Genomic DNA, 115,343 nt, shown 5'->3' with positions numbered 1-115,343 from the left:
GTCAAAGGTATAACTATTGCGATTCAAGTGAAGTCAGGAAAGTCTTTTTGTACCAATAATACATGTAAAATTCCTGCATCAAAGCAACATTTCGAATATTGGAAGTCGCATTCTTTGCCTGTATTAGGGATTGTTTATGACCCTGATGAAAGTAAAGCTTATTGGGTTGATATTAAAAGTTACATCAAAAATAAGCCTGGTATTATAAAAGATGGTCCCTACACGATTAATTTTAAGAAAACAGAATTTGCAGCTTTTACGTTAAATGGTTTTGAAAAAATACTTAAGCCGATACATTTAAATAAACTAATAAAGCTACCTCTTGATCAAGCACTAAGGTTTATGGTATCTAATGACTTTACTGAACACAGTTTAGGATTACATGTATTAGTTAAGCATCATTGCAATAACTTTAATGCTTGGAATGATATTTTTAAGACGTTTAGGGAAAGAGGTATTTTAGAACTAGACCCAGCCATTATTTATTACTTAGCCCATATCCCAGGGCATCCGGATATTTTTTGGACGCAAGATCAGACTTTTACGTCCGAATTAAGATGTGAACTGCGCAGCGTCATCGAAAATTTTTCAGAGCAAGATGTTACAAAAATATTATGTCTTTTTGAAGAAGAAGATTCATTTGAACGCGGATCATTAGGACAGAATGCCGATGCGGTTATTTCTTTAGTAAAGGATAAGGAAGATAAACTATTTTCGATTATTAAAAACAGTCATCTTCCAACATATGCCAGAAATGCAGCCGTTATTTTATATGCATATTATTCTCAAGAGTCAGGGGTTAGTGCATTAAAAAAATTGGCTATCGATTATCCCGATTTAAATATGATAAAAGAAATGGTTGAACAGCTGGAGCATGAAGGGTATTTGTACCTCTACTAAATGGTTGTTCCGAATAGTAGATCACTTTGAGGGAACTCAGTCCGAATTGAGCGATCTAATCAATCGCCAAATCAAAACAAATCACCAACCGGACTGAGTAATGGCGATCATAGCACCCATTCCCGCAGCCACTGAACCAGCCCTTTCAGTACAAATGCCAGCCCGGCGCTGGCGGCTTCGATCATTATAGTATCGCTGTTCAGCGCCAGATCCCCCGTCAAGGCAACGTCAAATGACTGTTCCCGCTCGCAGAACTCCCATTTGTAGTTCATCCCGCTGGGAAAGCACATCGTCCCTATTCCCGGCGCGAGCAAAATCACTCATCTGGCTGATAGCTTTCGTGCCGCAGACATTGAGCTTGGGACAGGGGATGTTGAGTTGCTGGATCGCCTGTTCAGCAACGAGAATATTGCCGGAGAGAGTTATCACGCTGGCTAGTTTGCGCTGGTGGAGCGGAACCGCCAGCAATAGGGGGCTGTTACCTGTGTCAAAAAGAGTCATTTATCTATCACCAGCCGTGAAGTATCTTCCGGTTGAAATAGCCTCTGGTCATGTCTTTCCTTTCAACCCTGCCTGTTCTGACTTCCTCCCGCAAAATTATGTTGCTTTTTTGTAAACGGATTAACATGTCATTGAAATCCTGCTATGCTGCCCCTCGCGGAACCGGGCACCATACCCTACACATGGACAGTCGTCACGATACGGTGAACCTTCAGGGCGCCCGGTAAGCCATAACAATGTGAGCGAGGAGAACGTCGTGCTAGATGAATACCGTAAGCACGTTGCCGAGCGTGCTGCCCAGGGGATCGTTCCAAAACCTTTAGATGCTTCCCAAATGGCCGCGCTGGTTGAACTGCTGAAAAACCCGCCAGCGGGTGAAGAAGAATTCCTGTCCGATCTGTTAATTAATCGAGTCCCGCCGGGCGTTGATGAAGCGGCCTACGTGAAAGCCGGTTTCCTGGCGGCGGTCGCCAAAGGTGAAGCGACTTCTCCTCTGGTTACGCCTGAAAAAGCGGTCCAGTTACTGGGCACCATGCAGGGTGGCTACAACATTCATCCGCTGATTGACGCGCTGGACAATGAGAAGCTGGCACCCGGTGCCGCCAAAGCCCTGTCCCATACGCTGCTGATGTTTGACAGCTTCTACGACGTAGAAGAAAAAGCCAAAGCCGGTAACCCACACGCTATACAAATCATGCACTCCTGGGCCGACGCGGAATGGTATCTCTCCCGTCCGGAGCTGGCTGAGAAAATTACCGTTACCGTCTTCAAAGTCACCGGTGAAACCAACACGGACGATCTCTCTCCCGCGCCGGATGCCTGGTCCCGTCCTGATATTCCTCTGCACGCGTTAGCCATGCTAAAAAATGCCCGTGAAGGCATTGAGCCGGACGAGGCGGGTAACGTTGGCCCCATCAAACAGATTGAAGCGCTACAGGCGAAGGGGTTCCCTCTTGCCTACGTTGGCGACGTCGTAGGAACCGGCTCCTCGCGTAAATCGGCGACCAATTCGGTGCTGTGGTTTATGGGTGATGACCTGCCCTTCGTGCCAAACAAAAAAGGCGGCGGCGTAGTGCTGGGCGGCAAAATCGCCCCTATCTTCTTTAATACCATGGAAGATGCTGGCGCGCTGCCGATCGAAGTCGATGTGGATAACCTGAATACGGGCGATGTGATTGACATCTGGCCTTATAAAGGCGAAGTCAGAGATCACCTTACCGGTGAAGTGCTGGCGACCTTTGCGCTGAAAACCGACGTGCTGCTGGATGAAGTGCGCGCCGGTGGCCGTATTCCGCTGATTATCGGACGCGGCTTGACCACCAGGGCGCGTGAAGCGCTGGGCCTGCCGCACAGCACCGTATTCCGTCAGGCCAGAGACGTGGCGGCCAGTACCCGTGGATTCTCGCTGGCGCAGAAAATGGTAGGTCGCGCCTGCGGCACCGAGGGCGTACGTCCGGGAGCCTATTGTGAACCGAAAATGACCTCAGTCGGTTCGCAGGATACTACCGGGCCAATGACCCGCGATGAGCTGAAAGATCTCGCCTGCCTGGGCTTTTCCGCCGACCTGGTGATGCAGTCCTTCTGCCACACGGCGGCCTATCCAAAACCGGTAGACGTCTCGACTCACCATACGCTGCCTGACTTTATTATGAATCGCGGCGGCGTCTCCCTGCGTCCGGGCGACGGTATTATCCACAGCTGGCTGAACCGTATGCTGCTGCCGGATACCGTTGGCACCGGCGGTGACTCCCATACCCGCTTCCCGATAGGGATCTCTTTCCCTGCGGGTTCAGGCCTGGTCGCGTTTGCTGCCGCCACCGGCGTTATGCCGCTGGATATGCCGGAATCTGTGCTGGTGCGTTTCAAAGGGAAAATGGAGCCGGGGATCACCCTGCGCGATCTGGTGCATGCTATTCCGCTGTATGCCATCAGGCAGGGGCTGCTGACCGTAGAGAAGAAAGGGAAGAAAAACATCTTCTCTGGCCGCATTCTGGAAATCGAAGGTCTGCCGGACCTGAAAGTGGAGCAGGCGTTTGAGCTTTCCGATGCGTCGGCCGAGCGCTCAGCCGCGGGCTGTACCATCAAGCTGGGTAAAGATCCGATCATTGAATATCTGAACTCCAACATTGTCCTGCTGAAGTGGATGATTGCGGAAGGCTATGGCGATCGTCGTACGCTGGAACGCCGTATTCAGGGCATGGAAAAATGGCTGGCGGATCCGCAGCTGCTGGAAGGCGATGCTGACGCAGAGTATGCGGCGGTGATTGAGATCGATCTGGCCGAGATTAAAGAGCCGATCCTGTGCGCGCCTAACGATCCTGATGATGCGCGTCTGCTGTCTGACGTGCAGGGTGAGAAGATCGATGAGGTCTTTATTGGCTCCTGCATGACCAACATCGGTCACTTCCGCGCGGCCGGTAAGCTGCTGGATAGCCACAAGGGCCAGCTGCCAACGCGTCTGTGGGTGGCTCCGCCAACCAAAATGGATGCAGCGCAGCTGACCGAAGAGGGTTACTACAGCGTGTTTGGTAAAAGCGGTGCGCGCATCGAGATCCCCGGCTGTTCACTCTGTATGGGGAACCAGGCGCGGGTTGCAGACGGCGCGACGGTGGTTTCCACTTCTACCCGTAACTTCCCGAACCGTCTTGGCACCGGGGCAAACGTCTATCTGGCCTCTGCTGAGCTGGCTGCGGTTGCTTCCCTGCTGGGCCGACTGCCTGCGCCGGATGAGTATCAGCAGTTTATGAATCAGGTTGATAAGACGGCGGTGGATACCTATCGCTATCTGAACTTTGACCAGCTGAGCCAGTACACGGATAAAGCCGACGGCGTGATCTTCCAGACCGCCGTATAAAGGGGAAGTTACCCAGGCGCTGAAGATGACCACCAAACCGGGGATGAGAAATCATCTCCGGTTTTTTTTTAGAAACTCACGGTTATTCCTGCCGCAATCCCCCAGTCGTCAATACCCTCTTTTTGCAGGTACTTCTGATAGTGCATCTGACAGGAGAGTTCAGTGTTTTCTACCCGCGGGATGCTGGCGTCCGTTTTGAGCTGAAAGCTATTGCCCCTCTGGCCGGATTTAAAGCCGGTGCTCGCGCTGCCATCCTTGAAAATACGCTTATGGAGGGCATATGCACTTAGCGTAAGCGGCGGCTGTTCAGATAGCTGCCAGCTGGAGGGAGTGCTGAAGGGGCGATAAGGCAGGGCTTCTCTCTCTCCGTTGTCACCCATCCCGTCAGAGCGATCGTCCTCAGCGGGTGCAGCCTGTTCATTACTGGAGAGCGGCCATATATGAGTCCCATCGCCCATTAGCGTTTCTGAGGAAATATGATGGCTATTCCAGCCTGGAAAATAACGGCCATTATTTTTAGGAAGTTTATTATTTAAGGTTCTGGTCACTGATGGAGCCTGAGTAATAACGCTATCCGCACATGGATAGTGGCCTGGCGGCATTTCAGAAGAGTGTATATTAAACAGGTTGACCGGGGTTTTTAATTCGATCCGGTTATCCAGACTGACCCGATTGTAATGCTCAGTCTCAGGTGGGACGATGCGTTCAGACGAGATAACCGGCGCACTATCAGCCCTTATCAGAGCAGCAGAGAGGAATAAGAGCAGCGCCAGGGGGCAAAACAGGACGGATTTACGGGTAAGGTTCATTGATCGTCATCCTTGATCATATACCAATGCATCATGCATTTCTTGCGCGAATTTTATCCTAAGGCATTCGTTTTTACAAATGTCGTCTAATCAAGGTCCCTACTTAATTTTTTGTTTTGCGAGCCAGGTTCATAATATGTTTTCACTTCACCTAAAGCGGTGAGGCTTTACAATTTCTTAAGTGCACGCGTAACCTGATGCAGATGAAGAAGACAATATTTTCGCGGCTTCCTGGCTACTCCCTCAATCGCAGTCGGCAATGAATAACGTGGTAAAGTAACCGGATCCTGTCAGAATGAGAGCATGGCTGAAGCATCAACTTCGACAGCTGCATGTATAAGGGTATTACCGTGGAATATGAGTTTTTACGCGACATCACCGGCGGCGTGAAGGTCCGCATGTCAATGGGCCATGAGGCCGTCGGTCACTGGTTTAATGAAGAGGTGGAGGGCAACCTGACGCTGCTGGATGAGGTCGAGGCCGCCGTTCAGGAGGTGAAGGGCAGCGAGCGCCAGTGGCAGCGCATCGGGCATGAGTATACGCTGTGGCTGGATGAAGAAGAGGTGATCATTCGCGCGAATCTGCTCAGCTTTGAGGGGGATGAGATTGAAGAGGGAATGAACTACTACGATGAAGAGAGCCTGTGCTTCTGCGGCGTGGAGGATTTCCTTGCGGTGATTGCCGCCTACCGGGCCTTTTTGCAGGGGCGATAATCGGTCTGCACAGGTAAGATGGGCGTCATCGGCTGGCGGTTTCACGCCGTCGATAGCCCAGCTATATCAGACCCGCCACTGCTGCTGAAACAAAACGGGCGACACAGAGGCCGCCCGTATTTCGTCAACAGCAACAGGTTACTGTGTTTTCAGTCCAACGGACGGAATGTTGCGTCCGTAATAGATCTCACGCATCTCTTTCCACAGCAGATCGGTTATACGCTTGTGCTCCTGCGGACTAAGATCTTCCGGTTTGGTATTAAACAGGTAGTGTTTCAGATCGAACTCTTTCAGCATCATCTTGGTATGAAACATATTTTCCTGATAGACGTTCACATCCATCATGTCGTACATCGATTTCATGCTGTCAGACATAAAATTCTGAATAGAATTGATCTGGTGGTCGATGTAGTGCTTCACGCCATTCACGTCACGAGTGAAACCCCTGACGCGGTAGTCGATGGTGACAATGTCTGATTCAAGCTGGTGAATCAGGTAGTTAAGCGCCTTTAGGGGGGAAATCACTCCGCAGGTCGATACTTCAATATCGGCACGGAAGGTGCAAAGGCCGCCCTGCGGGTGGCTCTCTGGATAGGTATGCACGCAGATATGGCTTTTATCCAGGTGCGCGACCACCGACTCCGGCAGCGGGCCAGGGTGCTCGGAATTATCAATATCTTTAGGATCAACCGGTTCCTCACTCACGAGGATGGTGACGCTGGCGCCCTGTGGCTCATAGTCCTGTCGGGCGATATTCAGCACGTTAGCGCCGATAATCGAACAGGTTTCGCTCAGGATTTCCGTCAGGCGGTTGGCATTATACTGTTCATCAATGTACGCAATGTATCCGTCACGCTCTGCATCTGTATTCGCGTAACAGATATCGTAGATACAAAAACTCAGGCTTTTGGTCAGGTTGTTGAAGCCATGTAGTTTAAGCTTTTGCAATTTCGTTCACCCCCTTAAAATACACCGTCAGTTAGCCAGCGCATTCAACAGATATTGCGGCAGGGCAAAGCTGCCGGTATGGATTGCCGGATTGTAATAGCGGCAATTCAGGTTGGCGGCATCAAAGCGCGCCTGTAGCGTGGCCGTATCAAGCTGGCGCAGCGCTGGATTGTTACTCGCCCAGGCGAAGGTCATAATCCCGCCGTAGTAGGTGGGGATTGCCGCCTGGTAGAAGCTGACGTCGTTAAAGTAGTGGCTCAGCTTACGGTGGCTGTTAATGGCCTCATCCTGCTGTAAAAAGCAGACCCCGTTTTGTGCCACAAAAATGCCATCTTCATTGAGGCAGCGGCGACAGCCTTCGTAAAACTCCGAAGTAAACAGACTCTCTCCGGGACCGATAGGGTCGGTGCAGTCAGAGATGATCACGTCAAATTTATCCTGGCACTGGCTGACAAAATTCACGCCATCATCAATCACCAGCGTAAAGCGCGGATCGTCATAGGCACCCGCGCTATGGTTCGGCAGATACTGTTTGCAGAACGTCACGACGCCGGCGTCGATCTCTACCATGGTGATGTGCTCGACGCTTTTATGCCGGCTGACTTCGCGCAGCATCGCGCCATCGCCACCGCCGATAATTAACACCCGCTTCGCGGCACCCTGTGCCAGCAGCGGGACGTGCGTCATCATTTCATGATAGATGAATTCATCGCGCTCCGTGGTTTGTACCACGCCGTCAAGTGCCATAACGCGACCTAAAGCGGCATTCTCGAAGATAACCAGATCCTGATGTCCGGTTTTTTCACGGTACAGGACTTTGTCGACAGCGAAATACTGTCCAAACCCGGCATGAAGCGTTTCATACCACATTTCTTTTTCGGCCATGGTGGGACTCTCCTTCCTCATAAACAGCCACGAAAAATGGGCGCGATATAATAGCTAACTCTGACCGCGGTTGCACGGTCAAATTATCAACAAAGCATAGATAAGAAAGAGGATTATTTCACCCAGGCGAGCAGGCTAAGAGAATCACGCGCGAGAGATTTGCATTTATCAGCGTTAGGCACCGCAATACCGCTCAGATCGCGATAGCTGTCTTCACCTAAGGCTTTCATATTAAAACTGTCGTAGTTAGCCAAATCCCAGCGATTTTGCTGGGCGAAAAAGGCCAGCGCCCGGCGGATCTGCGTGTCAGGCAGATCCTGATAACCACAGTCATTCTTCAGATAAACAAAAACGGCGGTAAGATCCGCCATGTCTTCCGCTTCCGATTCGCTCAGGGCAAAACTGGTCGACGAGAAGCCGAAGAGGCCCAGTATCAACAGAGCCTTGATGCTTTTCTTCATACATTGTTCTCAGAGGTTGGCAATAGGCTGAACTTAGCACAGTTACGGGGCGGCTACAGACAAATTTGCCAGAGAAACGCGCTGAAAAGGCGATTTAATGACGGTGGATGGCGCAGAGGGACCGGCAAGGCTTGACCTTCCCGCAGGGTAAGGGTTTATGCTGCGTCACTGATACCGACCGCCAGCGTAAGGACAGGGTAATGCAACGTCGTGATTTTATTAAGCTGAGTGCCGCAGCAGGCGCAGCCAGCGCGCTGCCGCTGTGGAGCCGTTCACTGATGGCCGCGATGCCCCGGGCCGAATTGCCCATTCCCAGCCTGTTGACGCCGGACCCGCGCGGTGTCATGAACATCACCGCGCAGCAGGGCAAAACCGTCTGGCAGGGTCAGTCGGTCACCAGCTGGGGCTATAATGGCAGCCTGCTCGGCCCGGCCATTCAGCTTGAGCGCGGCAAGGCCGTCACCCTTAACGTTCACAACGCCCTGCCCGAAGCGACCACGGTTCACTGGCACGGGCTGGCACTGCCCGGCGACGTTGACGGTGGCCCGCAGGCGCTGATTGCGCCGGGTGCCAGCCGCAGCGTCAGCTTCACGCCCGATCAGCCCGCTGCCACCTGCTGGTTCCATCCTCATCAGCACGGCAGGACCGGCTACCAGGTCGCACAGGGGCTGGCCGGACTGGTTCTGATGAATGATGAGGCAAGCGGTAAGCTGCTGTTGCCGAAAATCTGGGGGGTGGATGATATTCCGGTGATCCTCCAGGACAAACGGCTGAGCGCCGATGGCAGCCGGATTGATTATGAACTGGACGTGATGGGCGCGGCGGTTGGCTGGTTCGGGAATACGATGCTGACTAACGGGGCTATTTACCCGCAGCATGCCGTACCGCGCGGCTGGCTGCGCCTGCGCCTGCTGAATGGCTGCAATGCCCGCTCGCTTAATCTGACCGCCAGCGATGACCGCACCCTGTATGTCATTGGCAGCGACGGCGGCTTACTGTCCGAGCCGGTGCCGCTGAAGACACTGTCAATGATGCCGGGCGAGCGCTTTGAAGTGCTGGTTGATACCCACGATGGCAAAGCGTTTGACCTGCAGACGCTGCCGGTGCGGCAGATGGGCATGACGCTGGAACCGTTCAACCAGCCGCTGCCGGTACTGAGCATTATCCCGCTACGGGTTATGGCGAGCGGCACGCTGCCCGACAGGCTGGTTGAGCTACCGGCGCTGCCGGAGCAGGTGGATAAGAGCCGCTGGCTACAGCTGTCGATGGATCCGGAACTTGAGCGTCGCGGGATGCTGGCGCTCATCAAAAAGTATGGTGGTGCGGCAATGGCCGGTATGGGCGGCGATGCACATGACCCCGACGATAACGACGCGGCACCTGAGAAAAGGTGTGCGGATGGCGGCATGGCGGGTATGTCGCATCCGCAGCCTCAGCAGGATGAGTACGATTTTCATAGTGGCAATAAGATCAATGGCGTGGCCTTTGATATGGCTAAACCCGCGTTCGATGTGCCGCGCGGAACGGTAGAAAAGTGGACTGTCTCCGGGGAAGGCGATGAGATGCTTCATCCGTTTCATATTCACGGCACGCAGTTCCGCATCCTCTCCGAAAACGGCAAAGCCCCGGCGGCGCACCGCAGTGGCTGGAAGGATATGGTCAGGGTTGAGGGGTGGCGCAGTGAAGTGCTGGTACGCTTTGATTATGCCGCGACAAAAGAGCAGGCCTATATGGCGCACTGCCATCTGCTGGAGCATGAGGATACGGGGATGATGCTGGGCTTTACCGTCAGCTGAGGCCAGTCTAAGGCGGGCAGGGCCCCGCCTTTAACCCGTCATAGCCGACGGCAATGGGGTGAAAAATCGTTACCTTAGGGCAGCAGGCTGGCTTAAGGTTGAGGTCGCCCCATCGTTATTGGTTGCGGTGGCGGTCACATTGGCAACCTGTAACCTGGCCGGTAAGGTCAGCTGATAGTGGAAGTGGGCCTGGCCATTCGCCCCTATCGCCACCATCTGATAACCCAGAATGTCTTCCGCCTCGTTTTCATCCGCACGACGATTGGAAAAGAACTCTATTCGGTAGAGCGTATTGGCAATGCCCTTAACCTCTCCCTCTACGCTAAGCTGCCCGGCATGAAGCGTCACCCGATCGAGGTGCGGCGCGGTTTGCCCCTCATTTGGGGTCGGTTCGCAGCCCGCCACTCTTCCGTCAATTGCACAGATCTTCTCCATTTTGCTGGTGTCTTCGCTGATACCGCCGCCGCGATTACCAATAAAAGCAGCATGTTCCAGGCCCGGAACGTTAAAGACAATTGCCCCGGCTAAGTGCGGCAGGCAGCTGCCTCCGGCAAAGCAGCGTTTAATATTTCTGCCGTTGTCGATCATGATATTTTCGCTGATGCGGTTACTGGAGATCCCGCTGATACGGTTAATACCGAAGCGGCCATCCTTACCGGCTTCGCCCTGTGGGCGCACTGACACGGCCACGCGGTTACCCGTCATGGTATTGCCATCGACGATATTACCGCTGCCGCTCAGGGTGACGGCGGAGGAGAGATTAACGAAGGTGTTGGCCGCGATATAGTTACGGTTACCCCAGTTAATCTGAACGCCATCTGAGTAATTTTCGAAATGATTACGAATGATCTCATTATCATTGCCCCACAGCATTTCCAGCCCCTGTGAGGGCTCCTTATTATTGACTAAATCTGTGGTGATAAAATTATCTGCAATAAGATTAAAGGAGGCACCCCGGGTGGCTTCCATGGAATCACCATTATTAATAAAGGTGTTGCGCAATATTTTATTCCTCTGCGTTGTTGTGGCAGTGGAGTTTCCTTTACCATCGTCACCGGTTAACATTAATCCCGCGCCGCCATGATTAGCGACAATGCGGTTGTCTTCGATGACATTATCGCTGGAGCGGTTAATTAAAATGCCAATACAAAAGTTTGTAATCTCCAGCCCCTGTAATGTTACGTGGCCGGTATCACGCAGCACTAAACCGGGAAGGCTGGTGGTACGCACGTTGGCGCCATACTGCCCCTCGACCGCACCGGGACAGGCGCGGGGATCGACGGGTTTAATATAGCCGCTGCCGTCAATGGCGATATAATCATTGGTTTTCCGCCAGTCCGTGTTGATAATCTCTACCGGACCCATCAGCGGGGGTAAAGGCTGTTGCAGTTTGATTGCATAAGGTTTCTTTCCCAGCGTATGTAATTCAATACGATAATTTCCCGGATGCTGGTTATTTTTAAGTATTGCCCAGCGCAGCGTCCCCGGACTGGCATCGTCCGCGTAGGAGGTTATCTGTAATACGTTCTGCGGTGGGATGTCGTTCTCCGCGGCGTGAATGGTTGGCTGTATCAGACAGGAAATTAGTACGAGCAACGTTCTCTTAATCATTTTAATGCCACCTTGATTTTTGTATTCTCAAGGCAAGGGGCGTCCCTGGTGCCGCTTGACCTTTTTAGTTAAAATCTTTCTTTTAAACAGGCGTATTGGCAGGTGATTAATTTTATAATTTATAGGTATAAATAATTTTTTTATAATTATGGCGATAAAACATCATGGTTAAACAGGTGGCAGCGGGCGGGTTTAGCTCTAAACGAGCCAGCTGCTTTACTTTTTCAGGCTAACCCTATCAGAATATCATGCTCCACAGCGCCGAGATGGGCATGGCCAGCACCAGGGCGGGCAGCATATTGGCCACCGGAAACACCTTGATACCGCAGATGCGAAAACCCGTCGCAAACATCAGTACGCCACCGACGGCTGAGAAATCCGCCTGCATGGCTGGCGTGGTCATCGGTAGAATAAACACGGCACCGTAAGCCAGCAGCAGCTGGATAATCAGCTGGGGTATCGCCACAATGGCGACCGAAAACCCGAGCGTGGTAGCAAAAATGGCCGCGGTAAAGAGATCGAGGAAAGACTTGGCAATCAGAATGCTAAAGTCGCCGGTCATTCCCTCATGCATGGAACCGAAAATCCCCGTGCCGCTGGCGCAAAACAGGACGATAATCGCCACGTAACTTTGCAGAAATTGCGCCTGTGACTCTTCACTGCCCGGCTCCGTACGCACCACCAGTTCTACCAGTCCGCGCGCCTTTGCACCCAGCTTACCGATTCCTCTCTCAAGATAAACCAGCTCGCCTAACAGGGCCCCAAGGATCACCGACAGCACCATCACCGGCATATGGGACACTTTATTGACCAGCACGATCCCCATACACATTGAGGCCGCGCCAAAAATCAGCGGCATTGAGGTGCGTACTCGTTCAGGCAGTTTACTGCTCAGCAGGGCACCCGCAATACCGCCAATCAGCACGGCGGCACCGTTGATATAAGGTCCAATAATCACGACTTGTCACTCCTTGTTTAAACTTACGGTCTCACCCCAGCGGGGCAGCTCCGCACACTCCACACCGAATAAACCCAGCGCCCGCGCCACGCTGTGGGAAATGATCTCCTCAACGCTTTGTGGCCTGGCGTACAGGGCTGGCACCGGAGGGAAAATAATGCCGCCACAGTCCGTTACCCGTTGCATATTGCGCAAATGACCCGCGTGGAGCGGCGTTTCCCGCACCATCAACACCAGCCGCCTGCGCTCTTTTAGTACCACATCGGCTGCACGGGTCAGTAGATTATCCGTTACGCCGCTGGCGATGGCAGCCAGGGAGTGCATCGAACAGGGTGCAACCAGCATGCCCATGGTCTGAAAAGAGCCGCTGGAAATAGCGGCCCCGACCGCCCGGATGGGATGCACCACATCCGCCAGTGCCATCACATCCTCCTCGCTCAGGTCGGTTTCGTGCTCCCGATTGAGGTGGGCAGACGGCGAGATAACCAGATGACTTTCTATCTCAGCCTGGCGCAGGAAGCGTAGCGCCTGGACACCGTATGAAAAGCCGGAGGCACCGCTGATACCGACTATCAGCCGCTGTTTTTTCAGCAAATTGACTGACCCTGACATACCTTCTCCTGTTTACTTTTTAAAGCCCGGAATAAAGCGGTTAACGTCAACCTCCAGGAACTGGCTGCGGATAAAGTTCTTTTTCAGATGATAAGGCACGGTACAGTCAAAAATGGCTTTACAGGCAATGCCATGGGCGCGGATGGAGGGGCTGAAAGCGGGATCCGAAGAGGGATCGAGCGGATGGCAGCGTACGCCTGGAATTAAGGTGGTGCTGACATCAGCCTGATAGCGCGTCGTCATCGCCCACATCACGTCACTGAGATCGAAGATATCGACATCCTCATCCACCAGCATAATGTGCTTCAGTTCGGAAAAGGCCGAGAACGCCAGCAGCGCGGCCTGTTTCTGCCGTCCTTCATCCACCAGAGAACGTTTTTTGACCTGCAACACCGCCAGATACTTGCCGGTTCCCGGTGACGGGCAGTGCACATTCTGAACGAAGCCGGGCAGGGCGCGTTCAACCATTTGCAGAATACTGGCTTCGGTTGGGATCCCGGCCATATTGGTGTGTTCGTCGCTGGGACCAATGCAGGTCTGCAAAATGGGGTGGCGACGATGGGTAATGGCTTTCACTTTGATCACCGGCACTTCTGCCTGAGCGTCACCGGTGTAGCCGGGGAACTCTGGCATGGCTTTGCCGGTATTGGTGTTCTGATCTTCGCGAACCCGAACGTTAGGCAGTAATTCACCCTCAATCACCACTTCGGCGTTAGCGATACCGCGTGCTTTGACGCTGACGCAGTCCACCAGCTCAACCGCCTGGTTACGCAGGCTACCGGCAATAGACAGCTCATCAAAACCCAACGGCGTGGTCGGTGGCTCAAAGCAGGCACCGATTTCAATGGCGGGATCGACACCAATGCTGATTGAAATAGGCAGGGGTTTGCCCGCAGCTTCGGCTTTCTGACGGAAAACATCCAGATGGCGACCCGGCACGAAGTACATGGAGATCTCATCTTTACTCTGCACGCACAGACGGTGAATGGTCACGTCATGTTCGCCGGTTTCCGGATCGGCCGCATAGCACATGCCCAGGGTAAAGTAGGGACCGGCATCGTCGGGGGTATTGGTCGGGGCGGGCAGCAGCTTAAGAATATCGAAATCGGGATCGGTTGCCAGGTGCACCACTTCCTGACAGGCGGCTTTTTCACGCGGGATAACGACAGGGGCAATTGGCGTATTGACTGAATCCTTCAGCATAAAGGCCAGCTTTTCAGGAGTGGTACCAAACAGGCGCGCCACGCGTTTACGCGATGACAGCAGGCCAATCAGGACGCGCATATCATCATAGCCTTTGATTTTATTGAAAATCATGGCTGGCCCGATTTGAGTAGGACGCTGCACGGTACCGTTGGCCCCAACGTAACGATAAACACCGGATAGCTCGGCAATGGGATCGACGGGTTCATCGGTATAAATCAACTCGTCATCATACTGACTCAGGAGTGCCAGTGCGGAGCGAAGGTCTGTGACCTTTGGCTGGGTATCCTGTTTATTCTTTTCAGACATCTTAATAAACCTCAACGCATTTCATCACCATCACGCCAGCCCGGACTCTACTGACGCAGCCGTCAGCAGCCGCGAGGTCAGTCGCTGATGGCCCTGCCTGCCGCTGCTGTCCTTGCAGTTTCAGGACCCCGGTGATATATGTCCAATAATAAATAACGCCTTTCTGATAAGGAATTTTTATTACTGATGGACAATCGTCAACTGCACTCCTTTGTGGTCCTGGCCGAAGAACTTCATTTCGGTAAGGCGGCGCTCAGGCTGAATATCGCCCAGCCAGCATTAAGCCAGCATATTAAGGCGCTGGAACAGGAGTGGGGGGTGATGCTGTTTTTACGTAACCGGCGCAGCGTGGTATTAACGCATGAGGGGGCGCAGCTGCTGGCGGATGCGCGCCTGGCGGTCAGCCACTATGAAAAGATTCGCGAAACGGCGTTAAGCCTGCGCAAGGGGTTTAAAGGGCGGATTCGGCTGGGCTATGTAGGCTCATCTATTATCGATCCGGTACTGGCAATGTTAATCAGCGGTTACCGAAAAGCCCGTCCCGAGATAGAAATTGCCATTGAAGAACATGATGTTAACCGGCAATTAACCTTACTGTTAAATGATGAGCTGGATATTGCGCTGGTGCGTTCGCCCGTTCCCCGCCAGGCGCAGCTGGATTATCTGGATTTGACCACCCGGCCGCTGATTGCGGTGCTGCCGCACCATCATCCGCAGTTACATAACACGCGTATCAGCCTGAGCGATCTGGCAGAGGAGCCGTTCCTTATCCAGCAGGACCCACCGGGGGTGGGTCTGGGCTGGTCAACGCTTTCAGCCTGCCTGCGCGCGGGTTTTACGCCGCAAAAGGTTCAGTTTACCCGGGATGTTTCCGTCGCCATTGGTCTGGTGGCCATCGGCATGGGCGTCACGCTGGCACCGGAAACCCAGCTTTCGGTGATGGTGCCGGAGGTGGACTACTGCCATCTGGATGACCCGTTAGCCACCACCACGCTGACGTTAAGCTGGCAGAAGCATATGCACAACAGCGCGGTGCGCGATTTTATCGCCTGTGCCCGCGAGCTGCTGTACTGAGCCTGCGTCAGAGCTGTTCCAGCGCCAGGCGCAGATCTTCAATCAAATCGTCCCGGTTCTCTATCCCAATGGACACCCGAATAGTTGACTCACTAATACCGATGCGCGCGCGTACGTCCGCGGGCACGCCGGAGTGCGTGGTGCTGGCCGGGTGACTGGCGAGAGACTCGGTACCGCCCAGGCTTACCGCCAGCTTAAACAGCTCCAGGGTGTTAAGCAGCCTGAAAGCGGCGGGCTGACCTCCCACCACGTCAAACGAGAAGGTTGAGCCCGCGCCACTGCACTGTTTACTGAACGTCTGACCTGCCGGAGAGTCGGGATGCAAAAAGGAGAGATAGTGCAGCTTTTCGATTTTGGGGTGGTTGCGCAGGAACGCCGCCACGGCGGCAGCATTATCGTTCGCCCGCTCCATCCGCAGCGACAGCGTTTCCAGCGAGCGGCCAATCATCCAGCAGGAGTGCGGATCGAGCTGCGTGCCGATGGCACTCCGCAGCGCCTTAATCTGCCTGATAAGCGCTTTACTGCCCATTGCTGCCCCGGCGATGAGATCCGAATGCCCGCCAACATATTTCGTCAGGGAGTAGAGCGAAATATCTGCGCCCTGCTCGATGGGACGCTGGAAAACCGGCCCGAGCAGCGTGTTGTCGCAGGCAATAAGCGGGCGATGCTGCTGCTGTTGCTCAATAGCGTCCGCAACCCGACTAATAAGCGCAATATCCACCAGGCTATTGGTGGGGTTGGCAGGAGATTCAATCAGGATCACCGACACGCGTCCCTGTTGCATGGCCTCGTTTGCCGCCGCCTGAATGGAGGCTTCATTAACGCCGTCAGAGAAACCCACGGTAGCCACGTTGAGCTGACGGAAAGTCTTCGTCAGCAGCGTTTCCGTTCCACCGTACAGCGGTTGGGAATGGAGAATGGCATCGCCGGGTTTAACAAAGGCCAGCAGGGTGGTGGAGATGGCTGACATACCGGAGGAGAAAAGCGCCGCACTGTCGGTTCGCTCATAGAGAGCCAGCCGGTCCTCAACGATTTCGCTATTGGGATGGTTAAAGCGCGAGTAAACCAGCCCATTGGCACCGCCCTCCGGCGGTTCCCTCCGCCCGGAAACGTAGTCAAAAAAGTCCTTCCCCTCCTCAGCGCTGTTAAAGACAAAGGTAGACGTCAGAAAAACCGGAGGCTTAACCGCGCCTTCTGAAAGGGCCGGATCGTAGCCGTAGTTTACCATTTGCGTTTCGGGCTGTAGCTCGCGCGTGCCGATATGCGTCTTTTTAGAATGGGGGGTAGCCATGCAATCTCCTGCCGATGTGGCGTGCTGAAAAGGGATAAATTCAGCGTACGTTATCATGCGCATAATCGCGGCTGTAAATGAATTAACGGTCTATCTATAGAAGCTTTTGCATTATAAAATTTCGTTAACATCGAATTTGGAAGTCTATACGTCTGTCTGCCGCAGCAAGCTCAAAAATGCACATTTCCCTTCCGAACGTGAGCAGGAAATGTCCGTTGAAATTGCCAGCCTGCGTGTTCAGGGGCTGAGGGCGAAAGCCGCCCGGAAGTTCAGCCCGGTCAGCTACCGTGAACATGGTCTGCCAGTGTCGAATAAGCTGTTAGAGCATGAATGAAGCCTTTGCCAAAAGCATTTGACGTGTGCCAACTGTAACCCAGTGATCTAAGATAGGATAATCATTAGCAAGGAGCATGTATGGATACGTTTGAACAACTTAATGGCTAATATTTCAAAGGGATGTGTAACCTGCCTCCGGGTGAGCTTGCTTTCTGGATTCTGGTGGATGAGGCAGAAAAGCAACTGGACGGTTTAGATGTTTTTGCTTTTGCTACAATTGTAGGTAGCTTTAACATAGTTCACGTTCCTGGAAAACCCAAAACAGCGACAAGGGGAACAAGCCTTTTGTCGTTAGGTCTGCGCAGAATGATTTCGTATCGGTTAGATAGTCGCTGGCGTTCCCCTACCTGGAAAACATTAATTAATGGTCGGTGGGCGAGAACTGCGAGTTTAGGCGGTCTCATAGGAAGATGGTTGCCGTGGGTAGGGGTAGCGATCACTTTTTATGATATAACCATGATTTCGCACAGAACCATCTGGCACTATAACCTCATGGTTAAACCTGAGGACAGAATATGACTTCTGTCGATGATGCTGTGCTTAAATTTGTAAGAGATGAATTACGCTGCAAGGCGCTTGATATTGATTCATCGCTCAGTACAGGTAAATATCTGACTGTTCGTGAAGATGTCTATGAGCTGGTCGATAAATATGTTGAGGTTTTTGGTGTTGATTGTAGCTCTATAGACTGGCGTCGTTATTTCCCAATACTTATATTGCCGTTTCTCCCTAATCGTTTAATGCCAGCCCGTTTACGATCGGATCGACATAAACCTCAGCCGTTTACCGTCAGAATGCTTGTTGAGTCCGCAAAAGCGGGGCGCTGGCTTTATGACTGAGCAACCGAATAAAAAATTTTGTAGATTATTTGTACTCATGCTTACCCAGTTATACCCCTGTCTCTGACGGGGGTTTTCTTTATATTTTCATGTATATCCTGAACAGTGGCACTCAGACGTGAGCCGCCGCTGGCCATTAATTCAAGCTATAGCGAGTACCGGGGTGGTGCAGGCAGCTGGGAGAAGTTTACAGACTTGTGGGACAGAGCAGCTTCAGAGTTTAAACGCTTGGATCGTCTATGAACAAGGCGATATCCCTCGTGCGGGGCGAATTTGTTTCGGCCCTTTTAAGTCACAACCTGTCTTCCCTGATATAATCCATCGCTTCAAAAGGTACTCATGCTATGGCTGTTGTACATGACTGTGCGATGTACCGTATATCAGTCGGTGTATCAATACCTTGATTTTAAACAAGCTTTGCATAGCGATTAACTGAATAAAATCAGTGAGATAAGTGATTTATGAAACATACCGTAGAAGTAATGATCTCTGAGGCAGAGATCGCCAAACGTATCGCAGAATTGGGCCAGCAGATCACGGAGCAGTACCGTGACAGCGGCAGCGAAATGGTGCTGGTCGGGCTGCTGCGCGGCTCTTTTATGTTTATGGCCGATCTCTGCCGTAAAATCGACGTGCCTCACGAGGTCGACTTTATGACCGCATCCAGCTACGGCAGCGGTATGTCCACCACCCGGGATGTCAAAATCCTTAAGGACCTGGATGAGGATATTCGCGGCAAGGACGTACTGATTGTTGAAGACATCATCGACTCCGGCAACACGTTGAGCAAAGTTCGCGATATTCTCAGCCTGCGCCAGCCGAAATCACTGGCAATCTGCACCCTGTTGGATAAACCTTCACGTCGTGAAGTCGAGGTACCGGTTGAGTACGTCGGCTTTACTATTGCGGATAAGTTTGTTGTTGGCTACGGCATTGATTACGCCCAGCGTTATCGTCACCTGCCGTACGTTGGCAACGTGGTTATGCTGGAAGAGTAAGGAACATTTGTGCGACGGGCCGGGCAGCCGGACCTGCGCACAAACGACTAAGGCCGGGTTTCCCGGCCTGTTATATGATGCGTCGCCTGCAATCAGTTGGGGCTTTCAAGCTCGTTAAGCAGGTTAGCAATACCGTGGCGATAGCGCTGCTCAAGGGTTTCGCGGCTGGTGGCGGTCACTTCCAGATCGCGCAGATAGCCGTCCTGAATGCCGTAAACCCAGCCGTGGATCGTGACTTTCTGGCCGCGCTTCCAGGCAGACTGCATCACAGTAGAATGCCCCAGATTGTAGACCTGTTCGATCACGTTGATTTCACAGAGTTTATCAAAGCGTTTTTCCGGCGGCAGCTCACCCAGTAACGAACTATGCTTGTACCACAGATCGCGGATATGCAGCAGCCAGTTGTTAATCAGGCCCAGCTCAGGATTTTCCACCGCCGCCTGTACGCCGCCGCAGCCGTAGTGACCGCAAATGATGATGTGCTCCACTTCCAGTACTTCAACGGCGTACTGCACGACAGAGAGGCAGTTTAAGTCCGTGTGAATCACCAGATTAGCAACGTTGCGGTGAACGAAGAGTTCACCCGGTTCCAGGCCGGTGAGGCGCTCGGCCGGGACGCGGCTGTCGGAACAGCCAATCCAGAGAAAGCGGGGCTTCTGGGCCAGTGACAGGCGCTCAAAGAAGCCCGGATCTTCCTCTTTCAGCAGTCGGGACCATTCGCGGTTGTTGCTGATAAGGGTATTAATGTCTTTCATAGTTGTGTCGACCGATACTCGAAATGCGTGGCGTTAATATAGGTCAACACGGCGTGATTTAAAACGTCAAACAAGCAAACCACACAAAACAGGGCACTCTTTAACCTATGACTTATGCACTGGAACTTGAAAAACTGACCAAAACCTATGCGGGTGGCGTTCAGGCCCTCAAGGGAATTGATTTGAACGTGGAAGCGGGCGACTTCTACGCGCTCCTCGGGCCTAACGGGGCGGGGAAATCCACCACCATTGGTATCATCAGCTCGCTGGTGAATAAAACAGCGGGCAAAGTCCGGGTGTTTGGTTACGACCTGCAGCAGGATATGGTCAACGCGAAGCGTCAGCTGGGGCTGGTGCCGCAGGAGTTTAACTTCAACCAGTTTGAAACCGTGATGCAGATTGTGGTCAGCCAGGCGGGCCTGTATGGCGTGGTTAAAGCCGAGGCAATTAAGCGCGCTGAAAAATACTTAAAGCAGCTGGATCTGTGGGACAAGCGTGACGAACGTGCCCGTATGCTTTCCGGAGGAATGAAGCGCCGTCTGATGATCGCTCGTGCGCTGATGCACGAGCCTAAGCTGCTGATTCTGGATGAGCCAACCGCCGGGGTGGATATTGAACTGCGCCGCTCGATGTGGACTTTCCTGCAGGATCTCAATGCCAGAGGCACCACCATTATTCTGACCACCCACTATCTGGAAGAGGCAGAGATGCTGTGCCGCAATATCGGCATTATTCAGAGCGGGGAACTGGTGGAAAACACCACCATGAAAGGGCTGCTCTCCAAGCTGAAATCGGAAACCTTTATTCTCGATCTGGCGGCGAAAAGCCCGCTGCCTCAGTTGGAAGGTTTTCAGTACCGGCTGGTGGATACCTCCACGCTGGAGGTCGAAGTGCTGCGTGAGCAGGGGTTGAATAGCGTGTTCAGTCAGCTCAGCCATCAGGGTGTGCAGGTTTTAAGTATGCGTAACAAGGCTAACCGACTCGAGGAGCTGTTTGTCGACCTGGTTAACGGTCGTACAGGAGATAAAGCATGACACATTTATACTGGGTAGCGCTGAAAAGCATCTGGGGAAAAGAGATTAACCGCTTTGCCCGCATCTGGATCCAGACGCTGGTGCCGCCGGTGATCACCATGACGCTCTACTTTATTATTTTCGGCAATCTGATTGGCTCGCGCATCGGCGATATGCACGGTTTTTCCTATATGCAATTTATCGTGCCGGGTCTGATTATGATGGCGGTGATAACCAATGCCTATGCCAACGTGGCCTCGTCGTTTTTCAGCGCCAAGTTTCAACGCAATATTGAAGAACTGCTGGTCGCGCCGGTGCCCACGCACGTCATTATTGCCGGGTATGTGGGCGGCGGCGTCGCACGAGGGATTTGCGTAGGCATTCTGGTTACCGCTATTTCACTGTTTTTCGTGCCTTTTCACGTTCATTCATGGCTGATGGTCTCGGTGACGCTGGTGCTGACGGCGATTTTGTTTTCCCTTGCCGGTTTGCTCAACGCGGTGTTTGCCCGCACGTTCGATGATATCAGCCTGATCCCTACGTTCGTGCTGACGCCCCTGACTTATCTCGGCGGTGTATTCTACTCGCTGACGCTGCTGCCGCCTTTCTGGCAGATGGTGTCGAAGCTGAATCCCATTGTTTATATGATCAGCGGCTTCCGCTTTGGCTTTTTGGGGATTAACGATGTGCCGCTGTTTTTCACCCTGGCCGTATTAGCGGGTTTTATCGCGGTATTTTATCTGCTGGTTTGGGTGCTTATTGAGCGCGGCAGGGGATTAAGGACGTAGTTTTTGTCCGTTTTGATTGCTGGGGAGGGGTCCGGCGCGGTTAAGACTTGAGGTGTCGCCTGCGGGTGGGGCCGGTGCCTGGTGGTCCTCACGCCGCGCGTTGCACGGTTCCTTCGCTCCGCTCGTTGACCTTTCGGACCGGGCATGACGTGATGTCCCTGTCCCGGCATGCCCCTGGGCTAGCATCCCTGCTGGCCCATCCGGGTCTTCCTCGCTGTGCTCAGCGTATTATTCAGGCCACCTGAACCGGGATAGATTTCGCCAGTCGCTTCATCTGATTATCCCCTTCAAAGTAGGCAACTTTTGGCTGCCATTCGCGCGCCGCCGCATCCGTCATCTGCACATAGGAGCAGATAATCAAAATATCGCCTTCGCAGGCGCAGCGTGCCGCCGCGCCGTTAACCGAGATAATCTTCGAGCCGCGTTCGGCGGCAATTGCGTAGGTGGAGAAACGCTGCCCGTTAGTCACGTTGTAAATATCAATGGCTTCGTACTGAAGAATGCCGGAAGCGTCGAGAAAGTCCTGGTCAATGGCACAGGAGCCTTCGTAATTCAGATCCGCCTGAGTCACCTTCACCCGGTGGAGTTTGCCCTGTAGCATGGTACGGTTCATAGCCTTATTACCCTAGTTACAAAAGTTACCAGAAACACCCGCGCCATTATCCGCCGGGTATTATCACTTACTACTGCGCCAGAATCAGCTGAGCATTATCACCTGCTACTGCATCAGTATCAGCCGGCGTTATTATCCACTACTGCGCCACTATCAGCTGAGCATTATCACCTAATCCTGCGCCAGCTTCGGCTAAGCGAAATCACTCACTATTGCGTCAGATCAACCTGCTGATTATCAATCAGGCGGGCTTTGCCGAGCCAGGCGGCCATCAGAATCACCGCGCGCTGGCTATCGACATTGAGCGGCAGCAGCGTATTCGCATCACAGATGGCCAGGCCATCTGCCCGCAGCCCCTTTTCGGCCAGGGCGGTTTCAGCCTCGACAATAATTTCTTCAAGGTGGCGATCCCCGTTAGCCAGCCGCTGCGCCATGCTGTTCATCACGCTGCTTACCGTCGGTGCCAGCTTGCGTTCATCAGCGGTCAGATAGCCATTACGTGAGCTGAGCGCCAGGCCATCCTTCGCCCGAACGGTAGGCACGCCAACGATCTGAATATCGTAGCCCATATCGGCCACCATTTTGCGGATCAGCGCCAGCTGCTGATAATCCTTTTCGCCAAAGCAGGCGAGGTCGGGCTGGACCAGATTGAACAGCTTGCTGACGATGGTGGAAACGCCGCGAAAATGGCCGGGGCGGCTGGCACCCTCCAGCAGGCCGGAGAGGCCGGGAACCTCGACGAAGGTCTGCTCGCTCAGCCCTTCTGGATAGACCTCGCCAGGCGCCGGAGCAAAAACCAGATCCACCCTGCGGCGGTTCAGTTTTTCGCAATCTTCCTGCAACGTTCGTGGGTAGCGGGCCAGGTCGTCAGGGCGTTCAAACTGCATCGGATTAACAAAAATGGAGACCACCACAATATCGGCCTGCTCGCGCGCTTCGTCAACCAGCGTCATATGGCCGTCATGCAGGTTTCCCATGGTGGGGACCAGCGCAATGCGTTTACCCTCCTGCCGCCAGCGTCGAATCTCCCGACGCAGCATCGGCAGGGTTTCAATAATCAGCACGGATCTTCTCCTGAGTTAGTGGAAACTGTGTTCTTCAGCCGGATAAATTCCCGCTTCAACGTCCGACACATACTGCCTGACCGCTGCGCGGATATCGCCGGTATCGGCGAGGAAGTTTTTAGCAAAGGAGGGAACATGCCCACCGGTAATGCCAAAAGCATCATGCATCACCAGAATCTGGCCGTCGGTAACGTTGCCCGCGCCAATGCCGATCACCGGAATGGTCAGCGAGTCGGTAATGCGTTTTGCCAGCGCCACGGGAACGCACTCCAGCACCAGCAGCTGTATGCCGGCGGCTTCCAGCGCCAGCGCATCTTCCAGCAGGCCGTCAGCGGCCTCGCTCTCGCGGCCCTGCACCTTATAGCCGCCAAAGATATTAACCGACTGCGGCGTAAGGCCAAGATGACCACAGACGGGTACCGCACGTTCGGTCAACTGTTTCACCGTCTCGCTCAGCCATTTCCCTCCCTCCAGCTTGACTATATTGGCCCCGGCACGCATCAGCTGCGCGGCGCTCTCACAGGCCTGCTCTGGCGTGGCATAGCTCATAAAGGGAAGATCGGACATCAGCAGAGCCGCTGGCGCTCCCCGGCGTACCGCTTGCGTGTGATAGACAATATCGGACAGAGTGACGGGCAGCGTTGAGTCATGCCCCTGTACCACCATGCCGAGGGAATCTCCGACCAGCATGACCTGGAGGCCTTCGTCGCTGAACAGGCGGGCAAAGCTAAAGTCGTAGGCCGTTATGGACGCAAAGCGGCGTCCGTTTTTTTTCCACTGGCGAAGCGTCGTGATTGTTGTGGGTTTCATCGCAACCTCTTTAGGCATTTTATATTGGACGTATCTTAATGGATGGGGAAAGGGTTTGCACACGGCCAGGTGCAGCGGGTCAGGTCTTGCGATCCAGGGCCATCAGAACAGGCGCTATGCCCAGCGGCGGATCGCTGAGGTGTCCAGGCCCGCAAGCATATCGTTCAGGCGCTGACCGTCAGGGAAGGCGGCATCGGGGGCGATCTCAAGCAGCGGCAGCAGCATAAAGGCGCGATTGTGCATATCGTAATGCGGCAGTATCAGGCGCGGGGTGTTTAGCCGGAGGTGGCCAAAGAGCATGATATCAATATCAAGCGTGCGGGGACCCCAGCGGTCTTTTTTGCGCACCCGGCCCTGCTCCAGCTCAATGCGCTGCGTCGCGTCCAGCAGAGCCTCAGGCGTTAGCTGGGTATCCAGCGCGACAGCCGCGTTGAGGAAATCTGGCTGGTCGGGCGGGCCGTAGGGCGGCGTACGATAGAAAGAGGAGGTGGCGATGCGCTGGGTATGGGGCAGTCCGTCCAGCGCATCAAGTGCGTCATGCACCTGATGCAGCGGATCGGCAAGATTACTGCCCAGGGCCAGATAGACGCGGGTCATGCGTTGTTGCTGTTACCGTCGCGGCGCGGGCCCGGTACGCGCTTACGTGGGCGACGGGTACGGCGGCGGGGAACGGGATCGTCGCCCAGCGTATTCAGCATGGTTTTTTGCTGCGGCGGTGCCGAGACCTGGAATTCATTCCACCAGGCGGAGAGGCGCAGCAGCTCCTGATTATTTTCCACCTCGGCACGCAGCGCCAGCAGATCGTAGGCCGCGCGGAATTTAGGATGCTCCATCAGCTTCCAGGCGCGTTTGCAGTGACGGCGGGAGAGTCGCAGCTGTAGCTGCCAGATATCCCGAACCAGCGTAGTGATGCGTTTCGGGATCGCCAGCGATCGGCAGGCTTCATCCAGCACGTCGTTCATGGCCAGCGCAAAGGCGTCGTAATAGGCCAGACCGCTCTCCTGAGCAATTTTCTGCGCCGCTTCCAGCTGGGGATACCAGAACATCGCGGCAAACAGAAACGCCGGATTAACGCGCATCTGATTATGGATGCGGTTATCGGTGTTTTTAAGCACCTGTTCGATCATCCGCTCCATATTGCTGTCGCCGTGCTCCGTAAAGTTACGGGTGATGATCGGGAACAGCGGCTGGAAAAGCTGGAATTCACGCAGTTTGACCCAGGTGGCATAGCCATAGCCCGTTTGCAGCAGCTTAAGGGTCTCTTCAAACAGGCGGGCCGCGGGAATATCATGCAGCAGCGTCGCCAGTCGTGGGATAGGCTCGGCGGTTTCCGCGGCGATCGACATGTTCAGCCTGGCGGCGAAGCGAATGACGCGCAGCATACGCACCGGATCTTCGCGGTAGCGCGTTTCCGGATCGCCAATCAGGCGGATGATGCCCTGTTGCAGGTCGCTTAAGCCCCCAACGTAGTCACGTACGCTAAAATCCGCCACGCTGTAGTAGAGGCTGTTGATGGTCAGATCGCGGCGCTGGGCATCGTCTTCAATGGTGCCGAAAATGTTGTCGCGCAGCAGCATGCCGTTCTGACCGCGCTGGGAATTATTGCGATCTTCTTCGATTTGCTCCGCTTCGTGGTGCCCGCGGAAGGTCGCGACCTCAATGATTTCCGGCCCAAACATCACGTGCGCAAGGCGGAACCGACGCCCAACCAGGCGGCAATTGCGAAACAGCTTGCGCATTTGCTCCGGGGTGGCGTTGGTGGTCACATCGAAATCTTTCGGTATTTTCCCCAGTAGCAGATCGCGCACGCCGCCGCCCACCAGATAGGCTTCATACCCGGCTTTATTCAGTCGGTATAATACCTTGAGGGCATTTTCACTGATGTCTTTACGCGAAATAGTATGACGATCGCGCGGGATAACGGTCATCTGAGGGACAACCTCAACCTTTGCTGGCGTTTCGTCTTCGCGACTCAAAACTTTTCGGCAAAAATTAGCAACTCGGGAAAAAATGGGACACCTCGATAGTGACAATTAATCTGGGCGAAAAAAAATAGCGGCTAATCATAGCTCAGTGCGGGGCGTTTGAGAATGCTCATATTAACTCCCCCGTCATCTTTCACGCTGTGGCAGGGTGCTTTTACCCTGATATTGCATGCCAGAGCGTATCGGGCACGACGGTAACGGCGTCACTGCTTTCCACTATTCGTTAAGTATTGCACGTTGTTTGTTGTAGCCGTAAGTGGGACGCCAGACAAATCCCACTGTTGAACCGCCTGCTGTAGCAGTGCGGGCAGCGTCAGATCCTGCCACTCCTCACTCACCGGCTGGCCGAGAAAATGCAGCGCCTCTATCAGCACCGGGCGCGGATCGCCCGGCGGCAGCGGCGTCGCGTGATTCTGCTTCGAGAGCTTATTACCGTCCGGCGCGGTCGCCAGCGGCAGGTGCAAATAGTCCGGCACCGGCCAGCCAAACTGTTGAAACAGCGTTATCTGCCGCACCGTTGGCTCAATTAAATCAGCCCCTCTGACCACCTCAGTAATACCCTGGTCGTGATCATCCACCACCACGGCCAGATTGTAAGCGAACAGCCCGTCACGACGATGGATAATAAAGTCTTCCCGCGCCAGGGCGCTATTGGGGCGCACCTCTCCCCGTAGACTATCCTGGAAGTGGCAGGCGGGCTGCGTCGATTTCAGGCGGAGCGCCGCATTATCGGGACGGTGGTTCAGCTCACGACAGTGGCCATCATACACGCCGCCGAGCTGCTGGATACGACTGCGCGGACAGGTACAGTAATAGCTGAAGTGGCGCTCATTAAGCCAGCTTAAGGCCTCACGATAAGCATCATGCCGCTGGGACTGCCAGAGAATTTCGCCGTCCCAGGTCAGGCCATACTGCTCCAGCTGCTGCAAAATGCGCTGAGCGGCTCCCGGAACCTCGCGTGGGGGATCGATATCTTCGATACGTACCCGCCACAGGCCCTGCTGCGAACGCGCGCGCAGGTAGCTGCCAAGGGCCGCAATTAACGAGCCGAAGTGCAGTTCACCGGAGGGAGAGGGGGCGAAGCGCCCGATATAAGCGGAGGCGTGAGTCATAGAGAGAGGCAGTGAAGTGGCCGCAGGGCCAGCTTCACTGCACAGTCTTGCGGCCATTAACCGGCCATTTGTTTTTCGCGGATTTCTGCCAGCGTTTTACAGTCGATACAGAGATCGGCGGTAGGACGCGCTTCAAGGCGACGAATACCGATTTCAACGCCACAGGATTCACAGTAGCCGAAATCGTCATCTTCTACTTTCTTGAGCGTCTTCTCGATCTTTTTGATCAGCTTGCGCTCGCGGTCACGGTTACGCAGTTCAAGGCTGAATTCCTCTTCCTGAGCAGCGCGATCGACCGGATCGGGGAAGTTGGCGGCTTCGTCCTGCATATGAGAAACCGTACGGTCAACTTCATCCCGAAGCTGGTTGCGCCAGGCTTCAAGGATCTTCTTGAAATGCTCCAGCTGGGCTTCATTCATGTACTCTTCGCCCGGTTTCTCCTGATAAGGCTCCACCCCAGCGATGGCGAGAATACTCAGAGACGAGGTTTTACGGGTTTGCCCTTCTTGCATGTTGCTTCTCCTGGATAACACGCACTATCGATCCCCACTTGGGGAAAAAAACAGGTCGCTATAAATAACAGAAGCGATTGAGGTTAGCAATTATTCCTGAACATGCCTTGACAAGGCTGTGAGGAAAAGCGTATCTGGCGCGCGCCAGAAGTAATTTAATAACAGTCAATTGACCTCTGGTTTATGACCCCACCGCAATGGCCTTTTTTAACCCTATGCCGGTGGGCGACAGCTGCGCCTTATAATATAGCACCTCAACACCGCTCTGCTGTGCCTGTGCCAGTAGTTCTGCGTAGCGCACATCAATATGACGTGCGGGGGAAACGTCCTCAATCCCCGAGTGCAAAACGGCAAAAAATAACACCGCGCGCGCACCATTTTCGGCGATCTTCGTGAGTTCACGAAGATGCTTCTGACCGCGCTCGGTGACCGCATCCGGGAAATACCCTTTACCCTGCTCCAGCAGCGTCACGGATTTGACTTCAATATAGCAGTTTACCCGACTGTCTGCCTGCAACAGGAAATCAATACGACTCTTTTCGTCGCCGTATTTCACCTCAGCGCGCAGGCTGGTGTAACCGGATAATTCTGGAATCAGCTGCGCCTCCAGCGCCTCCCTGACCAGGGTGTTGGCGCGCAGGGTATTTACGCAGATCCAGTCGCCTCGCTGCGTTTCCGTCAGCTCCCAGCTGTGGGGATATTTTCGCGTCAGGCTGTCCGAGGTGGAGTACCACACCCGGTCGCCCGGCGTGGCGCAGCCGGTCATCGCGCCGGTATTGGCGCAGTGCAGCGTCATTTCCGTTCCTTCCGGGGTGACCACGTCGGCCAGAAAGCGCTTATAGCGTTTAATCAACGTCGCCGGACGCAGGGCGGGGGTATAGTTCATTTCTCTTCCTGTGACAGCGCCCAGGCGGCAACTTCGCTATAGCGCGTGCGGCCTTTCGCATAAATGGACTGAAACAGCGTGAAGCGTTCCACGCGAAACGGCCAGCTAAAATTGCGTGGCGGCAGCGATAAGGGCTGGGTAGCCTGGCGCAGCAGGGTGACGTGCGGATGAAAGGGCATTGTGCTCTGATGGCATCCGCTACGCGCCGCCTGCGACCGCAGCAGTTCGGCCAGCTGTAGCAGCCCGCGCGGTGACCGTTTGGGACCAAGCCACACCACGCCCGATCGCGGCCAGTGTCCGGCATCATCCAGCGTCAGCGTAAAGGGTGCCTGACGGATGCGGCTCGCCAGCCGCTGTAGCGCGCGGGATTTCTCTTCACTGACCTCGCCTAAAAAGGCCAGCGTCAGGTGCAAATTAGCCGCGGCCACCGGGCGACCCACGCCGTCGACAAAGGTATTGGCCCGCCACTGAATGATGCTCTGCCTGCTCTCTTCCGGCAGGCTGATGCCAAAAAACAGCTTTTTTTGCTCACTCATGGTGCTCTCCGGTATTCCATAAGCAGGAATGCTACAATGCCCGGCTGATTCAGACCACTACGTTATGGAGCCAAAAGTGAGTTCATACCCGGTCAGTGCCGTTTTACCTGAGCTGCTTGAAGCGCTGCGCCACTCGCCCCAGGTACTGCTTGCCGCCCCTACCGGGGCCGGGAAATCGACCTGGCTGCCGCTACAGATCCTGCAACAGGCTAACTTCAGCGGACGCATCCTGCTGCTGGAGCCGCGTCGGCTGGCGGCGCGTAACGTGGCTCAGCGGCTGGCTGAACAGCTTAACCAGCAGCCGGGGGAAACCATTGGCTACCGGATGCGCTCGGAGAGCCGCGTGGGGCCAACCACCCGTCTGGAAGTGGTGACGGAGGGCATCCTCACCCGAATGCTGCAACAGGATCCCCTGCTGGAGGGCGTTTCGCTGGTGATCCTCGACGAGTTTCACGAGCGAAGCCTGCAAGGGGATTTGGCGCTGGCGCTGCTGCTGGACGTGCAGCAGGGGCTGCGGGACGATCTGAAAATATTGCTGATGTCGGCCACGCTGGATAATGCCCGTCTCCAGGCGCTGCTGCCGGATGCCCCGGCTATCGCTTCAGAGGGGCGCGCTTTTCCGGTCGAACGACGCTACGCCACGCTGCCGTCGCATCTGCGGATGGAAGACGCCGTGGCGCGTCAGGTTAGTCAGCTGTTGCGCGAGGAGCACGGTTCCCTGCTGCTTTTCCTGCCGGGCGTTGGCGAGATCCAGCGCGTGCTCACGCAGCTCTCTACACAGGTTGCCTCGGATGTCGATCTCTGCCCGCTCTACGGTGCGCTGCCGCTCGCTGAACAGCGCAAAGCGATCCTTCCCGCCCCCGCGGGCCGCCGCAAAGTGGTGCTGGCGACCAATATTGCGGAAACCAGCCTGACCATTGAGGGGATCCGGCTGGTGGTCGACAGCGCGCTGGAGCGCACGGCGATATTTGATGCACGCAGCGGGCTAACGCGTCTGCAAACGCAGCGCGTGAGCCAGGCCTCAATGACCCAGCGCGCCGGGCGTGCGGGGCGTCTGGAGCCGGGTATCTGCCTGCATCTGATTGCGAAAGAGCAGGCAGAGCGCGCCGCCAGCCACGCTGACGCGGAGATCCTGCATGCGGATCTGGCCTCCCTGTGGCTGGAAATATTGCAGTGGGGCTGCCGCGATGCCGGCCAGCTCCAGTGGCTGGATCGCCCGCCGGAAAGTGGTATACAGCAGGCCGTGCGGCTGCTGCGGTTGCTGGGCGCCACGGATGCCAGCGGGCAGCTCAGCGCAAAAGGGCGGCGTATGGCCCAGACCGGCGCGGACCCCCGGCTGAGCGCGATGCTGGCCGATGCGGGCAGCGATGCCGACAGCGTAGCTACGGCTGCGCTGCTGGTGGCAATGCTGGAAGAGCCCGCGCGCGGCAGTAGCGATCTCCGCGACAGCTTCCACCGCCGTCAGCCAAACTGGCTGGCGCGGGCTAAACAGCTGCAAAAGCGTCTGAATCTGACCAGCGGTCAGCCGGACAGCGACAAAATTGCGCCTCTGCTCGCCGGGGCTTTCCCGGATCGGGTAGCGCGCCGACGGGGCGAGGCCGGACGCTATCAGCTGGCGAACGGCAGCGGGGCCATGCTCGAGGGTACGGATGCCCTTAACCGCTATGAATGGCTGATTGCGCCGGGTCTGTTGCAGGGCAGTACCGGCACCTCCGCCCGCATCCTCCAGGCGATGCCGGTTGAGCCTGAGCGGCTGATTAAGCAGCGTCCCGGCCTGGTGGAACAGCGTACCGAGGTGGAGTGGGATGAACAGCGCGGCACGCTGCGTGCCTGGCAGCGGGAGCAGATCGGTGAGCTGGTCCTCAGGGCACAGCCGCTGAATAAGCCCGATGAAGCGGATCTGCATCCGGCGATGCTGCGTTGGATCCGCATTAAAGGGCTGTCGGTGCTCAACTGGACGCCGCAGGCAGAACAGCTGCGGATCCGGCTGGTGTGTGCCGCCCGCTGGCTACCGGAAGAGGGGTGGCCTGCCGCCGATGAGGCCAGCCTGCTGGCAGGACTTGAACGCTGGCTGCTGCCGATGATGAGCGGCGTGCGGGACGCAAAAGGGCTGCGACAAATTAACGCCGCCAGCGCTTTATTACAATTACTCACATGGTCACAGCGTCAGCAACTGGATACTGCTCTGCCAACTCACTACACTGTGCCCACCGGAAGTCGGCTGCCGATTCGCTACGACGAAGAGAATCCGCCGGCGCTGGCGGTTCGCCTGCAGGAAATGTTTGGCGAAGCGCAGAATCCGTGCGTGGCCGGGGGCCGTATTCCGCTGGTGCTGGAACTGCTCTCACCCGCGCAGCGACCGTTGCAGATCACCCGCGACCTGGCCGCGTTCTGGCAGGGTGCCTGGCGCGAGGTACAGAAAGAGATGAAGGGTCGCTACCCTAAACACGTCTGGCCGGACGACCCGGCAACGGCAGCGCCGACGCGGCGCAGCAAAAAATACTCTGCGCCCTCCTGACGGTGGCGCGCAGGCAGGCATTTCGGAAGGTTCCCGTTCCGAAGCGAGTTGAGTCATAACAGAGTAGTCGGCCTGGCCGACGGCTACCCCTGGAGAAAAGAAACAGATGTCTGACGATCGCGAACCCATTGGGCGCAAAGGCAAACAGCCCAAACCTCCGCGCAAGACGGCGGGCAGAGGTCGCCGCAGGGATGATGAACATGATGAATACGATGATTTTCAGGACGATGACAATGAAGACGAGGAGATAAAACCGGTGCCACGTAAAGGAAAAGGGCGTCCATCGCGGAAAAAAAGGGGCTGGCTAAGCCTGTTGATCAAGCTGCTGCTGATCTTTATCGTGCTGATGGCGGCCTACGGGGTTTACCTCGATTCGCAAATCCGCAGCCGCATTGACGGCAAAGTCTGGCAGCTGCCCGCCACGGTCTATGGCCGTATGGTCAGCCTTGAGCCGGGCATGTCTTACAATAAAAAAGAGATGATCGCCCTGCTGGAAGGCACACAGTACCGCGAGGTGACGCGCATGACGCGGCCCGGCGAGTTTACCGTGCAGGCTAACAGCATTGAGATGATCCGCCGCCCGTTCGATTTCCCGGACAGTAAAGAGGGGCAGATCCGCGCGCGTCTGAGCTTCAGCAATGACACCCTGTCTGAGATCAAGAACCTCGACAGCGGCCGTGATTTTGGCTTCTTCCGCCTCGATCCGCGCCTGATCACCATGCTGCAATCCCCCAACGGCGAGCAGCGCCTGTTTGTGCCGCGCGCCGGCTTCCCCGATTTACTGGTGGATACCCTGGTCGCGACAGAAGACCGCCATTTCTATCAGCATGATGGCATCAGCTTCTACTCGATTGGCCGCGCCTTCCTCGCCAACATCACCGCCGGACGTGCGGTACAGGGCGGCAGTACGCTGACGCAGCAGCTGGTGAAAAACCTGTTCCTGACCAACGAGCGATCGCTGTGGCGTAAGGCTAACGAAGCCTATATGGCCCTGATCATGGATGCGCGCTACGGCAAAGATCGCATTCTTGAGCTGTACCTGAATGAAGTCTATCTCGGTCAGGCCGGCAACGATCAGATCCGCGGCTTCCCGCTGGCCAGCCTCTACTACTTTGGCCGCCCGGTCGATGAGCTGAGCCTCGATCAGCAGGCGCTGCTGGTGGGCATGGTGAAGGGGGCGTCGCTCTATAATCCGTGGCGAAATCCGAAGCTGGCGCTGGAGCGCCGTAACCTGGTGCTGCGTCTGCTACAGCAGCAGAAGGTTATCGATCAAGAGCTGTACGATATGCTGAGCGCCCGTCCGCTGGGCGTCCAGCCGAAGGGCGGAGTGATTACGCCGCAGCCTGCCTTTATGCAGATGGTACGTAACGAGCTGCAGGCGAAGCTGGGTGATAAGGTTAAAGACCTGTCAGGCGTGAAAATCTTCACCACGCTGGATCCTGTCTCGCAGGATACGGCGGAAAAAGCGGTGGAAGAGGGGATCCCGGCGCTGCGTAAACAGCGGGGTATTAACGACCTGCAAACCGCCATGGTGGTTGTCGATCGCTTTAGCGGCGAAGTGCGTGCTCTGGTGGGCGATGCGGATCCGCAGTACGCCGGCTATAACCGTGCGCTACAGGCCCGTCGATCCATCGGTTCACTGGCTAAGCCTGCTACCTACCTGACGGCGCTCAGCCAGCCCGATAAATACCGTCTGAACAGCTGGATTGCCGATAATCCTATCGCGCTGAAGCAGCCTAACGGGCAGATCTGGAAACCGCAGAACGACGACCGCCGCTTTAGCGGTCAGGTAATGCTGGTGGACGCGTTAACCAACTCGATGAACGTGCCGACGGTGAATCTGGGGATGACCCTGGGCCTGCCGCAGGTGGTGGATACCTGGACCAAACTGGGCGTGCCGAAAGATCAGCTCCAGCCGGTTCCCGCGATGCTGCTGGGAGCACTGAACCTGACGCCGATTGAAGTGGCCCAGGCGTTCCAGACCATCGCCAGCGGCGGTAATCGTGCTTCGCTCTCCGCGCTGCGATCGGTGATTGCGGAAGACGGGACGGTACTCTACCAGAGCTTCCCGCAGGCCGAACGCGTGGTGCCTGCGCAGGCAGCCTGGCTGACGCTCTATGCGATGCAGCAGGTTGTTGACCACGGTACGGCGCGCGCGCTGGGTGCCCGCTATCCGAAGGCCCATCTGGCCGGGAAGACCGGGACCACCAACAACCAGATAGACAGCTGGTTCGCTGGCGTTGACGGCAAGGAAGTGGCGATCACCTGGATTGGCCGTGATAATAACCAGCCGACGAAGCTGTACGGTGCCAGCGGTGCAATGCAGATCTACCGTCGCTACCTGGATAATCAGGCACCGATGCCGCTGATGGCTACGCCGCCGGAGGATATCGCACCGATGAACGTCGATTCCGCCGGTAACTTCGTCTGCGGCTCCGGCAGCAGCAGCTGGCGCACGCTGCCAGTGTGGACCACCGATGCCAACGCGCTTTGCCAGCAGCAGGCTCAGCAGGTGCAGCAGCAGCAGCAGTTGCAGCAGCAGAATGAGCAGCAGCAGGGCGGACAGCAGCAAGGCGGACAGCAGCAGGGTGAGCAGAAGGACAGCAACGGCGTGGCGGGATGGATCAAGGATATGTTTGGTAAATAACCCCGGCCCCGTCGCTGAAAACCGGTCCCTCAGGGGGCCGGTTTTTTTTTGCTTTGACTGTAAAGAGTGTAAGTAAGGTGAAAAAAGCGCGTTAGTACCAGAAGAGCACCGACACTCCCTTTTACCCCAAATAAACTCCGGTTACTTTCCCCCTCAGGCGGCAGAAATGTTGATGATTTTCGCTTGCGCGGATTCTGCCGTTTCGCATATTATCCAATCGTTATAATAATAATTATCGTTTACGTTTGCATTTAACTTATTACATCCAGAGAAAAGCACAATGGCGACCGAATTTTTGCTTCCTTCTTCATTATTCAATACCTCTAAACGCCGACTGGCCGTCCTGGTGACGCTGGCGGTTTCATCCTCTTCCGCCTTCGCGGCCGAGCAGACCCTTACCGTCGACGCCAGCGCGGCACCGCCGCAGCAGGAGAGCGCCTGGGGGCCTGCACCTACCATCGCGGCTAAGCGCAGCGCGACCGGCACCAAAACCGATACGCCGATTGAAAAAAATCCGCAGTCGGTTTCCGTCGTCACTCAGGAAGAGATGGCGCTGCATAACGTCACCACGGTAAAAAGCGCCTTCAACTACACGCCGGGCGTGCTGACGGGCAACCGCGGCAGCTCCGACGTGATAGATGCGCTCTCCATCCGTGGTTTTAGTGAAACCAACACTAACCAGTATCTGGATGGCCTGAAATTACAGGGCGATAACTACTCTGAGTTCGCCATCGATCCTTACTTCCTGGAGCGCGCCGAGCTGCTGCGCGGGCCGGTGTCGGTTCTGTATGGAAAAAGTAACCCGGGCGGGGTGGTGTCGCTGGTCAGCAAGCGTCCGACCACCGAAACCCTGCGCGAAGTGCAGTTCCAGATGGGTACCGATAACCGTTTCTCTACCGGCTTTGATTTCGGTGGCGCTATTGATGATGCGGGCGTCTACTCATACCGCCTGACCGGCCTGGCCCGCAGCCAGGATGCGCAGCAGGACATGCAGAAGGAAAAACGCTACACCATCGCGCCTTCCTTTAGCTGGCAGCCGGATGATAAAACCAATTTTACCCTGCTGACCTATTTCCAGAACGAACCACAAACCGGCTACTACGGCTGGCTGCCGCGTCAGGGTACGGTCGTGCCGATCGTCGATGCGAATGGCAATCAGCATAAGCTGGGCCGGGATTTTGATGAGGGCGAAGCCAGCAACAAGATCTCCCGCAACACCAAAATGATTGGCTATAACTTTTCGCACAGCTTCGACGATACCTGGACCGTGCGGCAGAATCTGCGCTATGCCGATCTGCGCACGAATTATCGCAGCATTTACGGCAGCGGTTTAGACAGCAGCACCAATACCATTTCGCGTGGCTACGCCGTCTCTGAGGAAAAACTGAATCAGTTTGCCGTCGATAACCAGCTGCAGGCGAAGTTTGCCACCGGGCAGGTGGATCATACGCTGCTGATGGGCGTCGACTATCAGCGCACCCGCAACGATATCAACGCCGGTTTCGGCTCGGCGACCTCGCTCAGCGCGCTGAATCCGCAGTATGGCAGCGATCAAATGGTGCCCGGTTCGCTGTTTCCCTATCACTATCTGAACAAGCAGGAACAGACCGGCCTGTATACTCAGGATCAGATGGAGTGGAATCGCTGGGTATTGACCCTGGGCGGACGCTACGACTACGCGATGACCTCTGCTTACAACCGCAGCGGCGACAGCCTGGCAAAAAACCACGATCAGGCGTTTACCTGGCGCGGCGGGCTTAACTACGTTTACGACAACGGCATCGCCCCTTACTTTAGCTACAGCGAATCCTTTATTCCGACCGCGGGCAGCACCCTGGACGGCGCGACGTTCGATCCTTCCCGCGCCAAACAGTATGAGGCCGGAGTGAAATATGTGCCGAAAGATCGCCCCCTGGTGCTAACCGGTGCGGTCTATCAGCTGACCAAAACCAAAAACCTGACTGCCGATCCGCGCAATCTTAACTTCAGCGTGCAGGGCGGTGAAATTCGCTCGCGCGGCGTAGAGCTGGAGGCCAAAGCGGCGGTCAACGAAAACGTCAACGTGACGGCGGCCTACACCTATACCGATGCAGAATATACTCACGATACTCTGCTGAAGGGCAAGACGCCGGTTGAAGTGCCGAAAAATATGGCCTCCCTGTGGGCAGACTATACCTTGCATGAAACCGCGCTCTCCGGGCTGACCCTGGGCGCAGGCGTGCGCTATATTGGTGAGAGCAAAAGCCTGTACAGCAGTACTAATGAGAACTTTACCGTGGCGAGCTACACCACGGTGGATGCGCTGGTTAAATACGATCTGGGCCGCTTTGGCATGCCGGGCTCGTCAATTGGCGTTAACGTGAGTAATCTGTTTAATCGTAACTACGTTGCCAGCTGCTACCGCGACTACGCCTGCTACTGGGGCGCTGAACGTGAGATCGTCGGCACGGCAACCTTCCGTTTCTAATCTTTGCACCCGGGCGCGGCTCTGCTGCGCCCACCAATCAGAAGACCGCTATGTCTCATCTGCATGCAACTGAAACTACCTTCTCGCTTGATAACGCCTCTTTTACCGTTCCTGGCCGTACGCTGTTGCAGCCGCTATCCCTGACCTTCCCTGCCGGGAAAGTCTGCGGGCTGATAGGTCACAACGGCTCGGGCAAATCGACGCTGCTGAAGCTGCTTGGCAGGCACCACGCGGCCACCGCAGGCCGGGTATTGCTCAACGATCGGCCGGTGTCAGAATGGAAGGGGAAAGCCTTTGCCCGTGAGGTAGCCTATCTCCCGCAGCAGCTGCCGTCCGCAGAAGGGATGACGGTGCGCGAGCTGGTGGCGATGGGGCGATATCCGTGGCACGGTGCGCTGGGCCGTTTTGGCTCGGAGGATTGCGATCGGGTTGATGAGGCAATTGCGCTGGTCGGGCTGGACGAGTTTGCTAAGCGGCTGGTTGACAGCCTCTCCGGGGGAGAGCGTCAGCGGGCCTGGATCGCCATGCTGGTGGCGCAGAATAGCCGCTGCCTGTTGCTGGATGAACCGACCTCGGCGCTGGATATTGCGCACCAGGTTGAAGTGCTGGCGCTGATCCAGCGGCTGAGCCACGAGCGCGGCCTGACGGTCATTGCAATTCTCCATGATATTAATATTGCCGCCCGCTACAGCGACTGGCTGGTGGCGCTGCGGGAAGGGGAAATGATCGCCCAGGGAGATGCCGCAGCGATTATGCAGGCGGAATCACTTGGGCGCATTTACGGCATCCCCATGGGGATTTTGCCTCATCCTCACGGCGGTGCGCCGGTGAGCTTTGTATACTGAGGGATTGAGACGTCATGCCGGATCTTTTTCGCCGCCGCCTGCTGATGGCGATGGCGCTTTCACCCCTGCTGCCCGCGCTGCAAAGCCAGGCGGCACAGGACATTGATGTCAGCCGCATTATTACGCTTGAATGGCTGCCCGCCGAGCTGCTGCTGGCACTGGGCGTGGCACCGATGGGCGCGGCTGAAATTTTCAACTATCAGCAGTGGGTCGGCCAGCCTGCGCTACCGGCATCCACGGTCGATGTCGGCCTGCGTACTGAACCTAATCTGGAGCTCATTATCCAGATGAAACCCTCCCTGATCCTTTTCTCCTCGGGCTATGGCCCGGCGCAGGACAAAATCGATCGGATTGCCCCCTCGATGGGCTTTCCTTTCAGCGATGCCAGCGGGAAACCCCTGAGCATGGCGCGCAACTCCCTGATGCAGCTGGCCGGGCGATTAGGCCGCGTGCCGCAGGCGAAAGCCCATCTGGCACAGTACGACGCTTACGTGGCCGGGGCTAAAACGCGGCTGGCTCACCGCGCGAAAAGGCCGCTGCTGCTGATGTCCATTCTTGATTCCCGCCACGCGCTGGTTTTCGGGAAAGGCAGCCTGTTTCTCGAGGTGATGAACGCGCTGGGAATTGATAACGCCTGGCAGGGGGAAACCAACTTCTGGGGCAGCGCGGTTATTGGTATCGAACGCCTGGCGACCATGCATAATGTAGAGGCGATCTGCTTCGATCATGAAAATGAATCGCTTATGCAGCAGGTCACCTCGACACCGCTCTGGCAGTCGATGCCCTTCGTGCGTGAGAATCGCTTCCAGCGCGTGCCGCAGGTCTGGTTCTATGGTGCAACGCTGTCTGCGATGCGCTTCTGTCAAACGCTTGAACGCGCGCTGGGGACATCATGAACGCCACCTTTCGCTTCCCGGTGACCCTGCTGACGCTGTTATTTGCGCTGGCCGCGATGCTGACTTTTTATAACTTTGGTCAGCATCTGCCCCGCGACCAGTGGCTGAGGGCGCTCACTGCCCCCGATATCGATAGCGTCACGCAGATGGTGTTCCACTACAGCCTGCTGCCGCGCCTGGCGATGTCGCTGCTGGTGGGGGCCGGTCTTGGGCTGGTGGGGCTGCTGTTTCAGCAGGTGCTGCGTAATCCGCTGGCGGAGCCCACCACGCTGGGCGTCGCAACCGGCGCACAGCTGGGCCTGACGGTGGTGACGCTGTGGAGCCTGCCGGGCGGGCTGGCTACCCAGCAGATCGCCGCCATGAGCGGGGCGATTATCGTGGGGCTGATCGTATTCGGTATCGCCTGGGGAAAACGACTTTCCCCGGTAACGCTGATCCTGGCCGGGCTGGTCCTGTCGCTCTACTGCGGGGCGGTGAATCAGCTGCTCGGGCTGTTTAACCACGATCGTCTGCAGGGGATGTTTTTATGGAGTACCGGCACCCTTAACCAGATGGACTGGCAAAGCGTTATCTTCCTCTGGCCAAAGCTGCTGGTGGGTTTCCTGCTCTCCCTGCTGCTGCTGCGCCCGATGATGCTGATGGGGCTGGATGATGGCGTCGCTAAAAATCTCGGGCTGGCGCTGTCGGCTGCCCGGATGGGCGTGCTGGCGCTGGCGATTATTCTCAGCGCCCAGCTGGTGAACGCCGCCGGGATTATTGGCTTTATTGGCCTGTTTGCCCCGCTGCTGGCGAAGATGCTTGGCGCACGGCGACTGCTCAGCCGTATGCTGCTGGCCCCGCTGATTGGGATGCTGCTGCTCTGGCTGGCCGACCAGGCGGTTATCTGGCTGACCGATAACTGGCGGGAGGTGTCAACCGGCACGGCGACGGCGATTATCGGTTCACCGCTGCTGCTCTGGCTGCTGCCCCGCCTGCGCACCACCTCGGTGCCGTCTGCGGCCAGCCAGCGGGAAGGGCTGACCCGTGAGCGGCATCGCGTGCTGCTGTGGGCGGCAGTGGGCGGGGTGGCGCTGCTGCTGCTGGCGACCCTGGCGCTGAGCCTGGGACGCGACGCCCATAGCTGGCAGTGGGCGACGGGCCAGCTGTGGGATCAGCTGCTGCCCTGGCGACTGCCGCGACTGTCTGCGGCGCTGGCGACCGGCATGATGCTGGGCGTAGCCGGGTGCATCGTTCAGCGGCTGACCGGCAACCCGATGGCCAGCCCGGAAGTGTTGGGCATCAGCTCGGGCGCGGCGTTTGGCGTGGTGGTCATGCTGTTTATCGTGCCCGGTGATGCCTTTGGCTGGCTGCTGCCAGCGGGTACGCTGGGCGCGGCCGGGACGCTGCTGGTTATCACCCTCGCCAGCGGAAGAGGGGGGTTCTCACCGGAACGTATGCTGCTGGCGGGGATGGCGCTGAGTACCGCCTTTGGTACGCTGCTGCTGCTATTGATGGCCAGCGGCGATCCGCGTATGGCCCAGCTGATGACCTGGATCTCTGGCTCAACCTATCACGTTGATGCCCTCCAGGCGTGGCGTACGGCCGTCACCGCCGCGCTGCTGCTGGCACTGGTTCCGCTCTGCCGCCGCTGGCTAACCATTCTGCCGCTGGGCGGCGAGACGGCCCGTTCGCTGGGTATGGCGCTGAAATCCTCCCGGCTGCTGTTGCTGCTGCTGGCGGCAGCGCTGACTGCGGCCGCCACGCTGACGATTGGACCGCTGAGCTTTGTGGGGCTGATGGCACCGCACATTGCGCGGATGCTTGGCTTCCGCCGTACCTTGCCCCAGCAGGTGATGTCAGCGCTGCTGGGCGGTGGGCTGATGGTGATAGCGGACTGGTGTGGTCGCATGGTGGCATTCCCCGACCAGATCCCGGCGGGACTGCTGGCGACCTTTATCGGTGCGCCTTACTTTGTGTATCTGCTGCGGAAAATGTAAACAGGAGTGCGGACAGGATGATTTACGCCAGCAGGCGTGGGCGTGGGCGTGGGCGTGGGCGTGGGCCTGCGCCGGTCTCCCGGGCAGGCTTTTTCGCGTTGGCTTCCCGTCAGGGAAGCCGGAGGGTTACGCGGATTCTCCCGATGCCGGATGCGTCATTCGCATTTGCGATCCGGGAGACAGGGTGATTCAGGCCAGCTTCGCGAAGCAGCGACGCGCGGCGTCGACGGTGAACTGGATATCCTGCTGGGTGTGCGCCAGCGACATAAAGCCCGCTTCAAAGGCGGAAGGAGCCAGATACACACCCTCTTCAAGCATCAGATGGAAGAACGTTTTAAAACGCTCCACATCGCACTCCATCACGTCCTGATAGCGGGTGACGGTATCTGCTGAGGTAAAGAACAGGCCAAACATACCGCCGACATGGTTGACCACCAGCGGGATGTTTTCTGCTTTTGCCGCAGCAAGCAGGCCTTCTGCCAGCTGGTCGGTCAGCGCCGTCAGTCTGTCATGAGCGCCGGGTTTAGCGATTTCGCTCAGGCAGGCGAATCCGGCGGCCATGGCGATGGGGTTACCGGAAAGCGTACCTGCCTGATAGACCGGACCGACAGGTGCCAGCGCATCCATCACCTCGCGGCGCCCGCCGAAGGCACCGACCGGCATTCCGCCGCCGATGATTTTACCCAGGCAGGTCAGATCGGGCACCACGCCGTAGTGAGCCTGCGCACCGGCCAGCGCCACGCGGAAGCCGGTCATCACTTCATCAATGATAAACAGCGCGCCAAACTCGTCACACAGGGCGCGCAGGCCCGGCAGGAAGTCAGGCAGCGGCGGCACGCAGTTCATGTTGCCCGCAACCGGCTCAACGATAATACAGGCTACCTCATGGGGATACTGCTCAAAAGCCGCGCGTACCGAGTCCAGATCGTTATAGGTGCAGGTCAGGGTATGTTTGGCAAAATCAGCGGGAACACCCGGTGAATTAGGCTGGCCCAGCGTCAGTGCGCCGGATCCCGCTTTCACCAGCAGGCAGTCGGCGTGGCCGTGATAGCAGCCTTCAAACTTGATGATCTTATCGCGGCCGGTAAAACCGCGCGCCAGGCGAATGGCGCTCATGGTCGCTTCCGTACCGGAGTTGACCATTCTGACCATATCCATGGTGGGTACCAGGTCGGTTACCAGCTGTGCCATTTTTACTTCCATCTCGGTCGGTGCGCCGAAGCTCAGCCCACGTCCTGCGGCTTCGATGACCGCATCACGGATGGCGGGGTGGTTATGGCCGAGTACCATCGGCCCCCATGAACCGACATAGTCGATATAAGCTTTACCGTCGGCGTCGTACAGCCTTGCACCGTCAGCGTGTTCGATAAAGAGCGGTACACCGCCAACGCCGGTAAAGGCGCGTACCGGCGAGTTAACGCCGCCGGGAATTAGTTGCTGTGCCTGAGCATACAAATTTTCAGACTTACTCATGGTTCCGCTCCTGAGGATTTGCTAAGAAAACCCCGCCATTCTAAGGAACATGGCGGCGGGTTAAAAGATAAGACGCGCGTTAATGCGCAACGCTGCTGATTTTTCATAAGACATTGCACGGATGCTGAGTATGATATCCCCTCTGTTAGAACACATTGTAACCCCTATGAACTCAGCGTCCCCTTCTACCGATACGTTGTCCTCCGTTCCCGCCCGACGCGGCGACTTTCTTCGCCTACTGCTCAAGCGAGATAAAACACCGGTGGCGGTGCTGGTTCTCGCCGGCGTGGTGGGAATGCTGGCTGGCCTGCTGGGGGTAGGGTTTGAAAAGGCCGTCCTCTGGGTCACGACCCGGCGTTTGTCTTTGCTGGCCGCCCTTGATGCGCACTGGCTGCTGTTTCCGCTGGCTTTTATTCTCTCGGCGCTGCTGGCCGTGGCGGGCTACTGGCTGGTCCAGCGCTTTGCGCCTGAGGCCTCTGGATCCGGTATTCCCGAAATAGAGGGAGCGCTTGAAGAGCTGAGACCCGTACGCTGGTGGCGGGTTATTCCGGTCAAGTTTATCGGCGGTATGGGCACGCTGGGGGCTGGGATGGTGCTGGGGCGGGAGGGACCGACCGTACAAATGGGCGGAAATCTGGGGCGGATGGTGCTGGATATTTTCCGCATGAAAAGCGCGGAGGCGCGGCACTCTCTGCTGGCAACGGGCGCGGCGGCGGGGCTGGCAGCGGCTTTTAATGCGCCGCTGGCCGGGATCCTGTTTATTATTGAAGAGATGCGGCTGCAATTTCGCTACAGCGTAATATCAATCAAAGCGGTGTTTATTGGCGTCATCGCCTCCAGCGTGGTTTTCCGTATTTTCAACGGCGAAGGGGCGGTAATCAACGTCGGCAAACTGGCCAGCGCGCCGGTCAATACGCTGTGGCTTTACCTGCTGCTGGGGATGATTTTCGGCATAGTGGGCGTACTGTTTAACGCGCTAATCTTTAAATCGCAGGCCCTGTTCCAGCGGCTGTATGGCGACAGTCGGCACAAGCTGTTGTGGGTTGGGGCTGCGCTGGGAGGCGTGTGCGGCGTGCTGGGTATGATTGAACCCGAGGCGGCTGGCGGCGGGTTTGCCCTGATCCCGATTGCGGCGGCGGGGCATTATACCGTGGGTATGCTGCTGTTTATTTTCATCACGCGTATCCTAACCACGCTGCTCTGTTTTGGCTCCGGCGCGCCCGGCGGTATCTTTGCCCCGATGCTGGCGCTGGGTACGCTGCTGGGAACGGCGTTTGGCCTGGTTAGCGCTGCGCTGTTTCCTGCTTATCATCTTGACGCGGGCACCTTTGCGATAGCCGGTATGGGCGCGCTGTTTGCCGCCTCCGTCCGCGCGCCGCTGACCGGTATCGTGCTGGTGCTGGAAATGACCGATAACTATCAGCTCATCTTACCCATGATTATCACCTGCCTGGGCGCCACGCTGCTGGCTCAGTTCCTCGGCGGTAAACCGCTCTACTCGTCGCTGCTGGCGCGTATTCTGGAAAGGCAGCAAAAAAAAGAGGATTGCGCACTGGCCGCACGGAATGCCACCCTGTCTGCGGGTAAACAGGCTGATACTTGATTGCTATACGGGTGTATTGGATAATGGTGCACATGATGGTCGATTTATGACCTGTAAGGCTTCCTGCCTTAATGCATACTGGAGTATTAAATGAGTGATGAAATGGCTCTGCCCCTGCAATTTACCGACGCAGCGGCCAGTAAAGTTAAGAATCTGATTTCAGATGAAGAAAATCCTGAGCTGAAGCTGCGGGTCTACATCACCGGTGGCGGCTGCAGCGGCTTTCAGTATGGGTTCACCTTTGACGATAAAGTGAATGACGGTGACATGACCATCGAGAAATCGGGTGTTTCACTGGTGGTCGATCCGATGAGCCTGCAATACCTGGTGGGGGGATCGGTGGACTACACCGAAGGGCTGGAAGGATCGCGATTCATCGTGACTAACCCCAATGCCAAAACCACCTGCGGGTGTGGTTCCTCTTTCAGTATCTGACTCTGCTTTGGTGCCCCGGAGAGATTGCTCCCGGGGCATATTCTTTCTTTGCCTTGCTGCATTTACCACTCAACCGTCATCAATGTTGTTCCGCTTTGAGAGGCCTCCGTTGAAATAACGGTCTGGGTCACTTTCGGCTGTGCGTCATGTAACCGACCACAGTTGACTGCGCGAGAAGATGCTGGCGTCGTGCTTTGCCCGTCAATGTAACACTGCGGGTAAATGGTCAGTTTGACCCCGATGCTGCCGGTAATGGATGCAGCGCAGGCGCGACCAGCCATAATCAGGCCAAGGGCCAGATAAACGGCTTTCATGATGTTTTATTTCCTGGTGTAAAAAATCAGGGCTTATGCCCAAAGGAGCGCGCGGAAGTGAAAATACTCACCGGCTCTCTATGATGTTAACGACTCTATTTACCGAAGCTTTAACCGTTTCTGATACCGTTTTTAAGCTTCACTTATCGCTCAGGGTGCAGACTGCTGCATAATTGTTGAGCAGCCAGGATAATACGCGGACCTGCCCGACTAAACCAGTCATCATTGATAACAATCACTGGCACGTTTAGCTGGGGTTGCCAGAAATCCTGAACCACCCCTGCCTGCGCTTCTTTTCCTGGGGTAACAATTGCCGCCGGATGTCGCAGCAGAACCTGCTCGCGACTCACCTGCGGCCATGCCACCCGACTGTCAGCAAAGATATTTACTCCGCCGCACAGCGAAAGAATGTGGTTCTGCAACGTATGGCCGGAGGCGGTAAAGAGGGGGTGCTGGCCAAACTGCAGAAAGACGGCCCTGGGCGCCGCCCCCGTATAGCGCTGGCGCAGCCTTTCCTGCTGGCGCTCAAGCTGGGAGGCCGCCTGCTCCGCGCTTTCAGGGTGCGGGCTCCAGACCTTTAGCTGGCGTACGGTGGCAATAATTTGATCGAGGCTGACGGGGTCAATCCACTCCACCCGGAGGCCAAACGCACTAAGCTGGTCAACCTGGCGCTGCGGGTTGCCGCCGCGCCATGCCAGTATTACATCCGGTTTAAGTGCAATGATGCGTTCGGTATTGATTCCCTGCCAGCTGGCAACCTGCTCAATGCCTGCCGCCGCCGGGGGATAGTTGGAATACGTGCTGACGGCCACTGGCGTAATACCGGCGGCAAAGGCCAGTTCGGTCAGATTCGGTGCCAGGGTTACAACCCTCGGCACCGGAGCCGCCGCTGCGGCGAATACCAGCCCGCACAGCAGCAGCAGTACGCGATAGTTAGCCACGCGACAGGTGCGTGAGCAGCGTTTCAACCATCAGCGATGACTGGGCTGCGGCAACGGAGAGGAACTCTTCAAAACTGACGTGGGATTCACGATCCGCCACGTCAGAGATAGCGCGAACCACGACAAAGGGTGTGCCAAACTGGTGGCAGACGTGGGCGATGGCGGTAGCTTCCATTTCAACGGCGATGGCTTTTGGAAAGTGGGTACGAATCTGCGTCAGCGGGCCGGCACCGTTAATAAAAGCATCGCCGCTGACGACCAGACCACGAACGGCATTCAGCCCGAGCTGGCTGATGCAGGCTTCTGCGGCTTCAATCAGCGCAGCATCAGCGGTGAAGGCCGCCGGGCAGCCCGCCATCTGTCCCAGCTCGTAGCCAAAGGCGGTGACATCGGCGTCGTGGTAGCGAACTTCGTCAGACACCACAATATCACCCACGTTCAGCGTGGGGGCCAGGCCGCCCGCAGAGCCCGTATTAATAATAAAGTCAGGTTTGCAGCGCTCAAGCAGCAGGGCGGTGCCCATTGCAGCAGAAACCTTGCCAATGCCCGATTTGAGCAGGGCCACTTCAACACCGTTCAGCGTACCGGTGTAAATTTCGCAGCCCGCCAGCGTCAGCGTCTGACGGTTTTCGATTTTGTCGCGCAGCAGGGTAACTTCCTGCTCCATTGCACCAATAATGCCTGCTTTCATAGAGATACTCGCTAATGTGGTGGAAATTTCCTGTCTTTTCAGCGCATAGTCTAGCATGGCAGGATACAGGACATAATCCACAAAACGCACCTCCAGCGGGTATCGGGTGGAAAAAGGGGACCCAGGCATGAACGATATCGACTTCAGGAAAAAAATTAATTATCAGCGCCGCTACCATCCCCAGACGGTGCAAAAAGACGAGCATGAAATTTTACGTATTTTCGAAAGCGATCGTGGGCGTATTATCAATTCTGCGGCCATTCGTCGGCTCCAGCAGAAAACGCAGGTCTTCCCACTGGAACGCAATGCGGCGGTGCGTTCCCGTCTGACCCACTCTCTGGAGGTGCAGCAGGTAGGCCGCTATATTGCCAAAGAAGTGCTCACCCGCCTTAAAGAGCTGGATAAGCTGGAGAAATATGGTCTTTCACAGCTGACCGGGCCATTTGAAAGTATCGTGGAAATGGCCTGCCTGATGCATGACATTGGTAACCCGCCTTTCGGACACTTCGGCGAATCGGCGATCAATGACTGGTTTACGCAGCGGCTGGATGCGACTCACCGGCCAGATAATGCACGGGCCGACCGCTGTGAACCCGAAGTGCTGCGTTATCAGACCGATGGATTTAACGATCTCCGGGCGAAGATCCGCCAGGACCTTTCACATTTTGAGGGCAATGCGCAGGCGATCCGCATGGTGCACTCACTGCTGAAAATGAATCTCACCTGGGCCCAGGTCGGCTGCATATTTAAATATACCCGCCCGGCCTGGTTCAATGGCGAAATACCCGCCACGCATGATTATTTGATGAAGAAGCCCGGCTATTATCTTTCAGAAGAGGAGTATGTCGGTCGGCTGCGTAAAGAGCTCGATCTTCAGCCTCACTGTCGTTTTCCTCTGACCTATATTATGGAGGCCGCCGACGATATTTCTTATTGCGTGGCGGATTTAGAGGATGCGGTGGAGAAAAAGATTTTCACCGTCGAACAGCTTTATGAACACCTGTTTGCTCTTTGGCCGGACCACCAGCCCAACGATCTGTTTCAGCTGGTGGTAACCAGCGCGCTGGAAAAATCCCGTAGCCAGCAGTTTAGCCGCAGCAGTGAGGATCAGTTCTTTATGTATCTGCGGGTGAATACCGTGGCCAGACTGGTGCCGCATACCGCCAGCCGCTTTATCGATAATATGTCGGCGGTCTTTAGCGGTGAATTTAATGCGGCGCTCCTGGAGGATGGCAGTCCCCAGCATCAGTTATTGGAAATCTTCAAAAAAGTCGCCTTCAGTCATGTATTTAACCATCCTGACGTCGAGCAGCTTGAGCTACAGGGATACCGTGTCATTAGCGGCCTGCTGGATATTTATCGCCCGCTCTTAGCGCTCAGCAGGGAGGAATTTTCCGAGCTGATGGAAAAAGACTACCTAAAACACTTTCCTATTGAAACACGTCTTTTCCATAAACTGTCGACGCGCTTTCGGCTTGCCTATAGTGAAGCCGTCGGTCGTCTGGATATGCGGGCCAATGATATTGCCATTTGGGAATATTATTATCGGGCGCGTATGCTTCAGGATTACGTAAGCGGCATGACCGATCTGTATGCCTGGGATGAGTATCGTCGTTTAATGGCCGTCGAATAATAACGACGGGCCTTTAAGTTTTGTAAAGCCAGAGAATAAATTTTTACCTTTAGCTGAAACTTATACATGAACTTAGCGATAATAATTGAATCTTACCAACTCGACCACAGCAATGGTTGCATTATTGGACACATAGAGAAAAGACGCATGAAAAAAACTATTTTAGCTGGCGCGTTGGCTCTGAGCCTGGGAATGGCGATGACCCCGCTGACTGCCTCCGCGGCAGAAACCGCTTCTTCTTCTAACCAGCAGCTTCCGAGCCTGGCACCGATGTTAGAAAAAGTGATGCCTTCGGTGGTGAGTATTAATGTTGAAGGGAGCACCACCGTTCGTACGCCGCGTTTGCCGCAGCAGTTCCAGCAGTTCTTTGGCGGTAACTCGCCGTTCTGTCAGGATGGTTCACCCTTCCAGAACTCCCCCGTCTGTCAGGGAGGAGGTCAGGATCAGGGCGGCGCAGATACTCAGCAGGAAAAATTCCGGGCGCTGGGATCGGGCGTGGTGATTGATGCCGCCAAAGGCTATGTGGTGACCAATAACCATGTGGTCGATAATGCGACTAAAATTCAGGTCCAGCTCAGCGATGGTCGTCGGTATGATGCAAAAGTCATCGGTAAAGATCCCCGCTCCGATATTGCGCTTATTCAGCTTAAAGATGCGAAAAATCTTACCGCGATCAAAATGGCCGACTCTGACGATCTGCGCGTCGGCGACTACACCGTCGCGATTGGTAACCCTTATGGCCTGGGTGAAACCGTTACCTCCGGGATCGTTTCAGCGCTGGGGCGTAGCGGCTTAAACGTCGAAAACTATGAAAACTTTATTCAGACCGATGCGGCGATCAACCGGGGCAACTCCGGCGGCGCGCTGGTCAACCTTAACGGTGAGCTGATCGGCATTAATACCGCGATTCTGGCACCGGACGGCGGCAACATTGGTATCGGCTTTGCTATCCCCTCCGATATGGTGAAAAACCTGACGGCGCAGATGGTCGAATATGGCCAGGTGAAACGCGGTGAGCTGGGCATTATGGGCACCGAGCTGAACTCCGAGCTGGCTAAAGCGATGAAGGTTGATGCTCAGCGCGGCGCGTTTGTCAGCCAGGTGCTGGCTAACTCTTCTGCTGCGAAGGCGGGCGTGAAGGCAGGCGATGTGGTGGTTAACATCAACGGTAAGGCTATTTCCAGCTTTGCGGCCCTGCGCGCGCAGATTGGATCGCTGCCGGTTGGCACGAAAATGACCCTGGGCCTGATCCGTGACGGTAAGCCGCTGACGGTTAACGTTGAGCTCCAGCAGAGCACGCAGACTAAGGTCGATTCCGGCAATATTTATACCGGAATTGAAGGCGCAGACCTGAGCAACTTCGAGGCCAAAGGGGTGAAAGGCGTGAAGGTCGACAGCGTTAAGCCAGGTTCAGCCGCGGCGAATATTGGTTTGAAGAAGGATGATGTTATCCTGGGTGTTAACCAGCAGGCCATTGCTAACCTGGGCGAGCTGCGTAAAATCCTCGACACCAAGCCTTCCGTACTGGCGCTGAACATTCAACGCGGTGACAGTTCGATCTACCTGCTAATGCAGTAGGTGGCGGCACGAAAAATGCGCTGAAGAACGGCGCGTAATAGCGCCAGCAGGCAGGTGCCGGTGACCAACCGGCACCTGTTTTACGTTCAATATACTCTCCTGACGTGCCCGTGATACCAGGCACATCTGCAATACCTGATACCTTTGCAATATCTGATACCTTTGCAATATCTGATACCTCTGCAATACCTGATACATCCGCGATACCCGGCGCATATGCAATACCTGGCAAATCTGCAATACCCGGCGTATCTGCAATAGCTGGCACATCTGCAATACCTGACACATCCGCCATACCTGACATTACTGCGCCCCGGCTCCGGCGGCCTTCTTCGTCGCTCATTTGTGAACCTTGCCGCAATTTTCATATAAGGCGCTGCACTTAGGGCAGTTGCACAATGGCAGGCCGGGATCTGCCCGTTATGCTGGCTTATCCAGGGTTATTCAGGAGTGATTCATGTCCACCAGTCATCTCGATGCACGGCTGGCGCAGAAGATTGTCGCCCGCACGATGCAGATTATTGATAGCAACGTCAATGTGATGGATGCACGTGGCAGAATTATCGGCAGTGGCGACCATGAGCGTATTGGCGAATTGCACGAAGGTGCGTTGCTGGCGCTGTCGCAGGCAAGGGTTGTGGATATAGACGACGCGGTAGCGAAGCACCTACATGGGGTGCGTCCGGGGATTAATCTGCCGATGCGCATTGCCGGTGATATCGTCGGCGTCATCGGTCTGACCGGGGAACCGGCCAGCCTGCGACATTACGGTGAGCTGGTCTGTATGACCGCTGAAATGATGCTTGAGCAGGCGCGTCTGCTGCATATCCTGGCACAGGACAGCAGGCTGCGTGAGGAGCTGGTGTTAAACCTGATCCGCAGTGAAACGCTTTCGCCTGCGCTGACGGAGTGGGCACAGCGACTCGGGATCGATTTAGACCAGCCGCGCGTCGTCGCGGTGGTGGAAGTGGACAGCGGCCAGCTCGGCGTGGACAGCGCCATGTCTGAGCTGCAACAGCTCCAGACCTTGCTGACAACGCCCGAACGCGACAACCTGATCGCCATCGTCTCGCTGACGGAGATGGTGGTGTTAAAGCCCGCGCTTAACACCCATGGGCGCTATGACGCCGGGGATCATCGTAAACGCGTGGATCTGCTGCTGTCGCGAATGAAAGAGAACGGGCATCTGCGCATCCGCATTGCCCTGGGGAACTTTTTTACCGGCCCCGGCAGTATTGCGCGCTCTTACCGCACGGCGCGTACCACCATGCTGGTTGGCAAGCAGCGGATGCCCGAACAGCGACGCTATTTTTATCAGGATCTGATGCTGCCGGTGCTGCTCGACAGCCTGCGCGGAGGATGGCAGGCCAGCGAGCTGTCGCGGCCCCTGATGAAGCTTAAGGCAATGGATAATAACGGCCTGCTGCTGCGCACCCTCAGCGCGTGGTTTAGCCATGATGTTCAGCCTTCCGCTACGGCAAAAGCACTGTTTATTCATCGAAATACGCTGGAATACCGGCTTAACCGGGTGTCGGAGCTGACCGGGCTGAATCTAAGTCATTTCGATGACAGGCTGCTGCTCTACGTGGCGCTACAGCTGGATGAGGAAGCCTGAACGCACTCTGGCCCGAAGCACTACAGCTGGATGAGGAAGCCTGAACGCAGCCAGGCACGTGGCGTTATTGCGGGATAAGCAGGCTCGATCCTGGCTGAGGACTGGCATCGGGCATACCGACAGATCGGTTTGCCCGGAGGGGGAAATTAACGACCGCTACGAGTCAGTTTTTCCAGATCGGATTCGATTTCAGCAATCTTATTCGTCACCACGTGGTCCAGATGACGCAGGTCTTCCAGAATTTTACGTTTCAGATCGACTTCGACCTGATCGCGCTGGCAGATCTGATCTAGCTCATCAATGACGTAACGCAGATTGGGGCTGATTTCCTGAATTTCTTTGTAACCCTGGCTGACGTTATCGGCGACGACGGTTTTACGCTGGCGCGGATATTTAAATTTGACACTTTTGGCGAAGAACTCGCCGCGATCTTTGCGGAAATAGATTTTCAGAATATCGTTGCTGGCTTCCTGGCGCAGGCTGTAGCGATCGATATCGTCGGGATTACTGATACCCAGGCCTTTTAAATTGTCATACATGGTCACGTTTCCTGTTCGGGAGATAAGAGTTTTGGCTGCGCTGCAATGCTGGACTGCCCGGTATCCGCCATTCTCACGCAGGCTGTGTCGGTGAGAAAAGCTAAGCAGTGAATCAGGTTTTGCCCGGCTCGCTCCTCCCGTACTTGTGAGTATATGTGAAAATCTAAAAAGCGGTCGGGGAGCGCCTGTGCGCTTAACGGCGCGGATTATCGCTTAGTTGTTGCGCAATAGCATCCGATTATTCACGGTAGGAAAAAGGTTTAGAGAAGGGGGGTGTAAAATATAGTTTACGGGCCACGGAATGTGGCCCGAAGAAGATTAGTCGATGGTGCGCAGCAGTTCGTTAATGCCCACTTTGCCACGGGTTTTTTCATCAACCTTTTTCACAATCACGGCACAGTAGAGGCTGTAGCGACCATCTTTCGACGGCAGGTTGCCCGACACCACCACCGATCCCGCAGGGACGCGACCGTAATGGACTTCGCCGGTTTCACGATCGTAAATTTTAGTGCTCTGGCCGATATAAACGCCCATCGAAATGACCGCACCTTCCTCAACAATCACGCCTTCCACGATTTCTGAACGCGCGCCGATGAAGCAGTTATCTTCGATAATGGTTGGATTAGCCTGGAGAGGTTCCAGTACGCCGCCGATGCCTACGCCGCCGGAAAGGTGCACATTTTTACCGATCTGCGCGCAGGATCCAACGGTCGCCCAGGTATCCACCATTGAGCCTTCATCGACGTAAGCGCCAATATTGACATAAGAAGGCATCAGTACGGTATTGCGGGCGATATAGGCCCCCTGACGTACCGCAGCAGGGGGCACGACGCGGAAGCCCTCTTTTTTAAAGCGCGCGTCATCATAGTCGGCAAACTTCATCGGCACTTTGTCGTAAAAACGACTCTCAGCACCCTCAATCACCTGATTATCATTGATGCGGAAAGAGAGCAGCACCGCTTTTTTCAGCCACTGATGCGTTACCCACTCACCGGCGATTTTCTCGGATACGCGCAGGGCGCCGCTGTCCAGCAGGGCGATCACCTGATTCACCGCTTCGCGGGTAACGGTATCGGCGCTGGCAGGCGTCAGCTCGGCACGGCGCTCAAAGGCGCTTTCAATAACACTCTGTAATTGTTGCATTAATCAAAATTTCCTGTGTCAAATCATCGTCAGGAGCGGGGGAGATGACCGCCCGTTCAGGTCAGCAGCCAGTCTGCACCGATCGCTGAAAGATGGGTTAAAAAAGTAAATCCAGGTCACACTTTATCGTTTGGATTAAGGGCCTCTGTCAACCGTTGTTGTAACACTTCACGCAATTCCGGGCTGAGCGCCCGTCGGTCGCCGTTGGCCAGGATAAACAGATCCTCTACCCGCTCGCCAATGGTACTGATGCGCGCGCCGTGCAGCGACACGCCCAGATCGGCAAAGACTTCACCCACTCTGGCCAGCAGGCCAGGCTGATCCAGGGCAATCAGTTCCATATAGGTCCGGCGGTCGGTATGTGCCGGCAGGTATTTCGCTTCGGTTTCCACGCAAAAGTGCCTGAGCCTGGCAGACGGGCGGCGCGTTTTCGGCGGCTGCCAGCAGGTCTGAGCGATAGCCTGCTCCAGTGCCTGGCGGATCATCCCATGCCGATCGGCGGCCAGTGGGCTGCCGTCGGGTTCCAGCACGATAAAGGTATCCATCGCCATGCCGTCCCGGCTGGTGAAGATCTGCGCATCGTGTACGCTCAGATTCCGCCTGTCCAGCTCCCCGGCGACGGTGGCGAACAGGTAAGGCCTGTCCGGGCTCCAGATAAAGATTTCGGTGCCGCCCCGGGTCGCCTGGGGGCTAACCAGCACCAGCGGCTCGCTCAGGTCGTGTTCCATCAGATGGCGTGCATGCCAGGCCAGCTGATTGGGCGTATGCCGCAGGAAATAGTCTGCCCGGCAGCGCCCCCAGATGTTACGCAGCGCCTGTTCGTCAATGTTATCCATACGTAGCAGTGCCAGCGCCTGGAGTCGGTGGTGCCGGACGCGCTCGCGCAGATCCGGGCTGTTCTCCATTCCGCGCCGCAGCTGCTTTTCGGCGGCAAAGAACAGCTCGCGCAGCAGGCTCTGCTTCCAGCTGTTCCACAGGTTTTCATTGGTGGCGCAGATGTCAGCGACCGTCAGGCAGACCAGATAGCGCAGACGATTTTCATTCTGCATGACTTCGGCAAACTGCTGGATTTCGGTGGGGTCCTGAATATCACGACGCTGTGCGGTAACCGACATCAGCAAATGATGGCGCACCAGCCAGGCGACCAGCTGAGCTTCGCGGGAGTTGAGTCCGTGTAATTCCGCAAATTCAAGCGCATCCTGCGCGCCCAGAATCGAGTGGTCACCGCCGCGCCCTTTGGCAATATCGTGGAAGAGGGCGGCCATTAGCAGTAGCTCAAGCTGGGGCAGGCGCGGCCAGATCTCCACGCAAAGCGGATGGCGCGGGCGCGTCGCTTCGCTGGCAAAACTTTCCAGCTTTTGCAGGACGCGGATGGTGTGTTCGTCGACGGTGTAGGCGTGAAACAGATCGAACTGCATCTGGCCGACGATGTTGCCCCACTGTGGCATATAGGCCCAGAGTACGCTGTGGCGGTGCATTGGCACCAGCGCCCGACTGACGGCACCCGGATGTCGCAGGATCGACAGGAAAAGCTGGCGCGCCTGCGGGATGGTGCACAGGGGCTGTTTGAGATGGCGACGGGCATGCCTGAGCTGGCGCAGCGTGGTGGAGTAGATCCCGGTAATAGCGGGCTTACGCACCATGGTGTAAAACATGCGCATAATCGCTTCGGGCTGACGGGCAAAAAGCGTTTCATCGATCAGGTCAATCAGCGTGCCGCGCAGCTGGAATTCATCGTCGATAGCGCGGGGTTTTTCATCTTCCCCCAGCGCCAGAATCGCCTCGTCAAACAGCTGTAGCAGCATCTGGTTCAGCTCGCTGATGCGCCGGGTGACGCGGTAAAAATCCTTCATCATCCGCTCAACCGGCTCATTGCCTTCGCCCTGGTAGTCCAGCCGCTGGGCGACGTTCAGCTGTCTGTCAAACAGCAGACGATTATCGTAGCGGGTCAGGGTCAGATGCAGCGCAAAGCGGATACGCCAGAGGAAACTCTGACATTCGTTAAGCTCGTTGCGCTCGGCCCCGGTCAGAAAGCCAAAACCGACCATTTCATCCAGCGAGGTGGCACCGAAATGGCGACGGGCGACCCACAGCAGGGTATGAATGTCGCGCAGGCCGCCGGGGCTGCTTTTGATATCCGGCTCCAGGTTATAGCTGGTGCCGTGATAGCGCTGATGGCGTTCCTGCTGCTCCTCAATCTTCGCCGCGAAAAACTGGTCCGAGCGCCAGAAGCCGTCGCTGAAAATGTTTTTTTGCAGTTCAAGAAAGAGCGCCACGTCGCCGGTCAGCATTCGCGACTCAATCAGATTGGTGGCTACGGTCAGATCGGACAACCCCTCCAGCAGGCACTCTTCCAGCGTACGTACGCTGTGGCCCACTTCCAGCTTGAGATCCCACATTAGCGTTAGCAGTTCGCTGGTACGCTGGGCGTCCTCCGCAGAAAGAGGGCTGCGGCTGAGGATCAGCACGTCAATATCGGAGAGCGGATGCAGCTCGCCGCGTCCGTAGCCGCCCACGGCGACCAGCGCAATATCCAGCTGTTCAGGGAAGCCGTAGAAGCGCCAGAGCCGCCTCAGCAGGCGATCGATAAACAGCGTCCGCGCAGCAATCAGATCTTCGGCGTCAAAGCCGTTATCAAACGCGTCGGCCATCCCCTGCTGAAAGCGTTCCAGCTGCAATTTCAGCTGCTCGCGCGTCAGCTGGCTCTCTTCCCAGTCGGCAGGCGAGTCGGACAGCCCGTAATTGATCAGTTTTTTGCTCACGCCTGGCTCCTGGTTGGTCTCTGTGACGATTATCACAGTGACAATAGCGCCACCGCCCACCACAGATCAAAAAAAACCGGCCTGCGCCGGTTTAAAAAAGTAGGATTCTTCAGCAAGCTGGAACCGGCTCTCACCGGTTTTTTTCGTCACCGCGTTAAGCGTCGTGCGTCAGGATGGCAGGAATGGTGTCATCTTTACGCAGCGTCATAATTTCGCAGCCGTTTTCCGTTACCACAATGGTGTGCTCATACTGTGCTGACAGGCTGCGATCCTTGGTTTTCACCGTCCAGCCATCTTTCATGCTGCGGATACGGTAATCACCGGCATTGACCATCGGCTCAATGGTGAAGGCCATACCGGCCTGAAGTACCACGCCGCCGTCATCCGCATCGTAGTGCAGCACCTGCGGCTCCTCGTGGAAACCTTTGCCGATGCCGTGGCCGCAATATTCGCGCACCACGGAGAAATTCTGCGCTTCGACAAATTTTTGAATCTCACGGCCCAGGGAGCGCAGACGAATACCCGGTTTTACCATACGCAGCGCCAGGTAAAGGCTCTCCTGCGTGATGCGGCAGAGACGCTCGCCCAGAATAGTGGGCTTGCCGACGATAAACATTTTGGAGGTGTCGCCGTGATACTCATCCTTAATGACCGTCACGTCGATATTGACGATATCGCCATCCTTGAGGATTTTTTCATCGTCCGGAATGCCGTGACAAACCACTTCATTGATGGAGATACAGACGGATTTCGGAAAGCCGTGGTAGCCAAGGCAGGCCGAGATCGCCTGCTGGGAATTAACAATATGTTCGTGACACAGGCGATCCAGCTCACCGGTGCTGATACCCGGGCGGACGTGCTCTTCAATCATCTCCAGCACTTCTGCCGCCAGGCGGCCCGCCACGCGCATTTTTTCGATTTCTTCAGGGGTCTTAATTGTGATCGCCATTAATTTTGTCCGCAGATGTCGTTATTTTCGACAATAATAAAGGAAGTGAGGCAATGTTAGCAGCCTGCCCTGGCTCTGCCAATTGCAGTTTCTGCCTGGCCATGCTGCGATAACAAATATTGGCTTCAACCCGTGCTTTGTGGTATAAAGCGCGCCGACGATTCTTTGTGACAAACGTCACTGAGAACGCATAACTCTCCCGTGTAAATAACACACATGTATCGACACATACACCGGGGTGCCCCAAAGGCGACATAAGCGCAGACAGTTGAACGGCGAACCGCGCAGGATGAGCAACGTACATCAGTACGCTATTCAGACTAAGCGTTCAATGAACAACAGGTTCGGCGTTTGCCTTAGTGGGTCGGTTGTATGGGATACATGGAGGCCTAACCCCAACACATTTTATAGAGGTAATCATGGCAACTGTTTCCATGCGCGACATGCTCAAGGCTGGTGTACACTTCGGTCACCAGACCCGTTACTGGAACCCGAAAATGAAGCCATTCATCTTCGGCGCACGTAACAAAGTTCACATCATCAACCTTGAGAAAACCGTGCCGATGTTCAACGAGTCTCTCGCTGAACTGAGCAAAATCTCTTCCCGTAAAGGTAAGATTCTGTTCGTTGGTACCAAGCGCGCTGCAAGCGAAGCGATCAAAGAGTCTGCGCTGAGCTGCGATCAGTTCTTCGTAAACCATCGCTGGTTAGGCGGCATGCTGACCAACTGGAAAACCGTTCGTCAGTCCATCAAACGTCTGAAAGACCTGGAAATCCAGTCTCAGGACGGTACCTTCGATAAGCTGACCAAGAAAGAAGCGCTGATGCGTGCGCGTGAACTGGCCAAGCTGGAAAACAGCCTGGGCGGTATCAAAGACATGGGCGGCCTGCCGGACGCACTGTTTGTTGTTGACGCCGATCACGAACACATCGCTATCAAAGAAGCTAACAACCTGGGTATCCCAGTGTTCGCTATCGTTGATACTAACTCTGATCCAGACGGTGTTGACTTCATTATCCCTGGTAATGATGACGCCATCCGTGCGGTAAACCTGTACCTGACCGCCGTAGCGACCACCGTACGTGAAGGTCGTTCGCAGGACCTGGCTCAGCAGGCTGAAGAAACCTTCGCTGAAGCTGAGTAATCAGGAACGCTCCTCAGAGCGCCCTTACTACCCTGGTTCGCGGTAATCTGAGAATCCAGGGTATAAAGATCAGATGTTAATCTGTAAGGGGCCAGCTTGGCCCCTTTATTTTTTTTCGAATTCGCTTTGCCGCCTTACGGGGGGCGGGGCGGAATGTTTCTCCCGAAACCAGGCATTTGTCGCGTCAGCGCCCCCGGGCTACCGGCAGGCGAATGCTGTGCTAACCGAGGATGAGAGAATGGCTGATATTACTGCTGCTCTGGTAAAAGAACTGCGCGAGCGCACTGGCGCTGGCATGATGGATTGCAAAAAATCACTGACCGAAGCCAACGGCGACATCGAGCTGGCGATCGAGAACATGCGTAAATCTGGCGCGATCAAAGCGGCGAAAAAAGCGGGCAACGTTGCTGCTGACGGCGTGATCAAAACCAAAATCGAAGGCAACTACGGCATCATTCTGGAAGTTAACTGCCAGACTGACTTCGTTGCTAAAGATGGTGGTTTCCAGGCGTTCGCTGACAAAGTGCTGGACGCGGCTGTTGCCGGTAAAATCACTGACGTCGAAGTGCTGAAAGCACAGTTCGAAGAAGAACGCGTTGCGCTGGTGGCTAAAATCGGCGAGAACATCAACATTCGTCGCGTGGCTTCTTTGGAAGGCGACGTGCTGGGCAGCTACCTGCACGGCGCGCGCATTGGCGTTCTGATCGCGGCTAAAAATGCTGACGAAGAGCTGGTTAAGCAGCTGGCTATGCACGTTGCGGCAAGCAAGCCAGAATTTGTTAAGCCAGAAGACGTTTCTGCTGAAGTGGTTGAGAAAGAGTTCCAGGTTCAGCTGGACATCGCCATGCAGTCTGGTAAGCCAAAAGAGATCGCTGAAAAAATGGTTGAAGGCCGCATGAAGAAATTCACCGGCGAAGTTTCTCTGACCGGTCAGCCTTTCGTGATGGATCCAGCCAAAACGGTTGGTCAGCTGCTGAAAGAAAAAAATGCAGACGTGACCAGCTTCATCCGCTTTGAAGTGGGTGAAGGTATTGAGAAAGCTGAAACCGATTTCGCAGCAGAAGTTGCTGCGATGTCCAAACAGTCTTAATGCCCGATAAGAACCGCCTTCCGGCGGTTCTTTTTTGTCTGCCACCGGCAGGCGCCGCTCATTTTCAGTCTCATCCCAATAGTATTTCTCCGGTCCTGAAGGGATGATAGTGCAGATTTAACTCCCCTTATCGACGATAGCTTCCAGGAAAAAACACCATGGCGACCAATGCAAAACCTGTATATCAACGTATCCTGCTGAAATTAAGCGGTGAAGCCCTGCAGGGTGCCGAAGGCTTCGGTATCGATGCAAGCGTGCTGGATCGTATGGCTCAGGAAGTCAAAGAGCTGGTAGAACTGGGCATTCAGGTAGGTGTGGTTATCGGCGGTGGTAATCTGTTCCGTGGCGCCGGACTGGCGCAGGCTGGAATGAATCGCGTTGTTGGCGACCATATGGGTATGCTGGCAACCGTGATGAACGGTCTGGCAATGCGCGATGCGCTGCACCGTGCCTATGTGAACGCCCGCCTGATGTCCGCTATCCCCCTGAATGGCGTGTGTGATAACTACAGCTGGGCAGAGGCCATCAGCCTGCTGCGCAATAACCGCGTGGTGATTTTCTCTGCCGGTACCGGTAACCCCTTCTTCACTACCGACTCGGCGGCCTGCCTGCGCGGTATCGAAATCGAAGCTGACGTGGTCCTGAAGGCGACGAAAGTTGATGGTGTTTACTCAGCCGATCCGGTTAAAAACCCCGACGCCACCCTGTACGATCAGATCAGCTACGCCGACGTGCTGGAGCGCGAGCTGAAGGTCATGGATCTGGCCGCCTTTACGCTGGCCCGCGACCATAAATTACCGATCCGCGTGTTCAATATGAACAAGCCTGGCGCATTGCGCCGCGTGGTAATGGGTGAAAAAGAAGGCACCCTGATCACGCAATAATATCCGTCGGCGTCGAGTTAGGGTATATTCTGCCCCCGTAGTGCACAGTTCGCGCTACACTCAGACGTAATGACTATTTTTAAACGGGTCCTGTTGTACAGGGCCTGCCTGGTAACCAGAATCCAAGGGTTCCAACGTGATTAACGAAATCAAAAAAGATGCAGAAACGCGCATGGACAAATGCGTAGAGGCATTCAAAAGCCACATCAGCAAAATCCGCACCGGCCGCGCGTCACCCAGCATTCTCGACGGCATTATGGTTGACTATTACGGCTCCTCCACGCCGCTTCGCCAGCTGGCCAGCGTCACGGTGGAAGACTCACGTACGCTGAAGATTAACGTGTTTGACCGTTCAATCAGCAGCGCCGTTGAAAAAGCGATTATGACCTCGGATTTGGGTCTTAACCCAAGCTCCGCGGGGACTGATATCCGCGTTCCGCTTCCAGCGCTGACCGAAGAGCGTCGTAAAGACCTGATCAAAGTGGTTCGTGGTGAAGCTGAACAGGGCCGCGTCTCCGTACGCAACGTCCGTCGTGATGCGAACGACAAAGTAAAAGCACTGCTGAAAGACAAAGAGATCAGTGAAGACGAAGAGCGTCGTTCACAGGATGATATTCAGAAAATGACCGACGTCTTCATCAAGAAAGTTGATGTTGCGCTGGCAGAAAAAGAAGCGGAGCTGATGGACTTCTGAGTTCGTCACGCGCCGATGAGACGCCGTACAGATTGCCGTTCTTTTGAGTGGTCAGTCTTACGGCGTTTTGCATTTATTCTCTTATCCGGCGAAGGCGGCAAGCAGGCCCATTTCGCCGTTCACTACGCAGAGCAACCTCATGAAGCAATTGACCATCCTCGGCTCGACCGGCTCTATCGGCACCAGTACGCTGGCGGTCGTCCGCGCGAATCCGCATCTGTTCTCCGTTAAGGCGCTGGTCGCCGGGCGCAACGTTGAGCGCATGGCTGAGCAGTGCCAGGCCTTCAGGCCCGCCTGGGCCGCCATGTCGGATGAACAGTCGGCCAGCGCTCTGCGGCAGCGTCTGAAAGAGCTGAACGTGGCGACCGAGGTGCTGAGCGGGGAGCAGGCGGCCTGCGATCTCGCCGCGCTTGATGAGGTTGACCAGGTGATGGCGGCCATCGTCGGGGCGGCAGGATTAATGCCCACTCTGGCCGCCATTCGCGCCGGAAAGCAGGTGCTGCTGGCCAATAAAGAGTCTCTGGTGACCTGCGGCCAGCTTTTTCTGGAGGCGGTCAGCGCCTCGAAGGCCCAGCTGCTTCCCGTCGATAGCGAGCATAACGCGATTTTTCAGAGTTTACCCGCTTCCCTCCAGCAGCAGTTAGGGTACGCTTCTCTCGAAGATAATGGCATTGATAGCATTATCCTGACGGGGTCGGGTGGCCCCTTTCGTGACGTGCCGTTGGCGACGTTAGCGCATATGACGCCGGACCAGGCCTGTGCGCATCCGAACTGGTCGATGGGGCGCAAGATCTCCGTTGACTCGGCCACCATGATGAACAAAGGTTTGGAATATATCGAAGCCCGCTGGCTGTTTAATGCGACTGATGCCCAGATGGAAGTGATCCTGCACCCGCAGTCGGTCATTCACTCCATGGTGCGCTATCGTGATGGCAGCGTGCTGGCTCAGCTGGGGTCCCCGGATATGCGCACGCCCATCGCTCACGTGATGGCCTGGCCGCAGCGCGTTCAGTCTGGCGCGACGCCGCTTGATTTTACGCGAATGGGGGCAATGACCTTTGCCGAGCCGGATTACGCACGCTATCCCTGTCTGAAGCTGGCGATTGATGCCTGCGAAGCAGGGCAGGCGGCCACCACGACGCTGAACGCCGCAAATGAAATTGCCGTAGCGGCATTTCTCGCCGGGCAGATCCGCTTTACCGATATTGCAGCGCTGAACACGACCGTACTGGAGACGCTCTCCTTTGCTGAGCCAGAGAGCGTTGAGGCGGTGCTGGAGATTGACCGGCAGGCGCGGGCAGCCGCATCGGCCAGCCTGGCTCGCTACGCGGTCGGTCGTTAATTCGCGGGCATGCTCCTGCCGCTATTTGTGGGGCGGGGGCGGAGATGGTATAGTCTTGGCCCGCTAATTAAAATCTGCGTTGCGGTAAAGCAGGCCGTGTAAGACACGGCTTTTTTGCGTCGGGCGGGTAAGATATTTCAGAAGCCACATGATTTCTGAGTAAAGGAAATAATTACGCGTTATGTCGTCCGAAAATCGAATAAACAGCGATGAACTGCTGGGGGAGAACCCCCGTCACGTGGCCATCATAATGGATGGCAATGGTCGCTGGGCTAAGAACCAGGGAAAACTGCGCATTTCGGGCCACAAAGCTGGCGTAAAATCCGTGCGTCGTGCCGTGAGTTTTGCCGTCAGCAGCAAGCTTAAAGCGCTTACGCTCTATGCATTCAGCAGTGAAAACTGGAACCGTCCACCGCAGGAAGTCATGGCGCTGATGGAGCTGTTTGTCTGGGCGCTGGACAGCGAAGTCAAAAGCCTGCATAAGCATAACGTCCGCCTGCGGATCATTGGTGACATCGGCCGGTTTAATGGCCGTCTGCAGGAGCGAATTCGCCGTGCAGAGGAACTTACTCAACAAAATGATGGACTCACTCTCAACATTGCCGCGAATTATGGTGGCCGTTGGGATATTATTCAGGGCGTCAGAAAAATCGCTGAGCAGGTGCAGGAAGGTCTGATTCGTCCAGACCAGATTGAGGAAGAAACCCTTAGCCCTCATCTTTGCCTTAACGAGCTGGTGCCGGTGGATTTAGTAATAAGGACAGGTGGAGAGCATCGGATTAGTAACTTTTTGCTGTGGCAGGTCGCCTACGCAGAGTTCTTTTTTACCGACGTCCTCTGGCCTGATTTTGATGAACAAGTTTTTGAAGGTGCACTGAATGCTTTTGCACAACGAGAGCGTCGCTTTGGCGGCGCAGCACCCGGCGGCGCCTGAGCGCACTGGGGGTAATCTTTGCTGAAGTCTCGCCTGATTACCGCGTTTATACTTATCCCAATTGTCATCGCCGCACTCTTTTTGCTGCCGCCACTGGGATTTGCGCTCATCACCCTGGTGGTATGTATGCTGGCCGCCTGGGAGTGGGGACAGTTCGCAGGCTTTGCCTCACGTTCCCAGCGCATCTGGCTGGCCGTGCTGTGCGGCTTGCTTCTCGCCTTCATGATGTTCACTCTTCCTGCCTATCAGCACTCTGTTCACCTTCCTCAGATTGCCGTTTCGCTATGGGCGGCGATGGTCTGGTGGGTGGTGGCGCTGGTGATGGTACTCCTGTACCCCGGCTCCGCCTCATTCTGGCGAACTTCCCGCCCGCTGCGCCTGCTGTTCGGGCTGCTGACCATCGTCCCGTTCTTTTGGGGCATGCTGACGCTACGCCAGTATCACTACGATGCCGACCATTTTGCGGGCGCCTGGTGGCTGCTGTATGTGATGCTGCTGGTCTGGGGAGCGGACTCCGGCGCCTATATGTTTGGCCGCCTGTTTGGCCGGCATAAGCTGGCGCCAAAGGTCTCCCCGGGTAAAACCTGGGAAGGCTTCCTGGGGGGGCTGGTGACGTCGCTGGTTATCGCCTGGCTATTCCGCCTGTGGACGCCGCTTAACGTACCGATCGTCACGCTGCTGAGCTGTACGGTGGTCGCCGCGCTGGCCTCGGTGCTGGGCGACCTGACAGAAAGCATGTTTAAGCGCGAAGCGGGCATTAAGGACAGTGGGAATCTGATCCCAGGCCACGGCGGCATCCTTGATCGTATTGATAGCCTCACGGCTGCCGTTCCGGTGTTCGCCTGCCTGCTGCTACTGGTCTTCGGGACCCTATAGGGACGTTATGCTAAGCATTCTATGGAGTTTGGGCGCATTTATCGTCGCGCTGGGCGTGCTAATTACCGTCCATGAGTTTGGTCACTTCTGGGTGGCGCGCCGCTGTGGCGTTCAGGTTGAACGCTTCTCCATAGGTTTTGGCAAAGCCCTCTGGCGGCGCCGGGATGCGCAGGGCACCGAATACGTTCTCGCCCTGATCCCGCTCGGCGGCTATGTGAAAATGCTCGATGAGCGCATTGAAAGCGTGCCGCCCGAGCTTCGCCATCGCACCTTCAATAACAAAACGGTTCTGCAACGCGCGGCGATTATCAGCGCGGGGCCCATCGCTAATTTCCTCTTTGCCATCTTTGCGTACTGGCTGGTTTTTATCATCGGCGTTCCCGGTGTGAAACCGGTAATTGGTGAGATAGTAAGCAATTCGCCGGTTGCTGAGGCCCAAATTACACCTGGAATGGAACTTAAAGCCGTTGACGGTATCGAAACGCCAGACTGGGATGCTGTGCGTATGGCACTGATATCTAAAATTGGCGACACGCAAATGACGTTAAGCGTGGCCCCTTTTGGCAGCACACAGATATCGGAAAAGCGGGTCGATCTGCGCAACTGGCAGTTCGAGCCAGACAGACAGGATCCGGTCACGTCACTGGGTATTCAGCCACGCGGCCCGCAGATTGAAACCGTTCTGGCTGAGGTACAGGCCAACTCGGCAGCAAGCAAGGCGGGTTTGCAAGCGGGCGACAGGATCGTTAAAGTCGATGGTCAACCGCTGGACCAGTGGCAACATTTTGCCGCGCTCATCCGGGATAATCCCGGTAAAGAGATGGCGGTAGAAGTGGAAAGACAGGGCGGTTCAGTGACGCTGACGCTGACCCCGGAAGCTAAACCGGGCAATAAAGCTCAGGGTTTTGCGGGCGTTATCCCGCGTATCGTCCCGCTTTCGGCCGAATACAAAACGGTGCGTCAGTATGGCCCGTTTGCCGCGACAGGTGAGGCCAGCGCAAAGACCTGGCAGCTAATGAAGCTGACGGTCAACATGCTGGGCAAGCTGATTGTAGGTGAAGTGAAGTTAAATAATCTCAGCGGGCCGATTTCAATCGCCCAGGGCGCTGGGATGTCGGCAGAATATGGTTTGATTTACTACCTGATGTTTCTCGCGTTGATTAGCGTTAACCTCGGTATTATCAATCTGTTCCCTCTGCCGGTACTAGATGGTGGACATTTGTTGTTCCTGGCGATCGAAAAGATCAAAGGTGGGCCGGTGTCTGAGCGAGTTCAGGACTTCAGCTATCGCATCGGCTCTGTATTGCTGGTGCTGTTAATGGGGCTTGCACTTTTCAATGATTTCTCGCGGTTATAGGCGTTCAGAAATAAGCGAGCGAAGGCCAGAAAAGACGAAACCCGGTGCAAAAGCGCGGTCAGCCAGACGCGCATGTTGAGCAAGGTTTCAAAGCAGGATGGCCGATGTGTAGCAATTTCTCCTCTAAGCGACGGGAACCAGTTAGGAAGAATGCATAACAACGATGGCGATGAAAAAGTTGCTCATAGCGTCGCTGCTGTTTAGCAGCGCCACCGTATACGCGGCAGACGGCTTCGTGGTGAAGGATATTCATTTCGAAGGCCTGCAGCGAGTCGCCGTCGGGGCGGCATTGCTCAGTATGCCTGTCCGCGTGGGAGACACCGTCTCCGATGATGATATCAGTAGCACTATTCGTGCCCTTTTTGCGACCGGGAACTTCGAGGATGTTCAGGTTCTGCGCGACGGCAATACGCTGATCGTTCAGGTTAAAGAGAGGCCAACGATTGCCAGTATCACCTTCTCCGGTAACAAAGCGGTGAAGGAAGATATGCTGAAGCAGAACCTTGAAGCCTCCGGCGTGCGGGTAGGGGAAGCCCTCGATCGCACCACCATCTCATCCATTGAGAAAGGGCTTGAGGATTTCTACTACAGCGTAGGTAAATACAGCGCAAGTGTGAAAGCCGTGGTCACGCCGCTTCCACGCAACCGCGTAGACCTGAAGCTGGTATTTACCGAAGGTGTGTCTGCCAAAATCCAACAGATCAACGTGGTCGGCAACAAAGCCTTCAGCTCGGAAGAGCTGATCTCGCGCTTTCAGCTCCGCGATGAGGTGCCATGGTGGAACGTCGTTGGCGATCGCAAATACCAGAAGCAAAAGCTGGCGGGCGACCTTGAGACCCTGCGCAGTTTTTATCTGGATCGCGGCTATGCCCGTTTCAATATCGACTCCACTCAGGTCAGCCTGACGCCGGATAAGAAAGGGATCTACATCACCATTAACATCACCGAAGGCGACCGCTACAAGCTGTCTGGCGTGGTGGTGAATGGCAGCATGGCAGGTCACTCAGCGGAAGTAGAAGCGCTGACCCGGATCAAACCTGGCGAGCTGTACAACGGTGCTAAAGTCACCAAAATGGAAGACGACATCAAGAAGATGCTCGGTCGTTACGGCTACGCCTACCCACGGGTGATGACGCAGCCAGAAATTAACGACGCGGATAAAACCGTTAAGCTGCACGTGAACGTCGATGCGGGCAACCGTTACTCCGTGCGCAAAGTCCGTTTTGAGGGCAACGATACCTCGAAAGATTCCGTCCTGCGCCGCGAAATGCGTCAGATGGAAGGCGCATGGCTGGGTAGCGATCTGGTTGAGCAGGGTAAAGAGCGTCTGAACCGTACCGGCTACTTTGAAACGGTCGAGACCGATACCCAGCGTGTACCGGGATCGCCCGATCAGGTCGACGTGGTATACAAGGTTAAAGAGCGCAACACCGGCACCCTGAACTTCGGCGTGGGCTACGGCACCGAGAGCGGCGTAAGTTTCCAGGTTGGCGTAACCCAGGAAAACTGGCTGGGTACCGGTAATACCGTTGGCATCAGCGGAACCAAGAACGATTACCAGACCTATGCGGAATTCTCACTGACCGATCCGTACTTTACGGTTGATGGCGTGAGCCTCGGCGGACGCGTTTTCTATAACGACTTTAAAGCTGACGATGCCGATCTGTCTGACTATACCAACAAGAGCTATGGTTTAGACGGTACGCTGGGCTTCCCGGTTAATGAAAACAATACGCTGCGCGTCGGTCTGGGCTATGTCCATAACGACCTGTCCAATATGCAGCCGCAGATTGCGATGTTCCGCTATCTGCGCTCGGTGGGTCAGAACCCGGATCTTTCCGGTCGTGCCGACTATTCTGCCGATGACTTCACCTTCAACTATGGCTGGACGTACAACGACCTTGACCGCGGATTCTTCCCAACGTCAGGTAACCGTACCAACCTGAACGGCAAGGTCACCATTCCGGGATCGGACAACGCCTTCTACAAGGCGACGCTGGATACGCAGCAGTACGTACCGCTGAACCAGGACCGCACCTGGGTGCTGTTAGGACGTGGACGCGTCGGCTATGCTGATGGACTGAATGGCAAAGAGATGCCGTTCTATGAAAACTTCTATGCCGGTGGTTCAAGCACCGTCCGTGGCTTCCGTTCCAACACCATTGGGCCGAAAGCGGCGTACTACAACAACAACTCGTCTACCTGCTCAGGCGCTGATGCCCTGTGTAGCTCTGATGATGCGGTGGGTGGTAACGCCATGGCAACGGCCAGCGCTGAGCTGATAACGCCTACGCCGTTCCTCAGCGAGAAGTACGCTAATTCGGTGCGTACCTCCCTGTTTGTGGACGCGGGTACGGTATGGGATACCAAGTGGGAAAACACCGCAGATACGCGTGCGGCGGGTATTCCTGACTACAGCGATCCGGGCAATATTCGAATGTCTGCAGGTCTGGCACTTCAGTGGATGTCCCCGCTGGGACCCCTGGTGTTCTCGTACGCGCAGCCATTCAAAAAGTATGATGGAGATAAAGCCGAGCAGTTCCAGTTTAACATTGGTAAGACCTGGTAATCTGGCTTGCACGGAAGCGATTAAAGTAGCGCGCTGTTCACCGGCAGCCCTCAGGGCTGCCTAAACGCGCAACACCTGTGTCGAAGACACAAACGTTGATGGTAAGGAGTTTATAGTGAAAAAGTTGTTGTGTGCCGCAGGCCTCTCTATCGCTCTGGCGGTTTCCGCTGGCGCCCAGGCTGCTGATAAAATCGCAGTGGTGAACGTTTCCAGCATTTTCCAACAGTTACCGGCGCGTGCGACAGTTGCGAAGCAGCTTGAAAATGAGTTTAAAGGCCGTGCAACCGAGCTACAGGGTATGGAACGCGATCTGCAAACTAAAATGCAGCGCCTCCAGCGTGACGGCTCTACCATGAAGGCCAGCGAACGCAGCCGCATGGAAAAAGACGTTATGGCACAGCGTGAAGCCTTCTCGACTAAAGCTCAGGCTTTTGAGCAGGACAACCGCCGTCGTCAGGCTGAAGAACGTAATAAAATCCTGAGCCGTATCCAGGATGCCGTGCAGAAAGTGGCCGATAAAGAAGGCTACGACGTTGTTATTGATGCAAACGCTGTTGCTTACGCAGGTAAATCCAAAGACATCACTGGTGATGTTCTGAAACAGGTTAAATAATCAATGTCTTCAATTCGACTGGCTGATTTAGCCCAGCAGTTGGATGCAGATTTGCACGGAGATGGCGATCTCGTCATCTCCGGCATTGCTTCTATGCAATCCGCCCAAACCGGTCAAATCACTTTCCTCTCTAACAGCCGTTACCGCGAGCAGCTCGCAGCCTGCCAGGCATCCGCCGTGGTGCTGACGGAAACGGATCTGGACTTTTTCAACGGCGCGGCGCTGGTGGTGAAAGATCCCTATCTGACCTATGCCCGCATGGCGCAGATCCTGGACACCACGCCTCAGCCGGCTCAGGATATCGCGCCCAGTGCGGTCATTGATGCCAGCGCTCAGCTTGGCAACAACGTCTCCGTCGGTGCGAATGCCGTGATTGAATCTGGCGTTGTCCTGGGCGAGGGTGCCGTTATCGGCCCCGGCTGCTTTATCGGCAAAAACACCCGCATTGGTGCCGGCTCACGACTCTGGGCCAATGTATCGGTCTACCACGACGTACAGATTGGTGAACGCTGTCTGATCCAGTCGGGGACGGTTATCGGTGCCGATGGTTTCGGTTATGCCAACGATCGCGGTAACTGGGTAAAAATCCCTCAGCTCGGTACCGTCATTATCGGCGACCGGGTAGAGATTGGTGCCTGCACCACTATCGATCGCGGTGCGTTGGATAACACTCAGATTGGGAATGGTGTTATCATTGATAACCAGTGCCAGATTGCGCACAACGTTATGATTGGCGACAATACCGCTGTTGCGGGTGGCGTAATCATGGCGGGCAGCCTGAAAATTGGCCGTTACTGCATGATCGGCGGTGCAAGCGTAATTAATGGTCATATGGAAATTTGTGACAAAGTTACGGTCACCGGAATGGGAATGGTCATGCGACCAATCACCCAACCTGGGGTATACTCCTCCGGGATTCCACTGCAACCCAATAAAACCTGGCGCAAAACGGCAGCGCTGGTGATGAATATTGATGAAATCAGCAAACGTCTGAAATCCATCGAACGCAAGGTCAACAAAGACTAAGCGGCTTATTGCCGGCTCAGGTCCAGCTTTCACTATCAATTTGGTCCGGCGCTACTGCGTCAAATCAGAAAGATATAAAAAAAAATGTTAAGCATGGAAAGCCTGGCGCACGGAAACTGATTCGCGGCCTGCGTATGATCTGAGGATCTTTGCAGGCCGTGTTATTGATGCCATCAGAATTTTTTTTAGGACAGGAAGAGTATTTTGACTACTGAAACTCATACTCTGAAAATTGAAGAGATTATTGAACTGCTGCCGCACCGCTATCCGTTTCTGCTGGTCGATCGCGTACTTGACTTTGAAGAGCACAAGTTCCTGCGCGCAGTGAAGAACGTATCGGTTAACGAACCGTTTTTCCAGGGCCATTTCCCTGGTAAACCGATTTTCCCTGGCGTGCTGATTTTAGAAGCCATGGCTCAGGCGACCGGTATTCTGGCTTTTAAAAGCGTCGGTAAGCTTGAACCGGGCGAGCTGTACTATTTTGCCGGTATTGACGAGGCGCGCTTCAAGCGTCCGGTCGTGCCAGGCGATCAGATGATCATGGAAGTCACCTTCGAGAAAACACGTCGTGGTCTGACCCGCTTTAAGGGCGTGGCGACCGTTGACGGCAAAATTGTCTGCGAAGCAACGATGATGTGTGCCCGCAGCCGGGAGGCGTAATTCGTGATTGATGAAAGCGCAGTTATCCATCCCTCTTCGATTATTGAAGAGGGGGCCGTCATCGGCGCCCGCGTTAATATTGGTCCCTTCTGCTTTATTGGGGCTAACGTGGAGATTGGAGAAGGTACCGTTCTTAAGTCGCATGTGGTGGTCAATGGACACACCCGTATTGGCAAAGACAATACCCTCTATCAGTTCGCCACCGTCGGTGAAGCTAACCAGGACCTGAAGTATGCCGGTGAGCCTACTCGCGTTGAGGTGGGCGATCGCAACAGCATTCGTGAGAGCGTGACAATCCATCGCGGTACAACACAGGCTGACGGCGTGACGCGTGTCGGCAGTGACAACCTGCTGATGGTCAATGCTCACATTGCTCACGACTGCGTGATTGGCGATCGCTGTATTTTAGCGAATAACGCGACCCTTGGCGGCCATGTTACGGTGGATGACTTTGCCATTATCGGTGGGATGACTGCGGTTCATCAGTTCTGCATTATCGGTGCCCACGCGATGGTGGGCGGCTGCTCCGGCGTTGCGCAGGACGTACCGCCGTTTGTGATTGCCCAGGGCAACCACGCCACGCCGTTTGGTATCAACCTGGTGGGGCTACAACGCCGTGGCTTCAGTAAAGAAGGGCTGCACGCGATTCGTAATGCCTACAAAATTCTTTATCGCAGCGGTAAAACGCTGGATGAGGCGAAGCCTGAGATTGCCGACATCGCGCGTGAGCATCCTGAAGTCCAGCCGTTTTACGACTTCTTTGCCCGCTCGACGCGAGGTCTGATTCGTTAACTCATGCCCCAGCCATTAACGATTGCCCTTGTCGCCGGAGAAACTTCCGGCGATATTCTTGGTGCTGGTTTAATCCGCGCACTAAAACAGACGCACCCGGATACCCGTTTTGTCGGGGTGGCCGGGCCGCTGATGCAGGCCGAAGGGTGCGAAGCCTGGTACGAAATGGAAGAGCTGTCGGTGATGGGCATCGTCGAGGTGGTGGAACGTCTGCCGCGTCTGCTGAAAATTCGCCGCGACCTTACCCGGCGTTTTAGCGAGCTAAAGCCGGACGTCTTTGTCGGTATTGATGCACCTGACTTTAATATCACCCTTGAGGGGCGACTCAAAGCGCGCGGGATCCGCACCATTCATTACGTCAGCCCTTCCGTCTGGGCCTGGCGGCAAAAGCGCGTTTTCAAAATTGGCCGCTCAACCGATATGGTGCTGGCCTTCCTGCCGTTTGAAAAAGCGTTTTACGACCGTTTCAATGTACCCTGCCGGTTTATTGGTCATACTATGGCTGATGCCATGCCGCTTCAGCCCGATAAGCTCGCGGCGCGACGAGCGCTGGGTATCGCCGAAGGGGCTCGCTGTCTGGCCCTGCTGCCCGGCAGCCGCAATGCAGAAGTTGAGATGCTGAGCGCCGACTTCCTGCGAACGGCAGTGATACTGCGAAACAAATGGCCCGATCTTGAAATCGTGGTGCCGCTGGTGAATCCGCGGCGTCGCGAGCAGTTTGAAAAAATTAAGGCCGAGGTTGCGCCCGACCTGCCGATGCTTCTGCTGGACGGGCAGGGGCGGCAGGCAATGATCGCCAGCGATGCGGCACTGCTGGCTTCTGGCACCGCCGCGCTGGAGTGTATGCTGGCAAAATGCCCGATGGTGGTGGGCTATCGTATGAAGCCGTTCACTTTCTGGCTGGCGAAGCGCCTGGTGAAAACCGACTACGTTTCGCTGCCGAATCTGCTGGCAGGACGCGAGCTGGTCAAAGAGCTGTTGCAGGAAGAGTGTCAGCCCGAGCTTCTGGCGGCGGCGCTGGCACCGCTGCTGGCGGAAGGTGAAACCCGTCAGCAGCTGCTGGCAACCTTTGCGGATCTGCACCAGCAAATCCGCTGGAATGCCGACGAACAGGCTGCCTCGGCCGTACTGGAGCTGTGCCCATGAGTGATTTTATCTACCCGCTGGCGACCTGTATTGCCGGCGTGGACGAAGTGGGGCGCGGGCCGCTGGTGGGCGCGGTGGTCACCGCCGCCGTAATCCTCGATCCGGCGCGGCCCATTATCGGACTGGCTGACTCAAAAAAATTATCAGAAAAGCGCCGTCTGGCGCTCTTTGATGAAATCTGTGAGAAAGCGCTGAGCTGGAGCCTGGGACGGGCAGAGCCGCAGGAGATCGACGAGCTCAATATTTTGCACGCCACGATGCTGGCGATGCAGCGCGCGGTGGCCGGGCTGCATATCACGCCTGATTATGTGCTGATTGACGGCAACCGCTGTCCGGCGCTGGCGATGCCCTCACTGGCCGTCGTGAAAGGTGACAGCCTGGTGCAGGAGATTAGCGCCGCCTCGATAGTCGCTAAGGTAACGCGCGACCGCGAAATGGCCGAGCTGCATCTGCAATTTCCCGAGTACGGATTTGCGCAGCATAAGGGCTACCCAACGGCGCTGCATCTTGAGAAACTACGCCAAAACGGTGCCACGCCCCATCACCGCCGCAGTTTTGCCCCGGTGAGAAATGTGCTGCTGGACGCCGACGTGGCGGCATCTGCCGGACGCGTGCGTTAATTTCTACTCCTTAGCTTTTGATGGGATCAACTATGGCCGAACCTCGTTTTATTCATTTACGCGTTCACAGCGACTACTCCATGATCGATGGCATAGTCAAAACGGCCCCGTTAGTGAAAAAGGCGGCGTCACTCGGCATGCCCGCGCTGGGTATCACCGATTTCACCAATCTATGTGGCCTGGTGAAGTTCTACGGCACGGCACACGGGCAGGGCGTTAAGCCGATCATCGGCGCCGACTTCAACGTCGCCAGCGAGGCGATGGGCGACGAACTGTCACACCTCACCGTCCTGGCCGCCAACAATACCGGCTACCAAAACCTCACCCTGCTTATCTCCCGTGCCTACCAGCGCGGCTATGGTGCTGCCGGTCCGGTCATCGACCGGGACTGGCTGATCGAGCTGGGTGAAGGATTACTTCTTCTTTCCGGCGGGCGTCGCGGCGACGTAGGCAAAATGCTGCTGCGCGGTAACCATGTGCAGGCCGCCGACTGTCTGGCGTTTTACCAGCAGCATTTCCCGGACAGCTATTACCTGGAGCTGATCCGCACCGGCCGGCCGGACGAGGAGAGCTATCTCCACGCGGCCGTTGAGCTGGCGATTGCCCAGGGCATTCCCGTTGTCGCCACCAATGAAGTCTGTTTCCTCGAGGCAGAGGACTTCGACGCGCACGAAATCCGCGTCGCCATCCATGATGGCTTTACCCTGGACGACCCCAAGCGCCCGCGAAACTACAGCCCTCAGCAATACTTACGCACCAGCGAGGAGATGTGCGAGCTGTTCTCGGACATTCCTGAAGCGCTGGAAAACAGCGTGGAAATTGCTAAGCGCTGTAACGTCACCATCCGCCTGGGTGAATATTTCCTGCCGCAGTTTCCGACGGGGGAGATGACCACCGAAGACTTCCTGGTGATGAAGTCCCGTGAGGGCCTGGAAGAGCGACTGACTTTCCTGTTCCCCGATCCTGAGGTTCGCGCAGAGAAGCGCCCTGACTACGACGAGCGCCTTGAGATCGAGCTGAACGTTATTAACCAGATGGGTTTCCCCGGCTACTTTTTGATCGTAATGGAGTTTATCCAGTGGTCAAAAGACAATGACGTGCCGGTGGGGCCGGGGCGTGGCTCCGGTGCAGGCTCGCTGGTTGCCTACGCGCTGAAAATCACCGATCTCGATCCGCTTGAGTTTGACCTGCTGTTCGAGCGCTTCCTTAATCCCGAACGCGTGTCGATGCCCGACTTTGACGTCGATTTCTGCATGGAAAAGCGCGACCTGGTGATTGAGCACGTCGCCGAAATGTACGGGCGCAAGGCGGTATCGCAGATTATCACCTTCGGTACGATGGCCGCGAAAGCGGTTATTCGTGATGTGGGGCGCGTGCTGGGCCACCCCTACGGCTTCGTGGATCGTATTTCCAAGCTGGTGCCGCCCGATCCGGGCATGACGCTGGAAAAAGCCTTTGCCGCCGAACCTCAGCTGCCGGAAATCTACGAGGCGGATGAAGAGGTCAAAGCGCTGATCGATATGGCGCGCAAGCTGGAAGGGGTGACGCGAAACGCCGGTAAGCACGCCGGTGGCGTGGTGATTGCGCCGACGCAAATTACCGATTTTGCGCCGCTCTACTGCGATGAGAACGGCAACCATCCGGTTACCCAGTTCGACAAAAATGACGTTGAGTACGCGGGTCTGGTGAAGTTCGACTTCCTGGGACTGCGCACGCTGACCATTATCGACTGGGCGCTGGAGATGATTAATGCCCGGCGTAAGAAGCAGGGTGAGCCGCCGATAGATATTGCGGCTATTCCGCTTGAAGATAAGAAAAGTTTCGATATGCTGCAGCGCTCGGAAACCACGGCGGTTTTCCAGCTTGAATCTCGCGGCATGAAAGACCTGATTAAGCGCCTTAAGCCGGACTGCTTTGAGGATATGATCGCGCTGGTGGCCCTTTTCCGTCCCGGCCCACTCCAGTCAGGCATGGTAGATAACTTTATTGACCGTAAGCACGGGCGTGAGGCTATCTCTTATCCTGACATCCAGTGGCAGCATGAATCGCTCAAGCCCGTGCTGGAGCCGACCTATGGCATCATCCTCTATCAGGAACAGGTGATGCAGATAGCCCAGGTGCTGGCAGGCTACAGCCTGGGCGGCGCGGATATGCTGCGCCGTGCGATGGGTAAAAAGAACCCGGAGGAGATGGCTAAACAGCGCGGCGGCTTTGAAGACGGCGCGAAAGCGCGCGGTATCGACGGCGAGCTGGCGATCAAAATCTTCGACCTGGTGGAAAAGTTCGCGGGTTACGGCTTTAACAAATCGCACTCCGCCGCCTATGCGCTGGTCTCCTATCAGACGCTGTGGCTAAAAGCCCACTATCCGGCCGAGTTTATGGCGGCGGTAATGACCGCCGATATGGACAACACCGAGAAAGTCGTCGGGCTGGTGGATGAGTGCTGGCGCATGGGTCTCAAGGTGCTGCCGCCGGATATCAACTCCGGCCTGTATCAGTTTCACGTCAACGATGACGGCGAGATCGTTTATGGCATTGGCGCGATCAAAGGCGTCGGCGAAGGCCCCATTGAAGCAATTATTGAAGCGCGTAACAAAGACGGCTATTTCCGTGAGCTGTTTGACCTCTGCGCTCGCACCGACACGAAAAAGCTGAATCGCCGGGTGCTGGAAAAGTTGATTATGTCGGGCGCGTTTGACCGGCTCGGTCCGCACCGTGCCGCGCTGATGAGCGCGCTGGGCGATGCGCTAAAGGCTGCGGATCAGCATGCGAAGGCAGAAGCGATTGGTCAGGCNGCGAGACGCTTGGGCTTTACTTAACCGGGCACCCGATCAATCAGTATCTGAAAGAGATTGAGCGTTACGTAGGCGGAATGCGCCTGAAAGACATGCATCCGACCGACCGTGGCAAAATGACCATGGCCGTCGGTCTGGTGGTGGCGGCCCGCGTGATGGTAACAAAGCGCGGTAACCGGATAGGCATCTGTACGCTGGACGATCGTTCCGGTCGGCTGGAAGTGATGTTGTTTACAGATGCACTCGAAAGGTTTCAGCACTTGCTGGAAAAAGACCGTATTCTGATCGTCAGCGGACAGGTCAGCTTTGATGACTTTAGCGGGGGGCTTAAAATGACCGCCCGCGAGGTGATGGACATTGATGAAGCCCGCGAAAAATATGCACGCGGGCTTGCTATCTCGCTGACGGACAGGCAAATTGATGACCAGCTTTTGAACCGTCTCCGTCAATCCCTGGAACCCCATCGTTCGGGGACCATTCCGGTACATCTCTACTATCAAAGAGAGGATGCGCGGGCGAAGCTGCGCTTTGGCGCAGCGTGGCGCGTGTCGCCCAGCGATCGTTTATTAAATGAATTGCGATCGCTGATAGGGTCGGAGCAGGTGGAACTGGAGTTTGACTAAAACAGGATTATTATGAGTCTTAATTACCTGGATTTCGAACAGCCAATCGCAGAGCTTGAAGCGAAAATTGATTCGCTCAAGTCGGTTGGCCGTCAGGATGAAAAACTGGATATCAATCTGGATGAAGAGATACAGCGCCTGCGCGAAAAAAGCGTCGAGCTGACACGTAAAATCTTCTCCGATTTAGGGGCATGGCAGGTTGCGCAGCTGGCTCGCCACCCTTTACGTCCTTATACGCTGGACTATGTTCGCAATGCCTTTACTGACTTTGACGAACTGGCAGGCGATCGCGCCTATGCGGATGACAAAGCCATCGTGGGGGGGATTGCCCGCCTCGACGGGCGTCCGGTGATGATCATTGGTCATCAGAAAGGGCGTGAAACGAAAGAGAAAATTCGGCGTAACTTCGGTATGCCAGCCCCTGAGGGTTACCGTAAAGCGCTGCGCCTGATGGAGATGGCCGAGCGTTTTAATATGCCGATTATCACCTTCATCGACACGCCGGGCGCTTACCCGGGCGTCGGCGCAGAAGAGCGCGGACAGAGTGAGGCCATTGCGCGCAACCTGCGTGAAATGTCTGGCCTGACCGTGCCGGTTATCTGCACCGTTATCGGTGAAGGCGGCTCCGGCGGCGCCCTGGCGATTGGCGTGGGTGACAAGGTTAATATGCTGCAATACAGCACCTACTCGGTTATTTCGCCGGAAGGCTGCGCCTCGATTCTGTGGAAAAGCGCAGATAAAGCGCCGCTGGCCGCCGACGCGATGGGGATCATTGCCCCGCGTCTGAAAGAGCTGAAGCTGATTGACAGCGTGATACCTGAGCCGCTGGGTGGGGCGCACCGCAATCCGCTCGCTATCGGTGAATCGCTTAAGGCTCAGCTGCTGGAAGATCTGGCAGAACTTGATGAGCTGAGCAAAGACGAGCTGCTGGACCGCCGCTACCAGCGTCTGATGAGCTACGGCTACGCCTGATCCCGCGATCCGATGCGGTCAGCGCTTCTCTGACTGCATCGATTGTCCGGCAGCCTGATTTTGGGCTGGATTGGTATCAGCAGGGCGCAACGTGATTTAGGGCGGGATCGTTACCCCTCAGCGTCAGGATAATTTCTGGCTACGTCTGACCGGGTACGGACGCCGGGCGATACTGGGTGTTAAAAAAGAATCAGGCTGTCGTTAAGGCGGGTTTGAACCAGCGTACTGCACCGGAGATATTTCGGTGACGGGGACCTGGCTTAAGCCCGCCTTTCACCTGCTACTGCTCTCTTCTCCCTGTGCTACCGCGCTATTAGCTACCTTTCACCTAATAACTGATTTAATCTGCGCTTTTATCCAGTATCACCCGCCACGCCTCACGGGGCAGGACAGAAAAACCTCTTATTTTCAGCCCGTCAGCGAGAGCATGATTGCGGCGATCGCCGGTCACTTCGGCCAGCCCAACGCGCAGCGCCGCCACGCTTTCCGCCGGTATGGCAGGGGAGGCAATCAGCGGCAGGCCAGGTACGCTGGCGGTCTGACCGACGATCTTTAGCCCGCTTAGCTCACCGGCGAAATCCTCACTCAGCAGCGCCCAGCTCACGCAGTCGATTGCGGCAATATCTGCTTCCCGGTTTCGTAGCATAGCCAGAGAACGGCGGTGGCTCCCTGATGCCTGTACCCTGCTAAAAAAAGCTGAGCCTCCGGTTAGCCTCATTAGAGCGTGCCAGCCTGAGTACGACTCCTGGCTGTTACAGGCCAGGATACGTCCGCGAAAATCCCGCAGTTCACGTCCCGCTTCCTCCTTACGCACGACTATCCAGCTACGATAATTCGCGCCCTCGCAGCCCGGCGCAGCATAGTGAAATGCACCTATGACCTGTACCTGTGGCAGTGCCGTCATAAGGGGATAGCCGCAGGTCTGACTCAGCAGCAAATCGCTGCGCTGCCAGTGGGGGAGCAGCTCATCAGGCCAGCTCAGGGCACACGGTAGCGGGATAGCAGGCGTGGCGGCCCTCAGGCGCTGCCAGAAAGCGTCCAGTTTCTCAGGACGGAAGGGATACATCGGCAGTGAGGCTATCATTGTTATTCCTTACGCGCAGTGCGTGGCGAAAGAGGATCATAACCAAGGATAGCGCAGAGGAAGGGAGAGCCGCCTTCTCGGGGTTCGAGGGCCAATGGAACGAAAATGTACGCTAAGAAAATAAGCGTTTGATTGTAAATTATTTTTAATCCCCCAAAGATAATAGGCTTGATGATATGTGAAATGAAAACTCACTTAAGGCGGCACTGTTGCATAGATCTGGCGATGGTAAACTGATGCCACTGTTTAGTTGAAGGAGCAGCACATGAACCCATTCAAAGGTCGGCATTTTGAGCGTCATATTNCTGTTTAGTTGAAGGAGCAGCACATGAACCCATTCAAAGGTCGGCATTTTGAGCGTCATATTATCCTGTGGGCCGTCCGCTGGTACTGCAAATATGGCATCAGTTTACCGTCGCCAGATCTTTGCAACAGTGCCATATCGTTAACCACACGTACCATCATAATATCGCGCTGTTAATTATTTATTTGCATGATTTTGATATCAAACCTGCTGCAGTCTTTGACGGTGCACAGGCCGCTGAACCACAGCTCTCCCTGCGGGCCGACCATCACACCCGTACTGTTGACGAACAGGCCTGCATACGTCTGATGCAGAATGATGTTAACCAGCCTGTCAGTGAACACGCTGTCGTATGCCTTAACAAATGCATGGCTGTCAGCAATATCAGTTGCTTTATGGCTGACGGTGACAGTAATGGGGTAGTCGACCATCGCAGCAACGCTTTTTTTATCCTTTTCTTTAACCGCTTTCTGCAGCTGATTCAGAAACTGATGGTATTGTCCGTGCGAATCAGCTCCCATCAGGGTATCCAGCCGGGCATCTGTTTCTCTATCGCTGCCGGCAAATACCGTGGTGGATACACACAATGTTAACAGAAGAGCGACTGATGATTTTTTAATCATATTATTCCTGTCCGAACGGAGCGGCTTCTTCAAATCTTCTTTTGTAAAGCGGGGCTAAAATTTTGGGGTTACCTACTTTGCGGCCTTTAGCGTCATGTTTAAAAACATAAATGTACTGTAGCATCTTATCGCGTACCGCTTTCATGTCGCCACGATCGGCCGCTTCCATCACGGCCGACGGATCGGACACGTTGTAAATGAACGAAACCAGTCCGTCAAACTGGGCTTGGGTCAGACGATGGTGGTGTACTTTACGGCGAATATACCGTTCGACTTTATGTTCATGCTTTGCCAGCGCCGTGTTTATATCGCTGGCAGTCACGGGCCTTTTCAGCTCTTCGTCGGTACATACGCCAAAATGAGCCAGCGTACCAACCCCCCAGGTACAGTTTCCTGAATGGGGCCCCAAATCGTTGTAATAGCGGTAAACCACGCCTTCGCGTATCCGTAACTGACCATATCTTGCCGTACTGAAAGACAGTGAGTCGTTAACGCCTGCCATTAGCCTTTTTATTTCCGTGGGGTATTTTCATAACGAAATTGTACCATTAATGGCTAATAAAATTAATGCGCCATGTCCGAAGGGCGCATTGCTCCTCCTGTCGGATACTGCTGTTAATGCTGGCGTAGAGGTTTGACGCTCAGCGGAACAGTTTCACACGTTAAGGGATTTTTGTTTTATAAATCAAAATATAATAGATATTTACTTCACTAACGTACGTTTTCGTTCCATTGGCCTTCANAGCGGAACAGTTTCACACGTTAAGGGATTTTTGTTTTATAAATCAAAATATAATAGATATTTACTTCACTAACGTACGTTTTCGTTCCATTGGCCTTCAGACCCCTTCTCAGGCGCGATCTTAGCGGCTGTGAACGGATGTGGGCCACTGATACCCGGGCGTTAACCCGAAAATAAGCTGGCCCTTTTTGGCGTTTAATGTCGCCGTCAGCCGCGCTGAGTGTAACCGGATATTACGCTACCTGTACGGATATCAATTAGCGATATTAATGGTTTTCATCGCGTCTGGTGGATGCCTCGGCAAAAGCGGTACTAATAAGGGTAGTCTGCTAATTGTTAAGTGATTTAGCTTAATTCGTTTAATTGGTGTTAAGTTTATGATGAAAGCTGTTTATGGACTTTCCCTTACATTTCATGGAGGTTTACTGTCGGCTCAGCGGTGGTGCCGCTTCGGTGCATAGGTAATTCTATTAGTTGCGTTTACGGGCATAACGCAACCGTTGTTTAAGCCCCTACACAAGGAAGCTAAAAATGAATCCAATCACCCGTCGCAGTTTTGTCGCATTTGCCGCCGGTGGCACGGTCGCGCTGGCCGCAGGCAAAGTCCATGCTCACGATGGCACCGTCAACGCTCAACCCTGGACCGGCCAGATGGGCGGCAGCGATCCTGGTCCCAACGATCCCATCCGCCAGGCAGAAAATCCGGATATTGTTAATCCGCCAGCGACCGACAGCGGCACTCTGCCAAATCTGCGCTTCTCCTTTAGCGATTCGCACGTACGCAAAGGGACCGGCGGCTGGACGCGACAGATAACCGAGCGTGAACTGGGGATATCTAAAAGCATCGCCGGGGTGAATATGCGCCTGAACAGCGGCGGCATCCGCGAACTTCACTGGCATAAGGAAGGCGAGTGGGCCTACATGCTCTACGGCAAAGCGCGTATTACCGCTCTGGACACCGAGGGTCACTGGTTTGTGGACGATGTCGGCGTGGGCGATCTGTGGTATTTCCCCCCCGGCGTTCCCCATTCTATTCAGGGGCTGGGCCCGGACGGCTGTGAGTTCCTGCTCGCCTTTGACAATGGCGGCTTTGATGAAGACAGCACATTCCTGCTCAGTGACTGGTTTAAGCATGTCCCTCCCGAGGTGCTGGCAAAGAACTTCGGTGTCCCGGTTGAAACGTTCAGCAAGCTGCCGTCCCCTGCGGATGAATACATTTTTGCCGCCCAGGTACCCGGCCCGCTCAGCGGAGATGCCATCGCTGGCGCAACGCGTTCCAGCACCGCGTTCAGTCACCGAATGATGGCGCAGCAGCCCATTACGCTAAAGGGAGGCACGGTACGTATCACCGACTCCTCGGTGTTCAACGTATCGAAAACCATCGCGGCGGCGCTGGTTGAACTGGAACCCGGTGCCATGCGTGAACTCCACTGGCATCCGAATACCGATGAGTGGCAGTACTATCTTGAAGGGGAGGGAAGAATGGGCGTTTTTGCGTCGTCCGGCCAGGCCCGCACCTATGATTTCCGGGCGGGGGATGTTGGGTACGTACCGTTCGCCATGGGCCACTATGTCGAAAACACCGGCACGAAACCGCTGCGCTTTCTCGAACTGTTCAAAAGCAGCTACTACGCGGATATTTCTCTTAACCAGTGGCTTGCTTCAACCCCACCGGCACTGGTAAAACAGCATCTGCATCTGGACGACACCTTTATGCAGGCGCTGGATAAAACCAAAAAGCCCGTCGTGGAATAGGCTTGCCCACAGGCAGGCGCGCTGCGCGTCTGCCTGAATGCCGGGGCGAATTGCGTCTGCTGATTGTGGGCGCGTATCGTTTCTGCCTCCAGTGTGTCATCCCTCTGTCATCTTTTAGCAGTAGCCTGGCCTGCGGCAAGGTATCCCTCATCTTAAAAAAAGGAACTGCAATGCGCATTCGTTACTCACTGCTGGCTGTTGCCCTGGCGGTCAGCCCGCTGACCCAGGCCAAAACGACAACCCTGACCCTGGACCACCTGCGTGCTATCGCCGATATGACCACCCCCGGCAGTGAAAATACGCAGTTTGTCGCCCTTGAGTCGGCTATCCAGCAATCGCTGATTGGGGCGCTAAAAGGTGACGCCAGCACGCTCACGCGTGACCAGCTTGAAAAGGTAAAGCAGGGCAAAACGCTGGCGGATAAAACGTGGCTGAAGGAAAGCGGTTATGACTTTGCGAAAAAGGAGAATCAGCAGGCGGGCATTGTGCTACTGAGCGCGTTCCCGGCCCTGCCGAAAAGTACCCTCGCCGCCAGCCTGCAAACGGTTGAAGAGGTTAACCTCAACGCAACTGCCAGTTTGCGCCATCAGGCGCTGGTGGATGCAGAAGGGCAGGATCACCTGTTCTTTCTGGCCGATGCGCTGGGACCGAAGCTGGGGCAGGCCTTTCTTTCCGCCTATAAAAAAGGTGAGCTGAATAAGGCGGCTGCGCTTATTAAAGCCAGCGAGGTCAGCACCAGTGCGGCGAAAAAAGAGTTTGGCAATCCGCGTCCGTTTCTGATCCCCGGAAATACCATTCACCTTGTGCCGGATACGGTGATAGTGAAAGACAATAAGCCCTATAGCGCGAGTGAGGGGTCTTATCCCAGCGGGCATACCAATACCGCCTATACCGATGCCCTGCTGTTGGGGGAGATGCTGCCGGAGCGTTTTGTGCCGCTGATGGATCGCGCGGCCCGCTACAGCTATTCCCGAATGGTGCTGGGCGTACATTATCCCATCGATCTGATTGGCTCACGCATGGTGGCCCAGCGCAACGTGGCGCATTATCTTAACGACGCGACGTATCAGGCGCTTTTCGTGCAGGCAAAGCAGCAGCTGCGGAGTGCGCTGGAAAAAGAGTGTGGTACCACGCTTGCGATCTGTGCAAAGCCGGCCGGGGCCGCCGACCCTTATACTCAGCCCTCGCTGCGGCAGTTTTACCGTTTCAGCATGACCTGGAACCTGCCACGCGAGCGGGTGAAGCCATCGCCCGTTGTGGTGCCGGCGGGTGCAGAAGTGCTGCTGGAAGGGCCTCTGCCACACCTGAGCGCGGCTCAGCGTCGTCAGCTGATGGTTTCAACGGCGCTGGCTGGCGGCTACCCGCTATCGGGAACCACGCCGGAACAGAACTTCTGGCAGCGGCTTAACCTGCCCGATGCCGTCAGTGCGGCGCAGTAATACCCGGCTTTCTGAAAACAAAAACCCACGCAAGGTGGGTTTTACCGTTACCGATACCGCTAACCGGCCGCGCGCAACGGCGCGCCGCAAAAATCAGGCCTGGGGCGCGTTGCTGCTGCTCATTTTCATCAGATCTTTATCGACAAAGAACAGACCTTCGCCGCTGTCGCTCACCAGCGCCAGCTTGTCCAGAACGGATTTAAACAGCTTCTCTTCTTCGTGCTGCTCGGAGACATACCACTGCAGGAAGTTGAAGGTGGAGTAGTCCTGCGTGGTCATAGCGGCATGGACCAGCTCGTTAATTTTTGAGGTGATCAGCTGCTCATGCTCGTAAGCCTGTTGCAGCACATCATTCAGGGAGTTGAAGGTGACCGGCGGGGCAACGATAGTGCCCAGCACAGGCATGGCACCGGTATCGCTCAGATAGTTGAACAGGCGCTGCATATGCTGCATCTCTTCCACTGAATGGTCGCGCAGGAATGCGGCTGCGCCTTCAAATCCTTTATCGGCTGACCAGGCGCTCATCTGTAAATAGAGGTTGGCAGAATAGAATTCAAGGTTTAACTGATCGTTCAGTTTTGCAGTCATATCGGCAGTCAGCATGGTGGCTCCATTAGCAAAAGAAGGGGTGAATCGGTAACAGGTGAATTGAGCGCATTATGCACGGGTGTTGCCGAAATAAAAACCGTTAGTTTTATTTTTTACCCTTTTTAGGAGTATTGATAACCTTATGATAGTTAACTGATAATTATTATCGCCCAGCTGTGAATAATTCCATTTTGTGAATGGGTCTGATAATTATTCTTATTGCGAACCTGGAGGGGAAATAATATCAGTTACCCATGTCAGCAATGGGGCAACGGCTTATTTTAAAGGGAGAAAGTGTATTTCCCCCTTCGTCAGCAGGCAGGATCAGGAGGCTGCGATCAGGCGGTCAAGAATCGCCTGAGCCGTAGTGACATCGGTCACCAGCGCGTTAATCATTTTAGCGCGAACGGCACCGATAATCCCGGCAGCCTTCTCCGGCGTGGCCGCGACGCCAATCGACAACGGCGTGTTGCGCAGCTGCTCCGGTGAGGCCGCAATCATCCGCGTTTCCCCCTCCCAGTGCAGTATGTCTCCGCTTTCAGTCACATAGTGGCGCAGGACATCCCCGGCCGCCTGACTGAGCGCCTGTTCGTCCGGCGTCGCCGTGGAGCTTTCCGCCGGATGGTGGGCGTGGGTAAGGCCTACGCCGACAATGGCGACGTCGAGCCTGTCCCACAGCGATGTAATTTGCTGGACGCCGGGGTCGCGCAGAAACGCGTCACGAAGGGAGGATGAAGAGATATAGGGCGCATGCAGAAAATGCGGCGTCCCACCCATCTGTCCTGCCGCCTGGCGAACAAATTCATTAATTTGAAAATGGGCTTCCGCCTGCTGCATCCCGCCGTTCAGCGCAACCGTCAGCACGCCGGGAAGGCGAGGCAGTCCGGCCAGCGTCACCTCGCGCACGGCACGTCCCCAGCCAATGCCGACCACCGAACCGGCAACCACACCGGCCTGCGTCAGCAAACCGGCCAGCGGCGTACTCAGCGAACCCAGTACGTTAGCGGGCGGCGCATCCACCACGGCGGCGCGCTTCAGGCCCAGCTCCTGAATCAGCCTGGCAGTTAAATCCTCAGATGAGGTCAACTCGATAACCTCAATCCTGACGATCCCCGCTGCTTTTGCCTTCGTCAGCAGGCGCGAAATGGTGGCGGTAGACACCCCCAGCTTCTTAGCAATATCGACCTGTGCCATATCGGACTGATAGTGCAGTTTGGCCACCATATGCATCATCGCTCGCGTGGTCGCGGCGTCTTGTAAAAGAGGTTCTTTCAGCTTGTAATTCCTTTCTGCAATGTATTACACTCCGATCATCGATTGGAGAATTATTGCGCAACCCCTGTGAAATTGCAATGCGCTGAACGGGCTAAACCCTGATGGGACGCCACACGTCAGCATAAGCCCCTCAGGATTGTTGCAGCGTCAAAACGATTAAAGAGGCAGTAAACATGTAGTAAAACCCAAACCATCTAAGGAGTTTTTAATGTCCCACATGTCCACGTCAGAATTAAGAGGGTATCAACAAATCTGCGGCAGCAATGGTGCCATGCTGGTGATCGCCTGCGATCAGCGAGGCGCCATGCGCAGCCTGCTTACCACCGACCCCGACCAGCAGAAAGCCATTTCCGAACGACAGCTCGGGCGTATCAAAGCCGACATTACGCAGTGTCTGGCCAGTCAGGCGTCGTGCGTACTGGTCGATCCGGTCTGTGCCGTCCCCGACCTGGTGGATCAGGGGATTATTGCTCGCGATACTGCGTTACTGATCGGCCTTGACGCCTCGGGCTGGGATACGACCGCCGCAGGCTACCGGAACTCCCGGCTGGTGGAGGGGATAACGGCACGAAGGGTACGTGAACTGGGAGGCAATGGCGGAAAAATTATGGTGTGGCTACGCGCCGATTGTCCGGACGCGAACGAGCACAATATTGCCCTCCTGCGCCAGTGCATTGAAGATTTTAGTCGTGAAGATCTGCTGCTGGTCGTTGAGTTCCTCACTTATCCGCTTGAAGGTGAAAGCGAGGCTGAGTATAAGAGTCGTATTCCCTCTTTGATCTATGAAGGCACGAAAATTTCGCTGGAATGTGGCGCAAAAGTGCTGAAAATCCCCTACCCTGGATCGGCGCAGGCCTGTGCTGCGATAACCCGTCTTGCCGGAGACGTGCCCTGGGCCGTACTCTCAGCCGGCGTGGATCACAGTACCTTTCTGGGGCAGGTAGCCGATGCTATGAGCAATGGCGCTTCCGGCGTAATCGCTGGCAGAGCCTTGTGGAAAGACTGTATTTCGCTGGACAGCAGTGAAACCCGAAATAAGCTGCAAACCGTAGCCGTGCCCAGGCTGAAAGAAATCCAGGCGGTGATTGGGCAGTATTTCCCTGAGAGCGATCACATTCCTGATAATACAAAGGAGCCAGTGAATCATGTCTGAACGGCAGTTGGCGAACGCCCACGACGGCAGCCTGCACAGTAAGCATGTGGTCATGGTTAACGGTATTCCCGCCTCGGGTAAAAGCAGCATCGCCCGTGCACTTGCCGACGCCACCGGCTGGCCGGTTCTTTCCGTGGACGGTATTAAAGAACCGTTTATGCAGCAGCTGGAAAACGTCGATCGTCTGCTTAACCGTCGTCTGGGTCTTGCCAGCTATCAGGCGATTTGGCATATCGTGGCGTCAGCGCCGCCGGGCTGCACCTTTATTGTCGATGCCTGGTTTGGGTTTCAGCCAGAACAGCGCCTGCGGGAATTTTTGCAGGAAGCCGGGGTAACGGCGCTGGCAGAAATCTGGTGTCAGATCCCCGGTGAGCTGGCCGCACAGCGTTATACCTCGCGTCTGGCCCAACGGCTGCCCGGTCATCCTGGCGCGGAATATATTCCCGAGCTTATCGCACTGGCCGAATGGGCAGGCCCCATGAAAATAGGCCCCGTTTTTAATCTGGATCAAATGGGTGATATCGACATCAATGATGTCATTAGCTGGACAAAGGAGGCCTTAAATAAAAGTTATTAATTAATTATTTTTATTTATCAGGGCTATTAACCCCTCTGAGCATAATTGCTTTATGTATTCGCCTGGTTTTCATTTAATTGCCAGCATGATGTCGTGTTTTTAATTTGTAATTCTCTATTCGATACCGTTTTATTTACAAGGAGTAAATGCGTAAGTGGATCACGGTTTTAATTTTTTCAGATCCGTATATTAAATAACTCCTTAATTATATGAGTATAAAAAAGATGCTGACTGACTGGATTAATGAAAGCAATTTGAATATGTTCACGCGGGTTGACGACTGGCAGCAGGCCGTCGCGCTGGCCGTAGAGCCGATGATTGCCAGGGGGGAAGTGGAACCCCGCTACCTCAACGCCATTTATGAGATGCACCGGGAGATAGGGCCTTACTACGTGCTGGGCGAGGGCATTGCCATGCCCCATGCCCGACCGGAGGAAGGCGTGATTAACACCGCGCTTTCACTGGCAATCGTTTCTGAAGGCGTGAGTTTTAATAGTCCTGATAACGATCCGGTTTATGTCATTTTTGCGCTGGCCGCGAAAGACAGTCATTCCCATATCGAGATGATAGCCAGTCTGTCACAGCTTTTTTGCGAGGAGGAAACCGTAGAAAAAATGAGAAATGCCGTGAGCAAAAAGGATGTGCTGAAAATTCTTAGTCAATTCTAAACAGGCGTTAAAAGATAAAAGGTAAGCTTTAAATAATAATTGAATCCGCATTAGGTGGTAGCGGCAAAAAAACTGAAGACGAAACTACAAGGAACTTCTAATGAAAAAGTTATCTATTCTTGCAGTCTGCGGGGCTGGACTTGGCAGCAGTTTTGCCTGTGAAATGAGTATTGAGGCCGCGCTTAAAGATCTCGGTGTGGATGCGGACCTGTCGCACTGTGATATTTCAAGCGCCTCATCCTCAAGGGCCGATATTATTATGACCGGCGAAAATTTCCGCACTCAGTTTCAGCATTACACCATCAGTGCGACAATTATTTATCTCAAGCGGCTGGTGGATAAAAATGAGATAAAATTAAAGCTAGAGCCGGTGTTAAAAGAGAAGGGCTTTCTTAGCTAATGGTTTTTTAAAAAAATAATTTCCGTATGCCGTGAAAGTAAACAGGGGATTTATTTATGTCTTTCCTTACCTTTATTGTTCATGATGTGCTGGGTCAGGCATCAATATTAATCGCACTTATCGCCATGATTGGTCTTATCTCACTGAAAAAAAGTCCTGGTCAGGTTATTACCGGCACGCTCAAAACGCTGCTGGGGTTCCTGGTGCTACTGTCGGGCGCGAATATTATCGTCGCGACGTTAACCTTTTTGGGGGAGATATTCCAGAAAGGTTTCAACATGCGGGGTGTGGTCACCGATGTTGGGTCGATTGCCGGTATTGCACAGCAAACCCTGGGGCGTGAGACGGCACTTATTATGGTGATTGCCTTTGTGGTTAATATCGCCATTGCGCGCTTCAGCCGTTTTAAATATATCTTTCTAACCGGGCAGGCTTCCCTGTGGATGGCAACCGTCTGTTCTGTCATTGGCTATATGGGCGGACTGCGCGGAGTGGAACTTATTGTATTGGGCGGTGTGCTCGCCGGGCTGATGGCCGTATTTATGCCTGCGCTTGCCCAACCCATCGTACGTAAAATTACCGGGGGGGATGACTTCGCGCTCGGGCACTTCTGTACGCTTGGCTACATCGTTCAGGCGGGGGTCGCAAAGGTCGTCGGTAACCCTGAAAAGAGCACCGAGGATCTGGCCTTGCCGCAGGCGCTCTCCTTTTTACAGGACACCTATCTGTCAATGATGGTAGTGATGATCCCCATCTATCTGGTACCCGCAATTGCAGCCGGACCAGAGGTCGTTGGCCTCTCGTCGAACGGCGTAAACTACCTGGTATATGCCTTTCTACAGGCCATCCAGTTTGTGGTCGGGGTCTATGTGCTGCTTGCCGGGGTGCGCCTGTTGCTGGCGGAAATTGTCCCGGCCTTTCGCGGCATTGCACTGCGCATTGTGCCTAATGCCGTGCCGGCGCTGGACTGTCCGGTACTCTTCCCCTATGCGCCGAACGCCGTCATCATCGGCTTTATCTCCACTACCCTGGGGTCAGTCATCGGCATGTTCCTCTTTCCGTGGGTAGGTCTGGCGATGATCCTTCCCGGCATGCTGACCAACTTCTTTGCGGGCGGTACGGCAGGCGTGTTTGCTAACGCCGTGGGAGGACGACGGGGAGCGGTTATTGGCGGTGTTTTCCACGGGCTATTTATTACGCTCCTGCCTGCGCTGCTGCTCCCCCTTTTAGGTCAGTTCGGCATGGAAAACGTGACCTTTAGCGATTCCGATGTTATTGGTATCGGCCTGATATTTGGCCATATTCTTAACTTTTTCCACTGATGGCAACCTTCAATGGAGGCAAGATGAACGCAGAAATAAACGAGATTTTGCAGCGTGACCTGTCTGTTAAAGCCCGTGCAGAAGCGCTGAATGCGCTGGGTAAGCGCTACGCAGACCGTCAGGATACTGAGGCAGCCATTCTGTGCTGGGAGAAAAGCGTCGAGTGCTACGGTAAGCCCGGCTTTGCGCAGGCCCAGCTGATGAAGGCCTATAATGCGAAGCGGCGCGCCTGCTCACAGGCAGGTGATGGTGCCGGCGTCGAGCATTACTCGGTTAAAATCGATGCGCTCATGCAGCAGAGTAAGGATGCTATTCGTTACGGATTCTGAAGTTTAATGATGCCGGGAGCCTGGCTGCCCGGTTTTTTTTCCTCTAATTTTAAATCTCAGCAGAATATTACCCTCTATTACCCGTTGTTTTTATACGTGTTAGTCGTTCTCTGGCCATTAGAAATATTTTTTAGGCGGGAAGGAATGCTGAGGATCAGCCAGCAATAAATGTGGATATAGGGCAGGTTAAATTCCTGGGCCCCCGAAAAAACACCATAATTTCGTCGGGTGCAATAAAAAAATCATTTTTCGCAAGAATAGTGGGTTACAGGAGAGTTTTTATTTTCAATCTAATGATTAATTGAGAAATAAAATAAGTATTTATTTAAAAGGTGTATCAGAACTCGATTAAATGCTTTATTTCCATTTCCAGCCCTCGCGCAATAATTGCGATAACTTCAAGGGTAGGATTTCTTAAACCTCTTTCAATTCCACTGACATAGGTACGATCCAAACCACATTTATGTGCAAACGCTTCTTGAGATAAGCCTGCCTGTAGCCTGAGCTGTTTTACTCTTCGACCGAAAAGAACTTTAGGGCTATTTAGTGTTTCCATGTCCTCATCATCACCTTAAGGTGTCTATAAGTCCACGGACTATTAGTCACATTTAGTTAATGCCATGGTATAGTGTGTAGACCATAGTCTACACAATGGTTCTTTTTTAAAATAAACCCGAGGGAAATTATGAACAGAGAGGATTGGCACCCGGCAGACATTATTGCTGCGTTAAAGAAAAAAGGCACCAGCCTGTCCGCCTTATCACGAGAATCGGGGCTGGCCTCTTCAACGTTATCTAATGCGCTACGCCGTCCCTGGCCTAAAGGTGAAAAGCTTATTGCCGACGCGCTGAACGAAAGACCGGAAGCCATCTGGCCGACGCGCTATAAAAATAACCGGTGAAACGCTAGCGGTCAGCGTGCCGTATCACTGCCCGCAGGTCGCTCACGGAGAGGGCACTGACTGCGCCATCCCTGTGAGGGTGAAAACCGAGTCATCGGGGGGGAGCGTTGGGCCGCGTGGGTACCGCCTGTCTCAGGGCGTTCCATGAAAGTTGCTTAGCTGCCACCAGCAGTGCGGGTAGTGTGCCAGCTGGCGATAATACTTTTTGAGCGTGCAAGGTGACAGCTGCGCAAATGAATCTGCGGTTAAAACGGGCAGAGCGAGCTGTCTTTGCTGCCAGTCAGCCACGCAGTCTGCTGTATGGCGGAAGACGGCTTCGTGTAGCCCCTCGCGCAGCGGCAGGGAGGNATTCCTTATCGCTTCTTCGGTTAATCCGTCAATCTCCTGTGCCCTCTGCGCGATAAATTCCGCGATATAACCCAGCAGTTCCTCAACCGACCGCGATGGCGACTGTAGGGCAAACAGCAACCCGGCTACGCCTGCGACCTGATGAAAACGGCAGCTGACCACATAGCCAATATTTCTCTCCACCCGGTACTGCTGGAAAAAGCGGGGTTCAAACAGAACGGCCATCAGCTGCCAGGCGGCCAGACCTGTCGCCGTCGGCTCGGTTAGCGGGCAGAAGACGACCACAGCGGCGTCCCGACTTTCGGTAGGGCATTTCAATGATTTCCCTGATGCAAAGGCAGCTGGAACGGGCGGCTCAGGGTTAAATTCTGCCGGAAAGCGGGACAGCAGCCTGGCAAGCGCCAGTCTAAGCGCCTTATCCCCGCCGTAAAGCGTGGCAGACCAGTGGAGGCGGGGCAGATGGCCCTCACTGTTATCCACCGCTCCTTCTCCACGAATCAGGCCGGGAAGCTGCGCCAGCAGACATCGTACTGCGATATCCGAGGTCAGCTGTTGCCGCGCACGACGGGCCAGCCGCTCCCCTTTGTGGATATCAGAGGCAGTGGGGGCAATTAATTGCTGGATCACGGCATTTAGCGCGGACAGCAGCAGCCCAGGGTCTCCCCGCAGCTGGAGCAGCCAGATCCCCTGCCGACGGCTAAAGCTGAGTTCGCCGCCATTATGCAGGCAGTCGCCGCTTACCGTCTGGAGCGATGACTCAATAATGGCCGCCACGCGCGGTGACAGCGGCTGGTTGGGCAGTGGGCTGAGGAGCAGACAGGGTTTATCGCTGCCCGGGACGCTGTGCAGCGCNGTCGGCAGGCAATCCCAGGCCACTCAACCGCGTTGAGATCCAGCCAGAAGCCCTGTACCTCTCTTGCATCGGCGGTCACCGCGGGTGATACCCATAGCCGGGTCATCCGCTCCGGACGCAGCTGAGTCAGCAGATGTTGCCACCGTGCCGCAAGCCGCTCCGCTTTTGATTCGGGCGGCGGCAGGGAAAAGGCCCGCGCCCGCAGCTGATCGAGAGGATCAAGCTGCCTGAAGCGCTGAAGGGCCAGGGCAGCATAGTGGCTTAGCCCGTCAGCGGGGAGATCCTGTAGCATCGCCAGCCAGCGGTTAAAGACAGCTTCAAGAGAGAGTCGAGGCGCAGTACCTTCATCAACCGGTTCGCAGAGCTGGAACTCAATGGTCAGCACTGACTGAACCGGGCTGCGCCAGGGTTCCAGCAGCCGTACATCGTCGCAAAGTCCCGCCGCCCGTAGCGTAGCCAGCAGGCTGTACGCGGCGGTATCCAGCAGTAGCGCCTGTAGCAGAGAAAAGGTTTCGACGGCGGGATCGTCAATAACAAAGCTGAATAGCATCAGTCGGGCAGCGGCGTTATGCAGCGCGAACGCCCGTTGGGGCCGCAGCGCAAGCCGGGGTAGATCGCTTATGCATTGGGGCCGCAGCGCAAGCCGGGGTAGATCGCTTATGCATTGGGGACGCAGCGCAAGCAGGGATAGATCGTTTATCCGCTGAGGCCGTCGCGCACGGATATTTACCAGCCCATCTGCAGGATGATGAGCGCCCGGCGTAGCGGGGCGAAACAGATTGCCCCACCGTTCCGCCAGCTCGCGCAGCTCCGCGAGCGGCTGCGGGCCCTGGAGCCAGAGCGTTAGCCTGCCAGCGTGGAAAAAGCGCTGGTGGTATGCGCGTAGCGCCCGCTGGAGCGCCACGTTATCATCGCCAAAGCTGGCCTGATTACCCACCTGAAAGCGGTGAAGGGGATGCGGCTGCGCAAAGGCGTGGCTCAGTGCCGCCCCGGTCAGGGTCTCGGTATGAGAAGCCAGCATGCGGTATTCCGCATCAATCACCGCCACTTCCTGAGCGATGGCTTCAACGGCCACCAGAGGAAAAGCCAGCATATCGACCAGCCTTGCCAGCGCCCCGTCCAGCTGCGCCGGATTGACCCCGACAAACCAGGCGGTGGAGGTGGCGAGGGTTGTCGCATTCAGCTTTCCGCCCTGCGCGGGCACCCAGGCCATCAGTCGGTCGCTTCCCTGAAAGCCTTCACTGCCGGTAAACAGCACGTGTTCCAGCAGATGGGCCAGGCCTGGCCACGCATCCGGTTCATGATGGCTGCCCGCAGCAAGCTGTAGCAGCGCCGCCGATTGCGTGGCACAGGGATCCTCGATCAGCCTGACGCGCACGCCGTTAGCCAGCCGGATCCTCTGCTGCCTGTCAGCCGGGGCCATATTGCGCGATCAGCCTTTAAAGATCAGCTGGGAGTTGACGCGATTGCGGAACTGCAGCTGGTTGATCTGAATATTGGTGCAGTTGGCCTGTTCGCGCGCCTCCAGGATTTTGCCATGGTGTGGCGATTTGCCACAAACCGGATCGGTATTGTCCGCATTGCCGGTCAGCATCCAGGCCTGGCAGCGGCAGCCGCCAAAATCGCGCTCTTTCTCATCACAGGAGCGGCAGGGTTCCGGCATCCAGTCAAAGCCGCGGTATTTGTTGAAACCGAACGACTCATACCAGATTTCCTGTAGCGAATGCTCCAGCACCGACGGGAACGCGATCGGCAACTGACGGGCGCTGTGACAGGGCAGGGCCATTCCCTCCGGCGTGACGCTGAGGAAAATAGCCCCCCAGCCGCCCATGCAGCCTTTTGGCCGCTCTTCGTAGTAATCGGGCGTCACAAACAGCAGGTTAGCCAGGTTGCCGCTGGTAGTCATGGTCTCGCGATAGCGTTGGACCACCGCCTCCGCGCGGGCAATTTGATCGCGCGTGGGCAGCAGCCCTTCGCGGTTAAGCTGCGCCCAGCCGTAAAACTGACAGGTCGCCAGCTCCACGTCATCGGCTTCCAGCTCAATGCTCAGATCGATAATACGGTCAATCTGGTCGATATTGTGCCGATGCAGCACGAAGTTCAGCACCATCGGATAGCCGTGGGCCTTAACCGCTTTGGCCATCGCCAGCTTGGTCTGGAAAGCCTTTTGCGATCCGGCCAGGGCCGCATTAAGCGTTTCATCGCTGGCCTGGAAGCTGATCTGAATATGATCCAGCCCCGCCTCAGCAAAGGCGTCAATTTTCTTCTCTGTCAGGCCGATGCCGGAGGTGATCAGGTTGGTATAGAAGCCCAGATCGCGCGCGGCGCGGATCAGCTCGGGCAGATCCTTACGCACCAGGGGTTCCCCCCCGGAGAAGCCCAGCTGAACGGCGCCCATCGCGCGTGCCTGCCTGAAGACTTCGATCCACTGGTCAGTGGTCAGCTCTTTTTCCTGCTGGGCAAAGTCCAGCGGATTAGAGCAGTAGGGACACTGCAGAGGGCAGCGGTAGGTCAGTTCCGCCAGCAGCCAGAGCGGCGGATTGACCTGGGGTTTAAGCAGGTTCACGAAAAATTATCCACTTTTGTTCAATGGCCTGAACGAAGAACTCTTTCACATCTTCATCCACGCCGCCGGCGTCAGGAAACTGGGCGTTAAGCTCGGCGATCAGGGTGGCCAGCGAACGCGCGCCGTCAACCCGCTGTAAAATCGCGGCGGCGCTGTCATTCAGCTTTGCCATCCCTTCCGGGTAGAGGATAACGTGGCACTCCTGGGTTGGCTCCCACTGTAGCCGATAGCCACGGCGGAAGGACGGGATGTGCTGTTCGTTAAGGGGCATTATGGCAGTCTCTCATTGTGCCAGACGATCTTGTCGGTCACGGTGTGATACGGAGGCCGGTTCATCTCATAGGCCATGGTCATGGCATCCAGCATGCTCCACAGAATATCCAGCTTGAACTGGAGGATCTCCAGCATACGCTGCTGTTTCTCAACCGTAGTGCACCACTCAAGCGCCAGCTGTAAACCGTGTTCAACATCGCGATTCGCCTGGCTCAGACGGCTGCGGAAGTAGCCGTAGCCCGCCTCTTCAATCCAGCTATAGTGCTGCGGCCAGCTGTCGAGCCGTGACTGGTGGATCTGCGGCGCAAAGAGTTCGGTCAGCGAGCTACAGGCTGCCTCCTGCCATACCGCCCGGCGGGCAAAACTGACGTAGGCATCCACGGCGAAGCGAACGCCCGGCAGGACCATGCGTTCAGAGAGCAGCACGTCGCGATCCAGCCCGACCGCCTCACCCAGGCGCAGCCAGGCTTCAATACCGCCTTCGCTCCCTTCCTGACCGTCGTGATCGAGAATGCGCTGTACCCATTTACGGCGCGTCAGCGGGTCGGGGCAGTTTGCCATGATCGCTGCATCTTTCAGCGGGATGCTGGTCTGGTAATAGAAGCGGTTCGCCACCCAGCCCTGGATTTGCTCGCGGGTGCATTTCCCGTTGTGCATCGCAATATGCCAGGGATGATGGATGTGGTAGTAGGCGCCTTTCGCGCGCAGTGCCTGCTCAAAGGCCTCGGGGGTCATTGGCTCGGCAGGTAAGTTATCTGGCTTCATCTTCATCTCGCTAAAGGTCAATGCGCATACCATCCCAGCTTACCTCGATACCCAGCTGCGTCAGCGCCTGACGTTCAGCCGAGTCCGCATCAAGGATCGGGTTGGTATTGTTGATATGAATTAAAATTTTGCGCGCAGCAGGCATCGAGGCCAGCAGCGCAATCAGCCCCTGCTCCTCGGCCAGGGCCAGGTGACCCATGTCCTTACCGGTATTGCTGCCGACGCCGGTGGCGGCCAGTTCATTGTCGTGCCACAGCGTACCGTCAATCAGCAGGCAGTCGGCCTTTTTCATCCAGCCCAATAGCTCGCTGTCCGGTTCGCCCAGGCCGGGCGCATACAGCAGCGTTTTACCGCTGCGGGTATCTTCGATAAACAGCGCGACATTGTGGCCAGGCAGCGGTTTTCCCCGGTACTGCGAATAGGGCGGGGCGTTGCTTAGCAGGGGGATCGCGGTAAAGGTTAGCGCCGGGCAGACCGCCACGGAGAACGGCTCGCCGGGAGTAATTGCATGATGGACAAGTCCGCCGTTCCAGTGCGTCAGCATCGTGAAGACCGGGAAGCCCTGGGTCAAATCGTCATGGACTTCTGGCGTACACCAGACCTGATGCGGGCAGCCTTCGCGCAGGCTCAACAGCCCGGCGCTGTGATCGATCTGGCTGTCGGTCAGAATGATGGCGCCGATAGCGGTGCCGCGCAGTGCGCCAGTTTTATTGAGCGCCGGAGTGGCTGCAATTTGCCGGGCGATATCCGGCGAGGCGTTGCACAGCACAAAGTCTGTGCCGTCATCGCTCAGTGCAATAGAGGATTGCGTACGCGCCGTGGCGTTCAGGGTGCCGTTACGCACGCCCTGACAGTTGCTGCAGTTGCAGTTCCACTGGGGAAACCCGCCGCCCGCCGCAGAACCGAGAACGTTAATCTGCATGTGGTAACCAGAAAGAGAGTAGAAAAGAATGCCCACGGCAGGCCGCGGGCATAGGGAGATTAACGGTTAGAGATGTACAGCGTAACTTCCAGACCTAAGCGTAAATCAACAAATTTAGGTTTAGTCCACATGGTGAAGCTCCTCATGGTGTTAACAGATAATTAAGGTTCTGCGAAGGTAAGTTCAGCAGGGTTGGGCCTAATGTCAAATACCGAAATTCCGGCGGGGCAAATGGTGCGCCTATGCCAAAACGATATCAACCCTGTAAGCCGCAGGGGTATTACCTAAGGATAGTGTAAAATGTCCCATTTGGTTCATTTTTCCCAGGTTTTCTTTAATACGGCCAGCCAGTTCCGCCAGCTGATTTTCTCAATCAGCGACTCAGCGTAGCCGGCAGCGCGCATCGCCGCTATCAGCCGCGGCAGTCCGGCCGCATCGCCGAGGGTATCCGGTACGCTGATGCCGTCAAAATCGGAGCCAAAGCCCACCCGATCTTCTCCGAGGATCGCCATCAGCCCCTCCAGGTGGCGGAGGATATCCCCCAGCGGGGTGTCGCCGTTGCGCTGGCCGTCCTCGCGCAAAAAGGCGGTGCCAAAGTTTACCCCGACAAAGCCATCGCTGTCGGCGATAGCCGCAAGCTGGGAGGCGAGTAAGTTGCGCGGCTGCGCGCACAGGGCATGAACGTTGGAGTGGGTGGCGACCAGTGGGGCGGTACTGTGCCTGGCGGTCTGCCAGAAGGCTTTCTCATTCATATGCGACAGGTCAATCAGCAGCTTTTTCTGATTACAGACGCGGATCAGATTGAGGCCTTCCGCCGTCAGGCCCTCTCCGCTGTCGGGCGAGCCGGGGAAGTCACCGGTTACGCCGGTGCCGAACCGGTTTTGCAGATTCCACAGCGGGCCAATACTGCGCAGGCCAGCCTCAACCCAGCGGTCAAGCTGGCTCAGCTCGCCATCCAGCGCTTCCGCCCCTTCAATATGGAGCACCATCGCCAGCACGCCCTGGGTGATACAGAGCTCAATCTCGCTGGCGGTACGGCAAATTTTAGCCCGCCCGTTCGAGCGTGTTTCAATCGCCTGCAACAGCGCTATCTGCGCATCCGTAATGGCCAGCGGGTCGTGCTGCCGTTCACCCTGGTCGGCCTGATGCTGTTTCGTAAAGCTCGCGGGCGGCACGAAAACCGCAAACAGCCCACCCGCAAAGCCGCCCTGACGCATTCGTGCCAAATCAAGATGGCCGCTCAGCGAGCCGTCAAGAAACTGCGCGACGGGATCGGAGGCGATATCCTCCAGCCACAGACGCAGCAGCAGGTCGTTGTGGCCGTCGAAGACGGGCAGAGGCCGTGAAGCGAGGTTGTCAGTCATCATATTGAAACCCATGCTCTGTTAATTGCGAGACAGAAATTACGTGTAGCCGTGAATCATACCCTATCCGCGCGGGGAGAAGGGAGAAGCGACGGCTGTTCCAGCATCAGGAACAGCTTCTCTACCGGCTGAGGCGGGCTGAGCAGAAACCCCTGGAGCTTATCGCACCCGGCGGCGGCCAGAGCCAGCCGCTGCGATTCCGTTTCGACGCCCTCAGCGGTAATGCGCAGGCCCAGCGAATGTCCGAGGGCAATCACCGACTCCACAATAGCATTCGCCTGGGCCTGAATTCCCAGCAGTTCAATAAAACAGCGATCAATCTTCAGGGTGTCGACGGGAAACTGCATCAGGTAGTTCAGGCTGGAGTAGCCGGTGCCGAAATCATCCAGGGCGATACGATAACCCGCGCTGCGCAGTCGCCGTAACAGCTCCAACACCGGCTGTTGCTCCCCAAGCAGCACGCTTTCCGTGATCTCCAGCTCAAGCTGGTGCGGGCTGATACCGTGCTGCCGTACCGTGGCGCTGAGATGCGCAAAAAAGCTGGCCGAGAGAAATTGTAGCGGAGAAACATTGATCGATATCGTCAGCGCCGGACAGCGCTGCGCTATCGTGCAGGCCTCGCGAATCACCCAGTCTCCCAAAGGCAAAATCAGCCCCGTCTCTTCGGCGACCGGGATAAAATCCCCCGGGGAGATGCTGCCCCAGTCGGGATGCGTCCAGCGCAGCAGTGCCTCCACGCCGAGCATCTTCTGCCCGCTGTTATCCATAATCGGCTGATACCACAGCGCCAGGTCGTCGGATCTGCCCAGTGCCAGGCGCAGTTCCTCCGCCAGCAGCTGGCGCTTCTGAATGGCTTTCCCAAGCGGAGGGGCATAAAGGCGATAGCATCCGCGGCCGTCAGATTTCGCGGCATAGAGGGCAATATCCGCCATGCGCATCAGTTCCAGCCTGTGCCTGCCGTGTTGCGGCGCCAGGGCAATACCAAGACTGGCACCCACCCACAGATGAATTCCCTGGAGCGTGACGGGTTCGGTGAGCAGCGTAATGATCTGTTGGCAGAGCCGGGTGACGCTCTTATCGCCCTGCTGCAGGTCAACGACCATGACAAACTCATCACCGCCCAGTCGTCCAATCACGTCCTCCCGGGCCAGCACACTCGCGAGCCGCTGGCTGACGTTGATCAGCAGCGCGTCCCCCATCTGATGGCCGTAGGTATCGTTAATCATTTTGAAACGATCCAGATCGAGCAGCAGCAGAGCAAACTCCCCGCGCTCTGCAGGCAGCGCTGCCAGCCGACTCTCCAGCTCCGCTTCAATGGCGGTTCGGTTTGGCAGTCCGGTCAGCCCGTCCCGCATAGCCAGCTGATGCGCATGATATTCGCTGGCCCGTAGCCTGTTCAATGAGGATGCCAGCCGCTGCTGCGAGTGCCACAGCCGCCGGGTCATTAACATGCACATCAGGGTGATGGCCAGCACGGCCAGGCTGACCAGCGGCGCGGTCACCATCAGCATCTGGCTACCCGGCCGCATCGGCTGCCAGGAGACGTCGCTGACGGGCAGTTTATGCGCCGAGGTAAGGGTAAATCCGGCGCTGTTGGGCATATCGGGCGAACGGGGAGTAAAGCGAAAGTGGCTGACCACGCCGCGATGTTCAAGGAAGTCGATAAAACTGTCGTGCAGGTAGCGTATGAAAATCAGTTTCTGGCCGTGACCTGCCGGTATGACACCGGCGGCCATTTCGGCCACGCGCTGGCGAATACGGACCACGTCGCCGGTGAAAGGGGGCGCTGCCCCGGCACCGGGCGTACTCAGCTGTACCAGCCAGGGCGCCAGCGGGTCTGCCACCTCCTGATAGCGTTCGGCAGATACGGGCTTTCCGGCCAGCCAGGCGGCCAGCGGGCGGTTCCGGGCATCCAGCAGGTAAACCTCATCGTCACCGGCGAGCCTGTAGAGCCAGCTTCCCAGGGAGAGCGGGGCAGATTGAGGTGAATGAAGCTGCGTGGGGAGCGCTTCCCAGTTAAGCAGGTGACGATGCTGTTGCAGAAATTCACTCAGATGTTGGGAGAATATATTATTTATGACCTGCTTCTGCTTTTCCAGAGCTTTAGCATTGCTCAGGGTGGTGACCCACCAGGCGGTAAATCCGCAGCCGATAAAGGAGAACAGCACGACGGCTACCATTGGCGAAACAACGTTGCGGATAAACTGGCGTCGTAATCCGGTAGCCTGGCTCTGATCATCGGTCATTTCTCGTCCTGCACAGACATATCTGTAATCGCTTAACCCTGACCCAACATGATAATGACATTACCTTATTATGCACTTTCATTAAAGTTACCTGCTGTTAAGGCAGGTCACTCGCGGCCGGGGAGCCGCGGCAGAAGGAGGAGAGGGGGCGACGGCGGGCTCTAGTGAGCGGTCTGGTTGCTCATGGGATCGGCGGTGACCGGCATGGGGGCCACGTCCGGCGGCAGGAAGATGTGATCCATAATATTTCTGACCAGCGGGGCGGCGGTAACGCCGTTGATGCCGCCGTTTTCGAGGATCAGCGCCATCGCCACTTTCGGATCGTTAAAGGGCGCGAAAGCGGTATAAAAAATATGGTCACGCAGCCGCATGGGGATCATTTTCGCGTTGTAGATCTGGTTCTGCTTCAGCCCAAACACCTGTGACGTGCCGCTTTTCGCCGCGATGCCATAAGGGGCCGTATGGAAGTATTTATAGCCGGTGCCGTTGCTGGCATTCGCCATGCCGAACATCGCGTGGCGCACCAGACTCCAGTAAGGCGATTTGGCATCGCCAATCTGCTGCGGCGGCTGGGTGGGTTTCCAGGGGATAACGGTGCTGCCCTGCTTTTCTTCGTACAGCAGATGCGGCTGGATCGCCCGGCCATTATTAATGAGCGTAGCCATCGCCTTGACCATCTGTACCGGGGTGGCTATCCAGTAGCCCTGACCAATACCCACGGAGACCGTATCCCCCTGATACCAGCCCTTTTTATGGACCTTGAGTTTCCATTCGCGGCTTGGCAGCAGGCCGTTGTACTCCTCGTTGAGATCGATGCCGGTGGCCCTGCCGTAGCCGAACTGGCTAAGCATAGTGTGGATACGATCGATGCCCATCATAAAGGCCACCTGATAGAAGAAGGTATCCGCTGACTCCTCAATGGCGCGGGTGACATCCAGCGTGCCGTGACCGGTTTTTTTCCAGTCGCGATAGCGCCGTTCAGTACCCGGTAGCGTCCAGGTGGGCGCGCCAAAAAAGGTGGTTTGCGGCGTGATCACGTGATTCAGCAGGGCCGACATTGCCATATAGGGTTTGACGGTGGAGGCGGGCGGATAAAGCCCCTGGGTAACGCGGTTAATCAGCGGCAGGTCTTTATTTTCCAGCAGCGCCCGGTAGGCCTTACTGCTGATGCCCTTCACAAAGGGATTGGGATCGTAACTGGGGCTGGAAACCATCGCCAGTACGCCGCCGTCGCGGGGATTTTCAATCAGCACGGCCGCACGCTGCCCGACCAGCTGGGATTCCACATACTGTTGAAGATGCAGATCGAGCGTCAGATAGATATTTTTCCCTGCTACCGGCGGCACTTCTTTCAGCACGCGGATGACCCGGCCGTGGTTATCCACCTCGACTTCCTGATAGCCGGTTTTCCCATGCAGCACGGATTCGTAGTAGCCTTCAATACCCTGCTTACCGATATTATGATCCGCCGCGTAGTTCTCGCCGACGCCCGCTTTATCCAGCCGCTTATAATCATTGTCGTTAATCTTAGAGACGTAGCCCACGACGTGAGCCAGATCGGGCCCGTAGGGATACTGCCGGTCTTCGTAACTGTTGATCGTCACGCCGGTGAATTTGAACTGATTGACTGAGAAGCGGGCGACCTCTTCATCGCTCAGCTCGGTTTTCAGCACCACCGGTTTGTAGCGGCTATTAGCATGGAGCGCGTGGGTAAAGGTGTCGATGTCATCGGGCGAGAGGTTAATAAGCGGCGAAAGCTGCGCCAGCAGGGCCTGCATATTCTGGATTTTGTAGGGCAGAACCTCAATGTCGTACCAGGTGACGTTTTTAACCAGCGGAATGCCGTTGCGATCGAAAATGATCCCGCGAGTGGGGGCAATAGGGATCATTTTGATGTCGTTCTGGTTGGATCGGGTCTGATAATACTGATTTTGCTCGATTTGCAGGTGCCAGAGATTGACGACCAGCGCGGTAAACCCTGCCAGAACCAGGGCAAAAGCCACTAATGCCCTGCGAACAAACAGTTTTTCTTCTTCTGCAAAATCTCTGAATTTCATTACCCGGCAGTCGCATTATTCTTTATCGTTAAGCGGGCTAATGATAGAGATCCCCTCACAAATCACGACCTGAAAGATGCATATCCGGCCGCTAAAGTGTGTCATTTGTTATCCATGTTACAAATCAGACATGTTATTCGCGCCGCAGGGGCACATACGGTAAAACCCGGATCCCGTCTATGCTTTACCCTGGTCGCAATGACAACACCCGCAGCTGCGGTGGTGCATGCAGTTTTTCAATCCGAACATCGATCCAGAGGCTTTTATGTCTGCGCTTTTTACCCCGTTCAAACTTAAAGACGTCACCCTTCGCAACCGCATTGCGGTACCCCCTATGTGCCAGTACAGCGCCGTTGACGGCGTAAGCAACGAGTGGCATCGGGTGCATTACAACGCCCTGGCACGTGGAGGTGCAGGACTGGTGATCGTCGAAGCGACCGCCGTATCGCCGGAAGGACGGATCACCCCCGGATGCCTGGGGATCTGGAACGACGAGCAGGCAGAGAAGCTGGCGCAGATCGCGCGTGAAATTAAGGCCACGGGTGCGGTGCCGGGCATTCAGATTGCGCACGCCGGACGTAAAGCGAGCGCCAACAAACCCTGGGAAGGCGATGACCATATCGCTCAGGGCGATGCACGCGGCTGGGAAACCCTGGCACCTTCTGCGGTGGCGTTTGGCGCTAATCTGCCTCAGGTTCCCCATGAAATGACGCTGGACGATATTGCCCGCGTTCGCCAGGACTTTGCGGATGCCACGCGTCGCGCACGTGAGGCTGGCTTTGAGTGGCTGGAGCTGCATTTTGCTCACGGTTACCTGGCCCAGAGCTTCTTCTCGGTCCACTCCAATCAGCGTCAGGATGGCTACGGCGGAAGCGCCGAAGGACGCGGTCGCTTCCTGCTGGAAACAATGGCGGCTGCGCGTGAGCAGTGGCCGGAGAATCTGCCGTTCACCGCTCGCTTCGGCGTGATTGAGTATGACGGTCGGGATGAAGAAACCCTCTCAGAGTCGATTGCGTTGACCAAAAAATTCCGCGCGGGCGGGCTTGACCTGCTGAGCGTCAGCATTGGCTTCTCTACGCCGGACGCGAATATTCCATGGGCTCCGGCCTTCCTGGCACCGATTGCCGCTCGCGTGCGCGAAGAAGCGCAGATCGCGGTTGCCTCGGCGTGGGGGATCGATTCACCGCCGATTGCCAATCAGACCATCGAAAAAGGCGAGCTGGACCTGGTGATGGTCGGTAAGGCGCATCTGGCTAACCCACACTGGCCGTACCAGGCCGCGCTGGCGTTAAAGCAGGATCAGCCTTCCTGGGTCCTGCCTGCGCCTTATGCTCACTGGCTAAACCGCTATCGCGTTAGCGAATAATCGTAACATCGGCGGGGGCGTTGATCGCCCCCGCTATTGCCCGACCTAAATCTCCCGTCTTCCCCGTCCCGCCCATATCCGGCGTCAGTGCCTCTTTATACGCGCTGTTAGCCAGCACGCTTTCAATGGCTTTCACCACCGCAGCGGCGGCCTCATCGTGGCCCAGATGCTCCAGCATCATTGCGCCGCACCAAATCTGCCCGACCGGGTTAGCAATCCCTTTTCCCGCAATATCCGGCGCGGAGCCGTGTACGGGCTCAAAGAGGCTGGGAAAGGTGCGTTCCGGATTGATATTGGCCGACGGCGCGATGCCAATCGTCCCGGTACAGGCTGGACCGAGGTCAGAGAGAATGTCACCAAACAGATTGCTGGCGACTACCACGTCGAAGCGATCAGGATGCAGTACGAAGTGGGCCGTGAGGATGTCGATATGGTACTTATCCATTCTGACCTCAGGGTAGTGGCTACTCATCTCCTCCACCCGACCATCCCACCAGGGCATGGTAATGGCGATGCCGTTGGATTTGGTCGCGGAGGTCAGGTGTTTCGCCGGGCGCTTTTGCGCCAGCTCGAAGGCAAATTTCAGGATGCGGTCGGTCCCGGTGCGGGTCATCACGGTTTCCTGGATCACAATCTCGCGCTCGGTGCCGGGGAACATTATGCCGCCGACGCTGGAATACTCTCCCTCGGTATTTTCGCGCACCACGTAGAAATCGATCTCACCTGGCGCACGGTTCGCCAGCGGCGCTTTTACCCCGGCCAGCAGGCGGACCGGGCGCAGGTTGACGTACTGATCGAACTGGCGGCGAAACTGTAGCAGCGATCCCCACAGGGAGACGTGATCCGGTACGATCGCCGGCCAGCCAACCGCGCCAAAGTAGATAGCATCAAAGGATTTTAAGGTGGCAAACCAGTCATCGGGCAGCATTTTGCCGTGCTGCTGGTAATAGTCTGCGCTGGCGAAGTCGAACCACGTCCATTCAAAGGTGATACCAAACTGCGCCGCAGCGGCGTCCATCACCCTGACGCCCTCCGGCATCACTTCTTTACCAATACCGTCTCCGGGAATAACGGCAATTTTGTATGTGGCAGCGATCATAGCGGGCTCCGTGATAAAAAAGTGTTCAACCTGAGTACGGATTATTATTATGCAGAAATCGCGCGGTGGGTATCGATGGGAATGTCGCGAAAAGTAGAAAATTCAGCCGTTTTCCGGCTCAGAACGGAATTTTATGCGCACCTGGCTCAGCCAGGGCGCAGAGGAATACCGCGTTACTTTTTAGCTTCGCCGGGCATAAAAACTTTCAGGCAGCGATCGACGCCCTGCTGCATTTCACGCTTCTGAGCGGCACTCATTTTCTGATAGTGGGCAATGGCGTCATTGGCGGAGGCCACATCAAACTCCACCTTATTCACCGCGTAAGAGGAGTTTTCATTCGCGATCACCTCATTGAGCTTCTCTTTAAAGGCATCAGGCCCTGGCGGCACGCCAATATCATTGATCACCACGCAGGCGGCGGCGTAGTAGTGCGGGTCCGGCTTATGGGGTCTGAAATTAACGTAAAGCGCGACGGCGACGGCAATCACCAGAATAAGGGTGCTGAGGATACGGGTGTTGATCATAGCGGTGGTCCTGGGAAATGAAGCGGTAAAGCTTAGCGCTTCATGATGGGGGCAGCCAGTGATAATCACGCCGCTGTGCCAGCGGCATTCAGCGACCCTGGCGATTCATTGCACGGCGGCAGCCCGACCCGCGTTGCGCAGATGGCGTTGGCATGGATACGGGGTGAACCACCGTGCTGACAGGCTGCTTTATCAGCCCGCTGAGCGTAAGCGGGTCTACAGGCTGATATATTTCCTGAACAGGGCGCGGGTGCCATAAATAGGACCGGTTCCTACGATGGCATAGATCATTTTAATCAGGAACTGCGAGATGATAATCGACTTAATGACGTCGGCGCTCAGGGTATTATAGAAGGCCAGCGTGCAAAATATAATGCTATCAAGCGCGGCGGCAACCGTTGAACTGGCGATGACGCGAACAAACAGATAGCGCGAATGCATCAGGGCTTTTATTTTGCATAATAGCCAGGAGTTGACGTTTTCAGAGACGATATAGGCCACGGAAGAGGCAATCAGTACGGCAGCGATACTGTCAACGATTTCACTCCATGCCGCGCCCAGCCGCCACTCCTGCAGGCCCGGCAGCGCGGCAGTGACCATCAGGCCCAGCACAAATAATATATTGGCGATAAAGGAAAATATAATCGCTCTCCGCGCCAGCCGCAGGCCGTAAAATTCATTGAGGATATCTACCAGAATAAAAGTGAGCGGGTAAAGGAAAACGGCAGGTGGCACAATCATATGCAGCCAGGGAATATTGACGGGTTTTACGCCGGTGACCGTGCAGAAAATATAAATTACGCTAAGCGAGAGGGCGATAATCATATATGCAAACCATGAACGTTCACGCCGGTCCTTCATATCGTAGGCGGTGACGGTGTTTTCTCCGCCATACATCCGTCGGTAAACTTCCCTGAGTTCATTGCGGTTGAGATCCTCTGAAATCTCGCTGGTTTCCAGCTCGCCCAGCGGAACGCTCACTCTTTTTCCGGTGGAAAGTATCATAATATTTGCCCGAACCGCTTCTAAAGAGCGGCTGAACCCCAGCAGTTTATATATTTGGTTATCTGACAAAATAGCTTCCTTTTTACGCGATGCGCTCTTCGATCACGGTGCCAATTAATCGACTTTCTTCTCGGGGAATACAGCTGACGGAATCCGATAACGCACTGAGGTGAAATCCCTTTCCGGCAGAGTAGACCAGCGAGGGCTGATGATTATCAGGCAGGGAATACCGTTTGATGATCAGCGTGTCACCGGGAAAGAAGGTGTTACCGATCGACGTTTCCACCCTCATCCCAATCAGATTGGGACCCTCTGAAAAAGCCCAGGTGACGGGATAGCGCATGATCAGCTGACCCACCCGGGTCTCCATGCACGCTAGCAGGTCTGACTGCGGAATAAGGGGAATTGCGGCGGGATTCTTATTACCGTCGATGGACAGCAGATTATCAATTCTGTCCAGCTCCTCTATGGAGCAGTGCTCAATAACATCGCAGGCGACGCCAAAAAAATCCGCAATACGGGTCACGGTCGAGGGCTGCACCCGATTGATTTTGCCGTCGAGAATTCGATAAAGCGTGGTGCGCGTTACGCCAGCGCGTAACGCCAGTGAGGATTTATTCTCACCACGCTTTCTCATCATATATTCGATATTACTGATAATATTAGATTTTCTTTTTAGTGCTGAAGTTTTCATCAGTTGCGGAAATGCTGTTTTGTAAACGCTGTAGCACGACACTACAGGATGCAAAAAGGGTTTTCCACGTTAAAATTTAAGGGGATACGTGCATCTCATTTTTGATGTGTAAATAAAATCATCTAAAAACAATAATTTAGTATGTTTGTGGTCATTTTACCATGCTTTTTGAACACTTTATTGTTGACCAGATAACATGACTGATGCTTAACTGAATCATAAGGCGCCACAAAACAGAACCAGTAATTACCCTAACTAAAATAACGACATATGATCGTAACAAGCAAAACTTTTTAGCCACACCAGGGAAATTTTTTAAAGCCGTACTATTTAGCCCGACAGGCGGCGAGTGAGAATTCATTTGCGGTAGCGAAGCCGCGCAGGCCGCCCACCAGCACCGACATAAGCTGGGTACCGACCTGCTTCTCCGTCAGGCCAACGGTATCAAGCAAATCAAAAATCTCACGCGGATCAAAGAGGATATTCCACAGAAAAACCGCTTTATCGCCAATATCGGGAAGGTCCATTTCCCCCATGGCTTCCCTGAGTGCAGGGCGCACGGCATCAGCCTGCACCAGCAGATATTCAGCCCCTTCCCACAGCCGCTCGAGATAGCCCCGACGGTTACGCATCGGCACCATTGCGGCACCGCGTTCCCGTACCAGTTTTATCCAGTAGCGGCTGACGTTTTCCAGCTTCTCCAGCCCTGCACAGGTTTGTCTGCGGCTGAATTCCAGCAGCAGCAAACCCACATCATGACGGTAGGTGTTTAGCACTTCTTCAACAGAGGTAAACTGACGATAGGCGGTTGCGACGGAAACGCCCGCCTCGGCGGCAATTTCCGTCATGCTTATCGGATTTTCAGAGCGTTCAAAGAGCCTGGCCGCCGCCTGAATCAGGTTTTTACGATTTCGTTCTGTATCGCTGCGCATCATTTTTCCCGTCATTATCGATCCTTGTTAATCATCCCTTACTTAAGGCCAGCCAGCCCCCGTTTCAAACGGCGGACACCTTCGCTGATCGCCTCACTGCTGGCGGCATAGGAGAGCCGCAAATAGCCTTCGCCTGCGGCGCCAAATTCACTGCCTGGCCTGACGGCAATGCCCTGTTCACGCAGTAATGCCACCATATCAATAGCGGGTATCGGCAGCGAGTAGGAAGGAAAACAGTAAAATGCGCCTTCCGGCTCGTTTAGCGCCAGTTCCGGGATGGCCCTCAAGCCGGTCATCATCAGCTGGCGGCGTTCGCGGTATATATCATACATACGTTTGACGTCATCTTTACACTCCCGGATAGCAACCAGCGCGGCGCGCTGAACGGCACTGTTTACCGAGCCGTTTACGGTATTATGCACGCGTGCGGCGGCTTTGATCATCGCGGTGGGCCCCGCGAGGTAGCCGACTCGCCAACCGGTCATGGCATAACTTTTTGAAAACGTCTGGCAATAGATCGTTCGGCCTCTAAATTCCGGCACCTGGAGCACCGAGGTAAAAGGGCGGTCGGTAAAGACCAGATCGCTGTAGGCTTCATCGGCAATCACCCGCGTATCGTGAAAGGCCGCCCATTTAGCCAGCGCCTCAATTTCATCGCGACGGTGTACGATCCCGGTCGGATTGCCTGGGTTACAGAAGATAAACAGCTTTGCCCCCTCCAGCACCTGGCCCAGACGCGTCAGATCCCAGTGTAGATCGGCCCGGCACGGCATGGGCACGCATATGCCACCCGCCATATTGACCAAATCCGCATACAGGGAGTAGGTCGGATCGGGGATCACCACCCGGTCGCCGGGATTAACCATGGAGAGTATTGCCGCGGCCAGCCCGGCAGTGCCGCCGTGAGTGACCAGAATCTCGCCGTCGCCCACCGGATTACCGCTCTGCGTCGCGACCTCTTCTGCCAGCGCCTGGCAGAGCGCCTTATCACCCAGCAGGGGAGCATAGTGCGTATAGCCGTCGTTCAGGGCATCTACCGCTGCCTGCACGATGCGCGGCGGCGTTGCAAAATCGGGTTCGCCCATTGCCAGCGAGATCATATCGCCGGTTGAGGCCGGCTGCTGTACGCGTAGCGAGCTACGTTCAATGCGAAGTACCGCCTCAGCGGCTTTAAAATCAGGAACAGACATGGTTTTTACCTCTGCGTAATGTCGGGTTCAGCGGGCCTTTTCGCGCTCTGCCTGGCACGAAGGGGGAGCATTTTTCCAGCGGCTCACCTCGAGATCGCCGGAAATATCCCGCTGGTAGGTCGGTGCAACAATCAGTTCTTCAATGACCGTGCGTGACGGGAGGCTGGCGCAAAGCAGGATGGCTTCGGCGACATCCTCCGGCTGAACCATATTTTCGCGAATGTGCGCGTCGGGCGGATTGGCGCGGTTATCCATAATCGGCGTATTCACCTCGCCGGGCAGAATTGAGGTTGAGCGAATCCCCTCGTTGCGGAACGTGTTATGCAGATAGGTCATAAAATTTCGCACGCCAGCCTTGGCCGCACCGTAGGCTGCGCCGCCCAGCAGATTGGGTCTTAACGCGGCCAGTGAGGAGACGGTAATTATGGTGCCGTTCTGTTGACTGAGCATGGCGGGAAGGACCGCCTGGGTCAGCAGAAAAACCGCTTTCAGATTGACCTCCTGTACCTGGTCCCACTCCTCCTCTTCGATCCATCTGGCGTTAAGCGTCCTGCTGGCGCTGCCGGCGTTGTTAACCAGAATATCGACCCGGCCAAACTCGCCGATCGCCCAGCCAATCAGCGCGTCAACGTCGGACCTGCGGGCAATATCCGCCGCGAAGGCCCACAGCTGGCCCGGAGGGGCGTTATTGGTATTGAAATCACTCTTAACATTATGACTATTATGACTGTTTAGGTCGTTCTGCCCGTTATGCAAACCCTCGCTCAGTTCGGCCACCACCTCATCCAGCACCGCCTGTCGGCGTCCCACCAGTACCACGCGCGCGCCGCGCGCCGCAAAGGCCGCTGCTGCCGCCTTACCGATGCCACTACCGGCACCGGTGATAATCACAACTTTGTCCGTCAGTGATTGCATACTCGTTAACCCCTTTTTAAGTCGTTGCTGTCCACGCCGTAATCCCGTCGTGCACCTTCGTCGGTAATGTAGCCCTCCTGGAGATCCCAGAGGATGGCGCTGTGGCAGCGTTCGGCCACCGGCATTTTTCCGCCGCCGCCCGGCATCTGGATGGTCACCTCTTCGCCTGCGGGGATATCATGACGTCCGACCGGTTTGTCCAGCGGCTCGCCGCCGATCGCCACATAGTTAGGGGCGCCGGGTGCTGCGCCAAGCACGCCCTCAGCGGGATGCCGCTGCCGTGAATAAAACATGCTGTGCGATACCGGATAGCGGCTGGTGTTGCGGATAACCATGCGCTGCGCCACGCCGCCCCGGTAGCGACCCGCACCGCCGGAATCGGGCACAATCGCTTTCTCCAGAAACAGCAGCGGGGTGGCGGACTCGATCAGCTCCACCGGCGTTGAGGACATATTGCCGGGGAACCCGGTCACGATGCCATCCGCCGCCGGACGCGCGCCGGTTCCGCCATTCACACACAGGCTTTCAACGAAGCGCTGCCCGTCGTCAAACTGCCCGGCAAACACGTCGCAGGTGACCGGCGCGCTGCCGGAGTGGCCCATGACGCGGTCAGGCATAATATCGGCAAGAGCAGAGAAGATGGCGGCATGTGCCATATGCCCCACGCGGTTACGCATTTCAACCGCGCAGGGCGGACGGGCGTTGGCAATGGAGCCTTCCGGTGCGGTCACGGTAATAGATTTAAAGCAGCCCTCGTTATTTGGCAGGTTTGGCTCAAGCAGGCACTTCAGCGGATAGACGCTGTAGGCATAGGTGAACGACATGGGGCAGTTGCTGCCAAAGGGGGATTCCGCCGAGGATCCGGCATAATCAATCACGATCTCGCTGCCATTAACGATAACGGCCACGTTAAGGTGAATGTCTCCTTCATAATCACCGATATCGACTGCCGCTTCATAGCGACCATCCGGCACGGCCTCAATCGCCCTGCGCATGGCCTGTTCGGTCAGCGCATGAATCTTCTGTGCCAGCGGCGTAACCGAGGTGATATTCAGATCGTCCATCAACCCCAGCAGTCCGTTAGCACCCACCTGGTTGGCGGCCAGCATGGCATGCAGATCGCCCTCTACCCGATCGGGGGAGCGAACGTTAGCCAGAAAGAGATCGAGCAGCTGCTGGTTTACTTCTCCTTCGTGCATCAGTTTGCTGGGCGGGATCAGAAAGCCTTCCTCGAACATATCCCGCGATGAGCCCATATTCAGCGAGCCGCCGATATCCGACATATGCGCAGCCGACCCGGTAAAGGCGACCAGCTTCCCCGCGCGAAACACCGGGGTGACTACGGTGACATCATTAAGGTGACCCGTGCCCAGCCAGGGATCGTTGGTGATCAGGCTGTCCCCCGGCTTAAGGGTGTCGGCAGGGAATTTGGCCAGCAGATGCCGTACGGTGGCAGGCAGGGTGCCAATAAACACCGGGACGCTGGTTTTCGGCTGAGCCAGAGAGCTGCCGCTTTCATCCATCAGCAGGCAGGAGTAATCGCCCACTTCGCGAATGATGCTGGAGAAGGCCATATTGACCAGGGTGGCCGCCGCCTCTTCCGAAATGCTCACCAGCCGGTCCCAGGTGATGCGTAAGCCGATAGGATCGTCGAGAAACTGTAAATTATCAGGGGTTGCAGAGGTCATCAGTTCAGCTCCATCAAAATATTACCTTGCTCATCCAGCGAAGCCGTCGCGCCGGGACCAACATAAATCGCACACTCTTTTTCCTGGAGCAGCGCCGGGCCGGAGATGGCCTCACCCGCGACCAGCAGGCTGCGCGGGATCACGCGGCAGGGGCTGAACCCCTCCTCGCGACCGGAGTAAACCTGTAGCCTCTTCTCCTGCGCTTCGGGTTCCGCGTGATGCAGTCGATCGGAGGTGTTCAGCGCCGGCGGGGTCATCTGGACGCGGCCACGCCAGTTCACTACCTCCACCCCCTGACCGGGCAGGGTACGGCCAAAACGGGCGAAGTGCGCGGTTTCAAAGGCTTCGGTCAGCGCATGAACGTCGCCGTTCTCCAGAAAGCCCGCGGGCAGGGGCACGGTCAGTTCCGAACCCTGGCCGATATAGCGTACCCCGGCCAGTCGCTGCTGGCTGGCGCTGGCCGGATCAACATTGGCCGCGGCCAGCGTGCTGAAGGCCTCGTCAAACCCTTCGGCAAATACGGCCCGGATACGGGCGATATCCACATCCTGCTGTAAAGGGCAGCGATCGCTGCGAACAAAATCCGCGCTCGGTGGGGCAGTCAGTAAACCAAACGCGGAGTAGACACCCGCGCCATTAGGGAAACAGACGCGCTTTATGCCCAGATGTTTTGCCAGTGACCAGGCGTGGCTGGGGCCTGCGCCACCAAAGGCCAGCATGGTCATTTGTGAAGGGTTAACATTTTTCTCAACTGAATGGGTGCGCAGCGCCTCAGACATTTTGCTGTTCGCCACTTCATGAATGCCCCAGGCCGCATCTTCAATGCTCAGGCCCAGCGGCTCCGCGATCCGACGCATCGCCTGGCGCGCCGCCGACACGTCAAGGCACATCCGGCCACCGAGGAAGGCGTCCGGGTCCAGCAGCCCCAGCACCAGATTGGCGTCGGTGACCGTTGGGTGCTCGCCGCCGCGCCCATAGCAGGCCGGGCCGGGCCAGGCGCTGGCGCTTTCCGGGCCGATCTCCAGCAGACCCAGCGAGTCCACGCGGGCAATGCTGCCGCCGCCCGCGCCGATTTCAATCATATCCACCACCGGTAATTTGACCGGCAGGCCGCTTCCCTTAAGCAGACGGTCGGCGCGGCCCACCTCATAGTCGGTAGTAATCGAGGGTTCCCCGCCGTTAACCACGCAGGCTTTGGCGGTGGTGCCGCCCATATCAAATGCCAGCAGCTGTTTGATCTGATTACGACGGGCAAAGGCCGCGCTGGCGACGATACCGCCCGCCGGCCCCGATTCAATGATGCGGGTTGGGTAATCTGCCGCCACCTGCGGGGCCATCAGACCGCCGTTCGAGCCCATCACCAGCCACTCACAGGTGAAGCCCCCTTCGCGCAGCTTGTTCTCCAGGTTCGCCATATAGCGGCGGGCTTTCGGCTGCACGAAGGCGTTCATCGCGGTGAGCACGCCGCGATCGTATTCGCGGATCTCGCGGGAGACTTTATGTGACACCGAAATTGAGACGCCGGGCAGCGCGCGGCTGAGCAGCGATTCCAGCTGATTTTCATGTTCGGGCCAGGCATAAGCGTGCATACAGAGTATGGCCACTGCCTCATAGGCTTCTTCGCGCAGCGTGGCCGCCAGCGCCGCCACCTCTGCCGGATCAACGGCGGCGATGACCTCGCCCCGCGCGGTCACACGTTCGGTAATTTCATACGCCTGCGAACGGGGCAGCAGGGGCTGAGCGGGAGCGCCGTTCAGATCGTAGATGTCGTAGCGATATTCGCGTCCGAGCACCAGCACGTCGCGGAAGCCGCGGGTGACCACCAGGGCCGTTTTGGCGCCGCGCCGTTCAAGCAGCGCGTTGATCGCCAGCGTGGTGCCGTGCGTGAGGGTATGAATATCACTGGCTTTCAGTCCGGCAAGCGCTATCAGCTGCGTTAGCCCGGTATAGGCGCCTTCAGAGGGATCCTCAGGCGTGGTCAACGTTTTATGCCGGATCGTTTCGCCGTTACTGTCATTGATCAGCACCAGATCGGTAAAGGTGCCGCCGATATCAAACCCGATACGCCAGGGGGACGCATTTTTCATAATGACCTCAGAGTGCAGAGTGGATGCCGCAGCGTGCAGCCGTTATTCATCGGTAAGCGGTTTGCCGGCCGTTTCTTTCAGGTATATCGCGCTGATCAGAGTCAGGGCAGCGGTAAATATCACCATATAGCTCGGAATGCTGGCGATGCCGGTCAGGCCAATCAGCCACGTCATCAGCAGCGGCGCCGAGCCGCCGAAAATCACGGTGGAGAGATTGAAGCCAATGCTATAGGCGCTGTAGCGCACGTTGGTTGGGAACATCTCCGCCAGCGTGGCCTGAATGACGCCCGCATGACCGGCGAAGGCCAGCGCCAGCAGGATGGCCGCCATACAGGCCAGCGGCATCATACCCAGCGTCAGCAGCCAGAAGCACGGCCAGGCCAGCACCGCCATGGCGATGGCCGAGGCAATCAGCAGCGGACGACGCCCGAGGCGATCCGAGAGCCAGGCCATCATGGGAATAGCGGCGATGATGGTCAGCAAGCCGCAGGCGGTAACCATCAGACTTTGTACCTGCTGAAAATGCATCACTTTGTTCAGGTAGGTCGGCATATAGACAAACAGGATGTAGTATCCTGGCCCGTTAACGGCGGGCAGGGTGATGGCCAGCCCAATCGCTTTCAGGTGGCGCTTTGAGGTCAGGACTTCACGGATCGGGTTGCGCTTCACGCGCTGGCTGGCTTTCACCATCTGGAAGTGGGGCGTGTCCTGAATGCGGGTACGGATATAGACGCCGATCATCGCCATCGGGATCGCCAGAAGGAAAGGCACGCGCCACATCCAGCTGTTTACCGCCGCTATACCGAAAATATTGATCATGCTAACGATCAGCAGGCTGCCGAACAGCAGTGCAATAAAAGATCCCATCACCAGCGGCGACATCACCACTGCCCGTCGGTGATCCTCGGCGTATTCCGCCACAAAGGATCCGGCACCGGACACTTCGCCACCGGCAGAAAAGCCCTGCACGATACGCAGCAGAATTAACAGCGCGGGCGCGGCCCAGCCAATGGTCTGGTAGCCAGGCAGCAGCCCAATGGCAGCGGTCGCCAGCGAGATCATCAGCAGCAGAATAGCCAGCAGCTTCTGACGGCCCAGACGATCGCCAAGGTAGCCACAAATCAGCCCGCCAAAGGGCCTGACCACAAAACTGACTGTGAACCCAAGATAGGTCAGCATCAGCCCCGCATCGGTCATGCTTTTATCGCTGGCGGAGAACACCAGCACCAGCGAGCTGACCAGTAACCCGTAAATGCCGTAATCGTACCATTCCACAAAAGATCCAACGCCGCCGGCGAGCGAGGCGCGGCGTACGACGTTATTTTTCGTCACTCCATTCCGTGGCAACGCGTAACGCATGGGTACTGCATGTGATTTATTCATCGTTTTGCCCTGTGTACGTGTTGAAAAGCGGCCGGGCCTGCTGTCGAAAGCCGGTCGTGGTGGTGTTGTTATTGGTATTGACGGGTCACTTCTGCCGTCATTTCTGCTTCACGTCTCGCGACCTCCTTCACGGCCAGCAGCACCGCTTCGGCGCGCCAGAGCGGGATAATGATGATGCCGTCATCGTCGCCAACCACAATGTCCCCGGCGGCGCAGACCACGCCACCGAGCGCCACGGGTTCACCGATGACGCCCGGCCCATTTTTAAACGGACCGGCGGGCGTAATGCCGCGGCTGTAGGTAGGAAGGCCGGTGGCGGCAATGACTTTGCGATCGCGTACCGCGCCGTCAATGACCTGAGCGGCTGCGCCTGCATGCTGGAAACGCTGCGTCAGCTGCTCACCTACCAGCGCCCGGTCGGTGTGACCCTGACCGTTGATCATCACGACGTCGCCCGGCTGGATAACATCCAGTGCTTTAATCACCGCGGCGTTATCGCCGGGCGTGACCAGCACCGGCAGCGCAAAGCCGACAAAATGCATGCCTTCACACAGCGGAACGATGCCGGCGTCACACATATTTAGCCGCTCCATCGCATCGCCGATGTTAGCGACGGGGAAATCAGCAAAGGTGGCCAGCCATTTTTTATCCGGGCGTTGCCAGGTTTGAGAAATACGAATTTCAGCGTTTTCCAGTGACATTTCTGTTGCCCTCAAAGTGAAAAGAAATTATCAACTGAGAATCTTTTATCATTTTAAAAATTACAATTGCAACGTATTTTTTTTGACCGTTGAGGCGATAAGCGAGACGGGGTTTATTGATGTCCGTTCTGTGTGATTTATAATAACTTGTTGTATTTTAATGATTAAATAATTTTAATTGAGTGGTTTTTTGCGGAATTTTATATTTATTACCTTTAATTTATTAAAGTGATGGCTCTCATAGTGTTTACTTATAATAACTTTTGATTCAGCGCACAAAATAAGTGCGAAAAAATCATTTATAATGATCCTCCTCACATTTATGGTGCAAAGAAAAACTGACTTTAAATTAATGTCTGTGCAGTTCGCTATTTGTCGCAGAGAAGAGAATTTTTTTGACTCGATAATGGCACCAATATAGTGCATAGCCTTTGCCGCCGAAGATTTGCGCGCTGGTGGCATCAGGGACGTTTGCTGTCGTTGCGGTGATACGGGGCAAAGCCCTGCCTGGCATCTGGGATGTTTGCTGTTGTTGCGGTGATACGGGGCAAAGCCCAGCCTGGCATCAGGGATGTTTGCTGTTGTTGCGGTGATGCGGTGCAAAGCCCTGCGGGGACCGTTGTCACGCGGACACGCCGCAAGCACGTCCGTGTGGGCTCGGCTCGCGCATCCCTGCGCTCGACGGTCCGCTCAGCCAACGGTCCCCGCCTGGCCTCGGGCTACGTCATCGCTGTTAAAAATCTCGCCATGCCCAGCCTGGTATCTGGGATGTTTGCTGCCGTTGCGGTGATACGGTGCAAAGCCCTGCGGGGACCGTTGTCACGCGGACACGCCGCAAGCACGTCCGTGTGGGCTCGGCTCGCGCATCCC

Annotated in this window: 102 protein-coding genes and 2 pseudogenes (1 of these 104 cut by a window edge); 50 read left to right on the top strand and 54 right to left on the bottom strand. The window is 55.9% G+C overall.

Annotation, left to right across the window (positions count from 1 at the left end):
- On the top strand, positions 1–900 hold the 3' portion of the coding sequence (locus tag A1830_RS13315; RefSeq protein ID WP_067706707.1) for a DUF4365 domain-containing protein. Its footprint begins 156 nt before the window's first position; the window shows 900 of its 1,056 coding nt (coding positions 157–1,056); its start codon lies beyond the left edge, outside the window; it ends in the stop codon at positions 898–900.
- 107 nt (positions 901–1,007) lie between these two features.
- Here A1830_RS13315 and A1830_RS22670 read toward each other — a convergent pair whose 3' ends face one another.
- Positions 1,008–1,190 carry a type 2 periplasmic-binding domain-containing protein gene (locus tag A1830_RS22670; protein WP_156485001.1) on the bottom strand — a complete coding sequence of 61 codons (183 nt, stop codon included), beginning with the start codon at positions 1,188–1,190 and terminating at the stop codon, positions 1,008–1,010.
- 467 nt (positions 1,191–1,657) lie between these two features.
- Between A1830_RS22670 and acnB the strand changes: the two genes are divergently transcribed.
- Positions 1,658–4,255 (top strand): bifunctional aconitate hydratase 2/2-methylisocitrate dehydratase, encoded by a 2,598-nt coding sequence (gene acnB, locus A1830_RS13305; RefSeq protein WP_156485000.1) that lies wholly within the window; start codon positions 1,658–1,660, stop codon positions 4,253–4,255.
- Between the two features lie 68 nt (positions 4,256–4,323).
- Here the strand turns inward: acnB and A1830_RS22665 are convergent, their stop codons facing one another.
- Entirely contained in the window at positions 4,324–4,713 is a 390-nt protein-coding gene (locus tag A1830_RS22665; protein WP_156484999.1) for a hypothetical protein, read from the bottom strand.
- Positions 4,714–5,414: 701 nt separating this feature from the next.
- Here A1830_RS22665 and yacL point away from each other — a divergent pair.
- Positions 5,415–5,777, top strand: coding sequence for a protein YacL (yacL, locus tag A1830_RS13295; protein WP_067706924.1), 363 nt, complete (start codon positions 5,415–5,417; stop codon positions 5,775–5,777).
- A 138-nt stretch (positions 5,778–5,915) separates the two neighbouring features.
- On the opposite strand, the gene speD is transcribed toward yacL, so the two are convergent.
- From speD to A1830_RS13280, 3 genes are all read right to left on the bottom strand, one after another.
- Complete coding sequence (gene speD / locus A1830_RS13290; protein ID WP_067706696.1) at positions 5,916–6,725, bottom strand: adenosylmethionine decarboxylase; 810 nt, start codon at positions 6,723–6,725, stop codon at positions 5,916–5,918.
- Between the two features lie 27 nt (positions 6,726–6,752).
- Positions 6,753–7,610: a polyamine aminopropyltransferase gene (gene speE / locus A1830_RS13285; protein ID WP_067706692.1), complete on the bottom strand. Its 858-nt coding sequence runs from the start codon at positions 7,608–7,610 to the stop codon at positions 6,753–6,755.
- A gap of 113 nt (positions 7,611–7,723) precedes the next feature.
- Entirely contained in the window at positions 7,724–8,071 is a 348-nt protein-coding gene (locus A1830_RS13280; protein WP_067706688.1) for a YacC family pilotin-like protein, read from the bottom strand.
- A 200-nt stretch (positions 8,072–8,271) separates the two neighbouring features.
- Between A1830_RS13280 and cueO the strand changes: the two genes are divergently transcribed.
- A complete protein-coding gene (cueO, locus tag A1830_RS13275) occupies positions 8,272–9,867 on the top strand; it encodes a multicopper oxidase CueO (RefSeq protein ID WP_067706685.1) in 1,596 nt (531 codons plus the stop codon).
- Positions 9,868–9,936: 69 nt separating this feature from the next.
- Here cueO and A1830_RS13270 read toward each other — a convergent pair whose 3' ends face one another.
- The 4 genes from A1830_RS13270 to A1830_RS13255 form a co-directional block, all read right to left on the bottom strand.
- Positions 9,937–11,478 (bottom strand): NosD domain-containing protein, encoded by a 1,542-nt coding sequence (locus tag A1830_RS13270; RefSeq protein ID WP_067706680.1) that lies wholly within the window; start codon positions 11,476–11,478, stop codon positions 9,937–9,939.
- A gap of 238 nt (positions 11,479–11,716) precedes the next feature.
- The gene (locus tag A1830_RS13265) at positions 11,717–12,436 is read right to left on the bottom strand and encodes a DUF554 domain-containing protein (RefSeq protein WP_067706677.1); all 720 of its coding nucleotides are present in this window, start codon (positions 12,434–12,436) and stop codon (positions 11,717–11,719) included.
- Between the two features lie 6 nt (positions 12,437–12,442).
- Positions 12,443–13,048 (bottom strand): UbiX family flavin prenyltransferase, encoded by a 606-nt coding sequence (locus tag A1830_RS13260; RefSeq protein WP_067706674.1) that lies wholly within the window; start codon positions 13,046–13,048, stop codon positions 12,443–12,445.
- A 12-nt stretch (positions 13,049–13,060) separates the two neighbouring features.
- Complete coding sequence (locus A1830_RS13255; protein ID WP_067706671.1) at positions 13,061–14,560, bottom strand: UbiD family decarboxylase; 1,500 nt, start codon at positions 14,558–14,560, stop codon at positions 13,061–13,063.
- 186 nt (positions 14,561–14,746) lie between these two features.
- On the opposite strand from A1830_RS13255, the gene A1830_RS13250 reads away from it, so the two are divergent.
- The gene (locus tag A1830_RS13250) at positions 14,747–15,634 is read left to right on the top strand and encodes a LysR family transcriptional regulator (RefSeq protein WP_067706668.1); all 888 of its coding nucleotides are present in this window, start codon (positions 14,747–14,749) and stop codon (positions 15,632–15,634) included.
- 7 nt (positions 15,635–15,641) lie between these two features.
- Here the strand turns inward: A1830_RS13250 and A1830_RS13245 are convergent, their stop codons facing one another.
- The gene (locus A1830_RS13245) at positions 15,642–16,925 is read right to left on the bottom strand and encodes a cystathionine gamma-synthase family protein (RefSeq protein ID WP_067706665.1); all 1,284 of its coding nucleotides are present in this window, start codon (positions 16,923–16,925) and stop codon (positions 15,642–15,644) included.
- Between the two features lie 208 nt (positions 16,926–17,133).
- Between A1830_RS13245 and A1830_RS23715 the strand changes: the two genes are divergently transcribed.
- From A1830_RS23715 to hpt, 4 genes are all read left to right on the top strand, one after another.
- Complete coding sequence (locus A1830_RS23715; protein ID WP_255362080.1) at positions 17,134–17,259, top strand: hypothetical protein; 126 nt, start codon at positions 17,134–17,136, stop codon at positions 17,257–17,259.
- Positions 17,260–17,381: 122 nt separating this feature from the next.
- Positions 17,382–17,780, top strand: coding sequence for an STM2901 family protein (locus A1830_RS24005; protein ID WP_073981013.1), 399 nt, complete (start codon positions 17,382–17,384; stop codon positions 17,778–17,780).
- A complete protein-coding gene (locus A1830_RS21515; RefSeq protein WP_073981012.1) occupies positions 17,777–18,100 on the top strand; it encodes a DUF1493 family protein in 324 nt (107 codons plus the stop codon). The genes A1830_RS24005 and A1830_RS21515 overlap by 4 nt, the downstream gene beginning before the upstream one ends.
- Before the next feature lie 461 nt (positions 18,101–18,561).
- Entirely contained in the window at positions 18,562–19,098 is a 537-nt protein-coding gene (gene hpt / locus A1830_RS13240) for a hypoxanthine phosphoribosyltransferase (RefSeq protein WP_067706662.1), read from the top strand.
- A 92-nt stretch (positions 19,099–19,190) separates the two neighbouring features.
- On the opposite strand, the gene can is transcribed toward hpt, so the two are convergent.
- Positions 19,191–19,853 (bottom strand): carbonate dehydratase, encoded by a 663-nt coding sequence (can, locus tag A1830_RS13235; RefSeq protein WP_067706659.1) that lies wholly within the window; start codon positions 19,851–19,853, stop codon positions 19,191–19,193.
- 107 nt (positions 19,854–19,960) lie between these two features.
- Between can and A1830_RS13230 the strand changes: the two genes are divergently transcribed.
- Both A1830_RS13230 and A1830_RS13225 read left to right on the top strand, forming a co-directional pair.
- Positions 19,961–20,887, top strand: a complete 927-nt coding sequence (locus A1830_RS13230; protein WP_067706656.1) for an ABC transporter ATP-binding protein — start codon at positions 19,961–19,963, stop codon at positions 20,885–20,887.
- Entirely contained in the window at positions 20,884–21,654 is a 771-nt protein-coding gene (locus tag A1830_RS13225) for an ABC transporter permease (RefSeq protein WP_067706653.1), read from the top strand. Before A1830_RS13230 ends, A1830_RS13225 begins: the two co-directional genes overlap by 4 nt.
- A gap of 232 nt (positions 21,655–21,886) precedes the next feature.
- On the opposite strand, the gene panD is transcribed toward A1830_RS13225, so the two are convergent.
- The 9 genes from panD to thpR form a co-directional block, all read right to left on the bottom strand.
- Positions 21,887–22,267, bottom strand: coding sequence for an aspartate 1-decarboxylase (panD, locus tag A1830_RS13220; protein ID WP_067706650.1), 381 nt, complete (start codon positions 22,265–22,267; stop codon positions 21,887–21,889).
- A 209-nt stretch (positions 22,268–22,476) separates the two neighbouring features.
- Positions 22,477–23,331 (bottom strand): pantoate--beta-alanine ligase, encoded by an 855-nt coding sequence (panC, locus tag A1830_RS13215; RefSeq protein ID WP_067706647.1) that lies wholly within the window; start codon positions 23,329–23,331, stop codon positions 22,477–22,479.
- A 15-nt stretch (positions 23,332–23,346) separates the two neighbouring features.
- Positions 23,347–24,141, bottom strand: a complete 795-nt coding sequence (panB, locus tag A1830_RS13210; RefSeq protein ID WP_067706643.1) for a 3-methyl-2-oxobutanoate hydroxymethyltransferase — start codon at positions 24,139–24,141, stop codon at positions 23,347–23,349.
- Between the two features lie 114 nt (positions 24,142–24,255).
- On the bottom strand, positions 24,256–24,738 hold the full coding sequence (gene folK, locus A1830_RS13205) for a 2-amino-4-hydroxy-6-hydroxymethyldihydropteridine diphosphokinase (RefSeq protein WP_067706640.1): 483 nt from the start codon (positions 24,736–24,738) through the stop codon (positions 24,256–24,258).
- Positions 24,735–26,153 (bottom strand): polynucleotide adenylyltransferase PcnB, encoded by a 1,419-nt coding sequence (gene pcnB, locus A1830_RS13200; protein ID WP_231877630.1) that lies wholly within the window; start codon positions 26,151–26,153, stop codon positions 24,735–24,737. Before pcnB ends, folK begins: the two co-directional genes overlap by 4 nt.
- 176 nt (positions 26,154–26,329) lie before the next feature.
- Positions 26,330–27,238 carry a tRNA glutamyl-Q(34) synthetase GluQRS gene (gluQRS, locus tag A1830_RS13195; RefSeq protein WP_067706921.1) on the bottom strand — a complete coding sequence of 303 codons (909 nt, stop codon included), beginning with the start codon at positions 27,236–27,238 and terminating at the stop codon, positions 26,330–26,332.
- Between the two features lie 56 nt (positions 27,239–27,294).
- Positions 27,295–27,750 (bottom strand): RNA polymerase-binding protein DksA, encoded by a 456-nt coding sequence (dksA, locus tag A1830_RS13190; protein WP_034937242.1) that lies wholly within the window; start codon positions 27,748–27,750, stop codon positions 27,295–27,297.
- Positions 27,751–27,931: 181 nt separating this feature from the next.
- Positions 27,932–28,636, bottom strand: coding sequence for a DNA/RNA nuclease SfsA (gene sfsA, locus A1830_RS13185; protein WP_067706634.1), 705 nt, complete (start codon positions 28,634–28,636; stop codon positions 27,932–27,934).
- Positions 28,633–29,172, bottom strand: a complete 540-nt coding sequence (gene thpR, locus A1830_RS13180) for an RNA 2',3'-cyclic phosphodiesterase (RefSeq protein WP_067706629.1) — start codon at positions 29,170–29,172, stop codon at positions 28,633–28,635. Before thpR ends, sfsA begins: the two co-directional genes overlap by 4 nt.
- Positions 29,173–29,248: 76 nt before the next feature.
- On the opposite strand from thpR, the gene hrpB reads away from it, so the two are divergent.
- From hrpB to fhuB, 6 genes are all read left to right on the top strand, one after another.
- Positions 29,249–31,690, top strand: coding sequence for an ATP-dependent helicase HrpB (gene hrpB / locus A1830_RS13175; protein ID WP_067706626.1), 2,442 nt, complete (start codon positions 29,249–29,251; stop codon positions 31,688–31,690).
- Between the two features lie 106 nt (positions 31,691–31,796).
- Positions 31,797–34,337, top strand: a complete 2,541-nt coding sequence (gene mrcB / locus A1830_RS13170; RefSeq protein WP_067706623.1) for a bifunctional glycosyl transferase/transpeptidase — start codon at positions 31,797–31,799, stop codon at positions 34,335–34,337.
- A gap of 280 nt (positions 34,338–34,617) precedes the next feature.
- Entirely contained in the window at positions 34,618–36,804 is a 2,187-nt protein-coding gene (gene fhuA / locus A1830_RS13165; RefSeq protein ID WP_067706619.1) for a ferrichrome porin FhuA, read from the top strand.
- A 50-nt stretch (positions 36,805–36,854) separates the two neighbouring features.
- Positions 36,855–37,649, top strand: coding sequence for a Fe3+-hydroxamate ABC transporter ATP-binding protein FhuC (fhuC, locus tag A1830_RS13160; RefSeq protein WP_067706615.1), 795 nt, complete (start codon positions 36,855–36,857; stop codon positions 37,647–37,649).
- A gap of 14 nt (positions 37,650–37,663) precedes the next feature.
- Positions 37,664–38,545, top strand: coding sequence for a Fe(3+)-hydroxamate ABC transporter substrate-binding protein FhuD (gene fhuD / locus A1830_RS13155; RefSeq protein ID WP_067706611.1), 882 nt, complete (start codon positions 37,664–37,666; stop codon positions 38,543–38,545).
- Positions 38,542–40,521, top strand: coding sequence for a Fe(3+)-hydroxamate ABC transporter permease FhuB (gene fhuB, locus A1830_RS13150; protein ID WP_067706606.1), 1,980 nt, complete (start codon positions 38,542–38,544; stop codon positions 40,519–40,521). Before fhuD ends, fhuB begins: the two co-directional genes overlap by 4 nt.
- A 189-nt stretch (positions 40,522–40,710) precedes the next feature.
- Here fhuB and hemL read toward each other — a convergent pair whose 3' ends face one another.
- Positions 40,711–41,994, bottom strand: a complete 1,284-nt coding sequence (hemL, locus tag A1830_RS13145; RefSeq protein WP_067706603.1) for a glutamate-1-semialdehyde 2,1-aminomutase — start codon at positions 41,992–41,994, stop codon at positions 40,711–40,713.
- A gap of 166 nt (positions 41,995–42,160) precedes the next feature.
- Here hemL and clcA point away from each other — a divergent pair, with 166 nt between their 5' ends.
- Entirely contained in the window at positions 42,161–43,597 is a 1,437-nt protein-coding gene (clcA, locus tag A1830_RS13140) for a H(+)/Cl(-) exchange transporter ClcA (protein WP_067706919.1), read from the top strand.
- A gap of 90 nt (positions 43,598–43,687) precedes the next feature.
- Positions 43,688–44,032, top strand: coding sequence for an iron-sulfur cluster insertion protein ErpA (erpA, locus tag A1830_RS13135; protein ID WP_067706600.1), 345 nt, complete (start codon positions 43,688–43,690; stop codon positions 44,030–44,032).
- 62 nt (positions 44,033–44,094) lie between these two features.
- Here erpA and A1830_RS13130 read toward each other — a convergent pair whose 3' ends face one another.
- The 3 genes from A1830_RS13130 to mtnN form a co-directional block, all read right to left on the bottom strand.
- Positions 44,095–44,346 (bottom strand): hypothetical protein, encoded by a 252-nt coding sequence (locus A1830_RS13130; RefSeq protein WP_067706597.1) that lies wholly within the window; start codon positions 44,344–44,346, stop codon positions 44,095–44,097.
- Between the two features lie 143 nt (positions 44,347–44,489).
- A complete protein-coding gene (gene btuF / locus A1830_RS13125; protein WP_067706595.1) occupies positions 44,490–45,287 on the bottom strand; it encodes a vitamin B12 ABC transporter substrate-binding protein BtuF in 798 nt (265 codons plus the stop codon).
- The gene (gene mtnN, locus A1830_RS13120; protein ID WP_067706918.1) at positions 45,280–45,978 is read right to left on the bottom strand and encodes a 5'-methylthioadenosine/S-adenosylhomocysteine nucleosidase; all 699 of its coding nucleotides are present in this window, start codon (positions 45,976–45,978) and stop codon (positions 45,280–45,282) included. The genes btuF and mtnN overlap by 8 nt, the downstream gene beginning before the upstream one ends.
- A gap of 127 nt (positions 45,979–46,105) precedes the next feature.
- Between mtnN and dgt the strand changes: the two genes are divergently transcribed.
- The 3 genes from dgt (at position 46,106) to A1830_RS13105 (ending at position 50,804) form a co-directional block, all read left to right on the top strand.
- The gene (dgt, locus tag A1830_RS13115) at positions 46,106–47,611 is read left to right on the top strand and encodes a dGTPase (RefSeq protein ID WP_067706591.1); all 1,506 of its coding nucleotides are present in this window, start codon (positions 46,106–46,108) and stop codon (positions 47,609–47,611) included.
- 147 nt (positions 47,612–47,758) lie between these two features.
- The gene (gene degP / locus A1830_RS13110) at positions 47,759–49,189 is read left to right on the top strand and encodes a serine endoprotease DegP (RefSeq protein ID WP_067706588.1); all 1,431 of its coding nucleotides are present in this window, start codon (positions 47,759–47,761) and stop codon (positions 49,187–49,189) included.
- Between the two features lie 457 nt (positions 49,190–49,646).
- Positions 49,647–50,804, top strand: a complete 1,158-nt coding sequence (locus tag A1830_RS13105; protein WP_067706585.1) for a CdaR family transcriptional regulator — start codon at positions 49,647–49,649, stop codon at positions 50,802–50,804.
- A gap of 146 nt (positions 50,805–50,950) precedes the next feature.
- On the opposite strand, the gene A1830_RS13100 is transcribed toward A1830_RS13105, so the two are convergent.
- The 4 genes from A1830_RS13100 to map all read right to left on the bottom strand — a co-directional run bounded on the left by A1830_RS13100 (position 50,951) and on the right by map (position 56,197).
- On the bottom strand, positions 50,951–51,343 hold the full coding sequence (locus A1830_RS13100; RefSeq protein ID WP_067706582.1) for a DUF3461 family protein: 393 nt from the start codon (positions 51,341–51,343) through the stop codon (positions 50,951–50,953).
- 318 nt (positions 51,344–51,661) lie between these two features.
- On the bottom strand, positions 51,662–52,486 hold the full coding sequence (dapD, locus tag A1830_RS13095) for a 2,3,4,5-tetrahydropyridine-2,6-dicarboxylate N-succinyltransferase (protein ID WP_067706579.1): 825 nt from the start codon (positions 52,484–52,486) through the stop codon (positions 51,662–51,664).
- 116 nt (positions 52,487–52,602) lie between these two features.
- Entirely contained in the window at positions 52,603–55,248 is a 2,646-nt protein-coding gene (glnD, locus tag A1830_RS13090; RefSeq protein ID WP_067706576.1) for a bifunctional uridylyltransferase/uridylyl-removing protein GlnD, read from the bottom strand.
- Positions 55,249–55,402: 154 nt separating this feature from the next.
- Complete coding sequence (gene map / locus A1830_RS13085) at positions 55,403–56,197, bottom strand: type I methionyl aminopeptidase (RefSeq protein WP_067706572.1); 795 nt, start codon at positions 56,195–56,197, stop codon at positions 55,403–55,405.
- 419 nt (positions 56,198–56,616) lie between these two features.
- Here map and rpsB point away from each other — a divergent pair, with 419 nt between their 5' ends.
- The 17 genes and pseudogenes from rpsB (at position 56,617) to accA (ending at position 76,335) form a co-directional block, all read left to right on the top strand.
- A complete protein-coding gene (gene rpsB / locus A1830_RS13080; protein ID WP_067706568.1) occupies positions 56,617–57,342 on the top strand; it encodes a 30S ribosomal protein S2 in 726 nt (241 codons plus the stop codon).
- A 238-nt stretch (positions 57,343–57,580) separates the two neighbouring features.
- Positions 57,581–58,432 carry a translation elongation factor Ts gene (tsf, locus tag A1830_RS13075; RefSeq protein ID WP_067706563.1) on the top strand — a complete coding sequence of 284 codons (852 nt, stop codon included), beginning with the start codon at positions 57,581–57,583 and terminating at the stop codon, positions 58,430–58,432.
- Between the two features lie 158 nt (positions 58,433–58,590).
- The gene (gene pyrH / locus A1830_RS13070) at positions 58,591–59,316 is read left to right on the top strand and encodes a UMP kinase (RefSeq protein WP_067706559.1); all 726 of its coding nucleotides are present in this window, start codon (positions 58,591–58,593) and stop codon (positions 59,314–59,316) included.
- 136 nt (positions 59,317–59,452) lie between these two features.
- The gene (frr, locus tag A1830_RS13065) at positions 59,453–60,010 is read left to right on the top strand and encodes a ribosome recycling factor (protein WP_067706556.1); all 558 of its coding nucleotides are present in this window, start codon (positions 59,453–59,455) and stop codon (positions 60,008–60,010) included.
- Positions 60,011–60,149: 139 nt separating this feature from the next.
- Positions 60,150–61,352 carry a 1-deoxy-D-xylulose-5-phosphate reductoisomerase gene (gene ispC, locus A1830_RS13060; protein WP_067706552.1) on the top strand — a complete coding sequence of 401 codons (1,203 nt, stop codon included), beginning with the start codon at positions 60,150–60,152 and terminating at the stop codon, positions 61,350–61,352.
- Between the two features lie 181 nt (positions 61,353–61,533).
- Complete coding sequence (gene ispU / locus A1830_RS13055) at positions 61,534–62,286, top strand: (2E,6E)-farnesyl-diphosphate-specific ditrans,polycis-undecaprenyl-diphosphate synthase (RefSeq protein ID WP_067706548.1); 753 nt, start codon at positions 61,534–61,536, stop codon at positions 62,284–62,286.
- An 18-nt stretch (positions 62,287–62,304) separates the two neighbouring features.
- Positions 62,305–63,162, top strand: coding sequence for a phosphatidate cytidylyltransferase (gene cdsA / locus A1830_RS13050; RefSeq protein ID WP_067706544.1), 858 nt, complete (start codon positions 62,305–62,307; stop codon positions 63,160–63,162).
- A 7-nt stretch (positions 63,163–63,169) separates the two neighbouring features.
- Positions 63,170–64,519, top strand: coding sequence for a sigma E protease regulator RseP (gene rseP / locus A1830_RS13045; protein WP_067706541.1), 1,350 nt, complete (start codon positions 63,170–63,172; stop codon positions 64,517–64,519).
- A 163-nt stretch (positions 64,520–64,682) separates the two neighbouring features.
- Positions 64,683–67,088 carry an outer membrane protein assembly factor BamA gene (bamA, locus tag A1830_RS13040; RefSeq protein ID WP_067706538.1) on the top strand — a complete coding sequence of 802 codons (2,406 nt, stop codon included), beginning with the start codon at positions 64,683–64,685 and terminating at the stop codon, positions 67,086–67,088.
- 115 nt (positions 67,089–67,203) lie between these two features.
- The gene (gene skp / locus A1830_RS13035) at positions 67,204–67,701 is read left to right on the top strand and encodes a molecular chaperone Skp (RefSeq protein WP_067706535.1); all 498 of its coding nucleotides are present in this window, start codon (positions 67,204–67,206) and stop codon (positions 67,699–67,701) included.
- 3 nt (positions 67,702–67,704) lie between these two features.
- Positions 67,705–68,727, top strand: coding sequence for a UDP-3-O-(3-hydroxymyristoyl)glucosamine N-acyltransferase (lpxD, locus tag A1830_RS13030; protein WP_067706532.1), 1,023 nt, complete (start codon positions 67,705–67,707; stop codon positions 68,725–68,727).
- Positions 68,728–68,931: 204 nt separating this feature from the next.
- Positions 68,932–69,387, top strand: a complete 456-nt coding sequence (gene fabZ, locus A1830_RS13025; protein WP_067706528.1) for a 3-hydroxyacyl-ACP dehydratase FabZ — start codon at positions 68,932–68,934, stop codon at positions 69,385–69,387.
- A gap of 3 nt (positions 69,388–69,390) precedes the next feature.
- Positions 69,391–70,179, top strand: coding sequence for an acyl-ACP--UDP-N-acetylglucosamine O-acyltransferase (gene lpxA / locus A1830_RS13020; protein ID WP_067706525.1), 789 nt, complete (start codon positions 69,391–69,393; stop codon positions 70,177–70,179).
- Positions 70,180–70,182: 3 nt separating this feature from the next.
- Positions 70,183–71,325: a lipid-A-disaccharide synthase gene (lpxB, locus tag A1830_RS13015; RefSeq protein WP_067706522.1), complete on the top strand. Its 1,143-nt coding sequence runs from the start codon at positions 70,183–70,185 to the stop codon at positions 71,323–71,325.
- Positions 71,322–71,945, top strand: a complete 624-nt coding sequence (gene rnhB / locus A1830_RS13010) for a ribonuclease HII (RefSeq protein WP_067706519.1) — start codon at positions 71,322–71,324, stop codon at positions 71,943–71,945. Before lpxB ends, rnhB begins: the two co-directional genes overlap by 4 nt.
- Positions 71,946–71,977: 32 nt before the next feature.
- A pseudogene (gene dnaE, locus A1830_RS13005) lies at positions 71,978–75,363 on the top strand (DNA polymerase III subunit alpha).
- Positions 75,364–75,375: 12 nt separating this feature from the next.
- Positions 75,376–76,335, top strand: a complete 960-nt coding sequence (gene accA, locus A1830_RS13000) for an acetyl-CoA carboxylase carboxyl transferase subunit alpha (RefSeq protein ID WP_067706516.1) — start codon at positions 75,376–75,378, stop codon at positions 76,333–76,335.
- A gap of 340 nt (positions 76,336–76,675) precedes the next feature.
- Here accA and A1830_RS12995 read toward each other — a convergent pair whose 3' ends face one another.
- A complete protein-coding gene (locus A1830_RS12995) occupies positions 76,676–77,419 on the bottom strand; it encodes a phosphate/phosphite/phosphonate ABC transporter substrate-binding protein (RefSeq protein ID WP_067706513.1) in 744 nt (247 codons plus the stop codon).
- Positions 77,420–77,747: 328 nt separating this feature from the next.
- Between A1830_RS12995 and A1830_RS22660 the strand changes: the two are divergent.
- Positions 77,748–77,828: pseudogene (locus A1830_RS22660) on the top strand (IS6 family transposase); the annotation flags it as partial.
- Between the two features lie 68 nt (positions 77,829–77,896).
- Here the strand turns inward: A1830_RS22660 and A1830_RS12990 are convergent.
- Both A1830_RS12990 and A1830_RS12985 read right to left on the bottom strand, forming a co-directional pair.
- The gene (locus A1830_RS12990; RefSeq protein ID WP_156484998.1) at positions 77,897–78,244 is read right to left on the bottom strand and encodes a hypothetical protein; all 348 of its coding nucleotides are present in this window, start codon (positions 78,242–78,244) and stop codon (positions 77,897–77,899) included.
- A 103-nt stretch (positions 78,245–78,347) separates the two neighbouring features.
- A complete protein-coding gene (locus tag A1830_RS12985) occupies positions 78,348–78,848 on the bottom strand; it encodes a lysozyme (protein ID WP_067706507.1) in 501 nt (166 codons plus the stop codon).
- Positions 78,849–79,619: 771 nt separating this feature from the next.
- On the opposite strand from A1830_RS12985, the gene A1830_RS12980 reads away from it, so the two are divergent.
- Both A1830_RS12980 and A1830_RS12975 read left to right on the top strand, forming a co-directional pair.
- Positions 79,620–80,843, top strand: coding sequence for an oxalate decarboxylase family bicupin (locus A1830_RS12980; protein WP_067706504.1), 1,224 nt, complete (start codon positions 79,620–79,622; stop codon positions 80,841–80,843).
- A gap of 170 nt (positions 80,844–81,013) precedes the next feature.
- Positions 81,014–82,282, top strand: coding sequence for an acid phosphatase (locus tag A1830_RS12975; RefSeq protein ID WP_067706501.1), 1,269 nt, complete (start codon positions 81,014–81,016; stop codon positions 82,280–82,282).
- Between the two features lie 93 nt (positions 82,283–82,375).
- On the opposite strand, the gene ftnA is transcribed toward A1830_RS12975, so the two are convergent.
- Both ftnA and A1830_RS12965 read right to left on the bottom strand, forming a co-directional pair.
- Entirely contained in the window at positions 82,376–82,885 is a 510-nt protein-coding gene (ftnA, locus tag A1830_RS12970; protein ID WP_067706498.1) for a non-heme ferritin, read from the bottom strand.
- A gap of 309 nt (positions 82,886–83,194) precedes the next feature.
- Positions 83,195–84,094, bottom strand: a complete 900-nt coding sequence (locus A1830_RS12965) for a sugar-binding transcriptional regulator (protein WP_067706911.1) — start codon at positions 84,092–84,094, stop codon at positions 83,195–83,197.
- Positions 84,095–84,353: 259 nt separating this feature from the next.
- Here A1830_RS12965 and A1830_RS12960 point away from each other — a divergent pair, with 259 nt between their 5' ends.
- The 6 genes from A1830_RS12960 to A1830_RS12935 all read left to right on the top strand — a co-directional run bounded on the left by A1830_RS12960 (position 84,354) and on the right by A1830_RS12935 (position 88,594).
- Entirely contained in the window at positions 84,354–85,298 is a 945-nt protein-coding gene (locus A1830_RS12960; RefSeq protein ID WP_067706495.1) for a tagatose-bisphosphate aldolase, read from the top strand.
- On the top strand, positions 85,291–85,875 hold the full coding sequence (locus A1830_RS12955; protein ID WP_067706492.1) for a P-loop nucleotide/nucleoside kinase family protein: 585 nt from the start codon (positions 85,291–85,293) through the stop codon (positions 85,873–85,875). Before A1830_RS12960 ends, A1830_RS12955 begins: the two co-directional genes overlap by 8 nt.
- A gap of 260 nt (positions 85,876–86,135) precedes the next feature.
- The gene (locus A1830_RS12950; RefSeq protein WP_231877628.1) at positions 86,136–86,543 is read left to right on the top strand and encodes a PTS sugar transporter subunit IIA; all 408 of its coding nucleotides are present in this window, start codon (positions 86,136–86,138) and stop codon (positions 86,541–86,543) included.
- A gap of 100 nt (positions 86,544–86,643) precedes the next feature.
- Positions 86,644–86,943, top strand: a complete 300-nt coding sequence (locus A1830_RS12945; protein ID WP_067706489.1) for a PTS sugar transporter subunit IIB — start codon at positions 86,644–86,646, stop codon at positions 86,941–86,943.
- Positions 86,944–86,999: 56 nt separating this feature from the next.
- Positions 87,000–88,265, top strand: coding sequence for a PTS sugar transporter subunit IIC (locus A1830_RS12940; RefSeq protein WP_067706486.1), 1,266 nt, complete (start codon positions 87,000–87,002; stop codon positions 88,263–88,265).
- A gap of 23 nt (positions 88,266–88,288) precedes the next feature.
- Complete coding sequence (locus A1830_RS12935) at positions 88,289–88,594, top strand: hypothetical protein (RefSeq protein WP_067706483.1); 306 nt, start codon at positions 88,289–88,291, stop codon at positions 88,592–88,594.
- Positions 88,595–88,931: 337 nt separating this feature from the next.
- Here the strand turns inward: A1830_RS12935 and A1830_RS21505 are convergent, their stop codons facing one another.
- Complete coding sequence (locus A1830_RS21505; RefSeq protein WP_073981011.1) at positions 88,932–89,150, bottom strand: helix-turn-helix domain-containing protein; 219 nt, start codon at positions 89,148–89,150, stop codon at positions 88,932–88,934.
- A gap of 129 nt (positions 89,151–89,279) precedes the next feature.
- On the opposite strand from A1830_RS21505, the gene A1830_RS12930 reads away from it, so the two are divergent.
- Complete coding sequence (locus tag A1830_RS12930) at positions 89,280–89,495, top strand: helix-turn-helix domain-containing protein (RefSeq protein ID WP_067706480.1); 216 nt, start codon at positions 89,280–89,282, stop codon at positions 89,493–89,495.
- Between the two features lie 1,085 nt (positions 89,496–90,580).
- Here the strand turns inward: A1830_RS12930 and A1830_RS12920 are convergent.
- The 9 genes from A1830_RS12920 to mrdA all read right to left on the bottom strand — a co-directional run bounded on the left by A1830_RS12920 (position 90,581) and on the right by mrdA (position 100,889).
- Positions 90,581–92,119 carry an insulinase family protein gene (locus tag A1830_RS12920; protein ID WP_067706474.1) on the bottom strand — a complete coding sequence of 513 codons (1,539 nt, stop codon included), beginning with the start codon at positions 92,117–92,119 and terminating at the stop codon, positions 90,581–90,583.
- Between the two features lie 9 nt (positions 92,120–92,128).
- Positions 92,129–93,262, bottom strand: a complete 1,134-nt coding sequence (gene pqqE / locus A1830_RS12915) for a pyrroloquinoline quinone biosynthesis protein PqqE (protein WP_067706471.1) — start codon at positions 93,260–93,262, stop codon at positions 92,129–92,131.
- Positions 93,249–93,533 carry a pyrroloquinoline quinone biosynthesis peptide chaperone PqqD gene (pqqD, locus tag A1830_RS12910; protein ID WP_067706468.1) on the bottom strand — a complete coding sequence of 95 codons (285 nt, stop codon included), beginning with the start codon at positions 93,531–93,533 and terminating at the stop codon, positions 93,249–93,251. The genes pqqE and pqqD overlap by 14 nt, the downstream gene beginning before the upstream one ends.
- Complete coding sequence (pqqC, locus tag A1830_RS12905; RefSeq protein ID WP_067706904.1) at positions 93,533–94,300, bottom strand: pyrroloquinoline-quinone synthase PqqC; 768 nt, start codon at positions 94,298–94,300, stop codon at positions 93,533–93,535. The genes pqqD and pqqC overlap by 1 nt, the downstream gene beginning before the upstream one ends.
- Before the next feature lie 10 nt (positions 94,301–94,310).
- Positions 94,311–95,222: a pyrroloquinoline quinone biosynthesis protein PqqB gene (gene pqqB, locus A1830_RS12900; RefSeq protein ID WP_067706465.1), complete on the bottom strand. Its 912-nt coding sequence runs from the start codon at positions 95,220–95,222 to the stop codon at positions 94,311–94,313.
- 59 nt (positions 95,223–95,281) lie between these two features.
- A complete protein-coding gene (gene pqqA / locus A1830_RS21500; RefSeq protein WP_071822147.1) occupies positions 95,282–95,353 on the bottom strand; it encodes a pyrroloquinoline quinone precursor peptide PqqA in 72 nt (23 codons plus the stop codon).
- 183 nt (positions 95,354–95,536) lie between these two features.
- Positions 95,537–96,586 (bottom strand): dipeptidase, encoded by a 1,050-nt coding sequence (locus A1830_RS12895; RefSeq protein WP_067706901.1) that lies wholly within the window; start codon positions 96,584–96,586, stop codon positions 95,537–95,539.
- Positions 96,587–96,642: 56 nt separating this feature from the next.
- Positions 96,643–98,832 (bottom strand): putative bifunctional diguanylate cyclase/phosphodiesterase, encoded by a 2,190-nt coding sequence (locus A1830_RS12890; RefSeq protein ID WP_067706462.1) that lies wholly within the window; start codon positions 98,830–98,832, stop codon positions 96,643–96,645.
- Positions 98,833–98,993: 161 nt separating this feature from the next.
- The gene (gene mrdA / locus A1830_RS12885; RefSeq protein WP_067706460.1) at positions 98,994–100,889 is read right to left on the bottom strand and encodes a penicillin-binding protein 2; all 1,896 of its coding nucleotides are present in this window, start codon (positions 100,887–100,889) and stop codon (positions 98,994–98,996) included.
- 265 nt (positions 100,890–101,154) lie between these two features.
- Between mrdA and A1830_RS12880 the strand changes: the two genes are divergently transcribed.
- The gene (locus A1830_RS12880; RefSeq protein ID WP_067706897.1) at positions 101,155–102,255 is read left to right on the top strand and encodes an NADH:flavin oxidoreductase/NADH oxidase; all 1,101 of its coding nucleotides are present in this window, start codon (positions 101,155–101,157) and stop codon (positions 102,253–102,255) included.
- On the opposite strand, the gene A1830_RS12875 is transcribed toward A1830_RS12880, so the two are convergent.
- From A1830_RS12875 to A1830_RS12825, 11 genes are all read right to left on the bottom strand, one after another.
- On the bottom strand, positions 102,245–103,354 hold the full coding sequence (locus A1830_RS12875) for a tartrate dehydrogenase (protein WP_067706457.1): 1,110 nt from the start codon (positions 103,352–103,354) through the stop codon (positions 102,245–102,247). The genes A1830_RS12880 and A1830_RS12875 overlap by 11 nt on opposite strands.
- Positions 103,355–103,527: 173 nt before the next feature.
- Positions 103,528–103,878 carry a beta/alpha barrel domain-containing protein gene (locus A1830_RS12870; RefSeq protein WP_067706454.1) on the bottom strand — a complete coding sequence of 117 codons (351 nt, stop codon included), beginning with the start codon at positions 103,876–103,878 and terminating at the stop codon, positions 103,528–103,530.
- 216 nt (positions 103,879–104,094) lie between these two features.
- Entirely contained in the window at positions 104,095–104,952 is an 858-nt protein-coding gene (locus A1830_RS12865; protein ID WP_067706451.1) for a queuosine precursor transporter, read from the bottom strand.
- A 13-nt stretch (positions 104,953–104,965) separates the two neighbouring features.
- On the bottom strand, positions 104,966–105,523 hold the full coding sequence (locus tag A1830_RS12860) for a helix-turn-helix domain-containing protein (protein WP_231877626.1): 558 nt from the start codon (positions 105,521–105,523) through the stop codon (positions 104,966–104,968).
- A gap of 380 nt (positions 105,524–105,903) precedes the next feature.
- Positions 105,904–106,524, bottom strand: coding sequence for a TetR/AcrR family transcriptional regulator (locus tag A1830_RS12855; RefSeq protein WP_082804167.1), 621 nt, complete (start codon positions 106,522–106,524; stop codon positions 105,904–105,906).
- A gap of 23 nt (positions 106,525–106,547) precedes the next feature.
- Positions 106,548–107,699, bottom strand: coding sequence for a pyridoxal phosphate-dependent aminotransferase (locus A1830_RS12850; protein WP_067706445.1), 1,152 nt, complete (start codon positions 107,697–107,699; stop codon positions 106,548–106,550).
- Between the two features lie 27 nt (positions 107,700–107,726).
- Positions 107,727–108,614: an SDR family oxidoreductase gene (locus A1830_RS12845; protein WP_067706442.1), complete on the bottom strand. Its 888-nt coding sequence runs from the start codon at positions 108,612–108,614 to the stop codon at positions 107,727–107,729.
- Positions 108,615–108,619: 5 nt separating this feature from the next.
- Entirely contained in the window at positions 108,620–110,302 is a 1,683-nt protein-coding gene (locus A1830_RS12840; protein ID WP_067706440.1) for a hydantoinase B/oxoprolinase family protein, read from the bottom strand.
- Positions 110,302–112,389 (bottom strand): hydantoinase/oxoprolinase family protein, encoded by a 2,088-nt coding sequence (locus A1830_RS12835; RefSeq protein WP_067706437.1) that lies wholly within the window; start codon positions 112,387–112,389, stop codon positions 110,302–110,304. Before A1830_RS12835 ends, A1830_RS12840 begins: the two co-directional genes overlap by 1 nt.
- 42 nt (positions 112,390–112,431) lie before the next feature.
- Positions 112,432–113,721, bottom strand: a complete 1,290-nt coding sequence (locus A1830_RS12830; RefSeq protein WP_231877625.1) for an MFS transporter — start codon at positions 113,719–113,721, stop codon at positions 112,432–112,434.
- Between the two features lie 119 nt (positions 113,722–113,840).
- The gene (locus A1830_RS12825; protein WP_067706431.1) at positions 113,841–114,473 is read right to left on the bottom strand and encodes an RraA family protein; all 633 of its coding nucleotides are present in this window, start codon (positions 114,471–114,473) and stop codon (positions 113,841–113,843) included.
- Positions 114,474–115,343 lie beyond the last annotated feature (870 nt).

The organism is Erwinia sp. ErVv1, from assembly GCF_900068895.1.
GTDB lineage: Bacteria > Pseudomonadota > Gammaproteobacteria > Enterobacterales > Enterobacteriaceae > Erwinia.
Note: the sequence above shows the minus strand (reverse complement) of the source record. Positions and strands in the feature narration are given on the sequence as shown.

What these genes read in the sequence shown, in the direction of transcription:
- A1830_RS22670 (WP_156485001.1), bottom strand. Translation starts at nt 1,190, where the DNA reads ATGTGCTTTCCCAGCGGGATGAACTACAAATGGGAGTTCTGCGAGCGG.
- A1830_RS22665 (WP_156484999.1), bottom strand. Translation starts at nt 4,713, where the DNA reads ATGGGCGATGGGACTCATATATGGCCGCTCTCCAGTAATGAACAGGCT.
- speE (WP_067706692.1), bottom strand. Translation starts at nt 7,610, where the DNA reads ATGGCCGAAAAAGAAATGTGGTATGAAACGCTTCATGCCGGGTTTGGA.
- A1830_RS13280 (WP_067706688.1), bottom strand. Translation starts at nt 8,071, where the DNA reads ATGAAGAAAAGCATCAAGGCTCTGTTGATACTGGGCCTCTTCGGCTTC.
- cueO (WP_067706685.1), top strand. Translation starts at nt 8,272, where the DNA reads ATGCAACGTCGTGATTTTATTAAGCTGAGTGCCGCAGCAGGCGCAGCC.
- A1830_RS13270 (WP_067706680.1), bottom strand. Translation starts at nt 11,478, where the DNA reads ATGATTAAGAGAACGTTGCTCGTACTAATTTCCTGTCTGATACAGCCA.
- A1830_RS13260 (WP_067706674.1), bottom strand. Translation starts at nt 13,048, where the DNA reads ATGTCAGGGTCAGTCAATTTGCTGAAAAAACAGCGGCTGATAGTCGGT.
- A1830_RS13255 (WP_067706671.1), bottom strand. Translation starts at nt 14,560, where the DNA reads ATGTCTGAAAAGAATAAACAGGATACCCAGCCAAAGGTCACAGACCTT.
- A1830_RS13250 (WP_067706668.1), top strand. Translation starts at nt 14,747, where the DNA reads ATGGACAATCGTCAACTGCACTCCTTTGTGGTCCTGGCCGAAGAACTT.
- A1830_RS13245 (WP_067706665.1), bottom strand. Translation starts at nt 16,925, where the DNA reads ATGGCTACCCCCCATTCTAAAAAGACGCATATCGGCACGCGCGAGCTA.
- A1830_RS23715 (WP_255362080.1), top strand. Translation starts at nt 17,134, where the DNA reads ATGTCCGTTGAAATTGCCAGCCTGCGTGTTCAGGGGCTGAGGGCGAAA.
- A1830_RS24005 (WP_073981013.1), top strand. Translation starts at nt 17,382, where the DNA reads ATGTGTAACCTGCCTCCGGGTGAGCTTGCTTTCTGGATTCTGGTGGAT.
- A1830_RS21515 (WP_073981012.1), top strand. Translation starts at nt 17,777, where the DNA reads ATGACTTCTGTCGATGATGCTGTGCTTAAATTTGTAAGAGATGAATTA.
- hpt (WP_067706662.1), top strand. Translation starts at nt 18,562, where the DNA reads ATGAAACATACCGTAGAAGTAATGATCTCTGAGGCAGAGATCGCCAAA.
- can (WP_067706659.1), bottom strand. Translation starts at nt 19,853, where the DNA reads ATGAAAGACATTAATACCCTTATCAGCAACAACCGCGAATGGTCCCGA.
- A1830_RS13230 (WP_067706656.1), top strand. Translation starts at nt 19,961, where the DNA reads ATGACTTATGCACTGGAACTTGAAAAACTGACCAAAACCTATGCGGGT.
- A1830_RS13225 (WP_067706653.1), top strand. Translation starts at nt 20,884, where the DNA reads ATGACACATTTATACTGGGTAGCGCTGAAAAGCATCTGGGGAAAAGAG.
- panD (WP_067706650.1), bottom strand. Translation starts at nt 22,267, where the DNA reads ATGAACCGTACCATGCTACAGGGCAAACTCCACCGGGTGAAGGTGACT.
- panB (WP_067706643.1), bottom strand. Translation starts at nt 24,141, where the DNA reads ATGAAACCCACAACAATCACGACGCTTCGCCAGTGGAAAAAAAACGGA.
- folK (WP_067706640.1), bottom strand. Translation starts at nt 24,738, where the DNA reads ATGACCCGCGTCTATCTGGCCCTGGGCAGTAATCTTGCCGATCCGCTG.
- gluQRS (WP_067706921.1), bottom strand. Translation starts at nt 27,238, where the DNA reads ATGACTCACGCCTCCGCTTATATCGGGCGCTTCGCCCCCTCTCCCTCC.
- dksA (WP_034937242.1), bottom strand. Translation starts at nt 27,750, where the DNA reads ATGCAAGAAGGGCAAACCCGTAAAACCTCGTCTCTGAGTATTCTCGCC.
- sfsA (WP_067706634.1), bottom strand. Translation starts at nt 28,636, where the DNA reads ATGAACTATACCCCCGCCCTGCGTCCGGCGACGTTGATTAAACGCTAT.
- thpR (WP_067706629.1), bottom strand. Translation starts at nt 29,172, where the DNA reads ATGAGTGAGCAAAAAAAGCTGTTTTTTGGCATCAGCCTGCCGGAAGAG.
- mrcB (WP_067706623.1), top strand. Translation starts at nt 31,797, where the DNA reads ATGTCTGACGATCGCGAACCCATTGGGCGCAAAGGCAAACAGCCCAAA.
- fhuA (WP_067706619.1), top strand. Translation starts at nt 34,618, where the DNA reads ATGGCGACCGAATTTTTGCTTCCTTCTTCATTATTCAATACCTCTAAA.
- fhuC (WP_067706615.1), top strand. Translation starts at nt 36,855, where the DNA reads ATGTCTCATCTGCATGCAACTGAAACTACCTTCTCGCTTGATAACGCC.
- fhuD (WP_067706611.1), top strand. Translation starts at nt 37,664, where the DNA reads ATGCCGGATCTTTTTCGCCGCCGCCTGCTGATGGCGATGGCGCTTTCA.
- fhuB (WP_067706606.1), top strand. Translation starts at nt 38,542, where the DNA reads ATGAACGCCACCTTTCGCTTCCCGGTGACCCTGCTGACGCTGTTATTT.
- hemL (WP_067706603.1), bottom strand. Translation starts at nt 41,994, where the DNA reads ATGAGTAAGTCTGAAAATTTGTATGCTCAGGCACAGCAACTAATTCCC.
- clcA (WP_067706919.1), top strand. Translation starts at nt 42,161, where the DNA reads ATGAACTCAGCGTCCCCTTCTACCGATACGTTGTCCTCCGTTCCCGCC.
- erpA (WP_067706600.1), top strand. Translation starts at nt 43,688, where the DNA reads ATGAGTGATGAAATGGCTCTGCCCCTGCAATTTACCGACGCAGCGGCC.
- A1830_RS13130 (WP_067706597.1), bottom strand. Translation starts at nt 44,346, where the DNA reads ATGAAAGCCGTTTATCTGGCCCTTGGCCTGATTATGGCTGGTCGCGCC.
- mtnN (WP_067706918.1), bottom strand. Translation starts at nt 45,978, where the DNA reads ATGAAAGCAGGCATTATTGGTGCAATGGAGCAGGAAGTTACCCTGCTG.
- dgt (WP_067706591.1), top strand. Translation starts at nt 46,106, where the DNA reads ATGAACGATATCGACTTCAGGAAAAAAATTAATTATCAGCGCCGCTAC.
- degP (WP_067706588.1), top strand. Translation starts at nt 47,759, where the DNA reads ATGAAAAAAACTATTTTAGCTGGCGCGTTGGCTCTGAGCCTGGGAATG.
- A1830_RS13105 (WP_067706585.1), top strand. Translation starts at nt 49,647, where the DNA reads ATGTCCACCAGTCATCTCGATGCACGGCTGGCGCAGAAGATTGTCGCC.
- A1830_RS13100 (WP_067706582.1), bottom strand. Translation starts at nt 51,343, where the DNA reads ATGTATGACAATTTAAAAGGCCTGGGTATCAGTAATCCCGACGATATC.
- dapD (WP_067706579.1), bottom strand. Translation starts at nt 52,486, where the DNA reads ATGCAACAATTACAGAGTGTTATTGAAAGCGCCTTTGAGCGCCGTGCC.
- map (WP_067706572.1), bottom strand. Translation starts at nt 56,197, where the DNA reads ATGGCGATCACAATTAAGACCCCTGAAGAAATCGAAAAAATGCGCGTG.
- rpsB (WP_067706568.1), top strand. Translation starts at nt 56,617, where the DNA reads ATGGCAACTGTTTCCATGCGCGACATGCTCAAGGCTGGTGTACACTTC.
- tsf (WP_067706563.1), top strand. Translation starts at nt 57,581, where the DNA reads ATGGCTGATATTACTGCTGCTCTGGTAAAAGAACTGCGCGAGCGCACT.
- pyrH (WP_067706559.1), top strand. Translation starts at nt 58,591, where the DNA reads ATGGCGACCAATGCAAAACCTGTATATCAACGTATCCTGCTGAAATTA.
- ispC (WP_067706552.1), top strand. Translation starts at nt 60,150, where the DNA reads ATGAAGCAATTGACCATCCTCGGCTCGACCGGCTCTATCGGCACCAGT.
- ispU (WP_067706548.1), top strand. Translation starts at nt 61,534, where the DNA reads ATGTCGTCCGAAAATCGAATAAACAGCGATGAACTGCTGGGGGAGAAC.
- rseP (WP_067706541.1), top strand. Translation starts at nt 63,170, where the DNA reads ATGCTAAGCATTCTATGGAGTTTGGGCGCATTTATCGTCGCGCTGGGC.
- bamA (WP_067706538.1), top strand. Translation starts at nt 64,683, where the DNA reads ATGGCGATGAAAAAGTTGCTCATAGCGTCGCTGCTGTTTAGCAGCGCC.
- lpxD (WP_067706532.1), top strand. Translation starts at nt 67,705, where the DNA reads ATGTCTTCAATTCGACTGGCTGATTTAGCCCAGCAGTTGGATGCAGAT.
- lpxB (WP_067706522.1), top strand. Translation starts at nt 70,183, where the DNA reads ATGCCCCAGCCATTAACGATTGCCCTTGTCGCCGGAGAAACTTCCGGC.
- rnhB (WP_067706519.1), top strand. Translation starts at nt 71,322, where the DNA reads ATGAGTGATTTTATCTACCCGCTGGCGACCTGTATTGCCGGCGTGGAC.
- accA (WP_067706516.1), top strand. Translation starts at nt 75,376, where the DNA reads ATGAGTCTTAATTACCTGGATTTCGAACAGCCAATCGCAGAGCTTGAA.
- A1830_RS12995 (WP_067706513.1), bottom strand. Translation starts at nt 77,419, where the DNA reads ATGATAGCCTCACTGCCGATGTATCCCTTCCGTCCTGAGAAACTGGAC.
- A1830_RS12990 (WP_156484998.1), bottom strand. Translation starts at nt 78,244, where the DNA reads ATGGGAGCTGATTCGCACGGACAATACCATCAGTTTCTGAATCAGCTG.
- A1830_RS12985 (WP_067706507.1), bottom strand. Translation starts at nt 78,848, where the DNA reads ATGGCAGGCGTTAACGACTCACTGTCTTTCAGTACGGCAAGATATGGT.
- A1830_RS12980 (WP_067706504.1), top strand. Translation starts at nt 79,620, where the DNA reads ATGAATCCAATCACCCGTCGCAGTTTTGTCGCATTTGCCGCCGGTGGC.
- A1830_RS12975 (WP_067706501.1), top strand. Translation starts at nt 81,014, where the DNA reads ATGCGCATTCGTTACTCACTGCTGGCTGTTGCCCTGGCGGTCAGCCCG.
- ftnA (WP_067706498.1), bottom strand. Translation starts at nt 82,885, where the DNA reads ATGCTGACTGCCGATATGACTGCAAAACTGAACGATCAGTTAAACCTT.
- A1830_RS12965 (WP_067706911.1), bottom strand. Translation starts at nt 84,094, where the DNA reads ATGGTGGCCAAACTGCACTATCAGTCCGATATGGCACAGGTCGATATT.
- A1830_RS12960 (WP_067706495.1), top strand. Translation starts at nt 84,354, where the DNA reads ATGTCCCACATGTCCACGTCAGAATTAAGAGGGTATCAACAAATCTGC.
- A1830_RS12955 (WP_067706492.1), top strand. Translation starts at nt 85,291, where the DNA reads ATGTCTGAACGGCAGTTGGCGAACGCCCACGACGGCAGCCTGCACAGT.
- A1830_RS12950 (WP_231877628.1), top strand. Translation starts at nt 86,136, where the DNA reads ATGTTCACGCGGGTTGACGACTGGCAGCAGGCCGTCGCGCTGGCCGTA.
- A1830_RS12945 (WP_067706489.1), top strand. Translation starts at nt 86,644, where the DNA reads ATGAAAAAGTTATCTATTCTTGCAGTCTGCGGGGCTGGACTTGGCAGC.
- A1830_RS12940 (WP_067706486.1), top strand. Translation starts at nt 87,000, where the DNA reads ATGTCTTTCCTTACCTTTATTGTTCATGATGTGCTGGGTCAGGCATCA.
- A1830_RS12935 (WP_067706483.1), top strand. Translation starts at nt 88,289, where the DNA reads ATGAACGCAGAAATAAACGAGATTTTGCAGCGTGACCTGTCTGTTAAA.
- A1830_RS21505 (WP_073981011.1), bottom strand. Translation starts at nt 89,150, where the DNA reads ATGGAAACACTAAATAGCCCTAAAGTTCTTTTCGGTCGAAGAGTAAAA.
- A1830_RS12930 (WP_067706480.1), top strand. Translation starts at nt 89,280, where the DNA reads ATGAACAGAGAGGATTGGCACCCGGCAGACATTATTGCTGCGTTAAAG.
- pqqD (WP_067706468.1), bottom strand. Translation starts at nt 93,533, where the DNA reads ATGCCCCTTAACGAACAGCACATCCCGTCCTTCCGCCGTGGCTATCGG.
- pqqC (WP_067706904.1), bottom strand. Translation starts at nt 94,300, where the DNA reads ATGAAGCCAGATAACTTACCTGCCGAGCCAATGACCCCCGAGGCCTTT.
- pqqB (WP_067706465.1), bottom strand. Translation starts at nt 95,222, where the DNA reads ATGCAGATTAACGTTCTCGGTTCTGCGGCGGGCGGCGGGTTTCCCCAG.
- A1830_RS12895 (WP_067706901.1), bottom strand. Translation starts at nt 96,586, where the DNA reads ATGACTGACAACCTCGCTTCACGGCCTCTGCCCGTCTTCGACGGCCAC.
- A1830_RS12890 (WP_067706462.1), bottom strand. Translation starts at nt 98,832, where the DNA reads ATGACCGATGATCAGAGCCAGGCTACCGGATTACGACGCCAGTTTATC.
- mrdA (WP_067706460.1), bottom strand. Translation starts at nt 100,889, where the DNA reads ATGAAATTCAGAGATTTTGCAGAAGAAGAAAAACTGTTTGTTCGCAGG.
- A1830_RS12880 (WP_067706897.1), top strand. Translation starts at nt 101,155, where the DNA reads ATGTCTGCGCTTTTTACCCCGTTCAAACTTAAAGACGTCACCCTTCGC.
- A1830_RS12875 (WP_067706457.1), bottom strand. Translation starts at nt 103,354, where the DNA reads ATGATCGCTGCCACATACAAAATTGCCGTTATTCCCGGAGACGGTATT.
- A1830_RS12870 (WP_067706454.1), bottom strand. Translation starts at nt 103,878, where the DNA reads ATGATCAACACCCGTATCCTCAGCACCCTTATTCTGGTGATTGCCGTC.
- A1830_RS12860 (WP_231877626.1), bottom strand. Translation starts at nt 105,523, where the DNA reads ATGATGAGAAAGCGTGGTGAGAATAAATCCTCACTGGCGTTACGCGCT.
- A1830_RS12855 (WP_082804167.1), bottom strand. Translation starts at nt 106,524, where the DNA reads ATGACGGGAAAAATGATGCGCAGCGATACAGAACGAAATCGTAAAAAC.
- A1830_RS12850 (WP_067706445.1), bottom strand. Translation starts at nt 107,699, where the DNA reads ATGTCTGTTCCTGATTTTAAAGCCGCTGAGGCGGTACTTCGCATTGAA.
- A1830_RS12845 (WP_067706442.1), bottom strand. Translation starts at nt 108,614, where the DNA reads ATGCAATCACTGACGGACAAAGTTGTGATTATCACCGGTGCCGGTAGT.
- A1830_RS12840 (WP_067706440.1), bottom strand. Translation starts at nt 110,302, where the DNA reads ATGACCTCTGCAACCCCTGATAATTTACAGTTTCTCGACGATCCTATC.
- A1830_RS12835 (WP_067706437.1), bottom strand. Translation starts at nt 112,389, where the DNA reads ATGAAAAATGCGTCCCCCTGGCGTATCGGGTTTGATATCGGCGGCACC.
- A1830_RS12825 (WP_067706431.1), bottom strand. Translation starts at nt 114,473, where the DNA reads ATGTCACTGGAAAACGCTGAAATTCGTATTTCTCAAACCTGGCAACGC.